The sequence below is a fragment of the Nocardia cyriacigeorgica genome (assembly GCF_005863245.1).
In the GTDB taxonomy this organism is placed as follows: domain Bacteria; phylum Actinomycetota; class Actinomycetes; order Mycobacteriales; family Mycobacteriaceae; genus Nocardia; species Nocardia cyriacigeorgica_C.
Genome location: NZ_VBUT01000001.1, coordinates 458,632 through 572,177 on the forward strand (window position 1 = coordinate 458,632; position 113,546 = coordinate 572,177).

The following is a 113,546-nucleotide window of genomic DNA, read 5'->3' on the forward strand; positions in this document are numbered from 1 at the left end:
AGCGACCGCACCCTGGAGCGCCGGTTCCGGGCCGCGACCGGACTCACCCACGGCGCGGTCCGTCAGATCGAGCGTGCCCGCACGGCGGCCTTCCTGCTGATGACGGGCGAGACGCCGGGCGATGTCGTCGCCAAGCTCGACTACTACGACGAACCGCATCTGGCCCGCGCGCTGCGCCGCTTTGTCGGGCGGACCGCAGGACAGCTGCGCGCCCGGACCGGCGGCGCGATCGCCCTCGATCCCACTCAGCGCACCACGTCGTAGATCAGCTTGGTGACCCCGTTGGCGTAGCTCGCCGAATCCCGCAGGCGCAGCTGCTGCTTGTCGCGATCGGTGCGCGGGAACAGGTATTTGCCCGCGCCCAGCAGCACCGGGAACACCAGCAGGTTGTAACGGTCGATCAGGTCGGCCTCGGCCAGGCGCAGGGCCAGCTCGGCGCTGCCGTGGATGAAGATGCCGCCGCCGTCGGTCTGCTTCAGCTTCGCGACGTCGTCCTCCGAGCGCAGGATGGTGATCGGGCCCCAGCCGTCGATCAGGGCGTCCTCGGTCAGGCTGGAGGACACGACGTATTTCGGCAGATCCTTGTAGGCGGCGTGGTCCTCGGAATCGCGCCAGATCGGGGCGAAGGCCTCGTAGCTGCGGCGGCCGAACATCAAGGCCCCGGTATCGGCGAGCTCCTCGGCCTTGAGCGAGTAGGCCTCCGGGACGAACTCGGTCTGCATGACCCAGCCGCCGCTGCGATGTCCCTCGGCCGTGCCGCCCGGCGAATCCACGACGCCGTCCAGCGACATGAAGCCCGTGTAGACCAGTTCGCGTGCCATCGATTCCTCCTGATTGTGTGCTTCGGCTTGTTCTCGTGGCCAAGCTTATGAACGGCCAACGGCGATGTCTTGGACGAAACCGACACCCGCGAGTTCTGTCGTCAGCCGGCCCGTGACCTGCTGATCTGCCGCCTCAGCGACGGGCGCGCGGCCTCCCGTTAGGCTGACCCGGGAATGTCGGGCGAGCCGGAAGCATGGGAATTGAACACCTATCCGGGCGGGTGGCCGCCGCCGCAGAAGCAGCAGTCGAATCATCGACTCCTGGTCGTGCTTATGCCTTTTCTGGTGTTGGCCCTGGTCGCCGCCGCGGTCGGCATCGGTTTGCTGGCGCGCGGCGCGGTAACGACGAAGATCACCGGCACCGCGACCGCGATGGCCGACGGCTCCACCCCGAAGAATGTGCTGGCCGACGGCGCGGTGCGGGTCGGCGAGGAGGACGCGAAGGTGACCGTCCGAATCGTCATGGACCTGCAATGCCCCGCCTGCAAGGCCTTCGAGGAGGCCAACGGTTCGGTGCTGGAAGACGTCGTGCGCGACGGCACCGCGGCCGCCGAATACAGCGTCATCACCTTCCTGGACAGCATGAGCGAAACCGAATACTCCTCCCGGGCCGGCAACGCATCGTTCTGCGTCGCCAACAGCGGCCTGGACAATTACCAGAGCTGGCTGTCGGAAATGTATGCCCAGCAGCCGGTCGAGGGCGGCGAAGGCCTGCCCGACAGCGACCTGATCGATATCGCCGAATCCGCCGGTTACACCGATTCCGCTGTGGCCGAATGCATTACCAACCGGCAGTACGACACCTATCTGCGCACGAAAACCACGCAAACCCTCGCCACCGGAATCCGCGGCACGCCCACCGTCTACGTCAACGACGAGGAAGTCACCGACCGCAACGCCCTCATGACTCCCGGCGGCCTTGCCTCGGTGATCGAGGCCGCGCGATAAGTTCGCCGCGAACTCCCGCACGAGCCGCCCCCGCGGGTGGATCATGGGGCGGACAACGTTGTCGGCGGAGGGATGGCGGCATGGCGCGAACCTGGTCTAGACGACGATTCTTGCAGGTCACCGCGGTGGGAGGTGGCCTGCTCACGGTGCCGGGACTGCTCGGCGGATGTGATGCGGTCGGGCTGGGCAACACTCTGGAGAAGATCAGAGACGCGGGAGTTGTCAAGGTCGGGTATTCCGGCGAGCGGCCCTACGCCTACGACGACAACGGCCTCGTCGGCGCCATTCCCGCGGTCGATCGCGCGGTATTCGAGCGGCTCGGGGTCGACCGGCTCGAAGGCGTGCTCGTGCCGTTCCGCAGTTTGATCGGCGGGGTGAATTCAGGGGCTTTCGACGTGATATCGGCGGGCATGTTCGTCAACAAGGCGCGCTGCGAGCAGATCGCCTTCAGCGAACCGATCTACTGCGCGCAATCGGCATTACTGGTGCGTCGTGGTAACCCAAGGCAGCTCACCGATTTCGATTCGGTGGCCCGCACCGGTGCGACCGTCGCCGTGCTGGCCGGTGCGGTCGAAGAGTCGTATACGCGCGGAGCCGGCGTCAGTGACAAGAAGATCCGCGTGGTCGGCGGCCAGGACGAAGGCCTCGCACAGGTCGCGCAGGGACAGGTCGACGCCCTTGCGCTGACCGGTATTTCCTTGCGCGCCATGCTCGAACGCGCCAGACAGTCTCGGCCCTCCGGCCCCGACGGCGGCCCGGCCGTCTGGGCAGGCGAGGTCGAATCGACACCACCGTTCACCGCCGTCGTCGACGGGAAACCACGGCTCGGCTGCGGTGCCGCGGGATTCCGGAAAACCGACGGTTCCCTGCGGGACGCCTACAACCGTGAATTGGCGGTGCTCCGCCGGGAGGGCCGGATACTCGAACTCACCGCACCGTATGGATTCACCGCGGCCGAAATGCCGGACCCTTCGGTCCGCACCGAAGATCTGTGCACAATCGACAGCGGCGGCGGCCTCCGCGGCCCGCTACCACGATAGAACCGCTCGCAGGATCGACCCGAACGCCCAACGCAACTCGCCTCGGCTGATGTGGGGAATCAATGAAAGATTCACGAGGGCAAGAACAACGGAACCGGCGCGCAGGCATCGATGCGCCGGTCACGATCACCGCCGCCGCGCTGACGGTACTTTTCCTGGTCGTCGGCGTGACGTTCTCAGACGAGATGCGGGTGGCCGGCGAACACATCTACGCCTTCATCGCACGGCAATTCGGCTGGGTCTTCGTCATGTCGACGGCCGGATTCGTGTTCTTCATTCTCTATCTCGCGTTCAGCAAATACGGCCGGGTCAAACTCGGGAATCCCGGCGATGAACCGGCCTACTCGACGTTCTCCTGGATCGCGATGATGTTCGCCCTCGGCGTCGGCATCGGCCTGATCTTCTACGGCGCCTACGAGCCGGTGACGTTGTGGGCGGAGCCGCCGCCCGGCGGTCCGGAGCCGCGCACCGACGCGGCGGCCGTGGTCGCCATGCAGTACTCGATCTTCCATTGGGCGCTGCATCCGTGGGCGTTCTTCGGTGTCGCGGGCCTCGCCTTCGCCTACACGACCATCGTCAAGGGGCGTCCGTCGCTGGTCAGCGCCACGCTGAAGCCGTTGATGGGCAAGCGTTCCGACGGGTTGGCCGGCCGCGGCATCGACACCTGGGTCATCGTAACCACGATGGTCGGCAATGCGGTGACGCTCGGCCTCGGCACACTGCAAATCATCGCCGGGCTCGGATTCATCTCCGATATCGAAAGTTCCACGCTGGTGCTGGTTCTCGTGGTCGGATTGCTGACCGCGGCCTTCATCTTCTCGGCGGTCGCCGGCGTGGACAAGGGCATCAAACGCCTCGCCGATTTCAATACGCTGCTCGCCATCGCGCTCGGACTGTTCATTCTGGTGCTCGGGCCGTTCTCGTTCATCTTCAATCTGCTGTCGCAGGCGATGGGCGGGTATATCTTCAACTTCCTGCCGATGTCATTCGAGACCGGCGCCTTCGCCGACGGACAGTGGATGCAGGATTGGACCGTCTTCTTCTGGGCCTGGGGAATCTCCTGGGCGCCCTACGTCGGCAGCTTTCTGGCGAAGATCTCCCGCGGCCGCACGATCCGCGAATACGTGTTCGGGGTGCTGATCGCCCCGAGCCTGGCGACCATCGTGTGGTTCTCCATTCTCGGCGGCGCGGCCTTGGATCTGCAATTGAGCGGGGAACGCGATATCGCCGCGGTCGCGTCGGAGAGCGCGCAAGCCGCGTTCTTCGAAGTGCTGGCGGCCTTCCCGCTGTCCACCGTCACCAGCATCGCGGTGATCATCCTGGCCGGTGTGTTCTTCATCAGCGGCGCGGACGCGGGCGCCATCGTGCTCGGCACCTTCTCCTCGAAGGGCGCCGACGAGCCGAAGAAATGGCTGGTGATCGCCTGGGGCCTGCTCGTCGGCGCCGTCGCCTTGACGCTGCTGGTGGTCGGCGGGCTGGACGCGCTGCAATGGGGCGCCATCGTTGTCGCCTCACCATTCGTCTTGATTCTGGTGGCGATGTGCGTGGGGCTCGGGAAAGAGTTGCGCGCGGATGTGAAAGCCGCGCGGGTGACGATGGTGGGTAAGAGCACCGAAAAGATCCGGGCCCGCAGCGCATCGGTGTCGAGAAAGTACCGGCCCGAAAACTGACCCTACTCGCCGCCGTCATGGGCGAATTCCGCGATTCGGTGGCGCACTTTCTCCAATCAGGCAATCATTTTCGATGCAGGTGCGTTTTGCGTGATCCTTCCGTGTTCGTTCCGACGATAGGAGAGATACGTGCGTACATTCCCTGCTCTATCCGCCGCGATTGCCGTCATGGGTGTCGGCGTGGCCACCGCCGTACTCGTCGGTCCTGCCGGTACTGCCGAGGAAACACCCACCAAGGTCTACGAACTCAACGCCCAGCCCGCCCCGAGCCCGCCCTCCTCCGGACCGGCGACTCAGGCCCCGCAACCAGCGAGCCCGCCGTCCCCGGGCCAGCACACCTACAATCCGGGACCACCCGAACCGGACAACGGCGATGACGGCTATGAGGGCTCGGACGAGGACGAGTAACCCTGCCCAGCTCCCGGACGGCGTCCGCCCACTCCGCCGCGCCAACTACATCATTGCGGCGGAGTGGTTTCCGGGCGAGACGAGCGGCATCGACTTCGAGCATCCGTTCCCGATTCATATTCCCTGGACCGAGCTCGAGTTCTGATCCTGATGCGGCACAGAATTCCTGTGCCGCATTACTCAGCGGTTGGCGGCGGTGATGAGGTCGGCGGCTTTTTCGCCGATGACCACGGCCGGGGCGTGGGTGTGGCCGCGGATGATGGCCGGCATCACCGAGGCGTCGGCTACCCGCAGGGCCTCGACGCCGCGGACCTTCAGGTCGGGGGTGACGACGCTGGCGGCGTCGGTACCCATGCGGCAGGTGCTCGTCGGGTGGTAGAGGGTGTGCGAATGCCAGGTGAGGGCGTCTTCGAGGGTCTGCTCGATGGTCGGCTGCTCACGTTTGGGCTGGAGGAAGCGGCCGATCTTGGCGCCGAGTGGCTCGGAGGTGATGATGCGGTGCGCGGTGCGCAGCCCGGCCATGAGGGCGGCGCGGTCGGCGCCGTCGCTGTCGGACAGGTACTTCGGGTCCACGACGGCCTTGGCCATCGGATCGCCGGAGGCCAGCGTCACGGTGCCGCGGCTGCGGGGCCGCAGCAGGATCGGGCCGATCGCGATGCCGTGACCGGGTGCGACGCCGATACCTTCGTCGTAGAACGGGGCGGGTCCGAAGATGATCTCCAGATCGGGCAGCTCCAGCTCGGGCCTGCTGCGCACGAACCCGTACGCCTCACCCACATTGGAAGTGAGCATGCCGCGCCGGCGGACCAGGTAGTTGATCAGCTCGAGCGGCTTCTCCGCGTCGAACAGGGTGCCGGAATCGACGGCGAAACCGATCAGCGAGATCAGGTGATCGGTGAGGTTGCGGCCCACCTCGGGTAGGTCGTGTACCACCGGAATGCCATACGCGCGAAGCTGTTCGGCATCACCGATGCCGGACAGTTGCAGCAGCTGCGGGCTGTTGATCGCACCGCCGCACAGCACCACTTCCTTGCGGGCGCGCACGGTCCTGATCACACCGTTCTCGCGGTATTCGATGCCGACGGCACGGTTGCCCTGGAACAACACCCTGGTCGCCTGCGCGCCCGTGATCACCGTGAGGTTCGGCCGTTTGCGTGCTGGTTTCAGGTAAGCGTCGGCGGTGCTCCAGCGGGCGCCGCGCTGCTGGCACACCATGGTCTGGGTGAACCCTTCCGGCTGCGGCAGGTTGGCCCGCTCGGTTTTGAAACCGGCGTGCTCGGCCGCGGCCAGGAAATCGGCGGTCCAGCGGCTCGCGCTGCGCTGGTGCGAGATGTGCAGCGGGCCGTCGCGGCCCTCGTCGGGTTCGGCCGCGCCTTCGACGGATTCGATGCGCTTGAAGTATTCGACGACGTTCGCGAACGACCACCCCTCCCCCGCGGCTCGGGCCCACTCGTCGTAGTCGGCGGCATAACCACGCACCCACATCATCGCGTTCATCGACGACGATCCGCCGAGCATCTTCCCCCGCGGCCAGAAGATCTGCCGGTCACCGAGTTCGGGCTGCGGGGTGGTGAGATAGTTCCAGTCCAGGTCGGTCTGGAACAGCTTGGAGAACGCGGCCGGAATGTGAACGGCCTGATTCTTGTCCTCGGGGCCTGCCTCCAGGGCGATCACCGTGTCGGAGGAGCGCTCGCTGAGGCGCGCGGCGACCACCGCACCCGAGGACCCGGTACCGACGACGACGTAATCGGCAATGCTGTTGGTGCTCATGATTTCTCCAGTCGTGGTGTGAGTCGGCTCAGCCGCGCAGCGCGGAGACGAAGATCGCGGGCAGCCGGGTCCAGCCGGGGTCGGCGCCGAATCCGGCGAGCAGTTTGCCGGTGCCTGCGGCGGTCTTGTTGCCGACGAACCACGGCGGCTTCGGCGAGATCGCGAACTCGCCGTGCAGCAGCGACCGCGGCGCGGGACGGAACGGGCCGCGCACCACGGTGCGCTGCACCCGGTCGATCAGCCACGCGTTGTGCACCACGCCGATGCCGCTCTGCACGTCGTCGAGGGTGTGGCCGGGGAAGGCGCCCCAGGAGGCGGTCGGCGTCAGATAGCCGACGCCGGTCCAGGCGTTGATCGCGATGGTGCCGTAGCGCAGGTCCTCGATCAGTTCGTCGAAGGCCGCGCCCAGTTCGGTGATGGTGTCCGGCTTGGCGATGATGTTGACGCCGAGCGTGCCGGTGAATTCGTCGTTGGCCGTCCTGGCCGCGGCCCGCGCGAAACTCGCTCCCGTTCCCGGTAGTTCGACCACACCGAGCACCGGCGCGAAATATTCGTCGGACAGCAGCGGTTCGTGCGCGGACGGCTCGATCCCGGTGACGAGCACCCGCTTGCCGTCGGGCCCGAGGCGTTCGGCTCGCGGGTAGGACGCGAGCGCCATGGCGACGCGGTCGTCGCTGCCCGGGTAGTAGGCGCGGCGGGCGGGCGCGTTCGCGAGCGCGGTGCGCAGCGCGTCGAGGAACTGCTTCTTCTGCGGCCAGTCGGCGGAGATGATCAGCGACTGCGACGCCACGCAGTTGTAGCCGCCGTTGTGCAGCCGCTGGGTCGCGACATGCTCGGCCTGGAACGCGATATCGGCCGGACTCCAATCGCCGGGCAGCACGATCGTCGGCGAGACACCACCGAGTTCACTGGTGACCGGCTTGGTCAGCTTCGGGGTTCCGGCCAGTTTCCGTTCGGCGGCCTCGGCGCCGGTCCCCCACACGATCGCGTCATGGGTCTTGGCGCTGCCGGTCATATGGACGTGCGCGACGAGATCATGGTTGACCAGATAGCCGCCCACCTCCGCCCCGCCGGTCAGCAGCCGCACCGCGCCGAGCTCGATCAGCGGCGCGAGGATCTTGCCGAATACCGGCAGCAGCGGGTCGGTGATCGGGTTGAGTTTGAGCGCCACGACTCGGTTGTGCGCGATCAACTCGTAGAGGGTGTCCAACGGCGCGATCGAGGTGATATTGCCCGCGCCGAGGACCGCGCCGATGCCGTTGGTGCGGCGCGGATCGAGTTGGGCCAGACCGGCATTGGCCTTGGCCGCGGCACTGCTCACGCCACGCTGCAACCACACCTGCGCGCTGAATCCGTTGAGCAGCAGCGCGTCGAAATGGCTTGCCGGGAGGACATCGACGGTGACGTGATCGCCCGCCGCCCCGAAGGAGGCCTTGTCGAGCGGGCTCTTGCCGTGCGCCAGCGCATCGAGGGTGCCCGACAGCGCGCCCAGCGCGGCGGCCAGCACGTACGGGCCGGACATCCATTCTTCGCCGACCAGCGGCGACGACGGCGCGAGCCCCTTGATCCCCGCGGCCGCGTCCACCCACTCCTGTGCGTGCCGCCCGGTGAGTTCCCGAATCCGGTCGAGCAGTTCGCGCCGGCCCTCCAGCGGCAGCGCCGCCCATCTCTTCTCGCCCTCGACGAGCTCGGACAGGGCCGCATCGACGGCGGCATGAGTCGATGGCGCCAGGTTCGTAACCACGTTCGGTCCTCCAGGGTGGATGAGCGGTTGGGTGGGCTTCCCGCGGACGGGACGTTCCCAGTGTGTGACGGGGAACACTGCCCAGACCAGGTGCCGCGGTTGTGGACCACACCCGCCGGCTTTGTGCCCGCGCACAAACGACCCGGAGAGCCCACCACTGACCCGGCGCTGATCCGATCGCCTGAATGCCGCGGCCAGACCGGGCAGGGACACCACCAATCAAGCGCCCGACGCACACCTTTGCCGAGGGTTAACCAACTACATCGGACAGGCTGAACCTTCAACCCGATGCCCGACGCCGGCCGGTGCAGAATCCTCACCTGTTTCGACAACCGCAGCCTGTGCCGCCGGATTTGTGTCCATGCACAACACGATGTGGCGCGAGTCACGCCCGGACGCGTAGTCTGCTGAGGTGACCGCACCACCGCCGACCGCCCCGACACGCGCGCCCCGGCTCGCGCAGGAACTGCTCGCGGATGTCGAGCCCATGGCCGACGAGCTGGTCACCAGGATCACCGTCGCCGACCATTCCTACGCCGACCCCGGTCTGCTCACCGCCGAGGAACTGCGCGAGGCGTGCCTGGCCAACCTGACCGAGATCATCAGCGCGCTCGCGGGCCGCCCCGCCCGGCTGCAACCGGCGCGCGCGGTCGGCCGGCTCAAGGCCGAACGCGGGGTCCCCATCGCCGCCCTCCTGCACGCCTTCCGGCTCGGCGGGCGGATGATCTGGGAGGAACTCACCGCCCGTTCGGTCGCGCCGGGCGACCCCGAACTGCGTGACCTCGCCACCGAGCTGTGGGAACTCATCGACACCTACTCCGACACCGCGGTCGAGGCCTATCGCGAGACGGAGATCCTGCTCGCCCACGCCGATGCCCAGACCCAGAGCCGGTTGATCCGCACACTTTTCGACGACAACTCCGGCAATCCGGCCCGCGCGTTGACGGCCTTGCGCACCCTGGGCCTGCCGGAGAGCGGAACCTACGCGGTCGTGTCGATCGAGCCCGCCGATCCAGGTGCCGCACTGCCCGGCAACCTGGTCGGCGCGATGAAAGATGCCGGGGTGCGCTCGGTGTGGGATTCGCAGATCGACGCCCACGTCGGGTTGCTGTGCCCTGCATCGCCCGCGGGGATCGAGAAGGCGGTGGCGAAGCTGGCCGATCTCGTCGACGGCCGGATCGGCCTGAGCACGAATTTCACCAGCCCCCAAGGCATTCCGGGCGCCCTCAGCGAAGCCCGGCTGGCGGCCCGCAGCGCCCGGCCCGGCGCGCGCACCCCGGTCCGCTTCGGCGATCAGCCCGTCGCGCACCTGCTGGTCATGCTGCCGGAGGCGAGCAGGCAGGCCGCCGCCCAGATCCTCGGGCCCGTGCTGCGGTTACCGGAACCCGAACGCGACGATCTGATCGCCGCACTGCACGCCTGGTACGACTGCGCGGGTTCGACCGCCGCGGCCGCCGAACAGCTGCACTGCCATCGCAATACCGTGCGCTACCGGTTGCGCAAGCTGCGCGATCTCACCGGACGCGACACCACCGACCCGGTGCAGTCCGCCGAGCTGCATCTGGCGCTACAGGCGATCACGCTCCTCGGACCGGAGGCGACGCCGGCCGACACCTCGGACTAGCTGTCGTATCGGCCGATCCCCGAACGGAGGTTCGCTGGGCAGAGTCCGCGCGGACTACCCGTAGTGGCAGACGTAGTGCATGGTCTGGCGCACCTCGATGTCGAACGAGCTGTCGCCCGGCACCGAGAACGATTCCCCCGCCTTGTAGACCACGGCCTCGTCCGCACCGGCGAAGGTGACCGCGCATTCGCCCTCGATCAACTCCATGACCTCGGGTGCCGCGGTACCGAAGGTCAGGGTCGCGGGCTGGATGACGCCCACCGACTTCTTGGTGCCGTCGGGCAGCTCGAGGCTGTAGCTGACGCACTTCCCGTCGAAGTAGACGTTGGCCTTCTTCGCGACGCTGACATTCTCGAACTGCGACATGATCTCTTTCCCGTGGTGAGCTGGAGGGCGTCAGCCTACTTCAGCCCGGTGCGGCGCCCGGCGATCAGCCACCCCACCCACCCGAACCCGGTCTCCGCACGACGATTCCACGGCTAGGCTGAGCGCAAGCGTCACCGATGAGATCAACCGCGCCCGCCATGGTCGGATGCTCGCCCGGTCCGGCCTCGACAACCGGAGGCCCGCCATGTCGAATCCACGCATCATGCCCGCCGACGCTCCGATCGTGGTGGCCGTCGACGGATCGCCACAGTCCATGCACGCGGTGGCGTGGGCGGCGGCCGACGCCGCGTCGAGGGCCCGGCCGCTCGCCATCGTCTGCTCACCGGAACTGCCCTCGGATATGCGCCCGAGCGTGCTGTTCTCCGCCGAGGACATCGCCGGCTCCCGCCGCCGCGCCGAGGAGACCCTGACGCGGGCCGCCGAGGTGGCGAAGAAGAGCGAGGTGCCCGGCGTCACGACCGAGCTCGTCGACGGCCGCATCGTGCCGTACCTGCTCGCGCGGTCGGCCGATGCGGTGATGATCGTGGTCGGCAGTCGCGGGCTCGGCGCATACCGGCGCAGCCTGCTCGGCTCGGTCAGTACGGCGGTGACCAGGCATGCGAAGTGCCCGGTCGCGGTGATTCGCGACGTCTCCGCCCTCGACGTGGTGTCCGCCGCCAAACCGGTGCTGGTCGGCGTCGACGGCACCCGCAACAGCAAGCCCGCCATCGAACTGGCCTTCGACGAAGCCTCCCGGCGCGGCGTCGGGCTGATCGCGCTGCACGCGTGGACCGATGTGACCGGCATGGATGTGCCCATGCTCGACTGGGTGGACAGCGAAGACATCGAGGCCGCGACCCTGGCCGAGGCGCTGGCCGGCTACTCCGAGCGCTACCCCGACGTCGACGTGCAGCGCGTGCTCGAACGCGACCGCCCCGCCCGGTCGCTGTCGCGTGAGGCCGAGAACGCGCAGCTGGTGGTGCTCGGCAGCCACGGGCGCGGCGGGTTCACCGGCATGCTGCTCGGCTCCACCTCCGAATCGGTGCTGCACTCGGTGGAATGCCCGGTGATCATCGTGCGGGCGTGAGCCTCCACTCTGGCCGAACCGAGCGAATCCGTGTTAACTTACTGCGGAATGGTCATTAACTTGACCGGTCGGCCGGAAGTCAGGAGTTGGTCATGGAGACCGCGGTCATCGTCGACGTCGTGCGCACACCATCGGGCAAGGGAAAGGCCGGGGGCGGACTGTCCGACGTCCATCCCGCCAACCTGCTGGCCGGGGTGCTCTCGGATCTCCTCGGCCGCAATGACCTCGACCCCGCCCTGGTCGACGATGTGATCGGCGGCTGCGTCACCCAGAGCGGTGAGCAGGCGTTCAACATCAGCCGCACCGCGGTGCTCGCCGCCGGGTTCCCGGAATCGGTGCCCGCCACCACCGTCGACCGGCAGTGTGGATCCAGCCAGCAGGCCGCGCATTTCGCCGCGCAGGGCGTGATCTCCGGCGCCTACGACATCGCCATCGCCTGCGGTGTGGAGTCGATGAGCCGGGTGCCGATGTTCTCCAATGCCGCGGGCCAGGACGCCAACCGCGGCCCGATCGCGCACCGCTACCCCGAGGGCCTTGTTCAGCAGGGCATTTCCGCCGAACTGCTGGCCGCGCGCTGGAAGCTGGATCGCGGGCGCCTCGACGAGTTCGCCGCCCGCTCACACCGATTGGCCGCCGAGACCGCCGAATCGGGCGGGTTCGCCAATGAACTGGTCACCGCCGGACGGCTGGACGCCGACGAAACCATTCGCGCCGCCACCACCGTCGACAAACTCGCCGGACTGAAGCCGGCCTTCGTCGACGAGACCTACAAGAAGCGGTTCCCGGAGATCGACTGGTCGATCACGCCGGGCAATTCGTCCCCGCTCACCGACGGCGCCTCGGCCGCGCTGATCATGAGCGAACGGATGGCGAGCAAGCTCGGGCTGCGGGCGCGGGCGCGGTTCCATTCGTTCGCCGTCGTCGGCGACGATCCCCTGCTCATGCTCACCGCCGTGGTGCCCGCCACCCGTAAGGCGCTGGACAAGGCCGGGCTCGGCATCGACGACATCGACGCCTACGAGGTCAACGAGGCCTTCGCACCGGTGCCGCTGGTGTGGCAGCACGAAGTCGGCGCCGACCCGGCCAAGCTGAATCCGCGCGGCGGCGCCATCGCGCTCGGTCACCCGCTCGGCGCGTCCGGCACCCGCATCCTGGCCACCATGGTCAACCACCTGGAGCAGACCGGCGGCCGTTGGGGCCTGCAAACCATGTGCGAGGCAGGCGGTTTGGCCAACGCCACCGTCATCGAACGGCTGTAGTCATTCGGGCCGGTAGCGGGCCCTGATGTGGAAGCGTTCGCCCTGCGGACCGTAGATGCTCAGGTATTCGACTGGGTGTTCGTCGGCATTGCCGAACCAGTGCGGCAGGTGGGTGTCGAATTCGGCGACCTCGCCCGCGGTGAGGACCATGTCGCGGTCGCCGAGGATCAGGCGCAGTTTGCCATTGAGCACGTAGAGCCAGTGGTAGCCCTCGTGGGTGCGCGGGTCCGGTTCGCGGTCGGCGGGCCGACCGGCCAGGATCTGCTTCCAGGCCTGTAGCCCGCCGGGTTTGCGCGTCAGCGGGATGACGGTCTGGCCGTTGCGGGTGAACGGGCGCGCGTACACGCGCGGATCGCCGGTCTCGGGCGCGTTCACCAGCTCGTCCAGTGGCACCTGATGCGCCTTGGCCAACGGCAGCAGCAGCTCGAGGCTCGGTTTGCGCTGTCCGGACTCGAGCCGCGACAGCGTGCTCACCGGGATGCCGGTCAGTTCCGACAGCGCGGCGAGCGTGGTGCCGTTGCGACGGCGCAGCTCACGCAGCCGCGGACCCACCGCGTCGATCACCTCGTCGAAATCCCGATCCATACCGATATTGCAGTTCTGGCAAATTTGTTTGTCAAGTTCGCATGGTTGCTCGCATGCTGGTCCGGACCGAACCGACAGACGGAGAAACGCGATGGACCAGCAGTTCTGGGACGAGATGTACGGCAGCCGCGAACAGTTGTTCAGTGGGCTTCCCAACGATGTGCTCGTCGCGGAGGTGAGCGACCTCGCGCCTGGGCAGGCCCTGGATGTCGGGTGCGGTGAGGGCGCCGATGCCCGCTGGCTGGCCGAACACGGTTGGAAGGTCACCGCGGTGGATGTGTCGCGGGTGGCGCTGGAACGTGCCGCCGCGACCAGCGACGAGGTTGCCTGGTCGCACGCGGATCTCACGACCGTTCCGCCGCCTCCGGCCGCGTTCGACCTGGTCTCCGCGCACTACTTCCCCATCGAGCTCGAACCCGATCACGCCACCATCCGCGGCTTGATCGATGCGGTCGCCCCCGGCGGCACGCTGCTCGTCGTCGGTCACGATCCGGCCGACTTCCCGCCGGATCACGAACACGGTTTCGACCCGCGCGACTACTACCAGCCCGAGCAGATCGCCGAGCTGCTCGGCGACGACTGGACGGTGCTGGTGAATTCGGCCCGCCCACGCACCCGTCCCGGCCCGCCGGGAACCCACCACACCGGCGATGTGGTGCTGCGCGCCCAGCGCAAGCCGGCGAGCTGACCGGCCCGATTCCGAGAAACCGCCACGCTCTTCGCCGACACCGCCGCCTCCGCTGGCGAGTCATCCCCAGGTTTCCAGAGCCGATTGCTATGGTCTGTATCACATGTGCGCCGGATGCGTGAACCATGAGGCGGAGGGGTGTCGATGCGGTTGACCCGGCGGGTCCAGGGTGTGGCGGCAGCGTTCGTGATCCTGTTGACCGGCGGGGCGGCCGGGGTCGCGACGCTGACCGACAACACGGTCGCCTACGAGACACCCGCACCCGCCGTCGCGCCGGATGAACTGGCGCGCCAGTGGACTCAGACCCACGACGGCCCACAGCCCTACCCCGATGTGCACATCGACTGGGACGTACCCATCACGATGAGCGACGGCGTGGTGCTCAAGGCGAACGTGTACCGGCCGATCCGCGCCGACGGCCAGGTGGAGACGGCGCCGCTGCCGACCATCGTCAACCTCACGCCGTACACGAAACTCATGACCAACCTGATCGATTCGGCCGTCTCGATGCCCGGATTGCAGCAGCTGACGATGGACCTGGTGGGCCGGATCAACCTGTCCGGCACCCCGGTCAGCGGTTTCGAGGACCTGCTGCACGCCCTCGACGGCGGCACCATCCAGACCGTGCTCGGCTTGGACCGCAAGCTGATTCGCAGCGGCTACACCCAGGTCGTCGCCGATGTGCGCGGCACCGGATTCTCCCAGGGAACCTGGAACACCCTCGGCGCACGCGAACAGCTCGACACCCGCGAGGTGATCGACTGGGCGGCGGCCCAGCCCTGGTCCAATGGCCGCATCGCGATGAGCGGCGGCTCCTACTCCGGCATCAATCAGCTACGGGCGGCGGAGAATCCGCCGAAGTCGTTGCGCGCGATCTTCCCGGTGGAACCCGGCAGCGACCTCATGCGCGATGTGGTGGCGCCGGGCGGCGGCATCGGCACCACCTTCCTGCCGATGTGGCTGAACTCGGTGAACAACGCCAAACTGCTGCCCGATATCAGCTCGATGCTGAACGGCACCTTCGACTGGCGCTGGTTCAACGACCGCCGCCGCGATCCGCTCACCAACTTCGACCTCCTGGCCCAGGCCCTGCTGACGCCCTCGCTGCACAATGTGCCGCCCGCGCTGTCGGCCGCGCTCGACGAGGACAGCGCCTTCCGGGAAGGGATCATGGGCCATCCCGAGAAGGTCGGCGTGCCCACCTTCGTCTACGGCGGCTGGCACGACATCTTCGCCAACAGCGCCACCACTCTCTACAACGCCATCCCGCTGCCCGTCGACCAGAAGAAGCTGGTGGTCGGCGACACCTACCACGCCAATCCCGGTGCGGGCACCGGCGTTCCGGGCGCACCGGCACGGCTCGACGTCTTGCAGCGGGCCTGGTTCGACCACTGGCTCAAAGACATCGACAACGGCGTCACCGGATTCGGGCCGGTCACGGTGTGGGAGCAGGGCGGCGGCTGGGTCACCCTCAGCGAATTCCCGAAGCCGGGCATGACGCATCGGCGGGTCTATCTGTCCGGCGCGCCCAGCGGCACCACCCGCGACAGCTTGCACGACGGCTCGCTGACGGCCGCGCCCGCCCCCGAGACCACCCGGCTCACCGTCGCGCCCGGCCTCACCACCGCGTGCTCGCGCGACGCCGCGCAGGGTTCGGCGGGCATGACCGCGGTGATCGACGCCTGCGCCAAGGATTCCCGGATCGCCGAGCGCAACGGGCTCACCTTCACCAGCGCCGAGATCATCGAGCCGACCGTGATTTCCGGGCCGATCAACGTCCATCTCAATACCGTGCACGATGCCGCCGACGGGTACTGGAACGTCACCGTCAACGATGTGGCGCCCGACGGGACGTCCACGGTGCTCTCGACCGGGCAGCTCACCTCGTCGCTGCGCGCGATCGACGAGGCCAAGAGCACCCGCTCGGCCAACGGCGATCTCACCGCACCGCATAACCCGATCACCCTCGACAGCGTGCTTCCGGTGCCGCCGGGCGAGGCGATCACCCTCGATATCGCGGTCATCCCGACCCAGGCCGTCCTGCAACCCGGGCATCGGCTGCGGGTGGACGTCTTCGCGGGCAATTCGCCCAAGGCGCTGGCGTTCCGGCCGATGCTCAATGCGAGCGAACTCAAACCGCAGCATCTGGTGCTCGATCCGAACGCGCCGAGTTTCGTCAATCTGCCGACCGACAGGCCGATCGCCTTCCGGTGATTTCGTGTGAGGCCACAATGTCGTCGCAAGACCCTCGTTCGGCAGCGCGCGGACCCGTAGGGTTTCGGACATGGTGTCGCCGGAGATGTCGCAACTGGTGCAGTCGGTCGTCGAGACGTACCTGCTGGACGGCACCCGCCGCTACAACCGCGACGACGTCGCACGCCAGACCGGTGTGCCCGTCGAGGTGTCGCGCCGGCTGTGGGTCGCGCTCGGTTTCCCCGCGGGCGGTGACGAGGCGACGCTGGACTACACCGACGCCGACGTGCGCGCCGTGCGCGAGTTCCGGGAACTGGGCGTGCTCGCGTCGACGGATCTGCGCCAGCAGGCCGCGACCGCCCGCACCATCGGCCAATCGATGGCGCGGCTGGCCGAATGGCAGGTGGATCTGGTGCTCGACGAGATCACCCGCCGCGTGGCCGCAGCCGATCCCGACGCCGATCCGGCCACCATCGCCCGCCAAGCCACCGAGGCGACGGTGCAGATCCTGGAAGAACTGCACGCCTACGCCTGGCGCAGGCATCTGGCCGCGGCCCTGGCCCGCTCGCTCGACGGCGCGGGCACGGCCGCGGATTCGACCAGGGAGCTGGCCGTCGGGTTCGCCGATATGGTCGGCTACACCCGGTTGACCAGGCATCTGCACCCCGATGAGCTGTCCACGCTGCTCGAGGCGTTCGAATCCACCACCACGGCCGCCATCACCGAGAACGGCGGCTGGGTGATCAAGAACGTCGGCGACGAGGTCATGTTCGCCGCCGAAACCGCGGTCGAGGCGGCCCGGATCGCGGTGGCCATTCAAGAGAGCACCATGACCGTCGGCACCACGCCCGAACTGCGCGTCGCCGTCGCCTACGGGCCGGTGTTGCAGCGATTCGGGGATCTGTACGGCTCGGTGGTGAACATCGCGGCCCGGCTGACCGGCGTGGCGCGGCCCGGCACCGTCCTCGTCGATGACGCCGCGGCCGCCGAACTCGCCGGTGAACCCGAATTCGCCATCCGGCATCTGCGCAGTGTGCGGGTACGCGGATTCAACCGGCTGCGGCCGCACGTGCTGCGGCGCAATGGGAAGAACCGGTGAGCCCGATCCTGCCCAGCGACGGGGAGGCTTAGTGGGCGCTCATCTAGGCTCGGCCCGGTGGATATCGACTGGCCCGACCTGCGTGAACGCTGCCGTATCGCCGAGGACGACGCGATCGTCGCGCTGAACAAACCCGCGGGGATCTCGGTGACCGGCGAACGGCACGACACCGATATCGTGCAGGCCGCGGCGGCCGTCGGCGAGACGCTGTATCCGGTGCATCGCATCGACAAGGTGACGTCGGGTGTGGTGCTGCTGGCCAAGGATCTCGCCGCGCATGGGCAGCTGACCAGGCAGTTCAATAGGCAGACCGCGCGGAAGACGTATCTCGCGATCGTCGCGACACCCGAGGGCGAGTTGCCCGACGCCGGAACCATCGAGCTGCCGCTGAGTGTCGGGCGCAAGAACCGGGTGCGGATCGCGGCGCCGAGGGAGAGCATTCAGGTCTCCGGGGACCGCTGGTACGTGGAGCCGGGCGATCTGCTCGACACCAAGAACTACCCATCCACGACTCGTTTCGCGACCGTGCTGCGGCACGGCGACTACACCGTCCTCGCGCTGCGCCCGGTCACCGGACGGCGTCATCAGATCCGCGTCCACCTGGCCTGGATCGGCCATGCCATCGCCGGCGATCCGCTGTTCGACAAATCGGGCACTCACGACCGCACCTACCTGCATTCCTGGCGGTTGTGGCTGGCGGCGGACTGGCGGACCCCGCCGGAGTTGAACCTCGAGGCGGAGCCCGGTGACGCCTTCTGGGCGCCGCTGGCGGTCGAACCGGGCACCGCGGCCGAGCTGTTGCGTAGCACAGCAGACCGGCTCGGATGATCGCTGATCGCAGGTGCGGTCAGCAGAGGTTCCGGGTGTGGCCGGCGGCGTTCACTTACAGGCCGTGCCGATCCTCGCTGGACGGTTCACTATGAGGCGCAACACGATCTCGCGGTAACAGAAATCCAGGTGGCGAGCCTCATGGCGACAACGATTCCGCTGGTCAACTAGCCTGAAACATGGCACTGCGGGAGGTGCGGTGCACTCTGTTCGCAATGGAGCGATCCCCCAGAGAAAGCAGATGGGCATGATCCTGGTGGCTCAGGTCAGCGACACACATTTCGATCTCGGACCCCGCAATGTCGAGCGGGCGGAGCGGGTCATGGCCTATCTGGCCGATCTACGCCGGCGACCCGACGCCATCCTGGTCACCGGCGACGTCACCGATTCCGGTAAACCCGATCAGTACGCCGAAGCGCGCATCGCCCTCCAGGCCGATATCCCCGTCTACGCCCTGCCGGGTAACCACGACGATCGCGGCGCGTTCCGCGAGGTTCTGCTCGGACTGCCGTCGTCGGCCGAACCGATCAACCACGCCCATCGGGTCGGCCCGCTGACGGTGGTCCTGCTCGATTCCAGCATCCCCGGCGAACCCAGCGGCCACCTCACCGACGACACCTACGACTGGCTGCGCGGCGTCCTCGCCGACGCCCCCGCCGACGACCCGATCCTGCTGGCGCTGCACCATCCGCCCGCCCACCTCTACAGCCCGGTCGTCGACGAGATCGCCCTCGCCGACCCCGGCCGCCTGGCCGAACTCGTGGCCGCCGACGACCGTATCCTCGCCGTCCTCACCGGCCACGCCCACTCCGCCGCCACCACCACCTTCGCCGGCAAACCCCTCCTCGTAGCGCCGAGCACCGCGTCGGTCCTCGGCGGCGAATGGGAATTGGCGCTGCCCGACCGCGTGATGGACTACGCGCCGGACCCGGCCGTCGCGTTGCACGTCATCGATGAAAATCACGCCCTGACAACACATTTCCGCAGTGTGCCGATGGGTGGATGGATCGGCGTCGCGCCGTACTGAGGGTCAGGGCATGAGCTGATCGTCACAGGTGGTCTCAGCAGCGGACACCGATTCACCAGATATCGGTCCAGACCGGTCTTTTGGGGATCTCGAGGATGGCCGACTTCTTGTGGACCACCACTGGCAGGGTCGCCCCTGCGTGCAGCTGTTCGACCATTGCGCGGGCTCGGGATTCGCGGAATTGGTGGTAGAAGTATTCCTTTCGCACGCGGACCTCGTCGCCTGTGTCCGGGTGCACGAACCGGGTTTCGATCCGCACGCGCCACAGATCGAAGCCGAAGAAGGCGCGGCTGTGCTTGCATCGCAGGTCGGATTCGACCACGACGGCTTCCACCGGGCTCCCGACGCGGCGCACGTAGTCGCGGCGCAGCCGCCATGCCACGCTCAGGAGCAGCATCCAGGCGGGGATCCCCAGGAGCGCGCTCGCGGGGAGAACGAGCACTGTGGCGAGGTCCGGACCGAACAGGTCGGCCAGCGCCCCAACGAGCTTCACGGTGCCGGCCATGAAGAAGAACGCCGCGACCGGAACACCCAGGGTCCACACCAGCGCCATCGGCCCGATCAACGGCTTCGTCCGTCCCACACCCACTCCTCGCCTGAACGCAACTGACGCCGAATCCTATGGCTCGGCGCCGTTTGCCGGGCACGAGCACGAGCGCGGCTTTGCCGGAATACAGCGCGCACTGCCGAGGTTGATCGGGTGCCGCGACGAAAGGTGTCTGCCATGACGACGAACGAGCCGGTATCGCTGTACGGATTCCTCACCCCGAAGCCCGGGCGCTCCGAAGCTCTCCGGGCGCTGCTCATCGAGCTCGTCGAGCCGTCCCGCAGCCACGACGGGAACCTCGAATACCACCTGCACGAGCAGCAGGACGGTCGCTTCTTCCTGTACGAGGTGTGGCGGACACAGGATGACTTGGATCGGCACAACGCGACACCGCTACTCCAGCGTTTCCTGGAGGCGGTCCCCGAACATCTCGCTGCCGCGCCTGAAACCCTCCCGGGAAGGATGCTGAGCCCCTACCCGGCGTGAGGATGCCTCATGCGCAAGCGGTTTAAGCAGACCCGTCGACCGACACCAGCGACGGCGCACGCTCGAGGGGTGGCTCGCGGAGCTGCGTCACCGCTGCGGATCACGCAGCGTCACGCATGGCCCGCTCCGCTGAGGTCGGATAGCGGTCGACGTACTCCTGGCCCGTCAATTTCTGGATCGCTGCCATCAACTCGTCGGTCGCCGCACGCCATGCGTTCGGGTTGGACGCCGCTCCAGCCCACCTGGTGACGTCGATCGGTGCCCCGATACGGATCTCCACCCTGCCGCGGCGCCAGCCTCGTTTACCGGGCCGGTTGATCGATCGGGTACCGACGATGCCGACGGGAACGACTGAGCAGTCTTCCTGAAGCGCGACTCGCATCGCGCCGGTTCGCCCGCGGTGGAGTCGCCCATCCGGCGACCGTGTTCCCTCGGGATAGATCGCCCACACAGCACCATCTTTGAGGATCCGCGCGCTGCGGCCAGTGCCTCGTCCGCTGCGGCCGCACCCTCTCGGCTGATCGGAATCTGTCCGGTGAGGCGGCACAGGGTTCCGTGGAGCCGTGCTCCGGGGCCGCCGCGGCCGAAGTATTCGCTCTTGGCCACGGAGGTGAGTCGCCGGGGCAAGGCGGCGCACAGCACGAGGCTATCGATCGTCTCCCACGGTGCACCGCGCCACCACTTCCCGACCTACGCGAACCTACTCGCCGCGATCGCCCGTGAAGGGATCGAGGATCTCGATCGCATCATCACCGATAGCCTCGCGATAGCGGACCCACGTGCCGCGTTGATGCGGGCCTGCCAGGGCGTGGTCGACTTCGCGATCCAGCGGCCCGCGATGTTCGAACTCATCGCGCGGCACGACCTGCTGGGCGGGGCGGGGGGCAACCTGCGCGCAACGACCGGTCAGTGGCTGGTCGCCCTGACCGAGCGCTTACGCGAAGCGCGGCCCGACGCAGAACTGGCTCATGCCCTCGCCTTGTGGGCCGGGGTCCAAGGCCTCGGCGTCATGCTCGGACGTCGGGGGGCAGAGGCGATCACACCGCAGAAGGTCGAGCCGAATGCGGTTCTCGCCGTTCTGCTTGCGGGGGCGCTCGGCGACGGCTGACCTCGCGCATAGACGACAATCAGTTCAGCACTCGAACGTGCTGCCTGCGATACGCCGCGGGCGTCGTCCCCGTCCACCGCTTGAACGCGTAGATGAATGTCGATGCCTCCGCATACCCCAGTCGAATCGCCACGTCACTCACCGAAAGTGGTGTGGTGCTGAGCATTTCCTCGGCCAATGCGCGGCGCATTTCGTCCAGTAGTGCGCGGTAGCTGGTGCCTGCGGCGTCGAGGTGGCGGCGCAGGGTGCGGGTGCTCATGTTGAGATCGCGGGCTACGGCGTCGATTCCGGGTGGGGCGGCCAGGCCGTCGGTGCCGCCGTGCGGGATGAGGCGGGAGCGGACTTCGGCGGCTATGCCGGTGCGGGCGCGGCGGCGGTGGACGAGGTCGCGGCATTGGGCCAGGCAGATGGCGAGGGTGTGTTCGTTGGCTTGTGGGAGGGGTTGGTCGAGGGTGCGGGGGTCGATGGCGAAGAGGTTCTGGGGGCGGTTGAAGCGGGGGCGTACCACTGTCACTTCGGCGATGCGGTCGGCGTAAACCGGTTCGGGGAACGTGAATTCGGCTCTGGTGAGCGGCATGTGGCGGCCGACGAGATCGCTCAGCACCTGGTGCATGGCCGTCACGTCGCGTTCGATGAGGAACTGGCGGACGTCGGCGGGGACGGATTCGGCGTGGATCCAGCCGACGAATTCATCGTCGAGCATTTCGGCCACCGGCAGGCAGAAGGTGAAGCTCAGATCCAGGTAGCGCAGGGCGAAGGCGATGGCCTCGCCGAGGGTCGGGCTGCTGATACAGGCGAAGCCGAAGATGCCGAAGGTGGTGATCCGATAACGGCGGCCGACCTCGACGCCGAGCGCCGGCCGATCCGGCAGCGCCCGGACCAGGTTGCGGACCACCGTCAGCTCGGTCCGCGCATCGATCTGGGCGTCCGGATCGCGCAGGGTCCGTTCGGTCAGTCCGGTCCCGTCGAGCATCCGCTCGACGGGAACCCCGTGCTCACCGGCGTAACCGGTGAGCAGCGCCACGCTGGCCACACCGCGCGGGAAATCCCAATCGCGTACCGGACTGTCCACCATGGCCAACAGTATGGCCGAAAGTGTCGATTACCAGGACAACTCCGCGCAACGCCGGGCACAGTCGGGGGTTTCGACCTGGAGGGTGGCGTGGCTGATGTGGAACCGCTCGGCCAGCACGTGCTGGGCGGCGCGCAGCACCTGGTCGCCACTGGCGCCGTCGGCGGTGGTGATGTGCGCGGAGGCGACCTCCATTCCGGAGGTGAGGGTCCACACGTGCAGATCGTGCACGTCGGCCACGCCCTCGACGGCACCGAGTTCGGCGGCGACCTGTTCGACGTCGAGTTCCTCGGGGCTGTGCTGGAACAGGATCCGCAGCGACCGCTTGGCCAGCACGTAGGTGCGTGGCAGCACCCACAGTCCGATCGCGACACCGATGATCATGTCCGCGTAGCGCCAGCCGGTGGTGATCGTGACGGCCGCCGACAGCAGCACACCGAACGAGCCGATCATGTCGGCGAACACCTCGAGGTAGGCGCCGCGCACGTTCAGGCTCTCCTTGGCACCGGAGCGCAGCAGCAGGAAGGACGCGATATTGGCCAGCAGGCCGACCACGCCGACGATCAGCACCGGCCACCCCGGCACCTCCGGCGGTTCACCGATGCGCGCCAGCGCCTCGTAGAGCACATACCCGGCCACCACGAACAACAGCACCGCATTGGCCAGCGCCGCGATCACCTCGGCCCGGTAGTAGCCGAAGGTGCGGGTATAGGTGGGGCGACTGCGCCGCGCCAGCAGAATGGCCGAGAGCGCCATCCCGATGCCCACCACGTCGGTGAGCATGTGCGCGGCATCCGACAGCAGCGCCAGCGAACCGGTCGTGAACGCCACCGCGAACTCGACCAGCATGAATGCGGCGCCGATGGCCAGCGCCAGCGCCAGCCGGCCCAGATACTTCCCGGACGCGCTCTCCGGCGCTATCCCATGCGAATGATCATGTCCCACACCTGACAACATATGCGTACATGCGCATGGATGCAACACCTTCGATCCGGGCTGGCAGACTTGTGCCGTGAGTGATGTGTCCACCGACTCGGCCCCGCGCGGCGAACACGGCCCGCTACGGCCGATCGAGCTGGCCACCGGCGCCGTCCTCGGCGGGGTCACCGTCGGACTGGTGACGATCGGTTCGGTGGTCCCCCTGGCGTCGGCCCTGCAACTGGTCGCGGCCGTCCCGCTCGGGCTGCTGGCGCATCGCTACCGCTTCCGCGCCGTGCTCACCACGACCATCGCGGCCGCGCTGGTCACCTTCGTCGCCGCCGGATTGCTCCCGGCCACCGGCATGGCGGCCTCGGCCACCATCGGCGGCATCATCGGCGGGGTCAAACGCCGAGGTGGCGGCATCATTGCCGTGCTCGGACTCGCGCTGCTCGCCGGTTTGGGGTGGGCGGCGTTTTCCATCGGGTTCCTGCTGGTGTTCTCCCAAGCCCGCGACCTGCTGTTCGACACTATCCGCAATACCTCCGAAGGTGTGAAGGACCTGGCCGGGCGGGCGCCGCAATTGGAACCCCTCGGCAACGGCGTCGCCGATGTGACCGAAGTGGTGCTGCGCTTCTGGTGGATCTACGTCGGTGGCGGCGTGCTGATCGGCACCGTGCTCACCGCCCTCATCTCCTGGTTCGTTCTGGGATCGGTCCTGGATCGGCTGGCCTGGCTGCCCGGCACCGATCGGCTCGACGCCCCCGCCGACGACCGGCCGGTAGCGCCGCTGCCGGTGACCATGCGCGCAGCCGGATACCGCTATCCGGGCGCGCACACCGACGCGCTGGCCGGCATCGATCTCACCGTCGACGTCGGCGAATTCGTCGCGGTGGTCGGCCACAACGGCTCCGGTAAATCGACGCTGACCCGGCTGCTGGCCGGGCTGCCACCGACGTCGGGTGCCGTCGAGCGTCCCGGCTCGGCCGGGCTCGGACATCTCGGCGGCACCGCGCTGGTCCTGCAACGACCGGAGAGCCAGACCCTCGGCGTGCTGGTCGCCGATGACGTGGTGTGGGGCCTGCCTGCCGAGCTGGCCGAGCAGGTCGATGTCGAGGGGCTGCTGCGCGAGGTCGGGCTCGACGGTATGGGCGAGCGGGAAACCGCGGCGCTGTCCGGCGGCCAGCAGCAGCGGCTCGCCGTCGCGGCGGCCCTGGCGCGGCGGCCCGCGCTGCTCATCGCCGACGAGGCGACCTCGATGATCGACCCGGACGGCCGCCGTGAACTGGTCGCGCTGCTGGCCGAGCTGCCGAAACGGCACCGGATGGCCGTGGTCCTGGTGACCCACCACGAGGCCGATGCGGCCGCCGCCGATCGCGTCGTGCATCTGTCCGGTGGCCGTGCCGTGCAGCACCTGCCCGGCTGGCCCAAACCGCGCCACGATCTGCGCCGGCGACCAATGGGCGAGCCGATCATGCAGTTGCGCGATATCCGCCACACCTACAACCGGGGCACGCCGTGGCAGGCGCCGGCGCTGCACGGCGTCGACCTGACGGTGCGGCGTGGTGAGGCGCTGCTCGTGGTCGGCGGCAACGGCTCGGGAAAGTCGACGCTGGCCTGGATCATGGCCGGACTGATCAAGCCGAGCGCGGGCCGGTGCGAGTTGTCCGGCAAACCGGTCAGCTCCCAGATCGGCCGGGTCGAGCTGGCATTCCAGCATTCCCGGCTGCAACTCCAGCGACAGACCGTCGGCGCCGAGATCGCCGATTGGGGCGGGCGCGCCACCGGTTCCGGCGCGGTGGGGCGGGCCCTGGACGCGGTCGGTTTGGATCGCGCGCTGGCCGCCCGGTCGATCGAGGAACTCAGCGGCGGGCAGGCCAAACGCGTGGTGCTCGCCGCGATCGTGGCCAGCCGGCCGCAGGTGGTGGTGCTGGACGAGCCGCTGGCCGGGCTGGACCCGGAGGGCCGCGCCGATATCGTCGACCTGCTCGCCCGGCTGCGGGATTCGGGGCTGACGCTCATCGTCATCTCGCACGATGTCGAGGATGTGGCCGCGATCTGCGATCGGACGGTGCATCTGCGCGACGGCCGGATCGCCGAATCGGTGCACGCGGTGTCCGACACGGTGCGGCAACCCGCCGAGACCACCCACCCACAGGCCTTACCCGGCACCGCGTGGCGGATGGAGCAGGGAGGACAGCCATGAGCCTCGTGTTGCTGCGACAGGTCCCCGTGCAGAGCCCCATCCACCGGCTCTGGGCCGGAACCAAGATGATCGGGGTCTTCCTGATCAGCGTGGTGCTGATGCTGTGGCCGACCTGGCCGGTGCTCGGCATCATGACCGGATTCCTGGTGCTGGTCGGGGTGCTCGCCCGGCTGCCGCTCGGCACGCTGCCACGGCTGCCGTGGTGGTTCTGGGGGCTCGCCGCGATCGGCGCGCTGGTCAATGTGCCGGTCGGCGGTGCCGCGGTGCTGCGCTTCGCGCAGGTACTGGTGTTCAGCCTGATCCTGGTGGCCGCCTCTTTCCTCATCGCCTGGACCACACCGATGAGTGAGATCGCGCCCGCGCTGGCCAAGCTCGGCGCGCCCCTGCGCAAACTGCGTGTTCCCGTGGACGAGTGGGCGATAGTCGTCGCGCTGACGTTGCGTGGACTGCCCTTGCTCATCGACGAGATCCGGGTGCTGCATGCCGCGCGGCGCCTGCGCCCCAAGGACGATCTGCTGCATCGCGCCGCCGACAACGGGCTCATCGATATCCTGACCGCCGCCATGGCGGTATCCACCCGCCGCGCAGGCGAATGGGGTGAGGCGATCACCGCGCGTGGCGGCACCGGGCAGCTCACCGCCAACCCGGGCTCGCCCCGCCGCGCCGACGCGGTCGCGCTGCTCATGGTGGTCGCGGTATGCCTCGGTTCCGTCATGATCGACTTGCTGTTGCTGTGACACACTGAAGGCCGATCGGCCCGGATCACGGCACCGGCGAATTCGATGGAACCGAATGCAGGCCGGCCGCGTCGAAATGGATATACGGACCGAGTCTGGCGAACAGGGGTAGGCGATGAATGACGACCGCGAGGCCATGCGCTCACGCAACGACGCGTTGCGCGCGCAGGTCGGCGACATGCTCGAGACCTTCGAACGGCAGCGCCAGGATCTGGCCGCGGCCCAGCAGCGCATCGCCACCGCGCAGGTCACCGCGTGGTCGTCGGACAATCTGGTCCGGGTGACGAGCAATGCCGCGGGCATCCCGCTCGACGTGCACATCGAACCGGAGGCGTTCAAACGCTCCACCCCCGAACGGCTGAGCCGCTCGATCACCGAGGCCGTGCAGGCCGCCGCCCGCGAAGGCGTGCAGGTCTCGCAGCAGGCCTTCGCCTCCGTCGAAGCCGCCGCCGACGAGATGCCCGATCTGCCCGATCTGGTCCCCGGCGCGCCGAGCATCCGCGACCTGGTCGACAAGCTGATCCCGGAACCGCCCGTCGTGCAGGACGCCCCGCCGCCGCCGTCCGCGCAAGCCCCCCTCGATGACGAGGACGAAGACGAGTACTACCGCAACCGCAGCTATCTGGACGGGGGCCGTTGATGAGTACGTTGAAGGCAGATCCGGAAGCGATCAAGGCCACCGAGCCGGGGTTCCAGAGCCTGGCCACCCAGGTGGCCGATGCCCTGAGCGCCCTGAAGTCCGCGCTGGACGCCGAAGGAGAATGCTGGGGCGGCGACGAGATCGGCCAGAGCTTCGCGGGCAACTACACCCCCGGCGCCGAGAAGGCGCTGAAGGCGGTCGAAATTCTCAGCACCACACTGTCCGCGATGGGCACCGGTGCCACGAATACGGCCACCTCGCTGGAGAGCCAGGACAAGGCGATCGCCGACGCCCTCGGCAAGAGCGAATAGCCGATCCCTCCATCACGGTTCCCCATAGCCTCGCGCTATAACGGGCGGCAGGTTTGGTACTGACCCAAACCTGAACCGATACCCGTAAATCCATCGTGGCAAACCAGTAACCGGTTGTAACGTGGCGTCCGGGAGAGCTGTCCACTTGATCACAAGGTGCCGCACGTGGGGCGGGGAAGTTTCACAGCGCGCGGTGCGTTCGGTAGGGAACCTGATGAAGATGGGAACAACAGAATGATTTTCCGCAAAATCGCCGCGTTGGTGGTGCCGGTAGCGGCCGCCATCGTGGTCGGCACAGGCACCACCCATGCACAGCCGGCCGCGGCACCCGTACCCGACATCGGCTACGAGGCGAAGCTGGTCGGCGACCGCATCATCACCACGCTGACCGGGGGTACATTCGAAGTCGCCGGTAACACGGTGAATATCAAGGACTCCGCGGGGAACACGGCGGTCAGCATGCCGCTGGCTTTCCGGCAGGACGGGCTGGAATTCCCGATGCCGCACATGGTGCGGGATGAGGGCCGAGTGCTCGAGTTGACGGCGGTCAAGGACTACACGCGAGCCCGCCCCGTTCCGGTAACGCCGGTGGCGTCGCTCGAAGAGAACCAGCGAGCACAGGATGCGTTCCTGGCTCAGTTCGGAATTGCGACGGCGGTTGGTGGATTCATCGGGCTCGTCATCGGCGCTGCGGCGGGTCTATTGCTGGGCTGCGGTGCAACTGCCTGTGTCATCTCGCCGGCCACCATCGTCGCGGGCGCAGGAATCGGAAGCATTATCGGAACGTTGGTCGTCGGCGGTCCCACGCTGATCATCGCCGGTATCGACCTCATCAACACACTCACCGCCCCGCCGGGCACCACCAAGTGGATGGACCAGACCGGCAGGAACTGACCTACCGGAAACCACTACGCCACTGGGCCGATCGCGCAACCACGCGATCGGCCCAGTTCCGTTTGCTGATCGGGATTTCCGCGCTCAGCCCTGCTGCTTGCGCACCGCGTTCTTCGCGGCTTCCTGCGCGGTGTCGACCTTGTCGGCGTACTTACCGCCGGTCTTCTGGTCGACGATGTCACCGGCCTTGTCGATCACCGAATCGACCTTGTCGGCGTTCTTCGCCGCCAGGTCCATCGCCTTACCGGCCAGGTTCTTGAAATCCACGTGCACTCCTCGGGTCGAGCCGCGTTCGAATCGCGATCACCGTACCCGCGCGCACGGCGTCCGCGCGGATACAGCAGATGCGATTGGATCACATCGGATGCCTGTTTGCCCGGCTGTTGCCGAGTGGTTTCGCACACGCATCGGTGCGCCGCTCGCGCCGAACATGGCGCAGCTCAGCCGGAGCGCCCCAACCACGCCGGATGCCACAGCCGTCCGCTGTCGGTCCAGTTCATGAACCGAACCGTGCCGGAGATCTCCGGGGTCACCCAGGTGGCGTCCTTGGTTTCCTCACGCGACATCTCGTTGACGAACGGGCTGGTTTTGCGGCGACGCCGCTGGAGTTTCGCGGCCAACGCACGCATTTCGTCCTCGCTGAATCCGGTGCCCACCCGGCCGACGTAGATCAGTTTGCCGTCGTCGGGAATGCCGACCAGCAGCGACGCGAATGGCCGCGCCGCACTGGCCCGGAACCCGCCGACGACCACCTGCTGGGTTTGCCAATTGCGCTGTTTGACCCAGGAATGCCCGCGCTTACCCGGCAGATACACCGAGTCCCTGCGCTTGGCGACGACGCCTTCGGCCCCGACCTCGCGGCTGACGTTCAGCGCGTCCTCGCCGGAGCCTTCGAGCTGCGGCGGCACCGATAGGGCGGGTGTGGTCGCGGCGAGCGCCTCGAGCACGTGCCGCCGGTCGCTGTAGCGTTTGCGGATGAGCGAGGTGCCGTCGAGGTACAGCAGGTCGAAGGCGACGAACTCGGCGCGGCGGGTATCGGCTTGCAGCAGCGCGAGATTGGCGACGCCATCGGCATCGAACACCACGGCCTCACCGTCGAGCACCACGCGATGATCGGCCAGGTCGTCGGCGAGGGCGGCGACATACGGATAACGGTCGGTGACGACGGTGCCCGCGCGGCTGCGCAACGTCGGTGTGCCGTAATCGAATTCGAGGATCAGCCGGTAGCCGTCCCATTTCGTTTCGAAGGCCCATTCCTTCGGATCGAGGCCGGCGACCTCGCCGGTGGTGGCGAGCATCGGGGAGAGGCCGCGCGGTAATTCGGCGCCACCGGATCGTTCGGCGGGCCGATCGCCGGTGGGCTCCGACTGGCGTGAACCCGGCGCCGCTCGCTGCCCCGTAGTCGAGCTCGCTGCCCCGTCACCGTCGCCGGGCTGCTCCCGCATGAGATGCATCAACCAGTTCTTGCCGCCAGTCCGGATCAGCGCGAATCGACCTTGTAATCGCTCCCCCCGCATCACCACGATCACCTCGTCGTCACGCCACTTCTCGGCCTCATAGGTGCCCGAATCCCAGATCGTCATCGTTCCGGCCCCGTACTCGCCCTTCGGGATGGAACCGTGGAAGTCCAGGTACTCCAGCGGATGGTCCTCGGTGTGGACGGCGAGGCGGTTCTCCTTGGTATCGGTGGGCGGGCCTTTCGGCACGGCCCACGACACCAGCACACCGTCGCGTTCCAGCCGCACATCCCAGTGCAGCCTGCGTGCGTGATGCTCCTGGATGACGTACCGGTTGCCGGGTCCGGGCGTGGGCGGATGCTCGGGAACGGGTTCCGGCGTGCGCGAGGGATCACGCATGGACCGATACACGCTCAACGGGTCCGGGCGCTGCGCACCGGCTTGCGAGATCGGCGGGTCGAGACCGGCCAGCAGATCGCCGTCGTCCTGGAAGCGCGCGAGCACCTCGTCGAATCGCAGGTGCCGCAACGACTCCCGGTCTTCGATCTCCTCCCAACTACGCGGTGCGGCGACGTTCGGCTGCGCGCGGCCACGCATGGAGTACGGCGCGATGGTGGTCTTGGCCGGATTGTTCTGGCTCCAGTCCAGGAACACCTTCCCGGTGCGCACCTTCTTCGCCATCGTCGCGGTGACGAGATCCGGATGAATCTTCTCGAGGTTGGTGGCGACCTGTTTGGCGACGGTGGACGCGCCACCGGGGCTCAGCACCCGATCCAACGGCACGTACAGGTGAATTCCCTTGCTACCGCTGGTCACCGGGAACGCGCGCAACCCGATCTCGGCGACCATATCGCGCACCTCGAGCGCCACCGTCGCGCATTCGGCCAAACCTACTTCCGGGCCAGGGTCCAGATCGAAGACCAGCCTGGTGGCCGGCCCCATCTGGTCGCCGTCGAAACGCCATTGCGGCACATGCACTTCCAGCGACGCCTGCTGCCCGATCCAGGCGAGTCCGGCTTCGGAATCGATCAGCGGATAGGTGACCGTGCGATCGGAATGGCGCATCGCGCGCCGCGGCAGCCAATCGGGTGCGTGTTCGGCGAGATTCTTCTCGAAAAACGAGGGCTCCTCGACGCCGTTGGGCCAGCGTTTCCTGGTGACGGGGCGTCCGGCCACATGCGGCAGCATGGCGGGGGCGATCGCCGTGTAATAGGCGATGACCTCGCCCTTTGTGGTCCCGGATTCCGGGTAGAGCACCTTGTCCAGGTTGCTCAGTTCGATTGTGATGACTGGCTCGCCCGCCGCATCGCGGAAACTGCGGCGTGCCCCGTTGTCCGTGGCCCGGCGGCGGGAACCGGCGTTCATCCGGTTCCCGCCGCGCTCGGCCTGCGGACAGTCATTGCCCTGCGGGCGGTCTCGGCTCGATCAGGCCTGCGGTGGCACCTGGCCGCCGCCCGGCTGCTGGCCCGGCTGCTCCGGCGGCACGACCTTCTTCGCGGCTTCCTTGCCCTTCTGGATCTTGTCGGAGTACTTGCCCTTGGTCTTCTGATCGATGAACTCGCCACCCTTGTCGATGGCGTCATTGATCTTGTCCGCGTTCTTCGCCGCGGCCTCCTGACCCTTGCCGACCAGGCCCTTCAAGGTGTCCAACAGACTCATATGTCCTACGTCCTTCCTTGTGCGGTCGTTCGAGGTGTTCACCCGATATCTTTCCACCACAACTGCCCGGACGGCAGGTCATCGGGATCCAGCCGCTCCCCCGGCTTCGGGACCGCCACCGTGGTGCCGGCCGCCCGTGCCGCCGTCACCATCCGCTGCACCGGCTCCGACCATCCGTGGAAGGCCAGATTGAACGTCGCCCAGTGGATCGGGACCAGCAGGCCGTGGGCGGGATCGCCGGCACACAGATCGGCGTGCGCGCGCACCGCCTCTTCCGGATTCATGTGCACATCGGTCCAGCGTTCGTCGTAGGCGCCGATCGGCAGCAGCGTCAGATCGAAGGGACCGAGCGTGGTACCGGCCTCGGCGAAGGCCTTGGTGTAGCCGGTGTCGCCGCCGAAATACACGCGGCGAGTGGGGCCGGCCAGCGACCACGAGGCCCACAGCGTGGTGTTGCGGATCAGGCCGCGGCCGGAGAAATGCCGCGCCTCCACACAGGTGATCGTCAGATCCTCGCCGTCGCGGGCACGACCCAGCTCCGACAGAGAAATCGAACCGCCCCAATCCAATTCGACGATCCGCTGATCGGGCACACCCCAGTGCCGCAGATGCGCGCCGATGCCGACAGGCACCACGAACGGTGCGCTCTGCCCGGCCACCAGCGCCCGCACGGTGGCGGCGTCGAGATGGTCGTAATGGTCGTGGGAGATGATCACCGCGTCCACCGGCGGCAGCTCCGACAGCGGAGCGGGCACCGGATGCAGCCGGGCCGGACCCACCAGCGGGGAGGGCGAGACCCGCTCGCTCCACACCGGATCGGTGAGGATGCGGTAGCCGTCCACCTCGATCAACGCCGTCGCGTGCCCGTACCAGGTGACGGCCAGATCGGCCGCCTGCGCGGGCAGCTGCGGCGTCACCAGCGGCACCGGCCGCGCCGGGCGTCCGGCATGGCGCTGGGTGAGGAACGAGCGCAGCAGCGACGGCGCCGCACCCGGCGCGATCTGGCTGCTCGGCTCGGTGTTGTGGAACTGCCGGTTGCGGTAGCTGGTGGCGCCGGTCGCGTACGGCTGGATCGCCGAGATCGAGGCACCCATCGCGGTGGGCAGACCCCATACCGCCCGCGCCACCCAGGTGAGGCCGAGCGCGCCCGCGGCGCCGGTGGCGATCCGTCGTATGCGCATCATCGCCCCTGGAATTTCGCCGCGCGCTTCTCTTGCCTGGCCAGCCGGCCCTCTTGGGCATCGGCGCTGGTCCACGCCGCTTCCAGAGCCTCGCGCTGTTGCGCGTTCTCCGGGTCGCGGGTGCCGTCGTCGTTGAGCACCAGCTTGAGATGGCGTAGCGATAGCGGCGCCAGTTCCGCGATGGATTTCGCCCAGGCCTGCGCGTCGGCCAGCGTGCCGATGCGATTGGCGAACCCGAAGCCGTAGGCGTCCTCGGCCGATACCGATTCCGCGCCAAGCAGGATGGTGCGGGCCGGGCCGCCACCGATCAGCGAGACCAGCCTGCGTACCGTCCACCGATCCACGGTGATGCCGAGCTTGGCGGCCGGAATGGCGATATACGAATCCGGCTCGAGGACCCGCAGATCCGAGGCCAGAGCCAGCTGAACACCCGCACCGAGGGCGGCGCCGTTGATCGCCGAGATCACCGGGACCGGCGCCGATTCGATGGTGTGCAGCATCTCGAGAAGCCTGTCCAAGAACTCCTCGGAGTACACCCCGCCCAGATCCGCGCCCGCGCTGAAGATCGGCCCTCGGCCGGTGAGCACGATGACCCGTGCCTGCTCGGCGGCATCGATCACCGCATCACGCAGCTGCGTGACCAGCTCGATGTTCAGGGCGTTGCGGCGCTCCTCGCGCTGTAATTCGATGGTGACGACGTCACCATCGCGGCTGACACCGAGCATGCTTCCTCCCCAGCTGAACGAAATCCGACTGTTGAGTTCATGCTGCCACAGGAGCTGACACAGTCCGGGCGTGGCGCGAATGTGTGCGGTCACAGTGAGCGCCGATGGCCGGGCGCGGAGCGCGCCAGGCAGCCGGGCGACGCGATGCGGGGACGGATACGCATAGCATCGGACACTGTGCTGCCCGATCAGACGACGACCTCCGGCGATCCGGATTCCCAGCCGGTAGTGGCGGATTATCCGATTCTGGTGATCGGCGCCGGGCAGGCCGGGTTGTCCGCGGGGTATCACCTGCGCAGGCGTGGACTCGAGCCCGAACGCGACTTCCTGATCGTCGATCACGCGCCCGGCCCCGGTGGCGCCTGGCAGTTCCGCTGGCCCTCGCTCACGTTGACCACGGTGAACCGGGTGCACGATCTGCCCGGGATGTCGTTCGCGGAGACGCTGCCCGACGGCTCGGAGTCCGCACCCGCCGCGACCGCCGTCCCTCGTTATTACGAGCTCTACGAAAAGCGGTTCGACCTGCGGGTGCGCCGACAGGTGACGGTCAAGGTCGTCTGCGATCGCCGGGCGCACGGCGACAAAGCCCATGGACCGGCGGATAGCCCCGGCACGGATCGCAATGGCGTGCTGCACGTGGAAACCGATTCGGCGGGCACCATCCGGGTTCGCGGCCTGATCAACGGCACCGGCACCTGGGAGCATCCATTCATCCCGCGCTACCCGGGCGCGGACACCTTCGCCGGACGGCAACTGCATACGCGCGACTATCAGACGGCCGGCGAGTTCGCGGGCAAACACGTCGTCGTGGTGGGCGGCGGCATCTCGGCGGTCCAGTTGCTCGACGAGATCTCCCAGGTCACCACGACAACCTGGGTCACCCGCACAGAACCGAAGTTCCGGGAGACACCGTTCGCCGAGGACGACGGCAGGCGCGCGGTCGCCATCGTGGAAGACCGGGTGCGGCGCGGATTGCCGCCCGGCTCGGTGGTGTCGGTGACCGGCCTGCCGCTCGACGACCGGCTGCGCGCCGCACGGGCGCGCGGCGTGCTGCACCGGCTGCCGATGTTCGATCACATCGAACCCGATGGTGTGCGCTGGGCCGATGGAACCTTCCAGCCCGCGGATGTGATTCTGTGGGCGACCGGGTTCCGGAGCGCGCTCGACCATCTCGCGCCGCTGCGGCTGCGCGGCCCGGGCGGCGGGATCACCATGACCGGGCGGCTGGCCACGCAGGTCGCCGTCGATCCGCGCGTACATCTCATCGGGTACGGGCCGTCGGCCAGCACCATCGGCGCCAATCGGGCCGGGCGGGCGGCGGCGGTCGAACTCACCCAGTACTTGGGCGTGGGTAGCCGCTAGCCGACGCTCTCCGGAGCAGCTGGATCACGGCTGACACCAGCCCAGCAGTCGCCCACGGAGTGGGCAGCGAGCCGCTAGTCCAGGCCGGCGGCGAAGGTCGAGGGATCCGGGCCGACTCGACCGCCGTCGTCGAGGGCGCTGATCGCCGCCATCTGCTCACCGGACAGTTCGAAACCGAACACATCGAAGTTCGAGACGATGCGCGACGGCGTCACCGACTTCGGGATCACGATATTGCCCAGTTGCAGATGCCAGCGGATGATCACCTGCGCGGGGGTGCGGTCGACGGCGGCGGCGATCTCGGTGATCACCTCGTTGTCGAGCAGCGTGCCCTGGCCGAGCGGGCTCCACGCCTCGGTCGCGATCGCGTGTTCGGCATGGTATTCGCGCAGCTCACGCTGGGTGAGGCGAGGGTGGAGCTCGATCTGGTTGACGGCGGGGATCTCGCCGGTCTCCCCGATCACCCGCTCCAGATCCGGGATCCGGAAGTTCGACACCCCGATCGAACGCACCCGGCCGTCGGCCTTGAGCGCCTTGAACGCCTTGAAGGTGTCGACGAAGCGATCCGCGGACGGCGCGGGCCAGTGGATCAGATACAGGTCGAGGTAGTCCAGGCCGAGCCGCTGCATGCTGGCGTCGAAGGCACGCAACGTGGAGTCGTAGCCCTGTTCGGAGTTCCACAGCTTGGTGGTCACGTAGATCTCGTCACGGGGAATCCCGGACTGGCGGATCGCCCGGCCGGCGCCCTCCTCGTTGCCGTAGATCGCCGCGGTGTCGATGCTGCGGTACCCGGCCTCCAAGGCGGCCGTGACCACGGGAAACACATCGTCGGCCGGAACTTGGAACACCCCGAACCCGAGCTGCGGGATCACGTTCCCGTCGTTGAGCACGATCGAGGGAATGGCGCAGGTCTCGCTTCTGAAGGTCACGGATTCGACGGTAGAAGCGCCGGGGCCCATGGTCAACGAGCAGCCGGTACGTGTTGACACCGACTTGACGAACTGTTGGGTTTTTACAACACTATGTTGTGTGAGCCCAGTAAGAAGAGGGGAAACCCTCCCGATCTACAACCGGATCGCGGTACTGCGCGCCGAGCATCGGATGAGCCGGGCCGCGCTGGCCGAGGCGGTGAACGTCAATGTGCAGACCATCGGTGCGCTCGAACGTGGCGATCACTATCCGAGCCTCGACCTGGCCCTGCGCATCTGCGACGTGTTCGACCTGCCCGTCGAGGCCGTGTTCTCGCGCACCGAGTTCGGGCCGCTGTCGGCCGAGCTCTACCCCCGGACGAAAGGACAGACATGACCAACGCCACCACCGGTCTGCTCGACCGCTACCAGGAATATCGAGTCCGGCGCTGGCTGGTCCAGGAGGAACGGACCGCCGGGATGCTGCCCGGCTGGCGCACCCAGCGGCGGCGGCGCATGCTCGTCGTCGTCGTGACGGCGACGTTGATCGTGCTCGCGGTCGCCGGACTGCTCTGCGCATTCGGCCTCACCTGGGCCGCACTGCTCACCCTGCCCGCCGCCGTCGTGTTCATGATCTCCTGGGTCATGTTGCGCATCGCGTCCAATCGCCAGGACCACGCGCCCGAGGAAGTGCTGGATGAACTGGAGATCGCCGAACGCAACAAGGCGCACTCGGCGGGCCTGTCACTCACCCAGATGCTCACGCTGCCGCCGCTGATGTTCCTGATCTTCTCGGGCGCGATCGTTCCCGAGGCCGACGCCTTCCGGACCGCGTACGCCGGTGGAGTGATGATGCTCGCGGCACTGCTCGCGGGTGGGTGCGCGCCGGCGATGATCCTGGGCTGGAATCGGCCGGACCCCGAGCCGGAGGGCTGAGGCGGAGGCCGGTGAGAGGTCGGTCGCTGAGAATCGACCGGATTCGATATCCGCCAGCCGCGAAGCACCCTCCAGAACCGCCGACCGTCCACTGGGGTCCGTAGCCCGGTGACCATGGCCGACGAGGCCGATGCCGCAGGGTTGCGAGCACGGCGCGGTCGCCCCCGGCGAACGCACTCGGACTCGCCGAAGGTCAACCGGTGTGCGGGAGACCGAGTCGGCGGTAGCGCAGGTGTCGGGCCGCCCGCAGCTCATCCAGCGGCGTGGCGCGAAGGCCCGCCAGCTCGGAGCCGATGGCGGCGACCATACGGCGGGCGAACTCGATGGGTTCGTCTGCCGCATCAGGCTTTTCGGCGACGATGCGGTCGGCGATCCCGGCGGCTCGCAGGTCGGCGGCCCGGATGCCTTGGGAGCGGGCCAGTTCCGGAGCGTGCTCGGTATCGCGGTGCACGATCGCGCTCGCGCCCTCCGGCGGCAGCGGGGCGAGCCAGCCGTGTGTCGCGGCGAGCACACGGTCGGCAGGCAGCAGGGCCAGCGCGCCACCACCGGTGCCCTGGCCGAGCAGGACCGACATCGTCGGAGTATCCAGAGTGACGAGATCGGAGATGCACCGCGCGATTTCGGGGGCCAGCCCGCGCTCCTCGGCTTCCTTCGACAGCGCCGCACCGACGGTATCGATCACCAGCACCAACGGCACCCGCAGTTCCTGCGCCAGCTGCATACTGCGCCGCGCCTCCCGCAACGCCGCAGGGCCCATGGTGTTCTCCCCCACCTGCCCCGCCCGGTCGTGCCCGAACACCACGCAGGGGTGTCCACGGAAGCGTGCCAAGGCCAGCACCACCGTCCGGTCGGTCTCGCCCTGGCCGGTGCCGCTGAGCGGAACCCGTTGCGTCACATGGCGTAACAGCTCGCGCAGGCCGGGACGATCGGGGCGGCGGGTGCTCAACACCGACTGCCAAGCGGGGTTCGATTCGTCGCCCTCCGAATGCGGCGCGGCACCGCCCGTTGCCGGCTCGGCGTGACAATCGGCCCGCTCGACATCAGGTAAGTCGGGCTCGACACCACCCCGCACACCCTCGATACCGCCGGCAACTCGCTCGGCCTCTCCCTCGGCCCGGTCGACACCGCCGGGAGCCTGCCCATCGCCACCCGGGACCCGCTCGACATCGCCAGCGGCTTGCTCGCCACCTCCTGGCACCGACTCGGCACAACTCGAATCCCCCGCACCCGCAGGCCGGACGTCCGCCGAAACAGGCGGCGCCGCATCGGGACCCGGCACCCCGCTCAGCACGCTCAACGCCCGATGGGCAACGCGCCGGAAGACCGAAAGTCCCACCACCCCGTCGATGACACCGTGCCGGTACAGATTCTCCGCGGTCTGCACACCACTCGGAAATGGCTGGTCATAGAGGGCCTGGTACACCCGAGGCCCGAGAAAGCCGATCATCGCGCCGGGTTGGGCGAAAGTCATGTGGCCCAGCGATCCCCAGGAAGCGAAGACACCGCCCATGGTGGGGTCGCGCAGATACACCAGATAGGGATATCCGGCCGATTTGTGCGCGGCGACCGCACCGGCGATCTTGACCATCTGCACGAAAGCGACGGTGCCCTCCTGCATTCGGGTACCGCCGGAGGTCGGCGAGGCGATCAACGGCAGGCCGAGTTCGGTCGCCCGCTCGACCGCGGTGACGATGCGTTCGGCCGCCGCAACCCCGATCGACCCCGCGAGAAATCCGAACTCGCAGGCGATCACGGCTACCCGGCGGCCGCGCAGCAATCCTTCGCCGGTGCGCACCGATTCATCGGTACCGGCCCGTTCCGCCGCCGCGCGCAGCTCATCGCGATAGCGCTCGGACGTGCTCACCTCGAGCGGTGGCCGGTCCCAGCTGCGGAACGTGCCGGGATCGAGCAACGCTTCGAGTAGTTCGGCGGCGCAGATCCTCCCCGATCCCGCGCCGTCGCCGTCCGTCGAACCGCTGCGTCGCTGCCCGCCGGCGCCGATCAATAGCCCTGCATCACCTTGCGCAGCGCGTACTCGGTGAGGGCCACCAGCGCCTGCTTGGCCGGTTCGCGGCGGCGGGCGTCGATGGACATGATCGGCACATCGCCGGAGACGGCCAGCGCCTGCCGGATGTCCTCGATCGGGTAGCGCGGCGCGTCGTCGAACTCGTTGAGCGCCACCAGGAACGGCAGGTTGCGCGCTTCGAAGTAGTCGACGGCGGCGAAGCTGTCCTCCAGCCTGCGGGTGTCGACCAGCACCACGGCGCCGATGGCACCGCGGATCAGGTCGTCCCACATGAACCAGAAGCGGTACTGGCCGGGCGTACCGAAGAGGTAGAGGACGAGGTCGTCCGCGAGGCTGATCCGGCCGAAGTCCATCGCCACCGTGGTGGTCGATTTCATCGGAATGCCGGTCAGGTTATCGATTCCGGCACTCGCGTTGGTGACCAACGCTTCGGTGCGCAGCGGAACGATCTCCGAGACGGCGCCGACCAATGTCGTTTTACCCACACCGAAACCACCCGCGACCACGATCTTGGCCGAAGTCGGCTTGGCGGTACGGGTATCGACCTGCGCCGTCGAATCAAATACGCCGGAGTCCACTGAGAACCCTTTCGATCAGCTCGCGACGTTCATCGTCGCTGGAGTCGTCTTTCAATGTGGCCGAAACGCGAACGTGCCCCGCTTCGATGAGATCTGCCACGAGCACACGCGCCACCCCGATGGGTATACCCAATCGAGCCGCAACTTCAGCCACGGACGGCGATTCTCTGCACAACTCCACGATGGACGTTTCGATGTTGGTCAGTTCGAACTGCCGCTCGAGGGCGACCGGATGCGATGCGACGAGAGCCTCCAGCGCGAGCTCGACCGCGGGCCGCGTACGACCCGCGGTCAGCGAATACGGGCGGACGAGGCTGGGCTCGGCGCTCCCCACACGATGATCTTCTATGTCCATCCCACCATCAGGAACCCATCGTGACGCGTGGAGTGGCCTGAACTGTCTGGCCAACACGCTCGACCAACAACGCCATCTCGTAGCCGACCTGACCGATATCACACGAGGTGTTGGTCAGGACCGCCAGATACGAGCCGTCGCCGACTGCCATCAGCAGGAGGTAGCCGTGTTCCATCTCGACCACCGACTGCAGCACCGTGCCGCCTTCGAACAGGTTCGACACACCCACCGACAGGCTGGCGAGCCCGGCGGTGACGGCCGATAGCTGCTCGGCACGATCGACCGGCAGCTGCGCGCTCGCGGCCATCAGCAGACCGTCGGCCGAGACCAGCACGGCATGGGCTACGCCAGGAACCTCGTTGGCGAAGTTCGAAACCAGCCAATCCAGCTGACGGTTCGTACCACTACCACCTAGATCGGGGTTCATCGGTCTCCTTTGTCTCCGGTTAGGTTCATTGCCTTCATTGCGCGGCCATCCCGGACGCCCTGCTGGTGACGACTCAAGCTGGACCGAATCGATTCGGGATCGCGTCTCGGTGCCCGATCCACGGCGCCGCTGACGGCGCCGGGCACGAGACGTCCGCCCGGATTACGTTGCGGCAGACCGGCTGCCGTGGTGGCTGTGGGCTTGGCTTCGCTCGCCCGCTGTGCTGCCTGCCAGCCTTCGTCACCGGGTGATTCGAAGGAGGCGGCGGTCTGGGATCGGTCCGAGTTCGGATCGGCGAGCCAGGCCGACATCATTTCGGCGAAGATCGGCGTTCCGCCCATCACCGAGCCGCTCTCCTCGGCCGGCTGCAACCGGGTCTGGAAGAACGACGCCGTCCGCTCGGGGTTGGCGCGGTAGCTGTGCCTGCCCCGATCGCGGCCGTTCTCGCCGGAGCCGTTGGCGTCACCGTTGGCGGGGCGACCGGCGCCCTCACGCTGCGGCAGGCCGACTCCCGGCGCGTTCTCCACCCGCTGCGGCAGACCGGCACCACCCGGCTGACGCTGCGGCAGGCCACCGGGGCCGGTCGAACGCGACGGCAGGTCGGTCTGACGCTGCGGTAGTTCGGTGGACGCGCGCTGGGGTAGATCCATCTGACGCTGGGGTAGCTCCGTGTGACGCTGGGTGACCTCGGGGCGACGCGCCGGCAGCCCCGGCTGCGCACTGCCATTGGCCGGAGCGCCGACGGCCTCGATCTCACCGGACTGCGCCGCCGCGGACTGACGCTGCGGCAGACCGGACTGGCCCGGCTCACGTTGCGGCAGCCCACCCGGGCCCGCCTCGCGCGGTGCGGGACCGTTCTGGCCGGGCGCACGCTGCGGCAGACCGCTCGGGCCCGCGTCGCGCTGCGGGAGACCACCGGCGGCGGGCTCGCGCTGCGGCAGGCCACTCGGGCCGGCCTCACGATGCAGTCCACCGGCGGCGGGTTCACGCTGCGGCAGACCGGTCGAACCGGCCTCACGCTGCGGCAGGCCACCAACCGACGGCTCACGCTGCGGCAGTCCGGTCGAACCGGCCTCACGCTGGGGTAGACCGCCGGCAGCAGGCTCACGCTGCGGCAGCCCGCTCGGGCCCGCCTCGCGCGGCGCCAGGCCGCTCTGCCCGGGCTCACGCTGCGGCAAACCACTCGGCCCGGCCTGACCCGGCTGACGCTGCGGCAGACCACCGGGACCACGCTGCGGCAGACCACCGCCGGCACCCGGCTGGGCTGCCGGACCGGCCTCACGCTGCGGCAGACCACCGGTCGGCTGCGGCACACCGTTGGATCCGGGCTGACGCTGCGGCAGTCCGGTGTTCGGATCGCGCGGCGGCGGAGCGGCGGCCGGGCGTTCGGCCTGCGGGCCACCCGGGCGCGGCGGCACCGGGCCGCCGGGCACGACACTGCGCTTGGGCATGGCCGCGGCGGCGAGTTTGCCGCGCTGCGGGCCCGTGCCCTGCTGCCCCGGCGCGGGGCGCAGGGTGGCACCGGACTGCTCGGCCTCACCGCGCAGACCCGAGGCCATCGCCGAACCCGGCTGACGCTGCGGTAGTCCGCCGCCGGGGGTGGCGGGTGCACCGGCCGCGGCCGCGCGATCCTCGGCACTGGCCGGGATCGGACCGCTCACGCCGGGATCGACGGTGACCATCACGTTGCCGCCGGGAGTGCGGCTGACCGAACGCATCTGCATCGACGACGGCGCCGAGGGCCGCTGCGGGCCACCGGCCGGAGCCGGCGACGGCTGCGGAACCAGCGGGCCGGAGCCGCTCTTGTCGGCGACGATCAGGCCGACCGGGACGTGCACGGTGACGGTGACGCCGGGATCGCGCGCGGTGTCGAAGGTCGGGCGCAGCCGCACGGTGAGCCCGTGCCGCTCGGCCAGGCGGCCGACGACGAACAGACCCATGTGGCGGGCGGTGTCGGGGCCGGGCTCGGCGGTGGTTTCGAGCCTGCGGTTGATCTCGGCCATCTCGCTGGGCGGCATACCGATACCGCGGTCGGCGACCTCGATGAGCAGGCCCTGGTCGTGCGCCTGGGCGAAGGTGAACTTCACATCGGTTTCCGGCGGCGAGGCCCGCAGCGCGTTGTCGAGCAGCTCGGCGAACAGATGCGCGAGGTCGGAGGCGGCAGGTTCCTTGAGCGAACCGCGCGGGGTGGCGCCGAGCTTGACCCGCTCGTAGTCCTCGACCTCGGAGATCGCGGCACGCAGCACGTCGGCGATCTCGACCGGCGCGGACTTGGCCCTGCGCTGTTTGGTACCGGCCAGAATCAGCAGGTTGTCGCCGTTTCGGCGCATACGCGCGGCGAGGTGGTCCAGCCGGAACAGGTTCTCCAGCAGGCGCGGGTCCTTCTCGTCGTACTCCATCGCCTCGATCAGCGTGAGCTGATGATCGACCAGCGACTTGGAGCGGCGAGCCAGGGTCTCGAACATGTCGTTGACCTGGGTACGCATCTGCGCCTGGTCACTGGCCAGGCGCAGGGCCTGACCGTGGATGTCGTCGACGGCGCGGGCCAGCTGACCGATCTCCTCCTCGGAGCGGATCGGCATCGGCTCCAGCGGCACTTCCTCCGGGGAGGCGCCGTTACGCAGCTGGGCGACCTCGTGCGGCAGGTCGCTCTCGGCGACGCGCAGCGCGGCCAGGCGCAGCCGGTGCAGCGGCACGATCATCGACCGCGCGACGAACACCGCGAGCAGCAGCGCGGCGAGGATGGTGAGCAGCACCACGACGCTGTACATGATGGCGTCGGAGCGGGCGTTGTCGGCGAGGTCGCGCACGCCGCCGACGATGTCGTCGGTGGCCATCGCGACCAGGGCCTCGGTGGTGTCGAGGCTGGACAGGATCGACTGGCGGGCCTCGCCGAGGGGCAGCTGCCCGGCTTGCGCCTCCGGGCCCTGGATCATCGCCGCACGGGTCTCGACGCCCGTGCGCAGGTCCTGGATATTGCGGTCGTTGGCGGGGAATCGCTGAGCGAGCAGGTTCAGCAGCGCGCGCTCGGTGTTGTTGGCGACCAGATAGGTCTGCAGACCGGTCTCCCGATCACGCAGGTAGTCGGCGACACCGACGATCTCACCGACCATCGACGCACGCGTGTTGAGCGAGTCGACCAGGCGCAGCTTGGCCTCGTCGATCACCGGATCGCTGACCTGGGTCACGATCTGTTCCACGGCCCGCACACCGGCGCCGCGGTACCGGTCGATCTCCGCGGCGGCCTCGGTGGGCGACAACGGCGTCGGAGTCAGCCCCTGGGCACGCACCTGCTTGGCGAGATCGATCATCTCCTGGAGCGGCTGCTGCGCGCTCGGCAGGTCGGAGAGTTCACCGACCGCGCCTTCGGCACCGGCGATCGCCTTGTCCAGGTCGACCAGGTTCTCCTCGGTGACCAGCGACCGGCCACCGATATTGATGACCTGCGAACCGGCGACGGTCGACGTCGCGGCACTCAGACCGGTGACGACCGGAATGACCTCGACATTGTCGGCCGCGGAGGCCAGCCTGTTGGCCTCGCTCCACTCGGACGAAATCTTGGACACGCCGAGTCCGACCGCGACGGCCAGCGGCACGGCGAGGACCGCCGTAACCTTCCAGCGCAGGTCCCAGTTGCTGAGCGCCCAGCGCTTTCTGCCGGACCTAGCGGCGTCACGCATCTCCCACTCACTTTCCAAACTGGCCCCAGCCACGCGCCATCAGCGCCAACCTCCACAATCGCATGCTGGCTCGACAGACAGTGCTGGCCGAGATCTGCGGCTGGCCGAGAAATTGCGTCTACGACGGACCGAATAAGTGACATCAGATTCTAACGGATCAATAACTTCTTGGTTGACCCCGCATCGGCACTCGCCCAGTGACCAGCCCGTTCCAGGCAAAACCAAAGGTCGCGGCACCCACCCGGGCGTCGCGTGAAGTCTGCCACAATCGTGCTGATCTATCGAGGCGGGCATCGAAGCGAGGCTAGGGAGCACGGGTTGAACGCGAGGAACGAGTACCGACCGGTCTATCAGACCAGCCTCGTCGATCCCGCCGAGTTCTGGGCCCATGCTGCCACCGCCGTCGACTGGGAGGTACCCCCTGAGCAAGTGATCGACACCACGGCCAAGCCCGCGGCCCGATGGTTCCCCGACGCCACGCTCAACACCTCGTTCAACGCGCTGGACCGGCACGTGCGTGAACTGCCGGAAGGTTCCGAGGGCACCGGCGGCCGAGCCGACCAACCCGCACTTATATACGACTCGGCTATGACCGGTAACAGGGGGGTATACACCTACGCCGAGCTGTTGACCGAAGTGTCACGGTTCGCCGGTGCGATGTCACGGCTCGGTGTCACCAAGGGCGACCGCGTCGTGATCTATCTGCCGATGATCCCCGAGGCAGTGATCGCCATGCTGGCCTGCGCGCGGATCGGGGCGGTGCATTCGGTGGTCTTCGGCGGGTTCGCCGCGCCCGAACTGGCCGCCCGCATCGACGACGCCGAGCCGGTGCTCATCATCACCGCCTCCGGTGGACTGGAGCCGGGCCGGCGGATCGAGTACCCGCCGATCGTCATGCAGGCGCTCGACCTGGCCCGGACCACGGCGCCGCGCAACGTCATCGTCAAGCAGCGCGCCGCCTTCCCGACGATCCCGTTCCCGGCGCCGCAGCCGGCCACCGAATCGCTGCCGAGTTCGGATGAGACCGTGGCCGCGCGGTGGATGGACTGGGAAGAGGCGGTGCGCGATGCCCCGCTCGCCGAGCCGGTGACCGTCGCGGCGACCGATCCGCTCTACATCCTCTACACCTCCGGCACCACCGGCCGCCCCAAGGGCGTGGTCCGCGACAACGGCGGGCACGCGGTGGCGCTGTGCTGGTCGATGCGCAATATCTACGACGTCGGCCCGGGTCAGGTGATGTGGGCGGCCTCGGATGTGGGCTGGGTGGTCGGCCACTCCTACATCGTCTACGCGCCGCTGCTGGTCGGTGCCACCACGCTGCTGTACGAGGGCAAACCGATCGGCACCCCGGACGCGGGCGCCTACTGGCGGGTGGTCGCCGAATACGGGGTGCACGTGCTGTTCACCGCGCCGACCGCGCTGCGCGCCATCCGCCGCGCCGATCCGGACGCCGCGCTGGCCCACACCTACGATCTGTCCTCGCTGCGGGCCCTGTTCTGCGCGGGTGAGCGGCTGGACCCGACCACCTACGAGTGGGCCGTGGACACCCTGCTCGCCGAACGCCCGGACTGCCCGGTGGTGGACCACTGGTGGCAGACCGAAACCGGCTGGCCCATCTGCGCCAATCCGCTGGGGCTGCAACAGTTGCCGATCAAGCCGGGCTCGGCGTCGGTGCCGGTACCGGGTTATCGGCTCCGCGTCCTCGACTCCGACGGCAATCCGGTGGCGGCCAATGTCGAAGGCAATATCGTCATCGGCCTGCCATTGCCGCCGGGTGCGCTCAGCGGGCTGTGGCGCGACGACGAGCGGTACAAGCGCTCCTATCTATCGGCCTATCCCGGCCACTACCTGACCGGCGACTCCGGCTATTTCGACGACGACGGCTATCTGTTCGTGCTCGGCCGCAGCGACGATGTGATCAATATGGCCGGGCACCGGCTCTCGGCCGGCAGCATCGAAGCCGCGATCGCCGGCCACGACGCGGTGGCCGAATGCGCGGTGATCGGCCTGCCCGATGAACTCAAAGGACAGCGGCCGATCGCGTACGTGGTGCTCAAGACCGGCGTCGAGGTGGACAAGGAGCAGCTGCGCGAGGAACTGATCCAGCGGGTGCGCGAACAGATCGGCGCCATCGCCACCCTGCACGACGCGGTGGTGGTGGCCGGGCTGCCCAAGACCCGCTCGGGCAAGATCCTGCGCAAGACCATCCGCCAGATCACCGCCGGCGAGGAATACGAGGTGCCGTCCACCATCGAGGATCCGGCGGTGCTGGTGGCGTTGGAGGATCAGATCCTGGCCGCGCAGCCCGAGTTGTTCACGAGCCGTCCGGCCAATGGCGACGGCAATGGCAACGGCGAAGTCGTGCCGGATTCGAATCCGGTCGCCCCGTAACGGATCTGCTCGGCTCCTCAGAGTTTTCACAGCAACGGTTCACACGGGTGCCAGCCCGGGGCAATACCGTCGAGGCGTCCGTCACCGATCTTGTAGGAGGCAGCAATATGAAACGTTTTCGTGGCAGGGCCACCCTCGCGGCACTCACCGTGGCCGGGGCCGCCACCGTGACCGCCTTCCTCAGCCCCGCGATCGCATCCGCGGGCCCGATGGAGCTGGCCGCGCCGCTGCTGGAATCGGAGTGTTCGTTCGCCCAGGTCGACGCCGCCCTGCACGATCAGGCGCCGCAGCTGGCCGCGATGCTGGACGCCAACCCCGAGGTCAAGGCGGAACTGCAGGCCAAGTTCGAACAGCCGGTCGAGCAGCGCCGCGCCGAGCTCCAGCGCTACCTCGACGAGAACCCCGAGGCCGCGCAGCAGGCCGAGAACGACCCGCGCGCCGCGGGCCTGAGCCAGACCATCCAGAAGGTCGCCGACACCTGCAAGAACTACTGAGCGGACCGGTGCTCACGCCAGTCGCCCGGGCGAGCGTCGTGACTGCCCGGTGAGCGTCGTGACCGGGCCGCACCGGGAAACGACGGCAGAATGAACGACGTGAGCGCCGATCGCACGACGAACCCGACCGTCCTCGTCGTCGATGACGACGAGGACGTGCTCGCCTCGGTGGAGCGCGGGCTGCGCCTGTCCGGCTTCCAGGTCCTGGTGGCCCGCGACGGTGGCGCGGCCCTGCGCGCCGTCAACGAGCACTCCCCCGACGCCATCGTGCTCGATATGAACATGCCGGTGCTCGACGGCGCCGGTGTGGTGACCGCGCTGCGCGCCATGGGCAACGAGGTCCCGATCTGTGTGCTCAGCGCCCGCAGTTCGGTCGACGACCGCATCGCCGGACTGGAATCGGGCGCCGACGACTATCTGGTGAAGCCGTTCGTGCTGGCCGAATTGGTGGCGCGGATCAAGGCCTTGCTGCGCCGCCGCACCGACACCCCCGCCGCCTCCACACCGGGCGCGGTCACCGTCGGACCGCTGGAAGTGGATGTCGCCGGGTACCGGGCGCTGCTGCACGGCCGCGAAATCGACCTCACCAAGCGGGAATTCGAACTGCTGTCCACGCTGGCCCGCAATGCCGGTGTGGTGCTGAGCCGGGAGCGGCTGCTGGAGCTGGTGTGGGGCTACGACTTCGCCGCCGACACCAATGTGGTGGATGTCTTCGTCGGATATCTGCGGCGCAAGCTCGAAGTGGAAGGGACACCGCGGTTGCTGCACACGATTCGCGGGGTGGGGTTCGTCCTGCGGGCGCCGAAATGAGTATTCGATTGTGAGCGCCGGCTCGCGGGAAACACCCGGCGCAGCCTCGCGATCGGGCGGCATCGCCCCGCTCGATCGCCGCGCCGGGTCGCGCCGTCGCCGGGCCTACTCGCTGCGCACCAGGGTCGCAGGCGCGGCAGCGGCCGGTGCGATTCTCATCATCACCATCCTCAGCGTCATCACATTGCAGGCGATCGAGCGCGTCAATGTCGAGCAGACCGATCAGCAGCTCACGCTCGCATCCCGGCTGGTGCTGATCGACCCGGTGATCGCGGTCGGGCTGGTCAATCTCATCGGCCCGAACGAAAATCTGGCGCTCACCGTCCGCGACAACGGCGAGCTCACCGCCACCACCGCGATCGAACTGCCCGACCTGCCAACGGGATCGCATACCGTCACCGTGGACGGTGCGTCGTATCGCGTGCTCACCACCACCGAGAACCAGCAAGCCGGGCGGACCGTCTCACTGGGTATCCCGAACGCCGACGCCGCTCGCGCCACCGCCGAACAGCAGCGATGGGTGCTGGCCGGCGGGCTGGTGGCCATCGCGGCCGCGGCCGGGCTCGGCTGGCTGTTCGGCGGACGCGCGGTGCGCCCCATCGTCGACCTCACCCGTCAGGTGGGGGCGCGCAGCGGCTACCGCGATCCCGAGCATCCGCCGCAACCGGTGGACGGTTCCGGTGTGCTCGAGGCCGAACAACTCGCCCACGCGGTGAACACCATGCTCTCGCGCGTCGATCAGGCGCAGGGCGAAACCGCCGCCGCCCTGGAAACCGCCCGCGATTTCGCCGCGGTCTCCGCCCACGAACTGCGCACCCCGCTCACCGCGATGCGCACCGACCTCGAAGTATTGCGCACCCTCGATCTGGACGAGGCCCAGCGCGCCGAAATCCTCGACGACCTGCACCGCAGCCAGGGCCGCGTGGAAGCCACCCTCTCCGCGCTGGAACGACTGGCCTCCGGCGACCTCACCCACGAACGCGACCACGTCGACACCGACGTCGGTGACCTCTGCGACCAGGCCGCCCACGACGCCATGCGCCACTTCCCCGGCCTCACCGTGCGCATCGACTCCGACGCCGAACTCGTCACCCGCGGCCTGCCCGCGGGCCTGCGCCTGGCCGTCGACAACGCCCTGGCCAACTCCGTCAAACACGGCGGCGCCACCGAGGCCCTCGTCTCCGCGCACCGCGCCCCGAACGGCCACATCATCGTCTCCATCGACGACAACGGCCGCGGCATCCCGGTCGAAGAACGCCAAGCCGTGTTCGACCGCTTCTACCGCGGCACCCAGGCCACCAAGGGCGGTTCGGGCCTGGGCTTGGCGCTGGTCGCGCAGCAGGCCCAATTACACGGCGGTCAGGCGTATTTCGACGATGGAACGCTCGGCGGGGTGCGGCTGGTGCTGGATCTTCCCGCGAGACCGGCGCCACCTGATCATTGATCAGAGCAATCACCGAGCGCATCATGATGTCATGGCATCATGATGGCATGAGCGCTAGAATCGAACTATGCGCACCACGATCGATCTCCCCGATGACCTGCACAGCCGCGCTGTGGCGATCGCGCGCGATACTCGGCGTAGCCTCAGCCAGACGGTCGCAGATCTAGTCCGCCGAGGCTTGGATAACAGCAGTACCTCCACAAATGAGCTCGGTCGAAGCCCCACGACCGGCTTGCGGACGATTACCCTCGGCAAAGTGATCACCTCCGAGGATGTCCGTTCCCTGGAGGACGAGTGACCGCACTGCTCGATGCGAATCTGCTGATCGCATTGCTTGTCACCGACCACACGCATCATGATGCAGCCGAGCGCTGGTTCACCGAATCCACCGATGCCATCGCGACCTGCCCGATCACCCAGGGCAGCCTGCTGCGCTTACTCCTGCGCGAGGGGCAGACCGCGCAGACGGCGCTCGCTGTTCTGGACACGCTGACTCAGCACAGCAGGCACGAATTCTGGCCCGATTCACTCACCTTCGGTGACATCGAGATGCGCGCGGTGATCGGGCACCGCCAGGTCACCGACGCCTATCTCGCTGCGCTGGCACGATCGCGACGAGGACGACTCGTCACCCTCGACAAGGGTTTGGCCGCTTGCCACCCCGACGTCGTCGACCTGGTCGAACCCAACTGACTACGCCCGGCGGTCAGGCGTAGGTGGGATCGTTCTCTTCGCGGTAGTCGCGGAGCGTGGCGTCGAGAATGCGTTGGGTGAGGTTCTCGATGTCGGTGGTGCCGGCGGGATCGGCGCGGAGTTCATGGCGCAGGGTGCGTGCGATGTAGCGACCCTCCGGGTAGTCGAGAACATGGAAGTCGCGGAAGCCGGCGCGGGTCTCGTCGTCGGGACCGGCGTGGGCGGCGACGTGGACGACAGTCGTGCGGGGCCGGTTGAAGAACCGACCGGCCTGCTCACGTGGGGAACGGTTCGAGGCGTCACTGTAGGCGGCGAGCGGACGGTCATCGTCGTCGAGATCATTGCGATTGACGGCGATACCGGTCCCTGTGCTCCGATCGCAGACGGGTAGCCCTGCCGCGATCCTGGCCGGGACGGCGGCCGCATTCAGGAGTTCCATTCGCACCTGACCACCACGATCGGCATCGGCGGTCGGCTGCTGGGTGAGCAGAACGGCGTGCTGGTAGGAGATGGCGGCGTGGGCGCGCACTCGACGGTCCGGTGCTCCTCGACCGGACGGTGGAGTGGGTGCGGCGGCCGCGAAACCAGCGACCTCGATGCGCGCCTCGGGCTGTACGAGAAGCCGCAGCGCGGCGTAGAGGTCCTCGTCGAACCGGTCGTGCACGGCAGCAGCGGCGGTCTTCCACGCCTGTTCGTACGCGTCCTGGGTGTCCTCGGTCGACCGGTATTGCAGCGGGTACGGGAGCACGTCACGATCGAAGGCCTGCCAGAGCACGGAGAATTCGAGCGGGCTGAAGACCCACGACGGCCGGCTCATTCGCCCAGCACCGGCGGAACTGTCTTGGCCCGGTGCGCCTCACCCAATCCGGTCAGCTCCTCGCCGTTCTCCTGAGTCACCAGGTATTCCTTGATCTTCGAGTCCGATTCGCGTTCATCGTCTTTGCCGCCGCGTGCGCCGGGCGCCCCCATCATCCCCGGCATGCCGCCGCGCATCCCCGCACCACGGCCGACCGAGTTCGTCGAGGCTCCAGCGGTTCCCGGCCCGGCAGCCGCGCCCGGCTGGCCCGGCAGGGAACGACCCGCACCGGGGACGCCAGGAGCCACACCACCCAGACCGGGGCCACCCGAACCCGAACCACCCGAGCCGAGACCGCCACCTGTTCCAATTCCGGTCGAACCGGGCAGGCCAGACGATCCTGGCGAAGACATGCCCGCAGCCGCGGTCGACGGCTGGGGTGATCCGAGTCCGGCCGGTGTCGTCGAGCCGAGGGCGTTGTCGTCCAGCAGGGACTGGGTATTCGCGCCCGCTGGCGTGGTGGGTTCTTCGCCCGTGGCACCGGGCTCCTCGGGTTTGCCGTTCTCCCCACCGGGCCCGCCGGGCTCCGGCCCGGACTTGCCGGGCGGAGGCTCCCAACCTCGGCCCGGCGGTGGCACCACCGGCTGGTTCGGCTCATGGATCGGGTTGTACGGTGGCGGAACCAGCGGCACTTCGGTATCGGTCTCCTTGACCGCCGGATACAGCACGTTCTCCAGAACCCGGATCGCGGAGTTCTTCGACGAATTCTCGAGCTTCTCGTCGGCTCGCCACGTCGGACCGGGAACCCAACTCGCCGCGGACACAACGATATTGTCATCCGGTGGCGGCGGGACAGCCGGCCGCACCAACTCCATCGCCGACCGAATCAACTTGACCTTCTCGGCCATGATCTGCACAGATCCGACGAGATTCTGTGACTTGCCGGCATACTCGCCGATCCCGTTCGCCGCGGCAGCCGCCCCCGCACCCTGCCACTTCTCGGCAATCGCCTTCTGCATTTGCGGCCCGAACCGCTGCTGGTCGACCTCCATGCGATTGCGGATGCCCTCCCACATCTCGTGGATTTGCACGACGGTCGTCAGGTTCATCGCCTGCGTATTGTCGTACAGCTTTTGCTGATCCATCGCGTGCAGGTTTTCGTAGGTGCGCACCTGCGATTCCTGGGACGTGACATCCAAGCCGTTGCGTTTGATCTCGTCGATGCGGTTGCGCGCCATCGTCGCATCCGGGCTCGCGTCACCGTGCGCAATACCGAAAGCCGCTGCGGTCCGCTTCAGATCATTGATCGGGCCGTCGAGCACCATCCGCCCGATCGCCTGGCCCACCTCGATGAACGTCGGAATGATATTGACCGCCACGGCGATCCCCCCTTGCTCAGTTCACCTGCGTGCCGTTGAACGCCTGACTCGTGGATGTGTCCTGGTCGGCCAGGTCCTTAACAGACTTGCTGATGGTATCGCGCATCAGGACCAGGACATCCACGTGGGCCTTGAGCGACGAATCGACGTCGCCCTCGCCGCCGATCGCCTTCAGGCCCAGCATCGTGGCCAGCTCTTTTGTGCAGGCGAAGTCGCCGAGACCCGTGACTCGGTTGATCCGCTTGAGATCCTCCCTGAGCTGTTCGTACAGGTCGATTCGCTGCTGGATCACGTTCGCGCAGTCCTTAGCAACCGACTCGTCCAGCGACAGCCGGCCAGCCTCTGCTTCACCAGCAAGGTGCTGCCACAACTTGACCTCGCCACCCATATCCGCCATCGATCGCCTCCTAGATCAATCGGGCAGCACGGGTACGAGAACTTCAGCGGCCGACCCCGCCCGTTGGCAAGGGGCCACCACATTCTTCGATGACGCGCGATTCATCGTCCCGACAATTACCGATCCGTAAGTCGTCGAGAACGCCATGTCGCAGTCCTCGTCGTACTGATCCGCATCGGTGCGATATTGGAGTGCCTGCCTCCCAGCCACCGTCACGTCGGCGAAATCCTTGTTTCCGTCCTTGTTCCGGATAGCTTCGACTGTGTTGTCCGTCGAATACACTGTCAGGCCGAAGTCGCTGTTGTTCCAGGAGCAAACCTTCCAGCCCTCGACCTCGACATCGGCCACACCGGACCGTTCTGTCTCCGGCCGCATACCGATTTGGACAAGCAACTCATCGCTGATCTCGGTGCACGGATCCCACAGCACTTGCGTCTGTCCTTGACCCGATGCCTCGGTCGAACTGCTCCCGCCTCCGTCGGGCGTCGCGGTCCCCTCCACATCGGACCCGCACCCCCCAGCCAACAACGCACCGGCCGCCACCACGGCCCCCACCGCCCACCGTCGCACTAGCGCCTCCCGATCGACCGACAAAACCCTCTGCAGTCTAGGACGCATCAGCTGCCCGATCGGTTCCACCGGTTTCCAACTCCTGCGCCGGGCAACGCCGGAGCCTCGCGGTTCCGGCTGTGGCCAGCGGATTCTCCGTAGGCGGCGCTGAGCGCGGAACTATCCGCTCACTTGCTGCGCCCTGAATCCGGCTTGATCCGGCCCGCCGCGACCAACACCTCCCATGCCGCGGCCTTTCGCGCGCATTCATCCACCCTGCACCCGCGATGCCGCTGCATCGTCCGATGTGCCTCCACCAGCCCCATCGGCCGCTCCGGCGCATCATGCGGAAATCCCGCCGGCCACATCGCGTACTCCATCCTCGATTGCCGTTCCTCCCAGGCGAGCCGCCAGCGGATATCCGCCACACTGCGTCCCTCGGGGATATCCACCGGCCACCACAACCCCGCCGCAACAATGCACACTGCCGAAAGCGCAAATCCGGCGAAACACCCGAACATCCACCACCCCGTCATCACTGGCCACCCTCCCGAAGATCACCGGACAATCGCGGCGGGCCTTCGGCACGAAGCCGGGCATACTCTCGGGCGCAGCGCGCATCGTTCGGCGCGTGAAACTCGTAGTACGCCAATGCACCCCAATATCCATCGGCCGCGACCGGCGGCGGTGGTCCCGAGGCCGCGAACCGCGCCACGTCGTCGGCGGTGCCATTGCGCCGCAACCACCACAATCGTGCGAAATACACATCCTGCGCCGTCAATTCCCGTCGACCGCCCGTGAAACCCATTCCGACTCGCCTCCTGTCCTGATGCCTGCGGACATCCGGCGCCGAGAGCTTTCGCCACCAACTCACGGCTCCCGCAGGTCAGTGCGCCCCATATGGGGCATCGACCCGGCGCCGGATGCGGAGACCAGCCTCACCGGGGGGGCGGGATCGTAGCGACGGCAGAATCTGCACGCACCTAATGTGCAGAATCTGCCGTTGACCCAACTGACCAGCGAATTCGCGCCTACAGTTGGCACATACGACCATCGGATCGAGCAAGGGGGCTCGGTTTGACCAACGAAACACTCACTCCCGCATGGGAAACGCGACAGTTTCAAGAACTGCTGGCCAGCGGGCAACCTGGCCGCGCACTCGCTCTGGTCCGCCGACAACTAGGACTGTCCCAAGCTGATTTCGGCGACCTGCTGCATTGGGAGCGCACCCACGTCGGACGAGTCGAGCGCTGCGAAGTCGGCACCATCTTCGACCTGCGCGAACTCACCCGTGCCACCGATGCACTCGGCATCCCGCGCACCGCTCTGCTGCCGCTATTGCTGGGCACTGCCGGACCGGGGACTATCGAAAACAACGATGAAGGAGCTGAAGACATGGACCGCAGACAGTTCGGCCGGACAGCCACGATCACCGCGCTAGCACTCACCGCCACAGGAGCCGCCGCAAGCGATCCGGTCAAGGTCGGCAGCCCGCACATCACCCAGATTCAGAACATCACTCGCCGACTCTGGGAACACGACAACCAGTTCGGTGCCGGGGACATCGCCCAGTTTGCATACCAGCAGTACCGACGCGCCCGACACCTACTTGACCACGGCGAATATGGCGCCCACACCGGCGCAGACCTGGTAGCGACGATCGGGCGCCTATCCACATGCGCGGGATGGCTAGCGCATGACAGCAACGACTACGGCCTTGCACGAGCCTGCTACACAGATGCCGTCATCCTGGCCGAACAGAGCGGCGATAGTGACTTGCACACCAATGCACTGGGTGGGCTGAGCTATGTCGCTATCGATCGAGCGACGAAGAGCCGCGAATGCGTCCGCCTGTCCCAGCGTGCTGCCGAACTCGCTCGGCGCATACCGTCAGCCCGGCTCAATGCGTTGCGTCGCGCACGCGAGGCCACCGCGTACGCATCCGTCGGAGATGGCCAGGAGTTCAACCGCGCCATGGCAAGTGTGTGGCGGGAAGCCGACCGCGGACTGGAGCACGAAAATGATCCAGTATGGCTGCATTTCGTCACTGAGTCAGAACTCACCGTTCTTCAAGCCAAGGGCCACAAGCTCCTCGGCCAGCACAGCAAAGCAGCCGACCTCTACCGCGAAAGCGTGGACCGCCCAGGAAATCTCCCTCGCGACGAAGCGTCCTACCGCACCTACTACGCCGCATCCCTCGCCGGCCTCGGCGACACAACCTCCGCCGTCGACGCAGCCAACTCTGCCCTCTCACTCTTGGAGAACACCGTCAACTCTCCCCGCCTGCTCGCCGAACTCCACCCCGTCTACACCGCCACTCGCCACCTCACCACCGACGCCGCCACCCACTTCCGCCACCGCTATACCTCCCTCGTAGGTGGACGTAAGCGGCTCTGAGCGGCGTCGTACCGGCTGGCGGTCTGGACCCCTACCTCAGCCGGCCTGTATCGTTCGGGCCGTGAGTACGGGGGAGAATCCGGCATCCGCCGACACCATCATGGTTGTGCCCGAGCAGGTGCGTGCGGTCGGCCAGTACGTCTACGGAGTGGCTGACGAGTTACGGTCGGCGTTGGAATCTGCGGCCCGGGATGTGGATTCGCTGGCCGACGGCGGCTGGCGTGGAGGGGCAGCCACCCAGTTCGCGGAGGGCTGGACCGAACTACGCGACGGTGGCGTGCAGATCATCGCGGCCCTGACCGGGATGGCCGAAAAACTGGGTGTGACGGCCGACAACTATCAGGCTCGAGACGAAGGCACTGCCGCTGCGGTGACGCAGTCGAGCTTGAACATCGTGTCATGAGTACTGAGTTCGAGGTAAACCTCACCGAGCTGGAGAATTTGGTCGCCCGGTTGGCCGGTCTGGCCGGTTTCATCGCCGATCATCTCGATCGTATCGATGACAAAGTCGCCGGGCTCCAGGGCACGGGATGGGAAGGCGTAGCGGCACAGGCTTATGCCGACGCGCACCGCCAGTGGGCTGTGGGCGCACGCGAATTCGCTGAAGGCATTCTCGACATGAGCGAGGCTGCGAAGACGGCGCACGGCCGCTACACCCGCGCGATCGCCGCCAATTCTCGAATCCTGTCGAGCGGGCAAGCATGAACGACACGTTGCGTGTCGACTGGCAAACCTTCTACGAAGCGGCCGCACAGTGCCACCAGCTCGCCACGGATCTGCGGGCGGCGGACAAGCCCGTGCACGATGCCGTCAAGGGGGAATGCGTCGGCATGGCCGGCGACGCGCCCGGCTGCAAGCAGTGGGGCGAGAAATATGATCAGGTCGCCCTCGACACCATGCAGACCTGCACCAATCTCGCCGATGCGCTCACCAACTTCGGATACGCGCTCTACGCGATGGGCTACCACTACGGGCAAGAACCCGGTGGCACACCCGCACCGCGCCCAACGATTCACGCGATGTCGGAGCACAAAGTCGCGATCCCGCCATCGACAGCAGACAACGGACATGGGATCAAACGCGACGATTCCGTCGGCGTCGAAGAACTCTTCGACGCTGTACTGGCCAAAGTAGGCGAAGAGTTCGGCAAGCTACCCAACGGCGACACCGACAAGCTCAACAAGGCATCCTCGGTCTGGAAAACTTTCGCTGAACACGAGGCCATCACCGGTGCCGCCGCCCGAATCCAGTCCATCAGATCCCTGTTCGACAACACCGTCGACCCAGAAAATCTCCCCAAAATCCACGCCCACCTCGACACCCTCCACGGCGGCGCCACCCAACTCGCGGCCGCCACAAGCAGCATCGCCGCACCGGTCACGGCCTACCACACCGGAACAGTCGACGTCCGCGCCGCATTCGAATCGGCTCTGAAAACTGCGCTGATCGCGATCACCGCAACCCTGGTAGTTGCCGCCGCCTCAGCCTGGTTCACCTTCGGCGCAAGCCTGGCCGCCGCCGGCGGCACGGTCACCGTCGTCGCCGCCGACGCCGCCGTCGCCATCGGCACCGCCTACCGCGCCAGCAAACTCTTCCAGGCCATCGGACTGACCGCTGCAGCTGCGGGCGGCGCCGTCACGGTAGGAAAGGTGGGCGCATTCGACTCAGTCCCCCCGCTGAGCGCAGTAATCGGCAGTCTCGCCGGGATCATCGCGATGAAAGTATTCATCGATGACGATGGCCTGCCTGAGGGGAGGAATGATGGCACCAGGACTGGCCCCAAGAGCCAGGAAGAGGTCCGCGATACCGTCCTGTCCAGAACAAGCAAGGGAAATAACAAGCCCAATCGTCAAGTCGACACCGACCAGGAGCTTGAATCCCTATACAAAGATCTCACACGCGAAGGAAAGCCCTCCTCGATGCGCGACTATGATGGTGAGGTGAAGGAGCTGCCGGACGGAACGAAGATCGGACTGAGGAACTACAGCGAATCGGGCGGTCGAACAATCGACATTTGGTACCCCGGTCGGTCCGCGCCAGTGAAGGTGCATTTGCCGTGAACATCGACACCGCATACGAGAATTTCCTTCTGTACTCGATCTCGGATGATTGGGCACAGCTGGGCCAGTTCGTCGAGCACGCTCGCAAGTTCGCTCCAGAGCAGTACACGCGAGAGTATGTTCTCGACCTGATACGCGAGCTCGTGCTCCGGGGATATATCGAGATCGGCAACATCTCGCCAGAATCAGACCCCCCTTGGCGCCCTTGGGATGTGCCGGTCGATGAGGCAATTCAACGAATTGCCCATGGGCGTAACGGCATCACCGGCCTTCTGGAAATGCCGGAAGCCGACCTCGGCCCAAACGAGCTGTTTCGGGCAAGGCTCACCGCCCTCGGTCGGGCTCGGCTAGCAGAACTGGGCGACCCGTATGAAAAATACGGTGACCCATGGTTCGACGACCCGTACCTGAACGCATCGGATTGGGGCTATCCGCCGTATCGTCCATCGTAAGATCAGATCGTAGGATATCGACTGACAGGGGGGAAGGTGGCCTGAGCACATGATGAGGATGTACGCACGATCCCTGGAAGATGTGCGATCGTGGCCATCCGATCCTGATGCTAGTCGTGGCTTACGCACGTACCTGGAATCCTTGCCCGCCGATCCTTCGGGCGAGCGAACCTCGGAGTCGCTATTGAACGGCTGGGGGCTGGATTTCTCGGGCGCGGACCTGTCTGGCCTGGATCTGCTCGGTGCGGAACTCAGCGAGGCCAAGGTCGATCATGTTCGCTTCGTTGGCACAGATTTGCATACGGCGTGGATCGCCGATGCGAGCGCCCGAGGGGCCGACTTCAGCCAATCGGATATTCGGAAGCTTCAAGGTCGGGGCTGCGACGCGCGGGCTGCCAAGTTCCGCGAAGCCAACTTGGAGAAGGCCGATCTAGACGGTGCCGATCTGAGCGGCGCCGATCTCAGCGGCGCCAACTTACAGCGTTCGTTCTTGGCGGGCGCCGACCTGCGCGGCGCTGATCTGCGCACCTGCCGGCTCAATGGTTCAAGCTTCGCCAAAGCCAAAGTTGCCTGGTGCCTGGTTGAAGGCTGCCGCGGCGTAATCCGCGGCCCGATAGACGTCGGTGTCGAAACCACTGAATTGCTCAGCGGCGAAGATTTGAATACCCGGTTTTCCGAAAGAGGTGCCCCAGAGGTGAAGGCAGTAATCCCTGCTAGAAGCTAGATTCACAAGATTGCAGGTCGGCTGCCCGCATATGGCAGCCCGACAGATCCAGGCCAACGAGATGGATTTTCCAATGGATGAGGTACTGGAGAACTTTCTGCTCTACAGAATAGCTGATGATTGGGCGGCGATCGGAGAGTTTCACGGGACAGTCGAAAAGCTTCAGCCTGACGATTTCTCGCGCCGCCGCGTGCTCGAGATAGTCAAGGAGCTAACCGAAGCCGGTATGATCAGGTTGGGCGCCTTCCCAGGAGGCGGTCGCCCGTGGGAACCTTGGGATGCGCCGACCGACGAGGCGATCAATCGCATAGCGCAGGGCTATAACGGTGAGTGCGGGTATCTATCTATTACCGATGATGAGATCGGAACTAACGAAGTATTTCGTGCAGAAATCACCGAAGCGGGACGGGCTCGATTGCGATACCTAGGAGACCCCTACGATAAGTATGGCGACCCCTGGTTCGACGACCCGTACCTGAACGCGTCGGATTGGGGCTGTCCATCGTATCGGCGTCCGTAGGACGATGTCAACAGATCTCTCTCCGGCTTCGAGACGAAGAATTGAAGTACTCGAACACTTCATGCTGTACGAACTTTCGGACGACTGGGCTCCCATCGCGACCCTTTGACGGCATGTTCGCGCGAATAGCTCATGAAGAATACTCTCGACAGGCAATCTTAGACCTTATCCAAGAGTTCGCAGAAAAGAATTACATCCGGTTCGGCGCCTTCCCCGGCGGAGGCCGCTTATGGGAGCCATGGACTGTATCGATTGATGAAGCAATCGATCGGATTGCCCACGGATACAACGGGGTTCCCGGCTACCTTCAGATCGATTATGACGCTATCGGTTCGAACGAGGTGTTCCGAGCCGATCTCATCGAGGGCGGCGAACGGAGACTGAGCGAGCTCGGCAATCCGTATGAGAAGTATGGTGATCCTTGGCGTGGAACTCCGCGAGAGGCACGCAGATGACCGACCACCGTTGCATTTGCAGGAAGCAGACCTCTACGTATCGCCAGGCCAGCGACGGAGGTTCATGAGATTACCAGTAGCCGGCACGAGAGTGTCCGAAGTGACTATCGGATACACGGTTACCGTCCGGTTAGGCGAATCATTCGAATACGAACTGCACATCGAGGGCGATCTCGAGATCTTCGAGGGATCTAAACCGCCTACCCGGTTCGAATACGAGTGCTACCAGGAACACCGCGAGCAGCTCGAAGCCTTGGTCGGTTCAGTGGTAGAGACAGCCACCGCCGATAGCTCGGGATCGTTTGAGCTGGGACTGAATACGGGTCTCTGCGTGCGCGTGCTTCCGGATGCGGAATACGAGGCGTGGAGTCTCGTCGGTCCACGGGGGTACCGTGTCATATGCCTGCCGGGTGGGCAGCTGGCAATCTGGTCGGCAAGATAGTCACTATCACTATCGAGCTGGCGGCAGCGAACTCTGGGGGTCGCAATTTTTCTTAACGAATACCATCGCCTGCTCCTGTCAGAGCTCACGGAAAACGAGCTGCACCAGATATCGACACACACCATATCCTTCGCCTCGGGTGAGCGTCGGGATGCCGTTCACTTGGCAGTCGCATGGGAAGCTCATGTGGACAAGATCGATCGCGACCGCGAACTTCCACGGGCCGACCGAAGCGTCTGGACCGAGTATGACTTCGTCGCGGCGCTGACGATGCGCGACTTCCTACAGGAAGCGCTCGACAGCTTGCCAATGACGTTGCAGGGCAAGCTTTTACGGTTGATCGGCCCCGTTGACAACCGGTTTCGGGGGTACACGGTGCCGGATACGGGCACGAGGATCTCCGTCATCGCCGACGTCGATCTTTCCCACCGCGAGTGGTGGTGGTTCAGGCTGCCGGCATCCGGTCCGATTGCCGAAGATTTCGAAGAGATCGCATCTCGAGGTATCGGGTGAGCGCGATCAGCCCGCCCTTCATTGCGATCGGGAGGCAGACGTAGTCGGAAGCATCCGGCAACTGCGGCACCCCTCACCGAATCCTCAGAGAATCACCCACTTGCGCCCCATAACTCGCCTCTAGCCTCGCCCGGGTGATCAACAAACGCGCCCGCTGGGCACTTCTCGCCGCTGTCGTCGTCGGAGCCGGGGCGGTGGGCGGGTTCGCCGCCTGTGCTCGGTCCTCATCAGCGCCGAGCGGGATTGCTCTGGTCAACGCCGATTCAGGACCGACGGGCGAACGTGTGGTCCAGGCGGTTCGGCAGGCCGGTGGTTATGAGTGGACAACGGTGGCGCCGGGTGAGGCGGACGTCGACGACTACGCGGCGGTCATCACGTTGCCTGCCGATCTGACGGAGTCGATGGGCACGTTGGCGGGGCCGCAGCCGCGGCGGGCGCAGGTGACGGTGGCGACGCATGCGGGCGCCGACGCCGAGCTGGTGGACGGGGCGATCGCGACGGTGACCCAGCGCATCGGGGCCGTGGGGGTGGAGGCGGCGCTCTCGGCGACGGCCGCCGCCCGGACGGAGATGACGAGCGTGCAGTTCAGCGCGCAATTGCTGAACGCGGGGGTGAACGCGGCGGCGGCCGGGGCCGATCAGTTCAGCGCGGGCGCCGACCAGCTGCTCGGCTTCCTGGATATGGCCAAGAACGGTTCCGCGCAGTTGACGTCGGCGATCGAACTGCTGAACAACACCGTCGACGGGGCCGCCGCGCAGGCCGAACAGCTTGCCGCCGCGTTCGATTCGACGAATCTGACCATCGCCCAGGTGCAGCAGACAGCGACCACGATGACCTCGGGGCTCGACCAGATCCTGCCGGTGCTGCGCGGCCTGCCGTTCTCCGGTGAGCCGCAGGTGGCGGATGTGATCGCCAAGCTGCAAGCGCTGCGTGACGTCTCCGGCCAGGCGGGCGCGCAGCTCACCGGGCTCGGCACGCTGACCGGCGCCGCCGTCGACCCGAACACCGACCTTGGCACCCTGCTGCGCACCGTGGTGGCCCGATTGACCGGCGCGAGCGATCAATTGGCCCAGGGTGCGCAACTCGCCGAATCCCTGCCGCAGCTCGCCGAGCAGGGCGGCGCGCAGCTGCTGGCCGCCATCGGCATGATCGAGACCGGCATCGGACAGCTCCAGGGCATCGTCGGCAACCTGAACACCCAGACCGGCAAGGCCCTCGCCGCCCTTCCCCAACGCGGCAAGGCGCAACAGTCGGCGGTCGCGCTCGCCCTCACCGACCCGGTGGAGATCGTGCGGGAGTGAGCAACCAGCCTCCCCGGATGTCAGGCGGGTGAACCGTCGAGCGTGACCGGTAGCCGATCCGGCATTCCGAAACGCGGATAGAGATCGTAGAGGTGGAAACGGGTGACCGCGGAAATCCGCTCCCCCGAACAGGTCAGCACGATCAGCCCGGCCGGTGACGCGAACGGCCCCTCCGGATCGTCGAGGTAGGTGGCGAAGGCAGGCTGGGTATTGGCGCTCGTCGCCCACAGATGCGCCCGCCGCGCTCCGCGATAGCCGAACGAGGCGCGCAGGAACTCGGCGATGGCGGCCGGGCCGTGGTACTCGTGCGGCGCGGGCGGCATGGTGAGCCAGGCGTCGTCGGTCAACAGGGCCACCACGCCGTCCACATCGCCGGCGAGATAAGCCTGCGCGAAACGTTGGGCGAGCGACTGTTCGGTGGACGAGCCGGGCCGGGTCCGTTCGAGGCTGCCATGCTGGCGCCGCAACGTCGCCCGGGCGCGTTGCAGGGTGCCTTTCACCACCGTCGGCGTGCTGTCGAGCAGATCGGCGACCTCGGCAGTCGGGAAGCCGAGCACATCGCGCAGCACTACGGTCGCGGTGTGCAGCGGCGGAAGTCGTTGCAGCGCGGCGACGAAGGTGAGTTCGACCGTGGCCCGGGCCTCATGATTCGCCTCCGGTCCCGGAGCCGGGTCGGCCACACCCGCGAGCACGTCGTCGGGGACCGGTTGCAGCCAGGTGATCGAATCCCGCCGGGTCGGCTCCGGCGGCTGGAACGGTGGCACCGGCTCGGGTGGACGGCGGCGAGCCGCGCGCAGCGCGTTGAGGCAACGGTTGGTGGCGATCCGGTACAGCCAGGTCCGCACCGAGGAGCGCTGTTCGAAGTCCGGCAGGCCGCGCCAGGCCGCGAGCAGCGCTTCCTGGAGGGTGTCCTCGGCGTCGGTCAACGATCCGAGCATCCGGTAGCAGTGCACCAGCAGTTCCCGCCGATACGGCTCGGTCAGCTCATCGAAGGCCCGTTCGTCGCCGGCGCGGGCCCGTTCGAGGACGGTCTGCTCCACGAAAGTCATCGTGCCATCCGGACGGATCTGCCCGCCGCGTTCCGTTCTCCCGCCCCGCGGTGTCGGTATCGGTGAGGGCGGCAGCGAGCGGCCCACCGACCCGGAAGGACATCATGACCAGCAGTGCTCTGCAGACCGCGCTGGACTACCACCACGCCTGGACCGGCCACGACTTCGACCGCGCCAGCACCTATCTGGCCGACGACCTCGTCTGCGAGGCGCCGTCCGGGCAGATCACCGGCCTGGCCGATTTCCGGGCCTTCATGGAACCGTTCAGCCAGATCATGACGAGCTCGCGGCTGCTCGGCGCGTTCGGCGACGACCACACCGCGATGCTGATGTACGACACCACCACCGTCCCGGTGCCGCACGCACCCGGCGCCGAGCTCTACACCGTCGCCGACGGCCGGATCACCCACATCCGGATCATCTTCGACCGCGCCCCGTTCGACGCCGCCCGGGCGGCCGCATCCCCACCCAGCTGAGACAGCATCGACCCCGCTGACACAGCACTGCGGCCCGCACTCGATGAGTGCGGGCCACAGTGGGAGGCCGAGATTACTTGACGTCCAGCAGGTCGATGACGAAGACCAGCGTCTTACCGGAGAGCCTGTGGCCTGCGCCGGCCGGACCGTACGCCTTCTCCGGCGGGATGGTGAGCTGGCGGCGGCCGCCGACCCGCATCCCGGGGATGCCATCCTGCCAGCCCTGGATCAGGCCGCGCAGCGGGAAGGTGATGGACTCGCCGCGGTTCCAGGACGAGTCGAACTCCTCGCCGGTGTCGAATTCGACGCCCACGTAATGCACCTCGACGGTGCCGCCGGCCTTGGCTTCCGCGCCGTCACCGACGGTGATGTCCTTGATGACGAGGTCGGTAGGCGCGGGGCCCGCCTGGAATTCGATCTCCGGCTTGGTCATTCGCATATCCCCTTCGATATGTGTGCTTCGGCTCTAGCGGTTGGTGATCTCGTGGTAGTCGCGCGCACCGTACCCGGTGTAGATCTGGCGCGGGCGGCCGATCTTGAGCGGCTCGCTGTGCATTTCGCGCCAGTGCGCGATCCAGCCGGGCAGCCGGCCCATGGCGAACAGCACGGTGAACATGCGGGTCGGGAAGCCCATGGCCTTGTAGATGACGCCGGTGTAGAAGTCGACGTTCGGGTACAGGCGGCGCTCGACGAAGTAATCGTCGGTCAGGGCGGCCTCTTCCAGCGCCTTCGCGATGTCGAACAGCTCGTCGTCACCGCCGAGCTTGGCCAGGATGGCGTCGGCGTGCTTCTTGGCGATGGCCGCGCGCGGGTCGTAGTTGCGGTAGACGCGGTGCCCGAAGCCCATGAGCTTCACGCCGTCTTCCTTGTTCTTGACCTTGCGGATGAACTCCTTGACATCGCCGCCCTGCGCCTTGATGTCGTCGAGCATCTCCAGCACGGCCTGGTTGGCGCCGCCGTGCAGCGGGCCCCACAGCGCGTTGATGCCGCCGGACACCGAGGTGAACAGGTTGGCGTCGGAGGAGCCGACCAGGCGCACGGTGGAGGTGGAGCAGTTCTGCTCGTGATCGGCGTGCAGGATCAGCAGCATGTCCAGCGCGGCGGCGATCTCGGGGTCGACCTCGTAGGGCTCGGCCGGGAAGCCGAAGGTCATCCGCAGGAAGTTCTCCACCAGGCTCAGCGAGTTGTCCGGGTAGAGGAACGGCTGGCCGACCGACTTCTTGTACGAGTACGCGGCGATGGTCGGCAGCTTGGCCAGCAGGCGGATGGTGGACAGCTCGACCTGCTCGGGGTCGCGCGGATCCAGCGAGTCCTGGTAGTAGGCCGACAGCGCGTTCACCGCGGACGACAGCACCGGCATCGGGTGCGCGTTGCGCGGGAAGCCGTCGAAGAATCGCTTGAGATCCTCGTGCAGCAGGGTGTGGCGGCGGATCTTGTCGGTGAACGACTCGAGCTGGGCCTGCGTCGGTAGCTCGCCGTAGATGAGCAGGTAGCTTACCTCGATGAAGGTCGAGCGCTCGGCCAGCTGGTCGATCGGGTACCCGCGGTAGCGCAGGATGCCCGCCTCGCCGTCGATGTAGGTGATGGCCGACTTGGTGGAGGCGGTGTTGACGAAGCCGGGGTCGTAGGTGGTGTATCCCGTGCTCGCCAGCAGCTTGCCCAGGTCGATGCCGTCGTTGCCCTCGGAGGCCTCGGCGATCGTCATGGGGTATTCGCCACCGGGGTACGTCAGCACCGGCTTGGCGTCATTGATGTGATTCTCGGGCACGGAAGGATCCCTCTCAGGCTATGACCGTCGGCACCGGGTGCGGTCGGCACGGCGGTGCGCTTGACCATGACGCTAGTCGCTGCTTCGCCGGGCTCGGGCAGGAGGGTGCCCACCGCACGATCTCACAAACGTACAGACGGGCGGTGAGGCCGGGGTACTCACGCGGGCACCGGTTTCGCCTCTGACCGGCCCACCCGGTATCGCACGAAGGCCGGGAAGGCCAGCGCCGCGAGCACCACACCGACCACGACCAGCACTCCACCGCCCGCGGCGGCTACGGCGGTACCCAGGCTCGCCGCGGCAAAACCGTGCGCAACATCACCGATTCGCGGGCCGCCGGCGACCACGACGATGAACACCCCTTGCAGTCTGCCGCGCATTTCGTCGGTCGCGACGGTCTGCAACATCGTCATCCGCAGCGCGGCCGAGACCATGTCCACCGCGCCTCCGAAGGCCGAGCAGGCCAGCGCGATCCACAGCCCGGCGGCGACGCCGAGACCGTGTCCGGTGAACCCGACCGCGACCCCGAAACCGACCATCGCCAGCCCCCACAGCGCGATGCACACGATCACCGCGAGCCCTTGACGGCGCACCCGCGGAATCCACCCGGAGAACACGCCACCGAGCACGGCGCCGGCCGACATGGACGCGAACAGCAGCCCGAGCGCGACGCCGCCGGTGGCCGGATCGCCGAAGGTCTCGTGCGCGATCTGCGGGAACAACGCCCGCGGCATGCCGAACACCATGGCGATGATGTCGACGGCGAAGGAGGCGAGCAGGATGCGCTGGGTGGCCAGGTAGGCGAAGCCGTCGAACACCGTGCGCAGGCCGGCGCGGCGCACCGAGCCGGTCGGCGGCAGCGACGGCAGCCGCCACACCGCCCATATCGTGACCAGCAGCGCGATGGCGTCGATCAGGTACAGCGTGGACAGCCCGATCAGCGGGATGAGTGCGCCGGCGAGCACCGGCCCGGCGATGGCGCCGAACTGGGTGACCGTCATCGACAGCGAATTGGCCGCGGCCAGTTGGCTTTCCGGCAGAAGCCTGGGGATGGTCGCGCTGCGCGTGGGCTGATTGACGGCGAAGAAGGCCTGCTGCACCGCGAACAGGCCGAGCACCAGCCACACATTGCCCGCGCCGAGCGCGGCCTGGATCCAGAAGGCGAGCGCGGTGAGTCCGGTGCCCGCGTTGGTGATCAGCAGCAGCGTGCGCCGGTCCATCACATCGGCGAGCGCGCCGCCCCACAGCCCGAACACGATCAGCGGCACCAGCCCGAACAGGCCGGCCAGCCCGACGTATCCGGAACTGCCGGTGAGCTGGAAGATCTGGGTCGGGACCGCGACGACCGAGAGTTGCGCCCCGATCGTGGTGACGATGCCGGAGGTCCACAGCCTGCGGTAGTCCGGGTCGCGCAGTGGCCTGGTGTCGGCGAGCACTTTCACCGGCCGCAGATTATGCGAGCCCGGCCGGATTCGGCCAGACCTTATTCATCACATGATTGGATGCATTGCCCGTCTGGGGATCAGGGCTGTAGGCGCTGGACCGTCATCGTGGCGCCGTCGACGTTGACCCGGATGCGGTTGTGCAACCGCCCCTGACGCCCCTGCCAGAACTCGACCTCGTCGGGCCGCAGCAGGTAACCACCCCAGTGCGGCGGCACGGGGATCTCGTCGACGCCGGCGAAGCGCGCCGTGGTCTCGGCCAGCGCGCGATCGAGTTCGGCCCGCGAGGCGATCGGCCTGGACTGGTGCGAGGCCCAGGCGCTGAGCTGAGAATCACGCGGGCGCGAACGCCAGTAGACGGCGGTGGTCTCGGCCGAGACCCGCTGCACCGGCCCGCGCAGATGCACCTGCCTGCCCAGCGCGGGCCAGACGAAGGTGGCCGCCGCGAACGGCACCGCGGCCAGTTGCGTCCCCTTTGCCGAGTCGTAATTGGTGTAGAAAGTCACACCTTCGGGCGAGAGCCCTTTACACAGCACGGTGCGCGCGACCGGACGCGGCGTGCCGTCGGCGGCGAGCGCGACCGTGGCCAGCACCATGGCGTTGGGCTCGGCGATACCGACCGCGGTGGCCTGCTCGATCCAGTGCCGCAGCAACGGTTCCCAGCCGCCTGCCAGCCAGTTCTCGTCCAGATCGGCATCGCGGGCCCCGGTACCGGGCGCGCCCTCGCTGTCGAAAGGCCCGGCACCGTAGTCGACGCGCATGGCGGCGAGATCCGGGTAGGAATTGTCCAGGTCACGCATGGGGCAGACGTTACTCCGCAGTAGCTAGGGGCTAAGGTTTTGGTGATCGGCATGTGCCGCGACCACCGTGCACCGCGAGCCATGCGACCCGACGTGCAAGGAGAGTCACCACATGACTACCAGCCCCGCGGTTCCCCCGGATTTCGTCAGCGGTCTCGAGGGTGTCGTCGCGTTCACCACCGATATCGCCGAACCCGACAAGGACGGTGGCGCGCTGCGCTACCGCGGGGTGGATATCGAAGATCTGGTCGCCAACCGGGTGACCTTCGGTGACGTCTGGGCGCTGCTGGTCGACGGCGAATTCGGCCGCGGCCTGCCGCCGGCCGAGCCGTTCCCGCTGCCGGTGCACACCGGCGACGTCCGGGTCGACGTGCAGGCCGGCCTGGCCATGCTCGCCCCGATCTGGGGTTACGAGCCGCTGCTCGACATCGACGACGAAACCGCGCGGGAGAACCTGGCGCGCGCCTCGGTGATGGCGCTGTCGTATGTGGCGCAGTCCGCACGCGGCATCTACCAGCCCGCCGTCCCGCAGCGGAAGATCGACGAGTGCACCACGGTCACCGAGCGGTTCATGACCCGCTGGAAGGGTGACCCGGATCCGCGGCACACCGAGGCCATCGACGCCTACTGGGTCTCGGCCGCCGAACACGGCATGAACGCCTCCACCTTCACCGCGCGCGTGATCGCCTCCACCGGCGCGGACGTGGCGGCCTCGCTGTCGGGCGCGATCGGCGCCATGTCCGGTCCGCTGCACGGCGGCGCCCCGGCGCGCGTGCTGCCGATGATCGAAGAGGTCGAGCGCACCGGCGACGCCCGCGCGCTGGTCAAGGGCATCCTCGACCGCAAGGAGAAGCTGATGGGCTTCGGGCACCGGGTCTACCGGGCCGAGGACCCGCGGGCCCGGGTGCTGCGCAGCACCGCTCAGCGGCTCGGCGCCCCGCGTTTCGAGGTCGCCGCCGCGCTCGAGCAGGCCGCGCTGGCCGAACTGCGCGAGCGTCGCCCGGATCGTGCCATCGAGACCAATGTGGAGTTCTGGGCCGCGGTCATCCTCGACTTCGCCGAGGTGCCCGCGCACATGATGCCCGCCATGTTCACCTGCGGCCGGACCGCGGGCTGGTGCGCGCACATCCTGGAGCAGAAGCAACTCGGCAAGCTGGTGCGACCGGCCGCCATCTACACCGGACCTGGCCCCCGCAAGCCCGACGAGGTCACCGGCTGGGCGTCCATCGCGCACAGCTGATCCATCCGGTTGCGGCGGCGCGTTCTCGCTGCGCGCCGCTACCGGAGCGCTGGGCGGCCTCGGCGTCGCGGCGGCGCCGATCACCGCATCACACCCAGCAGCACCGTATTCACCCGTGGACGGACGTGCCGCGGACCGGCGGCTCGGCGTCGACGCGGTCTACCGCTCACCCACCGACGCGGCCCAGTCGACGGCGACCGATTCACCCCGGTCGACGGTGAAGAACGCGACTTCGAGCCGTTTACCGAGGTCGACGAGGCCGATCGCGGACAGCGGCACCGGCTGCACCAGCCGCACCCGCCACGGCGCGGGCTCGTCCCAGGCCTGCAATTCCAGATCCAGCCGCAGCACCGGATCGTCGCGGCCGGAGTAGTCGGCGGCCATGGGGGTCGCCGCGAGCACCGTCGCCTGGGCGCGGCGGCCGTCGGCCAAGATCTTCGCGATGCCGACCCGGCCAGGTTCGGCGTCGTCGGAGACCTGTAGCACCACGCGCTCGCGGTCGCCCGGGTCGACCCGGCAGCAGACGACGTCGCCCGGCCGCATCCGGTCCAGGTCCTCTTCCCGCACCCGCTGGCGCACCCTGGTCTCATACGGCGGCTCGCCGTCGAGCTGTATCCGCACCCAGAACACGTGCCCGGCCTCTCTGCGGCGCGGTCGCACACCGAGCACGGTGGCGGTGCCGTGGGTCCCGCGCAGCAGCAGCTCGCGCCGCGCCGATCCGGTCAGCACGCCCGTCTGCGGGCCGATCCGCCACCGCATCCGCGGACGCAGGCTCGACACCGCCAACCCGATGCCGAGCAACCACAGTCCGATCCCCGAACGCCGGGCACCCGCCGCGACGACCCCTCGCGGCCTGCTCCGGCGACGCCTGCGCCCCGCCCGCGCCGACCGCACCCCATGCCAACCGCGTGATCGCCGCCCGGAGTTTGCCGACAGCATGCTCATGAGGGTTCAGGTTAGCCGGAGGGTGGTACACACCACAGCGATACCGCGACTACGCTGTTCGCCATGACCAGTGCGTTCCCGACCATTCCCGACGACCTCAAGCCTGCCGACGGACGTTTCGGTTGCGGCCCCTCCAAGGTGCGACCGGAGCAGTTGCGGTCCCTGGTCGAGGTGGGCGCCTCGGTGTTCGGTACCTCGCATCGGCAGAAGCCGGTCAAGGATGTGGTGGCGCGGGTGCGCTCGGGTCTGCGCGAGCTGTTCTCGCTGCCCGACGGCTACGAGGTCGTGCTCGGCAACGGCGGCACCACCGCGTTCTGGGACGCCGCGGCCTTCGGCCTGATCCGCGAGCGTTCGCTGCACCTGACCAACGGTGAGTTCAGCTCGAAGTTCGCCTCGGTGGCCAAGAACAACCCCTTCATCGGCGACCCGATCGTGCTCTCGGCCGAGCCGGGCAGCGCGCCGGAGCCGGTCGCCGACCCGTCGGCCGACCTCATCGGCTGGGCCCACAACGAGACCTCCACCGGCGTGTCCATCCCGGTGCAGCGTCCGGCCGGTTCGGAGAACGCGCTCATCGCCATCGACGCCACCTCCGGCGCGGGCGGCCTGCCGGTGAACATCACCGACGCCGACGTCTACTACTTCGCCCCGCAGAAGTGCTTCGCCGCCGACGGTGGCCTGTGGATCGCGCTGATGAGCCCGGCCGCACTGGCCCGCGTCGAGGAGATCAAGTCCTCGGGCCGCTGGACCCCGGACTTCCTGTCGCTGCCGATCGCCATCGACAACAGCACCAAGGACCAGACCTACAACACCCCGGCGCTGGCCACCCTGCTGCTGTTCGCCGACCAGATCGAATGGCTCAACGGCAACGGCGGCCTGGACTGGGCGGTCAAGCGGACGCTGGATTCGTCCTCGCGGCTGTACTCGTGGGCCGAGTCGAGCGAATACGCCACCCCCTACGTCAGCGATCCGGCGCACCGTTCGCAGGTCGTGGGCACCATCGATTTCGCCGATTCGGTGGACGCCGCCGCGGTGGCCAAGGTGCTGCGCGCCAATGGCATCGTCGACACCGAGCCTTACCGCAAGCTGGGCCGTAACCAGCTGCGTATCGGCATGTTCCCGGCCATCGATCCCGACGACGTCAGCCAGTTGACCAAGGCCGTCGACTGGGTCGTGGAAAAGCTGAGCTGAACCGCCTGAAACCAGCGAGAACCCGCCGCGCCGACCGCGTGGCGGGTTCTCTTTTTGTCAAGTGGGGGAAACTGCTTGGTTCGCAACGGAATAGAGCAGATTAGCCGTGCGCGGTGCGTTAGGGGTAGATTTCGATGCCGCGTGTCTTGCGGCGGGATTGACAGAAGTGCACTACTGTTCCAGAACGTGGGCGGTGTCGCGAGCCGACGCGATAAGGAGGTAACGGTGCGTGAACTTCGAGTGATCGGCGTGACGCCCGATTCCGCCCATATCGTCTGTGTGGACACCGAAAGCGGCCAGAAATTCCGGCTTCCCGCCGATGACAAACTGCGTGCCGCTGCCCGCGGAGACCTTGCCCGATTCGGCCAGATCGAGATCGAAATGGAAGCGACTATGCGACCACGCGATATCCAGGCCCGTATCCGTGCCGGTGCCTCCGTAGCCCAGGTCACCGAAGAATCCGGCATGCCGGCCAGCCGTGTCGAACGTTTCGCCTACCCGGTGCTGCTCGAGCGCGCCCGCGCCGCGGAATTGGCGCAGAAGGCGCATCCGGTGCGGCCCGACGGTCCCGCGGTGGAAATCCTCATCGATGTCGTCACCGCCGCGTTCACCGCGCGCGGGCACACCCTGGAAAACGCCGAATGGGATGCCTGGAAAGACGAGAAGGGTTTCTGGGTCGCCCAGCTGCAGTGGCAGAACGGGCGTTCGGAGATCGCCGCGCATTGGCGTTACCAGCCGGATGCGCACGGTGGCACGGTGTCCCCGCTCGATGATCCCGCCGCCGATCTGATCGATCCCGATTTCGGGCGCGCGCTGCGTGGCCTGGCGACGATCCTGCCGGAGGAGCCCGAGGCCCCGGCCCCGGTCGAGCCGCCCGCCGAGCCGCGCCCGTCGCGCGAAAGCGCCGCGCTTCCGCAGAATCAGCCCGTGCTGGAGGAGTACTACGGGCAGCGCGCCGTCGCCGCCGGTGGCACCACCGCCCTGCCCGCCGCGTCGTCGTCGACGGGTTCGATTCCGGCAGCCGGTGGTTCGGCCACGGGTGCCGCCGCGACCGGGCCCAAGACGCCGGCCGCCGGTGGCCGGGTGGACGCCGAGCCGGCGGCTCGCGCCGAGGCCGAGGTCAGGGCCGAATCCGCCGCGCGCGTCGAGCCCACCGCGGCGAGCACCGTCGAGGTTCCCGCGGCGGCAACGGAATCGGCCGAACCGGTCACCGAGAAGGCGGTCGCCGAGGAAGCCAAGCCCGCCACGGCCAAGGCCGCCAAGCCTGCCCGCACCAAGCGCGGCAAGGCGCCGATGCCGTCGTGGGAGGACGTGCTGCTCGGGGTCCGCAGCTCCGGTCACTGAGCCGCGTCGGCGCAGGTAGGCCGATGTCATAACCGGCGAAGCCGCAGTATGACGCGGCCGGGGCGAGTAGATTTTTCGGTGTGTCGTCGACCTCGGTCGGCGTAGGGCGGTGCCGGGAACGCGTTCGACGCACCGGGCATTGCCCGACGTTCGCGGAGCTCTTTTCGTGCAACTCGGGAGGTGCCGAAAATGCTGTCCAAGGCTTCGTCGCTCTGGTACGTCGACGCACCCGATCCGCTGGCGGTGCTGCGCGAGGATCACGACTCCGATCCCGACGCCGCGCGTGCGCTGGCCGAGCAGCTGCATCCCGACCGCGACGTGGTGCCGATCATGGTCGGCACGCTCGGCGGCTGCGCCGGTCCCGACGCCGACGAGGTGTACATCGGCTGCTATCCCGGTGTGACCGTGGTGTGTTCGCCACAGATGGCTCGGGTGCGGCCGACCGCGCTGCCCACCCCGCTGATCCGGCCGCTGGCCTCCGAGCACACCTATCTCATCGCCTTCGACACCGCGCACCGCTGGGGTTCGTTCGCGCACTGGGAGCGTGGTGAATTCCGGCGCGCGTTCAGCGCCAACCGCGTGCACATCCTGGAAGACGAAGGCCTGCCGCTGGTGTGGGAGCGACCGTACTGGGCGGGCGAGCATCCGGTGCGGTTGCAGGTGGGCGACATGCCCGACCCGCAGATCCTGCCGTTCGACCCGCCCGATTTCGCCGACGCCGCCAACCACGAATGGCTCGGGTTCCATTACCGCGCACCGGCCGCCGAAGGCGCGCTGCTACCCGGCGACATCTCGGTGTGCGGGTTCACGCTGTATCCGAAGGGCCAGGCGCCCGATCCGGCGGTGCACGTCGGTGACGGTCAGCCGCATATCGCGAACGGGAAACCGCGGCGCGGGCTGCTGTCGTGGTTGCGGCGCGGCGATCCGGTGGGTTGAGACCGGGCGGTGCCGGCCGAGCGTGGGTGGGCGAGCGGAGTCCGGTTCAGGGCGCGGGCCGTTGCAACCAGCGCCGTAGCGCCTCGGTCACCTCTTCCGGGCGTTGCTCCATCAGGAAATGGCCCGCATCGATGCGCACCAGCTCGGCGCCGTCGATATCACGAGCGAGTCGTTCGGCGGTGCTCAATGGGATGGCGTATTCGCGGGTGCCCCAGATTACGGTGGTCGGGCAGCTGATCTCGGCCAGTCGGATCGCGAGCTCCGGGCGGTCCTTCACCTCGTAGCCTGCCCAGAAGCGCGCGTATTCGTGCCGGCCCTGCGGTGTGCGCAGCATGGCGAGGTAGTGCTCGAGCCGTTCGGCGTCGAAAGTGCCATCGCGCAGAAAACCGGCCAAACCCAGGCGGTGCACCCAGTAGATCGGCGCGGTGGTGAGCAGTGGACGCAGCAGCCGATGCCGTGCGGCCACCGTGAACAGTCCGAACAGCAGATAGAACGCCGGTGTGAAGGTGCCCTGAGCCCGTGAATTGAGAATGGCGAAACGGCGCACCCGATCCGGATGACGCTGCACGAAACCGAGCCCGAGGAACCCGCCGTAGTCGTGACAGGCGACATCGACGCGGTCCAGGCCGAGCGCATCCAGCATCCGGGCGATCCGGTCGACCTCACTGTCGTAGTCGCAGCTCCACCCCGGGGCACGGGTGGATTCGCCCCAGCCGAACCAGTCCGGCGCGATCACCCGGCGCAGCCGCGACAGCGGTTCGAGCTGGTATTCCCAGGCCAGGTGGGTTTCCGGCCAGCCGTGCAGCAATACCAGCGGATCGCCGGTGCCGGCTTCGGCGTAGTGCAGGCGGGCGCCGTCGACGGTGACCTCGTGTTGCGCGATCGCCGATGGGTTGGTTGCCGGTTCGATTCGGTCGGTGGTCATGCCGCCTCCTGCTCGTCGTCGCTGGTCGCGGCGGTGATGCCGCGTGGTCCGGTTCCGGCTGAGGTGCCGCCGTGCGCGTTGTCGTCCCGGTATCGTCGCGCCCATGACACGGTCGGCACTTCCGGAAACGTGCTCCGATACCGCCACGGCGAAGCTGTGGATCCGGCCGGGGCATGCGGTCTATCTGGGGCCGAGCCTGGGGTTGGCCGCGCATTCCACGGCTATCGCCTCGCTGGGCGTCGGGGTCGACGCGCCGTTCCGGGTTCGGGTCGCCGACGGTCCCGATATCACCGCACGCAGCTTCCTGTTCCGGGCCCGGGTGACCCACCACCTGGTGGACAGCCAGGGGCGAATGCTGTTCTGTTTCTTCGATCCGACCTCCGCGCGGATGGCGCGCTGCCTGGGCGGGATGACCCGCTCGATCGGCGGATACGCGACCGATCACGGGCGCGAGGCCGACATCGTCGCGCTGTGCCGCGACCCCGAGCCCGATGTGGAACGCCTGCTCGAGCTGGCCAGCATCCCCGTGCCCACCGTGCGGGATCCGCGCATCGCCACCATCGCCGCCGCGATCCGCGCCGACCCGGCCCGGCCCCAACGCGCACGGGAAAGCGCCGGTCTCGCCGGACTGTCCACCTCACATTTCCTGCGTACGTTCGCCGAACAAACCGGCACCAGCTTCCGGCGCTACGTGCAGTGGGCCCGGATGCTGCGGGTGGGTCGCGCGTACGCGACGGGCCACGATCTGACCAGGGCCGCGGTCGACGCGGGCTTCGCCTCGCCCTCACATTTCAGCGACGTGTTCCGCGCGATGTTCGGGCTGACGCCCACCGCCTTCCTCGGCGTCGGCGGCGAGCTGCACATCATCGACGACGCGGACCGACTCGCTCAGCCGTCACCAACCGCTCAGCGCTCACACGCCGCCGCTCAGCGCTCACACCCCTAGCAGCAGACCCAGCCAGGCCAGCAGCACACCGATGGCGCCACCGGCGAGCACCCATCGGGTCACCGGCTCGTTCCGCCACCGCCACGCCGTCGGCGCCACACCGCCGACCGCGACCACGTTCACCCCCACCGACAACAGCGGATGCACCTCGGCCAGCGCCGCGCCGAAGGCGTATACCGCGACCGTCGTCAGCGCCGCGACCAGCACCGTCACCGTGATGCCCGCCGCCCACGGGGTCGGATCCTGACAGTCGTGGTACGGGTCGTAGCGGTTGTGCGACAGATCGCTCATGTCGTCCTCACCCGTTCATAGAACGCCATCGCGGCCGCGGTCGCCACATTCAGCGAATCGGTGCCCGGACTCATCGGGATGCGGGCCCGGATATCGGTGGCGGCCATGGCCTCTTCGGTCAGTCCGGGACCTTCGGCGCCGAGCAGCAGGGCCACCCGATCGCCGGTCATGGCCGTCGCCAGATTCACCGCCGACGGATCGGGTGTGAGCGCGATGATCTGAAAACCCTCGCGGCGCAGCAGGTCGAGGCCGCCGGGCCAGCCGGGCACGCGCGCGAACGGCACCCGAAGTACATGCCCCATCGACACCCTCACCGCGCGCCGATACAGCGGATCGGCGCAACGCTCGCCGAACAGGATCGCGTCGGCGCCGAGACCGGCGGCATTGCGGAACATCGAGCCGAGGTTCTCGTGGTCGTTGACGCCCTCGAGGACGGCCACCGTCCGCGCACCGGCCAGGACCTCGTCCAAGGTGCGTTCGGGCAGACGATGCGCGACGGCGAGCACCCCGCGATTGAGGTGGAACCCGACCACCTCGGCCATGACCTCGGCCGTGGCGCGGTAGTAGGGCGCGTCGACGTCGGCGACATCCTCGGCCAGTTCCGCCAGCCGCTTGCCGGTCCCGAGCAGCGCGTGCGGGCGGAACGGCGAATCCAGCATCCGCCGCACCACCACCGTGCCCTCGGCGATCACCAGACCTTTGCCGCCGGGCCGGTCGGGCCTGCGATCGACCGACTTCAGATCCCGGAAATCATCGACCCGCGGATCGTCCACCTCGTCGATATCCACAACCACCGCCACAGCCGACATCCTGCCAATCCCGGCCCGCCGCGGCGGAGGCGGCCCGGCCGGAAAATCGGGTGCGCGCGCGGTGCGAGAGTGCCATCGTTCGAGGCATGGCCATCCACGACGACATCGTCATCCGATCGGCGCGCCCGGCCGACGCCGACGCCATCCAGCTGTTGCTCGAGGTCTGTTTCGCCACCAGGACCTCGCCGGTGGAGAACGAACAGATCCCACGCATCTTCCCGCCGGAACAGGCGCTGATCGCCGAGGTGGACGGCCGGGTGGTCGGGCACGCCCAGTCCACGACGATGACGCTCACCGTCCCCGGTGGCCGCGAGGTCGACGTCACCGGAATCGCGGGCGTCGCGGTCGCGCCGACGCATCGGCGCCGCGGCATCCTGCGCGCCATGTACACCGAGCAGCATCGCCGCACCGAGGCCGCCGGACTGCCGCTGACCATCTTCACCGCCAGCGAGGGCGGCATCTACGGCCGTTTCGGGTACGGGCCGACGGTGGTCGAGAAGAGCATCCGGGTGAATCGGCGGGCCGCGGCCTTCCTGCCGATGGTCCCCGATCCGGGTGGAGTCGAGCTGGTTCCGTTGTCTGCCGCGCAGGAGCGCATCCGCGCCGTCTACGACCGCTGGCGCAGGCTCGTCCCAGGCGCCCAGGTGCGTCCCGATGCCGCCTGGGCGATCCGTTTCGCCGATCCCGAACGCTTCCGCGGCGGCGGCACCGACCTGTTCGCCCTGCTGCATCCCGACGGCTACGCGCTCTACCGCTACCGGCACGGTGCCGACGGCTCGGTGGCCGAGGTGGTCGAACATCGCACGATCACCACCGACGCGCATGCGGCGTTGTGGCGGGCGCTGCTCGGGCTGGATCTGATCGACCGGATCGAGGCCGTGGTCACCGACAACGATCCGCTGCCCTATCTGCTCACCGATCCGCGTCAGGTCCGCACCACCGGCCGCTTCGACGGATTGTGGTTGCGGCTCATGGATGTTCCGGCCGCGCTCTCGGCCCGCGCCTACGCCGCCGACCTGGACCTGGTCCTCGCCGTACACGATCCGTTCCGGGAGGCAGGCGGCACCTTCGCGCTGCGGATCCGCGACGGTGTGGCCGAGTGCGCGCCGACCGATCGCGACGCCGATCTGGAACTGGGTATCGACGTGCTCGGCAGCATCTACCTTGGCGCGCATTCACCGCGCGCGTTCGCCGCGGCGAACCGTTTGCGGGCCAAGGATTCCGGGCCGGTGCGTGCGATAGAGCAGGCCTTCGCCACCGATCGCGACGCCACGGTCGGCTGGTTCTTCTGAGCTCGGCTGGTTCGTCGGCGGCCATCGACCGGCCCGATCGGATGCGCGATCAGGGCCGGTCCTGGCATGCTGGAACCATGCAGGTGATCCGGCTCGTCCTCAATATCCTCTGGCTGATCCTGGCCGGGTTCTGGATGGCGCTCGGCTACCTGCTGGCGGCGGTGATCTGCTTCATCCTGATCATCACCATCCCGTTCGGTATCGCCGCGCTGCGCAATGCCGCCTACGTGCTGTGGCCGTTCGGCCGCACCACCGTGGACAAGCCGGGGGCCGGCGCGGGATCGCTGATCGGCAACATCATCTGGTTCGTGGTCGCAGGCTGGTGGCTGGCGCTGGGCCATTTGCTGACCAGCATTCCGCTGTTCGTGTCGATCATCGGAATCCCGTTCGGCTGGGCCAACCTCAAGCTGATTCCGCTGGCGTTGTTCCCGCTCGGCAAGGACATCGTCGATTCGGACCAGGCGTTCGCCCCGAACTACCGCTACTCGTCCTGAGCCGAGTTCATTCGGATTCGGCGACGATCTGCTTCATGATCGTGACCGCCCGCGACAGCACATCGAGCTGCTCCGGCGCGAGGTTGGACAACTGTTCGGTCATCCAGGCTTCGCGCGCGCTGGCTTCATCGGCGATCAGCGCACGGCCCGCCGGTGACAGCGACACGATGATCTGCCTGCCGTCGGTGGGATGCGGTTCGCGCGCCACCAGCCCGAGATCGGTGAGTGAGGCGATGACCCTGGTCATCGACGGCGGCTGCACCCGTTCGCGCGCCGCGAGCGCACCCGGGGTCATGGCGCCGTCGCGGTGCAGGGTGGCCAGCACCGACAGCTGGGTCAGCGAGATCTGCGAATCGGTCCGTCGCCCGCGCAGATGCCGCGTCAAACGCACGACCGCCAGCGACAGCTCACCCGCGAGCTCTCGAACATCCGATGGCGTTGTCACAGTTGAGCACGATACGGGACCGTGCCCGGAGTTCACGCATGTTCGCCTAGGCTGAGCCCTGTGACCCAGCAGGTGCCCCAGATTCCGCCCCGGCTCACCGACCCACGGCCGGTGCTCGCGGTCGGCTGCGCGCTGTGGGCGCTGGCCACGGTCGTGGTCTGGGTGAGTGGAGACCGTTGGGAGACCGCGCGTCCGGTCTGCCTGATGGGGCTTGCGGTCGGGTTGCTCGGATACACGATCTTCGTCATCCAGCGCCGGGGCGCCCGGCGCGGCGACAAGGGCGCGCAGACCGGGCTCTGACCCCTCGGCCACACCCGAGCGACGCCGCCGATCAGGCGATATCGAACTCGTCGCTGGTGGCGATGATGGGTGTCAGCGAGCCGTCGGCGCCGAGACGGTCGGCGAAGTGCTGGAAGCGGTAACGGCCGGGGGCGGCGTCACCCGGGATATCCCAGGTGAAACGCGCCAGCGAGATTCCGGGGCCGGGCGAGCGCCAGTGGAAACGCACGGCCCACTCCCCCTCGTTGGCCACGCGCTCCCATCGGCCCGAGGCCGTGCGCCGCTGCACCTCGAGGAAGGTGCCGTTGCGGCGCGGATTGTGCTTCGGGTGGGCCGAGACGAACTCGACTTCGACGCGCGTACCCGGGGACGCGGTTGGCGCCGGTTGCACCAGGACGTCACCGAAACCGCGCCCGGGTGGGGTCGCGTCGGGGCCGGGAGCGGGCACGAAGTTCGGCTGCAACGCGGAGACATCGCGCGGGGCCGGTCCGCGCGCGACCTGCTGACGGGCCGCGAAAGCCGTTGCCAGCCGGGTGAATTCCTGCTGATAGGCGCAGAGGGTGTACCGGCCGTAGAGAGTCGAGGCGCCCTCGTACTGCTGGGCGTCGTATTCCTCCGGTGTGGTCACGTACTCGTGGTAGGCGTTGGCGTAGCCCTGCATCAGCACCTGTTCGACGTCGACGCCGAGCGCCGCGGCGACGGTTCGGCGCACCCGCAGCCCGGACACGATGGTGAACTCGCCACCGGCCGCCGCCAGGTACAGCTCGCCGATGCGTACCAATTGGATCGGCACCACATTCGGCACCCACGGCACCGGCGGCAGCAGCCCGAGCGGTGCGGCGATCGCCTTGGGGGCCTGGGCGTCGGCCAGCCACGCCGGCGCCGGAGCGCCCGGATCGCCGAGTGCGGCGACGAACGGGTTGGTCACGCCCTCCGGAATCGGGCCGCCCGGCAGACCGGGACCGTCCTCCACACTGCCGGCGATGAGCGAAACCCCGGCGGCAGCAGGTGCGGTTCGGCGGGGCGATCCGTCCGGAGTGAAGCGGCCGTCGACGGTGATATCGGCCAGATCGATGTAGCAGAGCATGGCGTCCACCGGACCGCCGACGGACGTCGCCGCCGCCAAGGCGGATTTCGCGGCGCGATACTGCCGGTCGCCGATGATGCGGGTGTTCTCGAATTCGTCGTCGGTCGGACCGGAGCCGGGCCGCAGATTCAGATTCGGTGACATATCACCGGCATTGGTCTGCGCGAATGCGGCGATGAAATCGGCACGCCCGTCCAGGTAGCGCACGCCGTGCTCGGTGTGTTCGAAACTGAACGAGGCGTAACCCTTGTTGTCGGAACTGATCAGCCGGTTCTCATTGGTCATCGAGGTGTTGTGCGTGGCGAACCAGGTGATGGCGCCGATCTCGCGCCCGCCTTTCCGCAATGACAGCACCGTCACCGCCGGGTCGATGGCGTCCGGGAAATAGCGCTTATCGGCCTCGGGATTGCGGTCGAACGCGATTCGGGACCGGTTGACGCTGGCGTCGCGCAACTGCGAGCGGCCCAGGGCCAGCGAACCGGGGCCGAGATCGGCGTGCGCGGCGGCGATGGCCTCGACGATGCCCTGCACTTCGGCGTCGTAGACCTGCTGCTGGAACCCGAGAATCGACAGGTTGTAGGCGTAGTCGTGGCTGGATCCGCCGCAGGTGGCGTGCGAATGCGTCGAGGTCAGCAGCACGTTCTGTTCGGTGTAGAGGTCGCCGAAGCGTTCGGCGAGGGCGAGCATCACCCCGCGATGCACCGATTGGAAGATCATGCCGTTGTCGGCGACCACGAACACGACCCGGCGCCCACCCGCGCCGATGATGAATGCCCTGGCCCTGGGCCGCAGATGAATGCCCGCGGTGGTCTGTTCCAGCTGGGAGTAGCCCATCATGCCGCAGTCGGCGGCCGGACCGGTGATGTCGGACAGCCCCGCGCCGATCTCGTATCCGCCGGGCGCGGCACCCGCCGTTCCCGCGACAACGCCCGATAGACCGGGCATCGCCGCGAGGGCGGCCGAGCCGACCGCCGTCCGGGCGAGCAGCGTCCTGCGGGTTACCGACATCACAGACTCCCTTCGATCTTTGGCAGCGAACCACAGATCTGGACAGGCGTCCAGTACGAATTTTCGGGTCGGCGAATTGACTGTTCGCGCCGCGAGCGCTTAACTCGCTCAGGTGTCCTCCCGATTGAGCGTCGAAGAACGACGGGCCCACCTTATCGAGGCCGCGATCGGCCTTGCCGAGAAAAAGGGTGTGGCAGGCGTGACCACGCGCGATGTCGCGCAAGCGGCAGGCGTCTCGCTCGGTGTGGTGCATTACTGTTTCGAAAACAAGGACGCGCTGATGACCGAGCTGGTCAAAGCGCTATCGATGGAATTGCGCGATTCCGTCGACGCCAATGAAACGGTCTGGCAGGAAGCCGGAACCGGAAAAGCGGCACTGCAATCTTTGGTACGCGCCGGTCTGGAACTGATGTGGCTCAACATCGAAGCCACACCGGAACGTCAGCTGCTCACCTACGAGACCACCACCTACGCGCTGCGTGAGGGCGAGCAGACGCCGGCGAAATTGGCGATCGCGCGCGAACAGTACGCGTTCAACGATTCCACCGTCGCCGATATCCTCGACCACGCCCGCGATGCCACGTCCACGCAATGGACGGTGCCGGTGCAGACCCTGTCGCGCTTCACCCTCAGCGTGATCGACGGGATCGTGCTGCGCTGGCTGGTGGACAACGACAGCGAAAGCGTGCGCACGCAACTGGATGTGCTCAGCGAGATGCTCAGCACGTACGCGAAGTAGTTTTCGCCCGGATCAGTCCCCGGCCTGCGGATTTCGGATGTGGGTGGTGTCGCCGTCACGCCACCACGAGACCTCGGCCGTGCGCTGCACCGCGCCGGACAGCCGCACCCGTAGCTCGTCGTGCACCACCAGATCGCCGTCGACCTCGGGGAGACCGAAAAGCTGACGCAGCACCACGCCCATCGGCTCGCTCGCCCAAGTGCTCGCGCGTCCGGTGCTGATCACCTCGGCCGTGACGACTTCCGAGACCAGCGGCAGATCCAGCAGCGTCGCCAGCGCGGGCGCCGACTCCACCGCGCCGACGACCAGGCGTTGCGGCGGAATCGCCAGACCGAACCACGGCTGATCCAGCACCATCGCCTCCCCCGGGTCCACCGTCGCACCCGACAGTGCCCGCACCAGGTCGGGCAGCTCGAGTTCGGTGAGGTCGAGATGCTCCTCCGCCGCCGCGAGCAGGGCGTGGGTGCGTGCGGTGGCCTGCGGGGCCGGGGATTTCGCCGGGTCCGCGAGTGCCTTCAGCAGTGCCTCGGCCAGCTCCTGGGTGATCGTCGCGGGATCGGCCAGGACCGGGCGCAGGGCGTCGATCTCGGCGCGGGAGAAACCGGGTGCGGCGAATTCGGGGAGCAGACCGGCGAATTCGGGTTCATCGGGATGACGCAGCACGCCCAGCGGGGTGCCGTCGATATGGGCGAAGCGGCGCAGCCACCAGGCGGTGTAGCCGTTCGGGTCCGCCAACAGCGGACGGGTGCGCGTCCCTGCGGCCAGCTGCCGCAAGGCTTGTGGCCAGGCGGCGTCGTCGACCAGATCGAGGTCGCGCACGGCTATCAGTTCGGGCGGGTCCTCGGATAGGCCCGCCCACCAAGCCTCTTCGTCCGGGAGGTCGTGATCGGGGCCGGTCGGGTCGGTCTCGCTGACGATCGCGAAATCCCATCCGACACCCACCGCACGTAAGGCCTCGGGACCGTAACGGTCGACCAGTTCCTGGTCGACCGTGCCGAACGGAGAATCCGCTACCAGCACCGCACGCAGCGGCGCACCAGGCAGCAGCAGCTCGTCGGCGGGCAGCAATTCACCTGTGTCGTCGGGTAATTCGAGCTGGCCGAGCCATGACGGCAGGTCCGCGGGCTCGGCCTGGGCGGCCAGCCGCAAGACCGCGTCGGTGGTGTCTGGATCGCCGGGATGATCCTCCAGCTCGGCGCGCAACCCCGGATCCGACAGCAGATCGCGCACCGTCGCCTGCCGCGCCCCCAGCCGCGACAGCAGCGGGTGCGCGGCCTCCGGATGAATCAATCGCGCCCAGTGCACCGGGATCGGCGTGTGCAGTTCGTCATCGAGAACGGCGGTGCGCGGGCCCGTGACCAGGCGCCCGTCGGCCAGCGGAACAGCGAGCGCGCCGAGTTCCTCGACGGCCAGCGGGTCGGTGACGTAGGGCTCGAGCGCCGCGTACAGCTCACGCCACCAGGCGGGCGAACGATCCAGTCCGCCCGACAATTCGGCCAGGCGGGCCAGACCGACCCGGTGCACGTCCAGGACCGACAGCGCTTCGGAATGCAGGCCACCGGAGAGTTCCGGGATCACCAGCGGGCCGAGCACATCGGATAGCAAGCCGGCCAGTTCGGGGCTCAGACCAGGGAAAACGCTGGCTCGAGTGGGGACGGCGACGGCGTCCTGATCCGGGCGGCCGGAGTGCGCCACGTCGCCGGGGAAGTCGAACCGGTCCGCATCGGCCAGATCCTCTGCGGCGGAGACCTCACATCCGGCGGGCCGCGGCGCAACAGAGCCTGAGTCTGGACCCGCCGAGCTCCGGGTGCCGTCCAGCCCGCCGGGGTCGGACCGGCCGGCGTCGGCCAGATCATGTTCGGCGAACGCTTCGGGTTCGATACGTGGGGCGGTCGAGCTTCCGTCCTGACCGGCGGGTGGGACGACCGGGAGCCACGGATGGGTCTGGAGTTCTCGGATGATGGCTTCGCGGAGCAGCCCATCGGCCTCACTGCGCGCGAATCCCGGTACGGGAACCAGAGTGAGGCGATCGCGTGGCGGGAGTGCGCGGGCGAAATCGGCGTACCCGGAGGCCAGTTCCGCTACGTGTGCGCCGGGGAGCAGTCGGCGGCGGTCGGGTTGCATGGCGATATCGGCGATGAGCAGGGCCGGCAGCGACAGCTCCTCGTCGGAGCGGGTCGGTGCGCGCAGGACGTCGGCGGCGGCGCGCACCGGTCGACCATCGCGGACCGGCAGCAGCCAGCGGGCGCGGGCGGTGCGGAACTGCCACCAGCGCTGATCCACCTCCGGGCCGGTGACCCGCAATTCCTGGATATCATTCGCGAAATCGCCTGTGGTGCTGGCGAACTCGTCGTCACCGACACGTATTTCACGCAGGGCGGGAAGTTCGAGCAGGAGGTCGACCACTTCGGACCGCATGGCCACCAGCAACGCCTGCGCGTCCACGTCATCGCGTAGCCGCAGCACGACCTCGGTATCGAAACCCGTTGCCGGGCCAGTCGCACTCGGCCACACCAACCGCAGCGCCGGCGGCTGCCACTGCGCACCGGCAGGGGATCCACCAGGAAGATGAATGGCGTTGCGGTGCAGCGCATCCAGAGTCGCGGCACGCGAGAACCGCAATGACCCGGTGGTCGAGCGGATCTCGATCTCATCGCTCACCGTCAGTACCGCGGTGAAGCCGACACCGAAGCGTCCGACGCTGGCAGCCGGGTCGGACTTGCCGGACGCGCGCAGCGCCGTCAGAGCATGGACGCCGGAACGGTCCAATGGCGCACCGGTATTCGCGACGTGCAGCGTACGGCCGTCCACCCACACCGCGAACCGACCGGCTGTGCCCGCCTTCGCGGCGGCATCGGCGGCATTCTGCGCCAGCTCCGTCAGCAGCCGGTCCCGATACCCGGCCCGCACCAGATCGGCTTCGGTCGCCGCATCCTCCCGCAGCCGAGTAGGCGAATCCCGCCATGCCGCGAGCACACCGGCGCGCAGGGGCTCGGTATCGAACGGGTCGTCCCCGGCCGGGCTCAGCTCAGCGCCGATGACCCGGACTCCGGCTGGGCGTCCGTCGCGTGGCTATCGCCGGCATCCGCGGTGACCTCGGATTCCCCGGTGCCATTGGACGATTCGGGCTCCGGAACCGAGGCGGTGGGCTGCTCCGCTTCGGCGGAGGAAGGAGTCGCCTCGGTGCCCGACGCCGCGTCAGCAGGCCGATCACTGTCCGAGTCGGCGGGCTCGACGGCGTTAGCCGGGCCGGAGGGCTCGACGGCCGCAGCCAGGCCGGGAGTATCGGTGGCCTCGGAAGCGGGAGTCGCGCCGGCAGCGCCAGCGGACTCGGCAGCGGCAGTCACATCGGCAGCACCAGCAGCCTCGGAAGCGGGAGCCGCGTCGGCAGCACCAGCAGCCTCGGCAGCGGGAGCCGCGTCGGCAGCGGGAGCCGCGTCGGCAGCGGGAGCCGCGTCGGCAGCGCCAGCGGACTCGACAGCGGGGCTCTCGCCGAGTGCACCAGCGGCCTCGGCAGTTGAGCCCGTATCGGCACGATCGGCGGGCTCGGCAGCAGTAGCCGCGTCGGCGGCACCGGAAGCCTCGACCGCGGCCGTCGTGCCTGCGTCAGCGGCAGCTGTCTCGACAGGCTCGACGCGCTCGGCGGTGGGGGCCGTGGCGTCCGCGACCTCAGCCGATCCCGCCACACCACCATCGGCAGCAGCGGTTGCGGCGGCTGCCTCGGCGCTCTCGGCCGACGCCGTCGCACCGGAGCCGGCATCGCCGCTCTCGCCGCGCAGCGCTTCCTTCGGAACCAGATCCACCGCGGCATCGTCGTAGGCCTCGTACAGCGGCGAACCCGCGCCACTCGGCACGGTGACGTCGGAGTGCGCGCCGCAGCCGTACTCGGTGTGCACGACATGCCCGTCGGCGCCCATCGCATTACCGCAGACGCCGAAACACGCCCGCAGCGCGCCGGCCAGCGGCAGATAGAAACCGCAGGTGCCGCAGGTGCCCGGCGCCGCCTTGGCCATCTCGGTATCGGGACCGAACTCGGTGTACCAGCGCTGCGCCGCCTCCTCGCGGCCCTCCAGGCTGAGCACCTGCGAGCGGCCCAGGCCCACCTGATAGGCCACGTCGTCGATCTCGGGATCGCCGGTGGCGGTGTAGCCGGGAGCCAGCCGCGGATCGTTCGGCGGCGGGGCCAGCAGATCGCCGGGAGCCAGATCGCCAGGACGCACCCGCTGATCCCATGGCACGAATTCGGGCGCGATCAACGCGTCCGGGCCCGGCAGCAGGGCCGACTCGCTGACCGTCGGACGGTCCGCACCCGGCGGCGCCGCCACCACGACCGCCCACTGCCAGCCGCGATAGCCGGTCAGGGTGGCCTCGAAGCGATGTGTTGCCGCGTTGTCGTCCTCGGCGGACACACCAAGATGCGCACCGACCCCGGATGGCTCCAGCTCGAGGAGCGCACGACGGGCAAGCTCGACGGCGTCGGCCAGAACAGGCCGCACGCCGGAGTCCGAAACAGAAACTGCGCTCACGGCCTACATTTTGCCGTATGGAGACCGATCGGCGTTCGCTGGCCGTCGCTGCCCTGCTCTGCCTGCTCACCGCGACCGGTTGTGCGCGCGCCGAGGACCCGGCAGATCAGGCGCCACAGCTGGTCGTGGAGGTCCTCGGCACGACCCCGCACGACCCGCGCGCCTTCACCCAGGGCTTGCAGATCGCCGACGGCGTGCTCTACGAGAGCACCGGGATGCCGGGCGAGTCGGGCGTGCGCGCCGTCGACCGCGCCACCGGCGCCGAACTCGCCGCCGCGGAACTGCCACCGCCACTGTTCGGTGAGGGCATTGCCGTCGCGGGTGACATGCTGTGGCAACTCACCTGGAAGGACGGCATCGCCTTCGCCCGCGATCCAGCCACCCTCGCCGAGCGCGGGCAGGTGTCCTACGAGGGCGAAGGCTGGGGCCTGTGCGCCCGCGACGGGCAGCTGGTCATGAGCGACGGCTCGGCCACCCTGACCTTCCGCGACCCGGTCACCTTCGCCCGCACCGGCTCGGTCGAACTGCACGGCCGCCCGTCGGCGCGGCTGAACGAACTGGAGTGCGCGGCCGACGGCTCGGTCTACGCCAACACCTGGCCCACCGACGAAATCCTGCGCATCGACCCCCGCACCGGCGAGATCCTCGCCACCATCGACGCCTCGGGCCTGCTCTCGCCAGGCGAACGCGCAGGCGCCGATGTCCTCAACGGCATCACCCAGATTCCGGGCACCGACCGCTTCCTGCTCACCGGCAAGTACTGGCCCACCATGTTCGAAGTGCGTTTCGTCCCCGCGCCGTAGGCGAACCACGTCACTTTCGGTGGATTCGCCGGAGCGTGCGTGAACCCCACCGGCCGTTGTGCGCCAGAATTGACGTTGTGACTACTCCCAGCGATCCCCCCGGTCCCGATCGCGGTCGGTGGGACGGCGAAGAGTACCCACCGTACGAGCGGCACCCCGGGTTCGACCGGTATCCGCCACCCAACGCGCCACGGCGACGTCGTCCGTTGCCGCCGCTGCCGCCGGACCACCCCGGCACCACCCCGCCGCCGACCCGTCCGCTGACGGAGGTCGAGCGCGAACCCGGCCGTGGTTCGGGTGGACGGTTCACCCGGTCGATGCGCAAAGAACAGCCGCGCCGGGTCGACGACCGGCGCACCGAGCAGGCACCCGAGGACGACACCGGCCGCGTCGACGACCGCAGGGTCCCGCGCAAACTCACCGTCACCCGGGTCGCCGCGCTGCGCGGTAAGGAGCTGACCGAGAAGGGCTTCGCCACCTTCCAGCGCGCGGCCAAGGCCGACGGCGCCGATAAGTCGGGCCTGACCGCGCTCACGTACGCGACGATGACGAACTTCGCCCTGGACGCCGCGATCGCCGTCGCCCTGGCCAATACGTTGTTCTTCGCCAGCGCGACCGCCGAGAGCAAAACCAAGGTGGCGCTGTATCTGCTGATCACCATCGCGCCGTTCGCGGTGATCGCGCCGCTGATCGGGCCGGCGCTCGACCGCTTGCAGCGCGGGCGCAGGCTGGCGCTGGCGTCATCGTTCGCGGTGCGCGCGGTGCTGGCCGTGGTGCTCATCGTCGACTTCGATACCTGGGCGTTGTATCCGCTGGCGCTGTGCATGATGGTGCTGAGCAAATCGTTCGCCGTACTCAAGAGCGCGGTGACGCCACGTGTGCTGCCACCGGGGATAGATCTGGTCCGCACCAATTCCCGGCTGACGGTGTTCGGCCTGGTCGGCGGCACGATGGGCGCCGGTGCGATCGCCGCGCTCGCGGCCGCGGCGTTCGGCTCGACGGGCGCGCTGGTGCTGGCGGTCGCCATCGCCTGCGCGGGCACCTATCTGAGCCTGCGGATTCCGCGCTGGGTGGAGATCACCGAGGGCGAGGTGCCGGCCACCCTGAGCTACCACAGCGACGACCCCGACACCGAGGTCATCCCGTCGGGCAAGAAGTCCGCGGTGCCCGCCCGCAAACGACGTCAACCGCTGGGGCGCGCGGTGGTGACCGGACTCTGGGGCAACAGCAGCATCCGCGTGCTCACCGGTTTCCTCACCTTCTATGTGGCGTTCGTCGCCAAGGCCACCGAACATCGTCCGGTGCAGCAGGCTGCCATGCTCGGTGTGGTCGGCGCGGCCGCCGCGGTCGGCAATTTCGCCGGCAATGCCAGCGGCGCCAGGATCAAACTGGGCAGGCCCTCGCTGATCGTGGTCAACTGCACGGCCGCCTGCGCGGTCGTCGCGCTGTTCGCGATCTTCGCCGACAATCTGCTCGGCGCGGCGGTGGCGGCGCTGGTCGCCGCCGGTGCCAGCGCGCTGGCCAAGGTGTCGCTGGACGCCTCCATCCAGGACGATCTGCCGCCGGAGTCGATCGCGTCCGGGTTCGGGCGTTCGGAGACCGTGCTCCAGCTGAGCTGGGTGGTCGGCGGCGCGGCCGGGGTGCTGCTGCCGACCGACTACTGGAAGGGTTTCGCGGTGGTCTCGGTGATCTTGGTGGCGGGCCTGGTCCAGACTGTGGTGAGTTATCGCGGACATTCGCTGCTGCCGGGCCTCGGCGGCAATCGGCCCCAGCACGCCGAGCAGGTGGTACCGCACCACAGCACCGCCGACACCCCAGGCAGCGCCCGCCGCCACGGCCGGACCGCCGACATCAGACGAGGAGATCCCATCCGGTGAGCAAACCCAACGCCCGCACCATCGTCGCGCTGTTCACCGCCGGTGTGCTGGTGCTGTCGGCCGCCTTCGTCGGCGTCCTGACGGTGCTCGTGCGCAACGCCGAAGAGCACGATCCGGAGATCACCGCGTACGCGCACGGCCGCACGGTCACGGTGCCGCCGTTCATGTACTGCACGGTGCGGATGGAGGACTGCCGCTACGGCGAGACCGTCACCCTCGAAGTGCCGCCCGGGTATCCGCTGCAACTGTCGCTACCCAGCGAGATCGCCGACGCGCCCTGGCTGATCCAGCAGGTGTACGCGCTGCCATCGGGCGAGGAGATCGCCAAGGTGCGCAGGCACACCGAGTTCCCGGACGGGGTGCGCGCGTTCACCGTCGAGTCGCAGCCGGAACCGGATCTGCGGCTGGTCGGGGTGGAGATGCAGCTGCCGATCCTCGCGCGCGACGAGACCGGAGCCGAGTTCTACGTGCCGCACGCGGCGTGGTCGATCAGGACCGCCGAGTAAGCGCATCCGGACAGCAGAACGGTCGCGAGCATCGAGGATGCCCGCGACCGTTCTACTTTGTGCGGTCTGCGCCGCTCAGTGATCGAGTTCGCGGGCGACGGCCCGGACGACCTCGGAGATCCGCTGCGCGGTCTTGCGATCGGGGTATTTGCCCTTGCGCAGGTCGGGCTGCACCTTGGCCTCGAGCAAGGTGATCATGTCCTCGACCATGCCGTGCAGCTCGTCGGGGGAATGCCTGCGCGCGGCGGGCTCCTTGCGGGCGGCCCGCTCCTGGCCCTGCCGCACCGACGGCGGCGCCTCGAGCAACTTGAGGCTCAGCGCCTGCGGCCCGCGACGGCCGGCGGCCATCCCGAATTCCACGCGCTGACCCGGCTTGAGGGTCTCGATGCCTTGGGGCAGCGCGGAAGAGCGGACGTAGACGTCCTCACCCTCGTCCTGGGAAAGGAAGCCGAAGCCCTTTTCGACGTCGTACCACTTCACCCTGCCGGTCGGCACTGCGCTCACCCGTTCATCATTCGAAACCCGGACCCTTGCGGCCCGGGCAGATCCGTATTCGAAGCACCCGCGCGGCGGCGCCGCGATCAGGTCTTGCCCTTGTGCGAAAGAACGCGCCCCACAGGTATGCAGGACGCGCATTGCCGTCGAGTCTACCCCGGTGCCCACCGCGCAAGCACATCAGTTTTACGGTGCAGCGGTGACGAACACTCCCTCGCAGCCGCCGTCGGGCGGTTCGCCGCGCCGCTCCGGTGACTGGTTGCTCCAGCTCGCGCTCGGTGTCTTCACGGTCGGCCTGCTGGCGATCGTCGCCATTTTCCTGACGCCGATCTTCACCGACGGCAAGCCGGGGCTGTGGCTGTATCTGCTGGCGATGCTGACGCCGATCGGATTCGTCTTGGCGCTGGTGTTCACCCTGCGCTCCGGCAGACGAGCCAAGTGACGTCAACTAGTTACCCAGGGCAATCGTTACCCAATCCGGCCTGTGATCCTCATCACATAACGGCCAGGTAACAGAACGTTCTTGCACCCACCGCCCCCACCGTGCAGCCCGCCTAGCTGCACAGAGTGGTCTATGCCCGCCCGAGACCACTCCGAGACCCCCGCGTACACGCCGGTTACCAAATGGTGATTTTTCGCGAAGTTCGTCGTACCGTCTTACCCAGCCGGGATACCCGGCAACCAACCACCGGCCCGCCGCACCGAACCTCACCCCGCGGGTACCGGACCCCCGACGGAATTGAGGGGTGAGGGCGGGACGGACGACCTCTCAGTCCGAACCCGAGCGAGAGCGCCTCGCAGGTGCGTACGAGAGGAAGACGAACCCGATATGAGTGGACGCCATCGCAAGCCAACCTCCACCGGGCGCACCGTAGCCAAGGTCGCCGTCACCGGCGCCATCATGGGCACCGCGGGCGTGGCCCTCGCCGGAAACGCCAGCGCGGCACCCGACTCCGACTGGGATCGACTCGCGCAGTGTGAGGCCGGGGGTAACTGGGCGATCAATACCGGCAACGGTTACCAAGGCGGACTTCAGTTCTCCCCGAGCACCTGGAAGGCCCACGGCGGCGGCGAATACGCGGCCACCGCGAATCAGGCCACCCGCGAGCAGCAGATCGCTGTCGCCGAGCGTGTGCTCGCCTCTCAGGGCTGGGGCGCATGGCCCTCCTGCTCGGCCTCGCTCGGCCTGAGCAGCGGCCCGACCCAGCGTTCGGTCCCCGCCGAGTCGGAGAGCCCGCGCTGGCAGCCCGCACCGCAGCAGCAGGCCGCACCGCAGCAGGCGGCCGCCGACAGCAGCCAGCAGGTCTTCGACGCCGTCGACCGCGCCATCGCGGTGGTGCAGGCACAGGGCGTCCAGGTGCCGCAGCAGGCGCTCGATGTGTTCAACGCCGCCAAGGCCAACGGCACCAAGCTCGACCCGGCCGTCGTGAACTTCTTCGAGGCGAACAAGGGTCTGCTCCCCTCCTGACCCGAGTCTCTACGACCGTGGCCCCGCATCCCATCGGATGCGGGGCCACAGTCGTTTTCGCGTATTGCGGTCGGATGCGCTATCCGCGCCAGGCAGGAACCGGCACGGCGGCGGGTGGCGAAACCACTTCGGCACCGGGCACGCTGGATCGAACCCCGGACACGCCGAAGCCGTCCGCGGACATGCGTCTACGCGGACGGACTGTCGAGAGCATCGCCGATCGCGATGAACGTCCGAAGGCGACGGCCTTCGTATCGCCCACGGTCCGCGACGACGCCGACGGACGCGGGCAACCGGCTCAGCGGTTGATAACGGTGTTCGGGTGGACGTACGGCAGCTTGTCGGCGGCCACCGGGAATTCGGTGTCCTCGCCGAACGGGGACAGGTTGCCGGAGCGCGAGGACGACAGCTCGGTCACCGCATGCTCACCGTCGGCGACCTGCGGCCAGCCGTTGTCGACATAGGGCTTCTTCGATTTGTTCACCACGCGCCCATTCTGGCATGAGGCCTGCGCGAACCGGGCACATGGTCGCCTCCCGATTGCGATGGCAGGCCGGCCGCGGCTCCTGCTCCGGCGGTGCGCGGGCACACATCGTAGGCTGAATCCGATGACCGGTACCGACTCTCTGGCCGACTGGCTCGGCGCCCGCAGCGATGCCGAGCTGGTGTCGCTGCTCGAGCTGCGGCCCGATCTGGCGGTGCCGCTGCCCTCCTCGATGACGGTGCTCGCCGCCCGCGCCGAACAGCGGGCCTCGGTGCTGCGCGCCGCCGACGAGCTCGACACTCTCGAGTTCGCCATCATCGAGACGCTGGCCGTGCGGGCCGCCTCGGCGCAGCTGCCGCTGACCCGTCGCGAGTTGAAGAAGCTGCTGCGCGAGCGGGTGAAGGCCGCACCGGTCGACGCCGCGCTGAAGCGGCTCACCGAGCGCGCTCTGGTCTGGTCCGACGGTGACGCCCTTCGCGTGGTTCCCGCCGCCGCGGAGGCACTTCCGTGGCCGATGGGCAGCACCACCGAACTACCGGACGCGCTGACCGAACCGGAGGTCACCGCCGCGCTGGCCGAGATCTCCCCCACCGAACGGGCTTTGCTGGACAAGCTGGCCGCCACCGGTCCGCGCGGACGCACCAAGGACGCCGCCCCCGGCACCCCGCCCGACCGTCCGGTGCAGCAGTTGCTGAGCCGGCGACTGCTGCGCCCGCTGGATGCGGAGACCGTGGAGTTGCCGCTCACCGTCGCCCAGGTGCTGCGCGGCGAGCCCGTCACCGATCCGCACGCGCTCACCCCGCCGGCGCCGGCCACCACCACCCACGCACCGGATGAGGTGAACGCGGTGTCCGCCGGTGAGGTCGGTGAGCTGCTGCGCCATTGCGCGAGCGTGCTGGAGGTTCTCGGCCAGGCGCCCGCACCCGCCCTGCGCGCCGGCGGTCTCGGCGTGCGCGAGACCCGCCGGATCGCCAAGCACACCGGCACCGACGAACAGCGCACCGGCCTGCTCATCGAGCTACTCGCCGCCGCCAAACTGATCGACCGCGGGCTGCCGGATCCACCGCCGGATATCGAGAGCACCGACGATTTCTGGGCGCCCACTCCCGCCGCCGACTCCTGGCTGGAAGCGCCACCGGCGCGGCGCTGGGTGACGCTGGCACAGGCCTGGCTGGAATCGGATCGGGTGCCGTGGATGATCGGCATGCGCGACGCCAACGACAAACCCCTGGCCGCGCTCGCCCATGAACTGCGCACCCCGCACGCGATCCGCGACCGGCGCGCGATGCTCGCGGTGCTGGCGGAGCTGCCCGCGGGCAGCTCACTCGAACCGTCCGGCGCGGCCCGCCTGCTGGCCTGGCGGGCACCGCGCTGGCGCAGGCATTTCCGGCTCGAGGCGGTCGAGCGCACCTTCGGGGAGGCGGCGGCGCTCGGGATCATCGGTCGTGGCGCGTTGAGCGGCCCCGGGCGGGCGCTGCTGGCGGAGCAGTCCGACAGCGCCGGCGCGGCGGAAGCGGCGATGGAGCAGGCGCTGCCGGATCCGGTGGATCACGTCCTGGTGCAGGCGGATCTGACGGTGATCGCGCCCGGCCCGCTCACGGCGGACCTGCAGAGCCGGATCGCGCTGGTCGCCGATGTCGAATCAGCGGGCGCGGCCACCGTGTACCGGATCGGCGAGACCTCGGTGCGGCGCGCGCTCGATGCCGGGCTCACCGCCGCCGAACTCCACGGGCTGTTCAGCAGGCACTCGCGCACCCCGATCCCGCAGGCCCTGACCTACCTGATCGACGATGTGGCGCGGCGGCACGGTCAGTTGCGGGCGGGCATGGCGCAGTCGTTCGTCCGCAGCGACGATCCGGCGCTCCTGACCCAGGTGCTCAACGCGCCGGTGGCGGCGGAGCTGGCCTTGCGCGCGATCGCCCCGACGGTCGCCATCTCGCAGGCCCCGCTGGGCGAACTGCTCGACCGGTTGCGGGCCGCGGGTTTCGCACCGGCCGGGGAGGATTCGGCGGGCATGATTGTGGACCTGCGCCGGCGCGGCGCCCGCATCGCGGTGCGCCCCCATGCCAGGCAGGCATATCGGCCGGTGCCGCCGAGCACCGAACAGCTGGAACTGCTGGTGCGGGAATTGCGGGCCGGTGAGCGGGCCGCCGGAGCCAGGTCGACGCAGTCGGTGCGCCCCGACGGCACCCGCACCGGCACCGCCGCGACGCTGGCCCTGCTGCAACTGGCCGCGCGCGGGCGCCGGGCGGTGAACATCGGTTACGTCGACGCGGCGGGCACCGCCATTCAGCGGGTGGTCGAGCCGGTGCGGATCGGCAACGGTCAGCTCGACGCGGTGGATCCGGTGACCGGCGCGGTCCGGCACTTCACGCTGCACCGCATCGCGTCGGTCGCGCTGATCGATTGAGTCGCGACGCGTAGTTCGCAATACGACCTGAATGGCCGGCCTCGCTCGACAGCTCGAAACAGCGTTGGGCACGCGGAAACAACTCGGGCCGTGCCTGGATGGCACGGCCCGTTCCGGACGACAGGGCTGATCAGGCCTTGGGATCGCCGAGGCAGAAGGTGGTCTTGGGATCGGCCACCGTGATGAACTTGTTGGCATCCGCGCCGCACAGCAGCTCGTCGACCTGACCATCGATGCGCTGGATCACTCGGAAGCTGGCTTCCGGCGAGGCGCAATCGGCGAAGCTGTAGCCGGAGAGCGTGCTGTCGGCGTAGCAGCTGCCCTGCTTGAAATTGGGCGCCAGGCACAGGAACGCGGTGGTTCCGCCATTGAGGGTCTCCTCGTAGGAGGTGTAGTCCTCGGCGCATTCGGTCTTGGTGTCGTGGGTCTGGACGACCTTGTAGACGGCCTTGTCCGATGAGCAATCCACCGGCTCGGTCTCGGAGTCGACCGCCGAACTGCTGATGACATTGATGCAGTCGCCGACCTCGGACTTCGCCGTATCGGACTTGCCCGCGTCCTCGAACATCGAACATCCGGTCACCGCAACCGCCAGCGCGACCGCTGCGACGAAAGCGAGCATGATGCGCGCCAGCAGCCGCGTTCCTGGGAACTTCACGTGAAAACCTCTCTCACCGAAGCGTTCACTGGATCATGAACGCGCGGGTGAGGATACCCGCACGATCATGAGGGCCGCATCTGGTCGGATCGCGGCGCCCGATGCTCAGTAGATGCTGGAGAAGCCGAGAATCGACAGGGCGAGGATGCTCGGGAGCAGTCGGCCGAGCATTTGGAAACCGAAATAATTCATCAGTAGTGCCTTCCACATTTCGCCCACGTAATGGACGTACGTCCAATCCGAACACTGAGTCGGTGCCGGACGGCGCGTTGTTACGCCCACCGAGTATGGACTGCCCAGCCGATGGCCGCGACCGCTGCGATCACCCTGCCTGAGCTCAATATTCCTGTCTGCCAGTGACTCTGATCACATGGTGGCGTGTGTGCGCCACTCAGGTCCTGAGGTCACCGGGGAACAGGTATTCGTCCGGCGGCGGCGCGGCCTGATCGAGCCACGCGGCGAAGAAACCGGTCAGATCGACGGCGGACTTGGACTGGATGAAGTCACGGAACTGTGGCATGGACGCGTTGCCGTAGGCGTTGGCAGTGGCGAACTCGCGCAGCGCGGCGAAGAAGACGTCATCGCCGAGCTGCTTGCGCAGCGCGTGCAGGAACAGCGGTCCCCGGTAGTACACGGAGGTGAATTCGTTTCCGGCACCGGGGTTTTGCAGCGGGATGTCCCAGAAATGCGGCATCGTCGCGGCCTGGGCGATGGTGTCGCGATACATCGCGTCGACGTCGGCGCCTTCCATCCGCTCCGGCCACAGGTAATCGGCGGTGTAGCTGGCAAGGCATTCGTTGAGGCAAATATCGGCCCAGCTGTACACCGACACCGAATCGCCCCACCACTGATGCGCGATTTCGTGCACCACGGTGTTCAGATCGGTCCACGGTGCGTAGATCGGGCGGGTCTGGGTTTCCAGCGAGAACGACAGCTGCGCGTCGACGTAGATGCCACCGGAGGTGTCGAACGGGTATGGGCCGTACAGGGATTCGGTGAAATCGAGGATCTCCGGCAGACGCTGCTCATGTTCGCGATTGCCTGTGGCGCCCGGTGCGAACGCGCTCACCAGCGGGGTGCCGTCGGCGCGGCGCTGCTCGAGATAGGTGAACTTGTCGATGGCGATGGTGGTGAGGTAGCCGAGGATGGGCTGGCGCGCTTCCCAGCTCACCGTGCGCGAACCGTCACGGACCTCGTCGCGGGTGCGGATGCCGTTGGACACCACCTCCCATTCGGCGGGCACGGTGGCGTGCACGGTGAAGGTGGCCTTGTCACGGGGAGTGTCGTTGAGCGGATACCAGCTGGTGGCCGAATGCGGTTCGCCGGCGACGAAGGCGCCGCCGCTGGGGGCGAAGGTCCAGCCCGCGCCCGCCGAGTCCGTCGCCGGGCCCGCGTATTCGACGGTCACCGTGAACGGCAGCCCGGGCAGCAGCGGCAGCCACGGCCGCACCGTCAGTTCGTGCTCGCCGTTGCGCTCGAAACCGGCGGCGATGTTGTTCACCATGACCCGCTGCACCGGCGGCCCGGCGAAATCCAGGTTGAACGAGGTGAGGGCCTGGGTGGCGGTGGCATCGATACGCGTGGAGCCGGTGAGCTGCCTGGCGATCGGCTCATACCCGATGCCCACCTCGTAATGGCGCACGTCGTAGCCGCCGTTGCCGTCCAGCGGGTAGTAGGGATCGCCGAGTCCGGGTGCGCCGGCCAGCGGATCGTTCGCGGACTGCGCGCTCGCCGGGCCCGCGAGCCCGAGCAGCAGCGCCGCCGCCACCGCGACGACCGATACGCCGGACAACCTCATACGAACCCACACCCCTCGTTCGACACCGCACCATCCGGTACCGGTGCACCGGCCCCGATGGATGGTAGTCGCCTCGCCCGCCGCTTCGGCTCGACGCCGCCGACGCGCCGAGTATGCGAAGAGCTTCGCGGGGCTCAGGAGCCGAGATCCCCGGGAAGCTGCTGCGGGTCCAGCAGCAAACGTTTGGCCGAGCTGCGGCGGACCTTGTCGGCTAGGGCGAGGTTGTCCGACAGCAGCCGCCACTCCACCTCGCTGATGGCGGCCCGGGCCCGTTCGATGACGCTGCCGTCGCGGGTGCCCCAGGCGATGGGCATGGCATTGACCGTCTGGCGCAGCTCACCAACGGCCCTGGAGGCGTGGTCGCCGCGCACCGCGATCGACGGCACCCGCTCCCCCGCCTTGGCTTCGTGTCCCGGCAGCGCCCGCACCTTGCGCACCACCAGCGCGTAGCGGGCCTCGCCGGTGTCGGGCCTGCCGACGTTCACCAGCGCGAGCAGCACCATCCCGCTCGGGTAGGTATGCGAGACGACGGCCGGGACCAGCTCACCTTCGGCATACAGCTTGTCGATGCGGGAACGGCGCGGCACCCACAGCGCCACCCACAGTGCGGTGACCGCGCCCAGCGCCGAGGCGACGGCCAGCAGATAGGACCAGGGGTGGTTCAACCAGACCAGGTAGGCGGTGACGGCCGCCGCGATCGCCGCGGCGATCACCGCACTGATGCGCAACCGGCGCAGGTCCGCGACAACTTCGTTGACCGCATGGGCATGGCTGCGGTCCACCACGAATTCGAAGCGTCGCACGTCTTATTCCTAGCACAGGTTGTGGAGGTGGATCCTCCGCTTATCCGATGGGTGGTCCCAGCAAGTCGTCAGCATCGGTGATGCGATAGGCATACCCCTGTTCGGCCAGGAAACGCTGACGATGCGCCGCGTACTCCGCGTCGAGCGTGTCGCGCGCGACCACCGAATAGAAATGCGCCTGACCCCCGTCCTGCTTCGGGCGCAACAGCCGGCCGAGTCGCTGCGCCTCCTCCTGCCTGGACCCGAAGGTACCCGAAACCTGCACCGCGACCGAGGCTTCGGGCAGGTCGATGGAGAAATTGGCGACCTTGCTCACCACCAGCACCGGGATCTCGCCCCGCCGGAAGGCGTCGAAAAGCGCTTCGCGCTCTTTGTTTCTCGTCGACCCCTGGATGATCGGCGCGTCGAGTGCCGCACCCAGTTCCTCCAGCTGTTCGAGATAGGCGCCGATCACCAGCGTCGGCGCGTCCCGGTGCTTGGCCAGGATGGATTCGACGACGGCGATCTTGGTGTGCGCGGTGGAGCAGAGCTTGTAGCGCTCCTCGGGTTCGGCGGTGGCGTAGGCCATGCGCTCGGCGTCGGTGAGCGTCACCCGCACCTCGATGCAGTCGGCGGGGGCGATCCAGCCCTGCGCCTCGATGTCCTTCCACGGCGCGTCATAGCGTTTCGGGCCGATCAGGGAGAACACATCGCCTTCGCGCCCGTCCTCGCGGACCAGGGTGGCGGTGAGCCCGAGACGACGCCGCGATTGCAGGTCGGCGGTCATCCGGAACACCGGCGCGGGCAGCAGATGCACCTCGTCGTAGATGACCAGGCCCCAGTCGCGGCTGTCGAACAGTTCCAGATGCTTGTACTCACCCTTGGTGCGCCGGGTGATCACCTGATAGGTGGCGATGGTGACCGGACGGATCTCCTTGCGTTCGCCGGAGTACTCACCGATCTCGTCCTCGGTGAGCGAGGTGCGCGCCAGCAGCTCGCGCCGCCACTGCCGTCCGGCCACGGTATTGGTGACCAGGATCAACGTGGTGGCCTTCGCCCGCGCCATGGCGGCCGCGCCGACCATGGTCTTGCCCGCACCACACGGCAGCACCACCACACCCGAGCCACCGGCCCAGAACGAATCGGCGGCCATCTCCTGGTAGTCGCGCAGGTGCCAGTGGCCGCCGGTGTAATCGAGCTCGATCGGGTGCGCTTCACCGTCGACGTATCCGGCCAGGTCCTCGGCGGGCCAGCCGATCTTGAGCAACATCTGTTTGATGTGGCCGCGTTCGGACGGATGCACGACCACGGTGTCGTCATCGATGCGTTCGCCGAGCATCGGCGCGATCTTCTTGTGCCGCAGCACCTCCTCGAGCACCGCGCGGTCCAGGCTCACCAGGGTGAGTCCGTGCGCGGGATGCTTCACCAGCTGCAACCGGCCGTAGCGGGCCATGGTGTCGACGATGTCGACCAGCAGCGGCTGCGGCACCGCGTAGCGGGAGAAGTTGACCAGCGCGTCGACCACCTGCTCGGCGTCGTGCCCGGCGGCGCGGGCATTCCACAGCGCCAGCGGGGTGACCCGGTAGGTGTGCACATGCTCGGGCGCGCGCTCCAGCTCGGCGAAGGGCGCGATGGCCTGACGTGCCGCGTCGGCCAGTTCGTGATCGACCTCGAGCAGCAGCGTCTTGTCACTCTGAACGATTAGTGGACCTTCGGCCACCGGTGCCTCCTGTGATCTGCTCCCACCCATTGTTCCCGATCCCACCGACACACCCCCGCGACGACGGTACTCCCTGCTCACCGGCGGTGAGCAGGCCACCGGCGGCCAACTGGACCGAGACGAACGGGCGCCGCGCACACGAAGATCATCGGTATGATCGAGATCGCGGCGATGACGGGTGTGGCGGCAGCCGCGCTCGGCATGGTGCTCACTCCCGGCCCCAACATGATGTACCTGGTCTCGCGGACCGTATCGCAGGGCCGCCGCGCCGGATTGGTGTCACTGACCGGCGTCGCAGCCGGGTTCGGGGTGTATCTGCTGGCCGCGGTCGCCGGGATCACGGCGGTGTTCGCGGTGGTGCCCGGGTTGTATCTGGCCCTGAAACTGGCCGGCGCCGCCTACCTGTTGTGGCTGGCCTGGCAGGCGCTGCGGCCGGGCGGTGTGTCGGTGTTCACGCCGGCCACGCTGCCCGCGGACCCGGTCCGGCGGCTGTTCACCATGGGCTTGGTCACCAATCTGCTGAATCCGAAGATCGCGATCATGTACATGGCGCTGATCCCGCAATTCGTACATCCAGGACCGACGCCGGTGTGGGTGCAGAGCCTGTGCCTCGGCGCGATCCAGATCAGCGTCGCGTTGACGGTCAACGCGCTGATCGTGCTCGGTGCCGGGCAGGTCGCCGCGTTCTTCACCGCGCGGCCGGTGTGGTTGCGGATGCAGCGTTACTTCATGGGCACCGCGCTGGCCGGTATCGCTGCGGTCGTCGCCACCGATCGGGCGCGACCCGTGCCCGCCTGACACTCCGCCCGGCGGGGTCGGTGCCGCCGGGTAACCGCTCGATGTTCGCGCCCGGACGACTCCTTTGCGCAGAGCTATCGAGCCCGGTTCAGCAGCGTCGAGGGCAGTACCTCAGCCGATGGGCGCGCCGACACGCAGGCGCCGCACTCCTTCGTCCAGCGTCTCGTCGCGCTTGCAGAAGGTGAAGCGCACCAAGTGCTTCCACTCTTGCGGGTGGTCGGTGAAAACGCTGACCGGCACCGCGACCACGCCGAGCCGCGTGGGCAGCTCACGGCAGAACGCGAGACCGTCGGTGGCGCCGAAGGGCCGGATGTCGCCGCAGACGAAATAGCCGCCCGCACTGGAGTAGACGTGGAAGCCGGTGTCGGCCAAGGCCGATGACAACCGCAATCGCCGGTCCGACAGCGAAGTTCGCAGTGCGGCCACCCAGTCGAGTTCCTCGGTGAGCGCGTGCGCGACGGCAGGCTGGAACGGCCCGCCGGCCACGAAGGTCATGAACTGCTTGGCGGCGAGTACGCCGTCGATCAATTCCGGTGCGGCACAGACCCATCCGGTCTTCCACCCGGTGACGCTGAACGTCTTGGCCGCACTCGACACCACGAGCGTGCGCTCCCGCATTCCCGGCAGGGTGGACAGGCTGATGTGCTCGGCGCCGTCGAAGACCAGGTGTTCATAGACCTCGTCGCCCAGCACGAGCAGGTCGTGTTCGCAGGCGAGTTCGGCGATGGCGGTCAGATCGTGGCGATCGAGCACGGTGCCGGTGGGGTTGTGCGGCGAATTCACCATGATCATCCGGGTTTTCGACGTGATCGCGGCGCGCAGGCTGTCCAGGTCCAGCACGAATCGGTCGCCGTCCGCGACCAGCCGGGCGGTGCGCCGCTGCGCACCGGCGAGCGCGACGGCAGCGGCGTAGGAGTCGTAATAGGGCTCGATCAGCACCACTTCCTGGCCGGGTTCCACCAGGCCGAGCACCGCCGCGCTGATCGCCTCGGTCGCGCCGACGGTCACCAGGACCTCGGTTTCCGGGTCGTATTCGGTGCCGTAGCGGCGCGCGCGGTCGGCGGCGATGGCCCGGCGCAGGACAGGCATGCCCCGGCCCGGCGGGTACTGGTTGAGGCCGTCGGCGATGGCCTGCCTGGCCACCTCGAGCATGCCCGCCGGACCGTCGGAATCGGGGAATCCCTGACCGAGGTTGATCGCGTCGTGCCGGACGGCCAGCTCGGTCATCTCAGCGAAGATCGTGGCGCCGAAGGGCCGCAGGCGGGCGACGGTCTGGGGGTGCTGGCGCATATCGGCGAGCCTAGAGCGCGGCGGAATCCCGCCAGAATTAGCCCGCGAATCGCTAACGTTGCCACCAGATAGCGAACAGCTATGTTTCACATTTATTTTCCGGCCTCTACCTGCATGGTTGTGCGTTGTCCCATAGGCAGCTAGCCTCGCCGTGTTCTATTTCACAGCCCGTCACGGCGGGCATCTCGAAAGGGGCGTCTATGGCCTCATACCTCGATCTGATAGCGAATCCGGCCGCGTCGGAGGTCGCCGGATTCCTGTTGGGTCAGCTTCGCGACGTAGCCCATGACCTGATCGCGGGCTTCGGTTCCTCGACTCCCGACTGGGGTCTGGGATCGTCGACCGGCGATCACAGCACCGGTTCCTCGACCGGCGACTGGTTCACCGGCTCGGCTACGCCGTAGCGCAGAACCCGCCGGGCCGGGATGCGCGGCCCGGTCCGGCGGGGGCGCTCGCCCTGCTCAGCCGATACGAACGCCCGCGAGTTTGTCCGGGTTGGCGATATCGTAAGTGCCCCAGACCAATCCATCGCGCACCGCGAAACCGAGCACCCGCCGCGGCGTCCCCGGATACCGCCCGTCCCCCGCCTGCTCGGGCACCAGCGCACCCAGCTGGCCGTTGACCGACACGATCTCCATCCGGCGCAGGAACTCTTCCCCGACGTCGGCCATGCCGTACTTGTGCAGCAGCCCGACGAAGAACCTGGCGATCTTGTCGCTTCCGTGCAGCACATTGATCGCCGTCGCGGTGGTGCCGTTGGCATCGCCGATCATCACCGCGTCCGGATGCAGCGCCGCCGTCACCGCCTGCACATCCCCCGTCGTCAGCGCCTCGAGCAGGCGCTGCACCGCGGCGGCATGGTCGTCGTCGGCGACCGGTTCCGGTGCCCGCGCCACCGACTTGCGCGCGCGCACCGCCAGCTGACGGGCCGCGTCCGGGGTGATCTCCAGAATGTCGGCGATCTCGTCGAAGGGCACCGAAAGCCCGTCGTGCAGCACGAACGCCACGCGCTGGGCCGGGGTGAGCGAATCGAGCACCACCATGGCGGCGAACCGGAATTCCTGCCTCCGCACCACCGCTTCCAACGGATCGGGTGCACTCGACGCACCGACTCCGGTGACCACCGGCTCCGGCAGCCACTGCCCCACATAGCTTTCCCGCCGGGCGGCCGCACTGCGCAAGCGGTCCAGGCAGATTCGGCTCACCACCGTCGTCAGCCAGGCCCGCAGATCCTCGATCTCGGACTGCCTGGCGCCGGCCAGCCGCAGCCAGCTCTCCTGCACCGCGTCCTCGGCATCGGCCACACTGCCGGTCAACCGGTAGCCGACCGACAGCAGATGCGACCGATGCGATTCGAACAGGTCTGCGAGCAATGCGGCTACCACCAGTCGGAGTCTACGGACCGCGGATCATCCCTCCGCGCCGCCCTCACCTCCCGGAAAACCCGATGAACCGACCGGTGGGTCCGTGCCACCATGAGGCGATGGAGGAGCGGACACTCACCGACGGCACCGTCTGGCTGTCGCGGCCACGCACGGCCGACATCGACCCGATCGTGGCGCGCTGCCAGGAGCCGTCCATCGGCGAATGGGTGACGATCCCGCTGCCCTACGGCCGCAGCGACGCCGAAGCCTTCCTCACCGGCATGGTCGATCCGGGCTGGGCCGGACGCAGCCCTACCTGGGCGATCCGACCCGCCGAGGACGGACCGGTGATCGGCATGATCGCGCTCGGAGAGCGTGACGAGACGGCATCCGAGATCGGCTTCTGGCTCGGATCGGATGCCCGGGGCAAGGGCGTGATGTCGCGTGCGGTGCGACTGGTCTGCGATTTCGGCTTCGACCCTGCGGGTTTGGGCCTGATCAGGATCAGCTGGCGTGCGTTCGTCGGCAACTATGCGTCGGCGGCGGTGGTGCGCCGCAACGGGTTCCGCTATGAGGGCACCGACAGGTTGGGCGGCCTTCAGCGTGGAGTCCGGCGCGACAGCTGGCTCGGTGCCCGGTTGGTCACCGATCCGCCCGCACCGGCTACGGACTGGCCGGCGCACACAATCGGGGATCCGGTTCGGTCGGAGCCGGGTACCCGGTGAATCGACGCGAGCCACGGGCCTCGTCTTCGGCGGGTGATCCCGCTGCTCAGTTCGTACTCCACATCGATGGAGCGGCTGTGCACGTACCGATACTCACGTATCACCTGTGTATGGGTACAGATCATGTGCCGATATGCGCTGAATTTGCGTCCGTTAGGTGATTGTCGGCGTAGCTTCCACCGTATGTCCGCCCACGATGCGCGATTCCTCTGGTTCCGCGAGATCGTCGATCCGGCCCCGGCCGATCGCCTGCTGGAGATCGGACCCGGGTCCAGCGATTCGCTCGCGGTGCTGGCCGAACCGCTCGACACCGGCTACATCGTGGGGATCGACCGGTCCGCCACCGCGGTCGCGCGGGCGGCGAAACGGCATGCGGCACTGATCGAATCCGGGCGGGTGCGGGTGCGGCAGCTCGCGCTGGAGGAGCTGACTCGCGAGCACGCGGCCGAGTTGGCGCCGGGTGGATTCGACAAGATCCTCGCGGTCAATGTGAATGTGTTCTGGACCCGCGATCCGGCCGCCGAACTGGCGGTGCTGCGCGAATCGCTCGCACCGGGCGGCGCGCTGCACCTGTTCTACGGCTACGGCGAACCCGGTGATCGCACGTCGACAGCGGCCGCCACCACGCCGCGCAACCTCATCGACCATCTGACCGGGGCGGGCTTCGACGTCGGCACGGTCAGCTCGGGTGAGCTGCTCGGCGTCATCGCCACGCCCCGGTAGATCGTCTCGATCACCGCGGGGCCTCGGGACGTCAGCGCTCGCGGCGCCGCGCCACGGCCTCGGCCAGCCGGTCCAGCTGGGCGGCGGTGGTGTTCCAGTCGATGCAGGCGTCGGTGATGGACTGGCCGTAGGTGAGGTCCTCGGCGTGGCCGAGGGTCAGGTCCTGGCGGCCGGCCTCGATGAAGCTCTCCAGCATCACCCCGACCACGCCCTGTTCACCGGCGGCGAGCCGGTCGGCGATGTCGGTGACCACGTCGACCTGCTTGTTGTGGTCTTTGTTGCTGTTGCCGTGGCTGGCGTCGACGACGACGCGCTTGGGCAGCGACGCCTTCTCCAACCGCAGGCAGGCCTCGGCGACCGAGGCGGCGTCGTAGTTGGGGCCGGTGCTGCCGCCGCGCAGGATGACGTGGCAGTCCGGGTTTCCGGTGGTGCGGATCAGCGCCGCACGCCCGTCGAGGTCGGTGCCGGGGAAGACGTGGCTGGCCGCGGCGGCACGCACACCGTCGACGGCGACCTGCACGTCACCGTCGGTGCCGTTCTTGATGCCGACCGGCATGGACAGCGCGCTGCTCAGCTGACGATGCACCTGGCTGGCGGCGGTGCGGGCGCCGATCGCGCCGTAGGAGACCAGGTCCGCGATGTATTGCGGGGTGATCGGGTCGAGGAACTCACACGCCACCGGCAGGCCGAGCGCGGTGATGTCGGTGAGCAGTTTGCGGCCGATGCCGAGCCCGGTGTTGACGTCGAAGCTGCCGTCCAGGTGCGGATCGTTGATCAGGCCCTTCCAGCCGAGGGTGGTGCGCGGCTTCTCGAAGTACACCCGCATCACCACGTGCAGCCGGTCGTCGAGTTCGGCGGCCTTGGCGGCCAGGCGGCGCGCGTAGTCGAGCGCGGCGGCCGGGTCGTGCACCGAGCACGGTCCGACGATCACCATCAGGCGGTCGTCGTCGCCGTTGAGCACGTCGACGGTGGCCTTGCGGCCGGCGCGGACGGTGTCGGCGAGTTCGTCGGTGATGGCGTGCACGAGGCGAACCTCAGCCGGCGAACGCAGCGGGCTGACGCTGAGGGTGCGCTGATCGTCGAGATCGGAATGGCGGGAATCGACGTCTACTGCGGTGGTCATCGTGGGGTTGGTTCCTTATCTCCAGGCCGACCCACGGTGGTGAACCCCGTCGAGCCGGTCATCATCCGGCTCGGGGTGGGAATCTGGTCAGCGCGCGCGGTTGCCGCAGACCGGCCCACCCAGGGCCGGCTTGCTAAACCAGAAATACACGCGCTGCACGGAAGGCACGCTACCACGGGATGAACGCCGGGTGCCCGGCCGGGGCGGTGTGAGCTCAACTGCTGTGACCAGCACCACACGCGCGAACTCGGTCCCACCGGACCCATAACAGCGGCCGGCGCATATCAATTTTCGAGCGAAGCGAGACCGAGCCCCAAAGTTCGCGGCCAGTCTCGCGTCTCCGCTGCCGCTGCGCAAGCCGAAGGCAAGCAGCGGTAGCGGAGACGCGAGACATCCAGGGGCCGCGAACCGCGACGCCGGAGGCGGCGCAATCAGATACTGCCCGGGACGTAGCTGCCTGCTGGGGTGTGCGCGATGGCGTTCATCCGGTTCCACGCGTTGATCGCCGCGATGGCCGCGATGAGTCCGCCGATCTGGTTGTCGTCGTAGTACTTACGCACGAGCTCCCAGGTCTGTTCGCTGACGCCGCCGCCGTCGGCGATGCGGGTGGCCTCCTCGGTGAGCGCGAGTGCGGCGCGCTCCTCCTCGGTGAACACGGTGGCCTCGCGCCAGGCGGCGACCAGGTTGATGCGGGTGGGGTCTTCACCGGCGTGCGCGGCGTCCTTGGTGTGCATGTCGACGCAGAAGCTGCACCCGTTGATCTGGCTGGCGCGGATCTTGACGAGTTCGTAGGTGGCCGGTGCCAGGCCGGAGTCGTCGATGACCTTGCTCGCGGTCACCAGTCGCTTGGAGAAGCTTGCGGCGATCGGGTTGGCGTAGAGGTTCAGGCGCGGTTGCATTGTCGGTGCCCTTTCGGTGAATTCTGTTGGCTTCACCGAGATGACGATGCGGCACCGGGCAGGTGTGACATGCGGTGATAGTGAGCTGGATCACACCGAGAAGTCGTAGCTGACCCCGGTCAGTTTCTCTGACAGTTCCCACAGGCCACGCGCGGTTTCCTGATCCCTGGAGCGCTTGTTCGAGCCCACCCGGCCCGGATGTCCGCGCATGCCGCGGAAGCCGGTCGGGCCGTAGTAGCCGCCCGGTTCGACGTCGGCGGTGGCCGCGTACAGCTCGGGCAGCGCGCCCATCTCGGCGCTCTGCGCGAACAGCCGATTGCCCAGCGACATCACCACGTCCTGGATGGATTCGGTGTGCGACTGGAGTTCGGTGGCCGCGTATCCGGGATGGGCGGCCACCGACAGTTTCGACCAGCCGGCCGCGGTCAGCCTGCGTTGCAGTTCATAGGCGAACAAGAGGTTGGCGAGCTTGGCCTGCCCGTAGGCCTGCCAGCGGCGGTACTTGCGGCGCTGCCAGTTGAGGTCGTCGAGTTCGATGACGCCGAGCCGGTGCATATCGCTCGACACCGTCACGACCCGATCGGAGATGCGGCCGAGCAGCAGTCCGGTGAGCGCGAAATGACCGAGATGGTTTGTGCCGATCTGCATTTCGAAGCCGTCGGCGGTGCGGGCGTACGGCACGGCCATCACGCCGGCGTTGTTGATGAGGACGTCGACGCGGTCTACGGAGGCCGCGAATTCGCGCACCGACGACAGGTCGGCGAGGTCGAGCCTGCGCACCTCGGCGAGCGGTCCGATCTCGTCGGCGACCGCCTTGCCCTTGTCGACATTGCGACAGGCCAGCACCACCCGCGCGCCGGCTCCGGCCAGGGCCCGCGCGGCCACGGCGCCGAGTCCGCTGTTGGCGCCGGTGACGATGAAGATCCGGCCCTGCTGATCGGGGATGTCGGAGACGCTCCAGCCAGTCATGCGGCGAGTCTAGCGACCGGCCGCCCTTCACGCGGGCCACGAAGTCTGCGGTCTGTCGCCGAAGCCCCACCACCCTGAGATAGGGTTGCCTTACCTACATAACTGAACCAGATTCGCGCACACGCATATCCCGATTCCGCCCGATTCCGTTTGTGAGGCAGACGTGAGTTCCACTTCCACCGCATCCGGCACCCACCGCGACGGCTACGTGCCGTTTTCCGAGGCCGAAGCCGAGCAATATCGCGCCGGCGGATACTGGTCCGGGCGCACCCTGCCGGGCCTGCTGCGCGACACCGCCCAGCGGCATCCGGACCGGACCGCACTGATCGGCGAGCGCCCGCTCAGCTACGCCGAGCTCGACGCCGAAGCCGACCGGATGGCGCACGGCCTGCTCGCACTCGGCCTGACACCGGGCGACCGGGTGGTGGTGCAGCTGCCCAATGTCGCCGAATTCCTGACCGTGCTGTTCGGTGTGCTGCGTGCGGGCATCATCCCGGTGCTCACTCTGCCCGCGCACCGCCGCGCCGAGATCGAACATCTCGCCACCCTGTCCGGTGCCGTCGCGTACGTGATCGCCGACCAGGCAGGCGATTTCGACTATCGCGAACTGGCCGCCACCGTCCGCGCGAACGCGCCGAGCCTGCGGGATGTGCTGGTACTCGGCGATCCCGGCGAATTCACCGCGCTGGATTCGATTCCGGCGCTGGGTGATACGCGGGCGGCCAGCGGTGCGCGCCTGCCCGAGATCGACGCCTCCGACATCGCGCTGATGCTCGTCTCCGGTGGCACCACCGGTCTGCCGAAGCTGATCGCGCGCACGCACGACGATTACGTCTACAACGCCACCGCGAGCGCGCAGGTCTGCGAACTCACCGAAGACGACGTCTACCTGGCGACCCTGCCCGCCGCGCACAACTTCCCGCTGGCCTGCCCCGGCATCCTCGGCACCGTCAGCGTCGGCGGCGCGGTGGGGTTCGTCGCCGATCCGAGCCCCGAGAACGCCTTCGCGATCATCGACAAACATCGCGTGACGGTGACCGCGGTGGTCCCACCGCTGGCCCAGCTGTGGTGCGCGGCCGTGGAATGGGAGGAGCCCGATCTGAGTTCGCTGCGCCTGCTCCAGGTGGGCGGGGCGAAGCTGGCCGAGGTCAATGCCCGCGAGGTGGCGCCCGCGCTCGGCGTGAAGTTGCAGCAGGTGTTCGGCATGGCCGAGGGTCTGCTGAACTACACCCGCCTCGACGACGCCGATGAGCTGATCTGCACCACCCAGGGACGCCCGCTCTCGCCCGCCGATATCGTGCGCGTGGTCGACGCCGAGGGCAACGATGTGGCGCCCGGCGAGGAGGGTGAGCTGCTCACCAAGGGCCCCTACACGATTCGCGGCTACTACCGCGCACCCGAACACAATGCCCGCGCCTTCACCCCCGACGGCTTCTACCGCAGCGGCGACCTCGTGCGCAAGCTGCCCAGCGGACATCTGGTGGTCTCCGGCCGGATCAAGGACGTGATCAACCGCGGCGGCGAGAACATCTCCTGCGATGAACTCGAGGAGCATCTGCTGGCCCATCCGGCGGTCCGGCATGCCGCGGCCGTCGGCCTGCCCGATCCGAGCCTCGGCGAGAAGGTGTGCGCCGTGCTCGTGGTGAGTGGGCAGATGCCGTCCTTGGCGGAGATCAAGACCTTCCTCACCGAACGCGGCCTTGCCACCTACAAGCTGCCCGATGTGCTGCGCCAGGCCGAGAGCCTGCCGGTCACGGCGGTCGGCAAGATCGACAAGAAAGCCTTGCAGGCCCAGGGCTGAGCGCCCCTTCGCACAACGATGAAGGCCGTGCGGTTGTGGTCCACAACCGCACGGCCTTCGACGTATTCGATGCTGCTACGCCTTGACGACGTAGGGCGCGATGCTGCCGAGCTTCTCGCAGGTCTCCTCGAACTCCCGCTCGGGCCGCGACTGGCCGACCACACCCGCGCCGGCGCGCAGCCACGCGCCCTCGGTGGTCTGATACACCGCGCGCAGCACCAGCGTGGCCTCCAGCGCACCGGTGGGCGACACCGTCACCACCGCACCGGAATACAGCCCGCGCGGATCGTGATCGAGCCGGAACACCGAGTCGACCCCTGCCCGCTTGGGGATACCGGAGGCGGTCACCGACGGGAACAGCACCTCGAGCGCGTCCCAGCTGGAACGGTCCGCGGCCAGCCGTCCGCGCACGGTGGAGGCCAGATGCTGCACGCTGCCGCGTTCACGCACGGCCATGAAGTCCGAGACGGCGGGCGTTCCGGGATCGGCGACCGCGGCGATCTCGGCGAAGGAGGTCTGCACGGAGATCGCGTGCTCGACGATCTCCTTGGGGTCGGCCAGCAGGTCGGCGCGGGCGGCCAGGTCGATCTGATCGCCGAGGCCGAAGGCCCTGGTGCCGGCCAGCGGTTCGGTGGTGACGACCCGGTTCTCGTCAACGGAGGCGACCAGTTCGGGACTGAAACCGGCGGCCTCGAGCCCGCCCAGGCGCAGCAGGAACGACCGCGCCGGGGTGTTGTTGGCCCGGCCGAGCCGGTAGGTGGCCGGAACGTCGACGGCGAAGGGCAGATCGACCTTCCGCGACAGGATGACCTTCTGGTACTGCCCGGAGTTGATCTCGGCGATGGCCTCGGCCACCCGGCCCTGATAGCCGGTGGGGTCGACCCGGATGTCGACCGGATGCGGTACCGGCAGGTCGAGGCCCTGCGAGCCGGCGATCAGCTCGTAGATGACGTCGGTCTCGGCGTCCGTGGCACCGCTGATCCGCACACCGGCCTCGCCGACGACGACCTCGATCCGCGGAATCATCAGATGCACCAGCGAGGTTCGCGGGCTCAGATGTGCGGTCGCCCCCAGCGACCAGGCGCAGAACTCGAAGCCGATCCAGCCGTAGGCATTGCGACCCGCGAGCGGCAGCGTGCCGAGCGCACGGTCGACGACCGCGGCCGGACTGCCGTCCCACGCGCTGGCGGTGGTTTCGCCGTTCCAGCTGACCCGCAGCTCCTCCACGTCCAGCTCGACGCCGCCGATCGGGTCCGCGGCGAACACCCACTCCCCCGGGCGTTCATACATGACGTACTCGCCGAACCGTTCATCGGCCGCCAGCCGGGACATCGCTGCCGCCGGATCGGTCACATACTCAACGCGCGAGCGCTCGTCCGTGGTCGACAACGATCCTCCAAGGTAATGCTGACCTAACTTCGACAGGTAAGGTTAGCATTACCTCCTCCGATCGAGGCCGGGCCCGCGACCACAGCGGGGAACGAGACTCTCGCACCGGAGTTCCTGCGCGGATCCCGCTGGCGGGCTTGAATAGAAGGATCGTCGTTTCAGCGGAGGGACCACACATGATCGATCGCGGCGGCGCACCGGCCCGCAGCTCGGATGAGTCGGCCATCGGCTCGGTGGTCGCGCTGGTCGAGGCGAGCTCCCGGGTGGAACGCGAACTGATCGGCGCCTGGCTGGCCGACGGCGGCCTCGCCGCGGAACTGGGCACCGACGCACCCGTCACCCAGATCGATCTCGACGCGGGCGCCATCGCCGACCGCCTGACCGGCCGCACCGACGATCCGCTGGTGGTGCCGGTGCGGGTGCTGTGGCTGCCGCCTGAACGCGAGGGCGTGCGCCGCACCACCTTCGCCGATCTGGCCACGCTCACCAATCCGCGCAAACCGCACCGGCTGGCCCAGCGCAGGCTGGTGCGCCGCGAACCCGACCGCCATGTCGTGCTCACCGGCCGCCCGGCCCGGCTCAGCGAGCTGCGCGCCAACAACCCGGAGGCGGCCGCGCTCGATATCGCGGGCACCTCCGAACCGTTCGCCCGCGCGATCCTGCGTGCGGGTGTGCTCGCGTTGGAACGCGCCGAACGCACCGTCATCGGCGACCGGTACAAGGTGCCGCGGCTGGTCGCCGAGGAGATCCTCGATTCGCCCGACTTCCTGCGCCGCCTCGACCTCATCGCCGACCGGATCGGCGCCAGCAGGCACGAGGTGTACCGCAGGGCCGAAAAAGCACTGCGCGAGCTGGTCGCCGCGCAGAGCAGGCTGGTCTCGGATCTGTTCACCCAGGCCATGCGGCCGGTGCACGCCTCGACCTGGAAAGTCGACTGCGACGAATCCGGGCTCGACGCCCTGCGCGACCTCAACCGCCGCTACCCGCTGGTTTTCCTGCCCTCGCACCGCTCCTACGTCGACGCCTTCGTCCTCGGTGATGTGCTCGCCCGCAATGATTTCCCGCCCAACCACGTCATCGGCGGGGCCAACCTGCGGTTCTGGCCGATGGGACCGATCGCCCGGCGCACCGGCACGATCTTCATCCGGCGCAGTTTCGGCGACGACGAGGTCTACAAGGCCGTCGTCGAGGAATACTTCGGCTACCTGCTGGCCAAACGCTTCAACCTGGAGTGGTACTTCGAGGGCGGACGCACCCGCACCGGCAAACTGCGCCCACCGCGCTACGGCCTGCTCAATTACCTGGCCGCCGCGGTGCGCTGGAACCGCATCGACGACGTGATGCTGGTGCCGGTGTCGATCACCTACGAGCGGCTCAACGAACTCGGCGCCATCGCCAGCGAACAATCCGGCGGCAAGAAGAAACCCGAGGGCCTGGCCTGGCTGGCCAGATATGTGCGCAGCCAGCAACATTCGGCCGGCCACGTCTACGTGCGGTTCGGCGCGCCGCTGTCGGCGCGGGAACGGCTGGCCGCGCACGGTGATCCGCTCACCGCGCCACCGCTGTCTATACCGCTGCACCGCGCCGACGGAACCGCGCCCCCCATCATCGACGCCGGCGACGAGGTCGGCGAGCTGGAACGCAAAGCAGTGCAGCGGCTGGCGTTCGAGATAGCCGTCGGGATCAACGAGGTCACCCCGATCACCGTCAACGCGCTGGCCACCCTCGCCCTGCTCGGCGTGCACGAACGCGCGCTCACCCTGCGCGAAGTACGCGATCTGCTCGCGCCGGTGCTCGACTACATCGAGCGCCGCGATCTGCCGTGCGGTGAGCTCGCGGCGCTGCGCGAGGAGCAGAGCCTCGAAGTGGTGCTGGAACAGTTGTCGCTGGCCAAGGTGGTCACCGTGTATCGCGGCGGGCTCGAGCCGGTCTATTCGATCGAATCCGGCGCCTATCTGGAGGCGGCGTTCTATCGCAACAGCGCCGTGCACTGGTTCGTCAACCGGGCGATCGTGGAACTGTCCATCCTTGCGGCGGTCGACAAGGCCACCCAGGACCTCGACGACGGCGTGGACACCGACCCGCTGCGCACCGGCTGGGAAGAGGCCTTCCGGCTGCGTGACCTGCTCAAGTTCGAGTTCTTCTTCCCCGAACGCAACGAGTTCTCCGCGCAGCTGACCGCCGAGATGCTGCTCATCGATCCGGAGTGGAACCACCGCACCCGCGACACCCTGAGCGTGGAGATCCTGGCCCAGCTCACCGCGTCCGGCTTCATGATGGCCCACCGGGTGCTGCGCTCGTTCTTCGACGCCCAGCTGGTGGTGGCCGAGCGGTTGGCCGACCGCGGCGATGCGGCGATCGAGGACCGCAAACAGTTCATCGACGAATGCGTCGCGGTGGGTAAGCAGATGATGTTGCAGCAGCGGCTGCACAGCCCGGAATCGGTGTCGACCGAATTGTTCACCAGCGCACTCAAATTGGCGGCGAACTACGATCTTGTCGAGCCCGACGACGCCACCGGGCTGGCCGTCCGTCGTGCGGAATTCGCCGAACGGCTCCGCGTCATCGGTATCCGGATCGCGCGCGCCGCGGCACTCGATCCGTCCAATCTCCCGGTCTCGGAGCGATAGTGGGCAGCGAAGAAAGTTACGAGGCGCTGGAACTGGATGCCGCGCACTCCGATATCGAGTCGGTGGTGGAGGCGATCCGGGTGGGACCCCAGGGGCCGGGTGTCGCCGCGGTGTTCGAGCTGGGTGGGGTCGTGGTCGACGGATTCGACGCCGCGCCCACGCAACGCCGCCTGTTCCGTCGCGGGGACCGCGACGATCAGGTAACCGGATGGCTGCTCGACGGCGTTCGCGACCATCCGGACGAAGGTTCCTTCGGCCGTTTCCTGCACACCGCTACCCGCGTGCTCGCCGGACGCACCGACACCGAACTCGACGAGATCGGCACCCGGCTGTTCAAGAGCACCATCTACGGACACATCCATCCGGAGGCGTGGCGGTTGATCCGGGCGCACCGCGCGGCCGGGCACACGGTGGTACTGGTTTCCTCCGGACCCCGCTTCGTACTCGAACCGGTCGCCGCGGCGCTCGGCATCGAGCACACCCTCTGCACCGGAATGGCCACCGAGGACGGTGTGCTGACCGGATATCCCGACGGGCGGACGCTGTGGCGTTCGGGTAAGGCCGAGGCGATCCGCGAGTTCGCCGCGGCGTCCGGGATCGAGCTGCGCAACAGCTTCGCCTACCTCGCGAGTGGCACCGATCTGGCGACCCTGTCGGCTGTCGGGTTTCCGATCGCGGTGAACCCCGACGAAGGGCTGGCGGTCGCCTGCGCCGAGAAGGATTGGCCCGCGCTCACCTTTCGCGCACGCACGCCGGCGCGCCCGGCCGATATCGCTCGCACCATCGCCGGATTCGCCGCGCTGATCGTCGGCGCGATCACCGGCGTGCTGGTGAAGTCCTACACCCGCGACCGCAGGACGATGGCCGACGCCCTGATGAAGTTCGGCACCGGCGCCACCCTGCGCGCCACCGGTGTCCGATTGCGGGTCACCGGCGCGCACAATGCGCGTTCGCCGCGGCCCGCGGTGTTCGTCTTCAATCATCAGAGCCAATACGACGTGATCATCGTCCCGGCGGTGCTCGGCGGCGGGGTCACCGGCATCGGCAAGAAGGAGCTGACCAAGAATCCGGTGTTCGGGCCGCTGATGCGGTTCGTCGGCGTCACGTTCATCGACCGCGCCGACACCGCCCGCGCGAAAGCCTCACTGGAACCGGTGGTGCATACGCTGCGCGACGGGCTGTCCATCGCGGTGGCGCCGGAGGGCACCCGCTCCTTCACCCCCGAGGTCGGCCCGTTCAAGAAGGGCGCCTTCCATATCGCGATCCAGGCGGGAGTGCCGGTGATTCCGGTGGTCATCCGCAATGCGGGCGAAGTGTCCTGGCGCGATTCGATGGTGGTGCGGCCGGGGGTGGTGGATGTGGCGGTGCTGGATCCGATCGACGTCAGCGGGTGGGATCCGGCGAATATGCATGACGAGGTGGAGCGGGTGCGTCAGTTGTTCGTCGATACGTTGCTCGACTGGCCGGAGTAGGCCGGCAGCGAGGGAGCCGGGCCGGGCCTTGGCTTGGCGTCCAGGCACCCGGCTGCGAAAACGATCACGGCCCGCATCTTGGTGGGATGCGGGCCGTTCGCTGGGCTGGGAGCGCGGGTCAGACCGCGCGGCCGAAGAGCAGCTTC

At 68.1% G+C, this 113,546-nt stretch carries 114 protein-coding genes (2 of these 114 only partly in view); 63 read left to right on the top strand and 51 right to left on the bottom strand.

Annotated features, from left to right (window positions below):
- On the top strand, positions 1-264 hold the 3' portion of the coding sequence (locus FEK34_RS01945) for a helix-turn-helix domain-containing protein (protein WP_138446127.1). It extends 447 nt beyond the left edge of the window; only the last 264 of its 711 coding nucleotides appear in the window; the start codon falls outside the window, past its left edge; its stop codon occupies positions 262-264.
- Here the strand turns inward: FEK34_RS01945 and FEK34_RS01950 are convergent.
- A complete protein-coding gene (locus tag FEK34_RS01950; protein WP_138446128.1) occupies positions 246-821 on the bottom strand; it encodes a dihydrofolate reductase family protein in 576 nt (191 codons plus the stop codon). The two genes, FEK34_RS01945 and FEK34_RS01950, sit on opposite strands and share 19 nt — an antisense overlap.
- Positions 822-1,094: 273 nt before the next feature.
- Here FEK34_RS01950 and FEK34_RS01955 point away from each other — a divergent pair, with 273 nt between their 5' ends.
- The 4 genes from FEK34_RS01955 to FEK34_RS01970 all read left to right on the top strand — a co-directional run bounded on the left by FEK34_RS01955 (position 1,095) and on the right by FEK34_RS01970 (position 4,887).
- The gene (locus FEK34_RS01955; RefSeq protein ID WP_249358761.1) at positions 1,095-1,769 is read left to right on the top strand and encodes a DsbA family protein; all 675 of its coding nucleotides are present in this window, start codon (positions 1,095-1,097) and stop codon (positions 1,767-1,769) included.
- A gap of 80 nt (positions 1,770-1,849) precedes the next feature.
- Positions 1,850-2,809 (top strand): transporter substrate-binding domain-containing protein, encoded by a 960-nt coding sequence (locus tag FEK34_RS01960; RefSeq protein WP_171047999.1) that lies wholly within the window; start codon positions 1,850-1,852, stop codon positions 2,807-2,809.
- 62 nt (positions 2,810-2,871) lie between these two features.
- Positions 2,872-4,479: a BCCT family transporter gene (locus FEK34_RS01965; protein WP_138446131.1), complete on the top strand. Its 1,608-nt coding sequence runs from the start codon at positions 2,872-2,874 to the stop codon at positions 4,477-4,479.
- Positions 4,480-4,608: 129 nt separating this feature from the next.
- On the top strand, positions 4,609-4,887 hold the full coding sequence (locus FEK34_RS01970; protein WP_138446132.1) for a hypothetical protein: 279 nt from the start codon (positions 4,609-4,611) through the stop codon (positions 4,885-4,887).
- Between the two features lie 180 nt (positions 4,888-5,067).
- Here the strand turns inward: FEK34_RS01970 and FEK34_RS01975 are convergent, their stop codons facing one another.
- Both FEK34_RS01975 and FEK34_RS01980 read right to left on the bottom strand, forming a co-directional pair.
- A complete protein-coding gene (locus FEK34_RS01975; protein WP_138446133.1) occupies positions 5,068-6,657 on the bottom strand; it encodes a GMC family oxidoreductase in 1,590 nt (529 codons plus the stop codon).
- 28 nt (positions 6,658-6,685) lie between these two features.
- Positions 6,686-8,422 carry an aldehyde dehydrogenase family protein gene (locus FEK34_RS01980; protein ID WP_432760922.1) on the bottom strand — a complete coding sequence of 579 codons (1,737 nt, stop codon included), beginning with the start codon at positions 8,420-8,422 and terminating at the stop codon, positions 6,686-6,688.
- 391 nt (positions 8,423-8,813) lie between these two features.
- Here FEK34_RS01980 and FEK34_RS01985 point away from each other — a divergent pair, with 391 nt between their 5' ends.
- Positions 8,814-10,025 (top strand): PucR family transcriptional regulator, encoded by a 1,212-nt coding sequence (locus FEK34_RS01985; RefSeq protein ID WP_138446134.1) that lies wholly within the window; start codon positions 8,814-8,816, stop codon positions 10,023-10,025.
- 54 nt (positions 10,026-10,079) lie between these two features.
- Here FEK34_RS01985 and FEK34_RS01990 read toward each other — a convergent pair whose 3' ends face one another.
- Positions 10,080-10,391, bottom strand: a complete 312-nt coding sequence (locus FEK34_RS01990) for a pyrimidine/purine nucleoside phosphorylase (protein WP_138446135.1) — start codon at positions 10,389-10,391, stop codon at positions 10,080-10,082.
- A 205-nt stretch (positions 10,392-10,596) separates the two neighbouring features.
- Here FEK34_RS01990 and FEK34_RS01995 point away from each other — a divergent pair, with 205 nt between their 5' ends.
- On the top strand, positions 10,597-11,478 hold the full coding sequence (locus FEK34_RS01995) for a universal stress protein (RefSeq protein ID WP_138446136.1): 882 nt from the start codon (positions 10,597-10,599) through the stop codon (positions 11,476-11,478).
- Positions 11,479-11,570: 92 nt separating this feature from the next.
- On the top strand, positions 11,571-12,737 hold the full coding sequence (locus FEK34_RS02000; protein WP_138446137.1) for a thiolase family protein: 1,167 nt from the start codon (positions 11,571-11,573) through the stop codon (positions 12,735-12,737).
- Here FEK34_RS02000 and FEK34_RS02005 read toward each other — a convergent pair whose 3' ends face one another.
- Entirely contained in the window at positions 12,738-13,322 is a 585-nt protein-coding gene (locus FEK34_RS02005; protein ID WP_036542196.1) for a helix-turn-helix domain-containing protein, read from the bottom strand.
- 91 nt (positions 13,323-13,413) lie between these two features.
- On the opposite strand from FEK34_RS02005, the gene FEK34_RS02010 reads away from it, so the two are divergent.
- The 5 genes from FEK34_RS02010 to FEK34_RS02030 all read left to right on the top strand — a co-directional run bounded on the left by FEK34_RS02010 (position 13,414) and on the right by FEK34_RS02030 (position 19,157).
- The gene (locus FEK34_RS02010; protein ID WP_138446138.1) at positions 13,414-14,010 is read left to right on the top strand and encodes a class I SAM-dependent methyltransferase; all 597 of its coding nucleotides are present in this window, start codon (positions 13,414-13,416) and stop codon (positions 14,008-14,010) included.
- Between the two features lie 144 nt (positions 14,011-14,154).
- Positions 14,155-16,224, top strand: coding sequence for a CocE/NonD family hydrolase (locus FEK34_RS02015; protein WP_138446139.1), 2,070 nt, complete (start codon positions 14,155-14,157; stop codon positions 16,222-16,224).
- A 70-nt stretch (positions 16,225-16,294) separates the two neighbouring features.
- Positions 16,295-17,302, top strand: a complete 1,008-nt coding sequence (locus FEK34_RS02020) for an adenylate/guanylate cyclase domain-containing protein (protein ID WP_138446140.1) — start codon at positions 16,295-16,297, stop codon at positions 17,300-17,302.
- A 57-nt stretch (positions 17,303-17,359) separates the two neighbouring features.
- Positions 17,360-18,130, top strand: a complete 771-nt coding sequence (locus tag FEK34_RS02025) for an RluA family pseudouridine synthase (RefSeq protein ID WP_138446141.1) — start codon at positions 17,360-17,362, stop codon at positions 18,128-18,130.
- A gap of 247 nt (positions 18,131-18,377) precedes the next feature.
- A complete protein-coding gene (locus FEK34_RS02030; RefSeq protein ID WP_138446142.1) occupies positions 18,378-19,157 on the top strand; it encodes a metallophosphoesterase in 780 nt (259 codons plus the stop codon).
- Positions 19,158-19,209: 52 nt separating this feature from the next.
- Here FEK34_RS02030 and FEK34_RS02035 read toward each other — a convergent pair whose 3' ends face one another.
- The gene (locus FEK34_RS02035; RefSeq protein ID WP_249358745.1) at positions 19,210-19,710 is read right to left on the bottom strand and encodes a hypothetical protein; all 501 of its coding nucleotides are present in this window, start codon (positions 19,708-19,710) and stop codon (positions 19,210-19,212) included.
- A gap of 171 nt (positions 19,711-19,881) precedes the next feature.
- Between FEK34_RS02035 and FEK34_RS02040 the strand changes: the two genes are divergently transcribed.
- Entirely contained in the window at positions 19,882-20,190 is a 309-nt protein-coding gene (locus tag FEK34_RS02040; protein WP_138446144.1) for a putative quinol monooxygenase, read from the top strand.
- A 100-nt stretch (positions 20,191-20,290) separates the two neighbouring features.
- On the opposite strand, the gene FEK34_RS02045 is transcribed toward FEK34_RS02040, so the two are convergent.
- Positions 20,291-20,827 (bottom strand): lysophospholipid acyltransferase family protein, encoded by a 537-nt coding sequence (locus tag FEK34_RS02045; RefSeq protein WP_138446145.1) that lies wholly within the window; start codon positions 20,825-20,827, stop codon positions 20,291-20,293.
- Between FEK34_RS02045 and FEK34_RS02050 the strand changes: the two genes are divergently transcribed.
- Positions 20,789-21,298, top strand: coding sequence for a TetR/AcrR family transcriptional regulator (locus FEK34_RS02050; RefSeq protein WP_138446146.1), 510 nt, complete (start codon positions 20,789-20,791; stop codon positions 21,296-21,298). The two genes, FEK34_RS02045 and FEK34_RS02050, sit on opposite strands and share 39 nt — an antisense overlap.
- 19 nt (positions 21,299-21,317) lie before the next feature.
- On the opposite strand, the gene FEK34_RS02055 is transcribed toward FEK34_RS02050, so the two are convergent.
- Together FEK34_RS02055 and FEK34_RS02060 are read right to left on the bottom strand one after the other, a co-directional pair.
- Entirely contained in the window at positions 21,318-22,373 is a 1,056-nt protein-coding gene (locus tag FEK34_RS02055; protein WP_138446147.1) for an AraC family transcriptional regulator, read from the bottom strand.
- Positions 22,374-22,400: 27 nt separating this feature from the next.
- Positions 22,401-23,315: a cation diffusion facilitator family transporter gene (locus tag FEK34_RS02060; protein ID WP_212748680.1), complete on the bottom strand. Its 915-nt coding sequence runs from the start codon at positions 23,313-23,315 to the stop codon at positions 22,401-22,403.
- A 76-nt stretch (positions 23,316-23,391) separates the two neighbouring features.
- Between FEK34_RS02060 and FEK34_RS02065 the strand changes: the two genes are divergently transcribed.
- The 5 genes from FEK34_RS02065 to FEK34_RS02085 all read left to right on the top strand — a co-directional run bounded on the left by FEK34_RS02065 (position 23,392) and on the right by FEK34_RS02085 (position 28,076).
- Positions 23,392-25,494, top strand: a complete 2,103-nt coding sequence (locus FEK34_RS02065) for an ABC transporter ATP-binding protein (RefSeq protein WP_138446359.1) — start codon at positions 23,392-23,394, stop codon at positions 25,492-25,494.
- Complete coding sequence (locus FEK34_RS02070) at positions 25,491-26,231, top strand: energy-coupling factor transporter transmembrane component T family protein (protein WP_138446149.1); 741 nt, start codon at positions 25,491-25,493, stop codon at positions 26,229-26,231. Before FEK34_RS02065 ends, FEK34_RS02070 begins: the two co-directional genes overlap by 4 nt.
- Before the next feature lie 115 nt (positions 26,232-26,346).
- Positions 26,347-26,871: a YbaB/EbfC family nucleoid-associated protein gene (locus tag FEK34_RS02075; RefSeq protein ID WP_138446150.1), complete on the top strand. Its 525-nt coding sequence runs from the start codon at positions 26,347-26,349 to the stop codon at positions 26,869-26,871.
- Positions 26,871-27,182 carry a WXG100 family type VII secretion target gene (locus tag FEK34_RS02080; RefSeq protein WP_051016188.1) on the top strand — a complete coding sequence of 104 codons (312 nt, stop codon included), beginning with the start codon at positions 26,871-26,873 and terminating at the stop codon, positions 27,180-27,182. The genes FEK34_RS02075 and FEK34_RS02080 overlap by 1 nt, the downstream gene beginning before the upstream one ends.
- A 234-nt stretch (positions 27,183-27,416) precedes the next feature.
- Positions 27,417-28,076 (top strand): ammonium transporter, encoded by a 660-nt coding sequence (locus tag FEK34_RS02085; protein ID WP_138446151.1) that lies wholly within the window; start codon positions 27,417-27,419, stop codon positions 28,074-28,076.
- Positions 28,077-28,160: 84 nt separating this feature from the next.
- Here FEK34_RS02085 and FEK34_RS02090 read toward each other — a convergent pair whose 3' ends face one another.
- From FEK34_RS02090 to FEK34_RS02110, 5 genes are all read right to left on the bottom strand, one after another.
- Positions 28,161-28,343 (bottom strand): antitoxin, encoded by a 183-nt coding sequence (locus FEK34_RS02090; RefSeq protein WP_249358260.1) that lies wholly within the window; start codon positions 28,341-28,343, stop codon positions 28,161-28,163.
- 173 nt (positions 28,344-28,516) lie between these two features.
- Entirely contained in the window at positions 28,517-30,898 is a 2,382-nt protein-coding gene (locus FEK34_RS02095; RefSeq protein WP_249358746.1) for an ATP-dependent DNA ligase, read from the bottom strand.
- A gap of 60 nt (positions 30,899-30,958) precedes the next feature.
- Positions 30,959-31,192: an antitoxin gene (locus FEK34_RS02100; RefSeq protein ID WP_138446152.1), complete on the bottom strand. Its 234-nt coding sequence runs from the start codon at positions 31,190-31,192 to the stop codon at positions 30,959-30,961.
- 38 nt (positions 31,193-31,230) lie between these two features.
- Positions 31,231-32,373, bottom strand: coding sequence for an MBL fold metallo-hydrolase (locus FEK34_RS02105; protein ID WP_432760917.1), 1,143 nt, complete (start codon positions 32,371-32,373; stop codon positions 31,231-31,233).
- Complete coding sequence (locus FEK34_RS02110) at positions 32,373-33,098, bottom strand: enoyl-CoA hydratase (RefSeq protein ID WP_138446154.1); 726 nt, start codon at positions 33,096-33,098, stop codon at positions 32,373-32,375. The genes FEK34_RS02105 and FEK34_RS02110 overlap by 1 nt, the downstream gene beginning before the upstream one ends.
- A gap of 177 nt (positions 33,099-33,275) precedes the next feature.
- Here FEK34_RS02110 and FEK34_RS02115 point away from each other — a divergent pair, with 177 nt between their 5' ends.
- Positions 33,276-34,460, top strand: a complete 1,185-nt coding sequence (locus FEK34_RS02115; protein WP_249358747.1) for an NAD(P)-binding domain-containing protein — start codon at positions 33,276-33,278, stop codon at positions 34,458-34,460.
- Between the two features lie 74 nt (positions 34,461-34,534).
- Here FEK34_RS02115 and FEK34_RS02120 read toward each other — a convergent pair whose 3' ends face one another.
- The gene (locus FEK34_RS02120) at positions 34,535-35,419 is read right to left on the bottom strand and encodes an aldo/keto reductase (RefSeq protein ID WP_138446363.1); all 885 of its coding nucleotides are present in this window, start codon (positions 35,417-35,419) and stop codon (positions 34,535-34,537) included.
- Positions 35,420-35,489: 70 nt separating this feature from the next.
- On the opposite strand from FEK34_RS02120, the gene FEK34_RS02125 reads away from it, so the two are divergent.
- Both FEK34_RS02125 and FEK34_RS02130 read left to right on the top strand, forming a co-directional pair.
- Entirely contained in the window at positions 35,490-35,765 is a 276-nt protein-coding gene (locus FEK34_RS02125; protein WP_138446155.1) for a helix-turn-helix transcriptional regulator, read from the top strand.
- Entirely contained in the window at positions 35,762-36,304 is a 543-nt protein-coding gene (locus tag FEK34_RS02130) for a hypothetical protein (protein ID WP_138446156.1), read from the top strand. The genes FEK34_RS02125 and FEK34_RS02130 overlap by 4 nt, the downstream gene beginning before the upstream one ends.
- Before the next feature lie 193 nt (positions 36,305-36,497).
- Here FEK34_RS02130 and FEK34_RS30560 read toward each other — a convergent pair whose 3' ends face one another.
- From FEK34_RS30560 to FEK34_RS02155, 5 genes are read right to left on the bottom strand one after another with little or no spacing between them, the layout of a single operon-like run.
- Entirely contained in the window at positions 36,498-38,306 is a 1,809-nt protein-coding gene (locus FEK34_RS30560; protein WP_249358762.1) for an acetyl-CoA carboxylase carboxyltransferase subunit alpha/beta, read from the bottom strand.
- Entirely contained in the window at positions 38,306-38,908 is a 603-nt protein-coding gene (locus FEK34_RS02140) for a GTP-binding protein (RefSeq protein ID WP_171048002.1), read from the bottom strand. The genes FEK34_RS30560 and FEK34_RS02140 overlap by 1 nt, the downstream gene beginning before the upstream one ends.
- Positions 38,889-39,263 carry a DUF742 domain-containing protein gene (locus tag FEK34_RS02145; RefSeq protein ID WP_014981573.1) on the bottom strand — a complete coding sequence of 125 codons (375 nt, stop codon included), beginning with the start codon at positions 39,261-39,263 and terminating at the stop codon, positions 38,889-38,891. The genes FEK34_RS02140 and FEK34_RS02145 overlap by 20 nt, the downstream gene beginning before the upstream one ends.
- Before the next feature lie 7 nt (positions 39,264-39,270).
- Positions 39,271-39,690, bottom strand: a complete 420-nt coding sequence (locus FEK34_RS02150; protein WP_036533017.1) for a roadblock/LC7 domain-containing protein — start codon at positions 39,688-39,690, stop codon at positions 39,271-39,273.
- A complete protein-coding gene (locus tag FEK34_RS02155) occupies positions 39,687-43,370 on the bottom strand; it encodes an ATP-binding protein (protein WP_212748681.1) in 3,684 nt (1,227 codons plus the stop codon). Before FEK34_RS02155 ends, FEK34_RS02150 begins: the two co-directional genes overlap by 4 nt.
- Before the next feature lie 318 nt (positions 43,371-43,688).
- On the opposite strand from FEK34_RS02155, the gene FEK34_RS02160 reads away from it, so the two are divergent.
- The 6 genes from FEK34_RS02160 (at position 43,689) to FEK34_RS02185 (ending at position 49,202) form a co-directional block, all read left to right on the top strand.
- Positions 43,689-45,761 carry an AMP-binding protein gene (locus FEK34_RS02160; RefSeq protein ID WP_138446157.1) on the top strand — a complete coding sequence of 691 codons (2,073 nt, stop codon included), beginning with the start codon at positions 43,689-43,691 and terminating at the stop codon, positions 45,759-45,761.
- A gap of 107 nt (positions 45,762-45,868) precedes the next feature.
- Positions 45,869-46,255 (top strand): hemophore-related protein, encoded by a 387-nt coding sequence (locus FEK34_RS02165; RefSeq protein ID WP_138446158.1) that lies wholly within the window; start codon positions 45,869-45,871, stop codon positions 46,253-46,255.
- A gap of 90 nt (positions 46,256-46,345) precedes the next feature.
- On the top strand, positions 46,346-47,065 hold the full coding sequence (locus FEK34_RS02170; RefSeq protein WP_138446159.1) for a response regulator transcription factor: 720 nt from the start codon (positions 46,346-46,348) through the stop codon (positions 47,063-47,065).
- Positions 47,066-47,177: 112 nt separating this feature from the next.
- Entirely contained in the window at positions 47,178-48,509 is a 1,332-nt protein-coding gene (locus FEK34_RS02175; protein ID WP_138446366.1) for a sensor histidine kinase, read from the top strand.
- A gap of 67 nt (positions 48,510-48,576) precedes the next feature.
- Entirely contained in the window at positions 48,577-48,807 is a 231-nt protein-coding gene (locus FEK34_RS02180; RefSeq protein ID WP_138446160.1) for an antitoxin, read from the top strand.
- Positions 48,804-49,202, top strand: coding sequence for a TA system VapC family ribonuclease toxin (locus FEK34_RS02185; RefSeq protein WP_138446161.1), 399 nt, complete (start codon positions 48,804-48,806; stop codon positions 49,200-49,202). The genes FEK34_RS02180 and FEK34_RS02185 overlap by 4 nt, the downstream gene beginning before the upstream one ends.
- 13 nt (positions 49,203-49,215) lie before the next feature.
- Here FEK34_RS02185 and FEK34_RS02190 read toward each other — a convergent pair whose 3' ends face one another.
- The 5 genes from FEK34_RS02190 to FEK34_RS02210 all read right to left on the bottom strand — a co-directional run bounded on the left by FEK34_RS02190 (position 49,216) and on the right by FEK34_RS02210 (position 52,859).
- The gene (locus FEK34_RS02190; protein WP_138446162.1) at positions 49,216-50,019 is read right to left on the bottom strand and encodes an ESX secretion-associated protein EspG; all 804 of its coding nucleotides are present in this window, start codon (positions 50,017-50,019) and stop codon (positions 49,216-49,218) included.
- Entirely contained in the window at positions 50,016-51,377 is a 1,362-nt protein-coding gene (locus FEK34_RS02195) for a hypothetical protein (protein WP_138446163.1), read from the bottom strand. Before FEK34_RS02195 ends, FEK34_RS02190 begins: the two co-directional genes overlap by 4 nt.
- A gap of 16 nt (positions 51,378-51,393) precedes the next feature.
- Positions 51,394-51,774, bottom strand: a complete 381-nt coding sequence (locus FEK34_RS02200) for a hypothetical protein (RefSeq protein ID WP_138446164.1) — start codon at positions 51,772-51,774, stop codon at positions 51,394-51,396.
- A 15-nt stretch (positions 51,775-51,789) separates the two neighbouring features.
- Entirely contained in the window at positions 51,790-52,392 is a 603-nt protein-coding gene (locus FEK34_RS02205) for a DUF3558 domain-containing protein (RefSeq protein WP_249358763.1), read from the bottom strand.
- Positions 52,393-52,511: 119 nt separating this feature from the next.
- Complete coding sequence (locus FEK34_RS02210) at positions 52,512-52,859, bottom strand: hypothetical protein (RefSeq protein ID WP_138446166.1); 348 nt, start codon at positions 52,857-52,859, stop codon at positions 52,512-52,514.
- A 541-nt stretch (positions 52,860-53,400) separates the two neighbouring features.
- On the opposite strand from FEK34_RS02210, the gene FEK34_RS02215 reads away from it, so the two are divergent.
- The 11 genes from FEK34_RS02215 to FEK34_RS02260 all read left to right on the top strand — a co-directional run bounded on the left by FEK34_RS02215 (position 53,401) and on the right by FEK34_RS02260 (position 61,187).
- Positions 53,401-54,720 carry a helix-turn-helix domain-containing protein gene (locus FEK34_RS02215; protein ID WP_138446167.1) on the top strand — a complete coding sequence of 440 codons (1,320 nt, stop codon included), beginning with the start codon at positions 53,401-53,403 and terminating at the stop codon, positions 54,718-54,720.
- Between the two features lie 61 nt (positions 54,721-54,781).
- Positions 54,782-55,123: a WXG100 family type VII secretion target gene (locus tag FEK34_RS02220; RefSeq protein ID WP_171048003.1), complete on the top strand. Its 342-nt coding sequence runs from the start codon at positions 54,782-54,784 to the stop codon at positions 55,121-55,123.
- A complete protein-coding gene (locus tag FEK34_RS02225; protein ID WP_138446168.1) occupies positions 55,120-55,425 on the top strand; it encodes a WXG100 family type VII secretion target in 306 nt (101 codons plus the stop codon). The genes FEK34_RS02220 and FEK34_RS02225 overlap by 4 nt, the downstream gene beginning before the upstream one ends.
- Entirely contained in the window at positions 55,422-56,780 is a 1,359-nt protein-coding gene (locus tag FEK34_RS02230; RefSeq protein ID WP_212748683.1) for a hypothetical protein, read from the top strand. The genes FEK34_RS02225 and FEK34_RS02230 overlap by 4 nt, the downstream gene beginning before the upstream one ends.
- Positions 56,777-57,232 carry a hypothetical protein gene (locus FEK34_RS02235; protein ID WP_138446169.1) on the top strand — a complete coding sequence of 152 codons (456 nt, stop codon included), beginning with the start codon at positions 56,777-56,779 and terminating at the stop codon, positions 57,230-57,232. The genes FEK34_RS02230 and FEK34_RS02235 overlap by 4 nt, the downstream gene beginning before the upstream one ends.
- A gap of 184 nt (positions 57,233-57,416) precedes the next feature.
- Positions 57,417-57,956, top strand: a complete 540-nt coding sequence (locus FEK34_RS02240; RefSeq protein ID WP_171048004.1) for a pentapeptide repeat-containing protein — start codon at positions 57,417-57,419, stop codon at positions 57,954-57,956.
- 73 nt (positions 57,957-58,029) lie between these two features.
- Positions 58,030-58,476 carry a hypothetical protein gene (locus FEK34_RS02245; RefSeq protein ID WP_138446171.1) on the top strand — a complete coding sequence of 149 codons (447 nt, stop codon included), beginning with the start codon at positions 58,030-58,032 and terminating at the stop codon, positions 58,474-58,476.
- A 113-nt stretch (positions 58,477-58,589) separates the two neighbouring features.
- Positions 58,590-58,931 (top strand): hypothetical protein, encoded by a 342-nt coding sequence (locus FEK34_RS02250; protein WP_249358748.1) that lies wholly within the window; start codon positions 58,590-58,592, stop codon positions 58,929-58,931.
- Positions 58,932-58,995: 64 nt separating this feature from the next.
- Entirely contained in the window at positions 58,996-59,373 is a 378-nt protein-coding gene (locus FEK34_RS31345) for a DUF6188 family protein (RefSeq protein WP_432760923.1), read from the top strand.
- Between the two features lie 186 nt (positions 59,374-59,559).
- Positions 59,560-59,886, top strand: a complete 327-nt coding sequence (locus tag FEK34_RS02255) for a hypothetical protein (protein ID WP_138446172.1) — start codon at positions 59,560-59,562, stop codon at positions 59,884-59,886.
- Between the two features lie 134 nt (positions 59,887-60,020).
- Positions 60,021-61,187: a hypothetical protein gene (locus FEK34_RS02260; protein WP_171048005.1), complete on the top strand. Its 1,167-nt coding sequence runs from the start codon at positions 60,021-60,023 to the stop codon at positions 61,185-61,187.
- A gap of 20 nt (positions 61,188-61,207) precedes the next feature.
- On the opposite strand, the gene FEK34_RS02265 is transcribed toward FEK34_RS02260, so the two are convergent.
- Entirely contained in the window at positions 61,208-62,236 is a 1,029-nt protein-coding gene (locus FEK34_RS02265; RefSeq protein WP_212748684.1) for an RNA polymerase subunit sigma-70, read from the bottom strand.
- 104 nt (positions 62,237-62,340) lie between these two features.
- Here FEK34_RS02265 and FEK34_RS02270 point away from each other — a divergent pair, with 104 nt between their 5' ends.
- Positions 62,341-62,712, top strand: a complete 372-nt coding sequence (locus FEK34_RS02270; RefSeq protein WP_171048006.1) for a nuclear transport factor 2 family protein — start codon at positions 62,341-62,343, stop codon at positions 62,710-62,712.
- Between the two features lie 73 nt (positions 62,713-62,785).
- On the opposite strand, the gene FEK34_RS02275 is transcribed toward FEK34_RS02270, so the two are convergent.
- The 4 genes from FEK34_RS02275 to pdxH all read right to left on the bottom strand — a co-directional run bounded on the left by FEK34_RS02275 (position 62,786) and on the right by pdxH (position 66,722).
- Entirely contained in the window at positions 62,786-63,145 is a 360-nt protein-coding gene (locus FEK34_RS02275; protein ID WP_138446173.1) for an FKBP-type peptidyl-prolyl cis-trans isomerase, read from the bottom strand.
- 33 nt (positions 63,146-63,178) lie between these two features.
- Positions 63,179-64,480, bottom strand: coding sequence for a citrate synthase (locus FEK34_RS02280; RefSeq protein WP_104897758.1), 1,302 nt, complete (start codon positions 64,478-64,480; stop codon positions 63,179-63,181).
- Positions 64,481-64,638: 158 nt separating this feature from the next.
- Positions 64,639-65,922: an MFS transporter gene (locus tag FEK34_RS02285; protein WP_138446174.1), complete on the bottom strand. Its 1,284-nt coding sequence runs from the start codon at positions 65,920-65,922 to the stop codon at positions 64,639-64,641.
- Positions 65,923-66,002: 80 nt separating this feature from the next.
- On the bottom strand, positions 66,003-66,722 hold the full coding sequence (pdxH, locus tag FEK34_RS02290) for a pyridoxamine 5'-phosphate oxidase (protein WP_138446175.1): 720 nt from the start codon (positions 66,720-66,722) through the stop codon (positions 66,003-66,005).
- Positions 66,723-66,834: 112 nt separating this feature from the next.
- On the opposite strand from pdxH, the gene FEK34_RS02295 reads away from it, so the two are divergent.
- Positions 66,835-67,962: a citrate synthase 2 gene (locus FEK34_RS02295; protein ID WP_138446176.1), complete on the top strand. Its 1,128-nt coding sequence runs from the start codon at positions 66,835-66,837 to the stop codon at positions 67,960-67,962.
- Between the two features lie 159 nt (positions 67,963-68,121).
- Here the strand turns inward: FEK34_RS02295 and FEK34_RS02300 are convergent, their stop codons facing one another.
- Positions 68,122-68,907: a hypothetical protein gene (locus tag FEK34_RS02300; RefSeq protein ID WP_249358749.1), complete on the bottom strand. Its 786-nt coding sequence runs from the start codon at positions 68,905-68,907 to the stop codon at positions 68,122-68,124.
- A gap of 63 nt (positions 68,908-68,970) precedes the next feature.
- On the opposite strand from FEK34_RS02300, the gene serC reads away from it, so the two are divergent.
- The 3 genes from serC to FEK34_RS02315 all read left to right on the top strand — a co-directional run bounded on the left by serC (position 68,971) and on the right by FEK34_RS02315 (position 72,375).
- A complete protein-coding gene (serC, locus tag FEK34_RS02305) occupies positions 68,971-70,095 on the top strand; it encodes a phosphoserine transaminase (RefSeq protein WP_138446177.1) in 1,125 nt (374 codons plus the stop codon).
- A 225-nt stretch (positions 70,096-70,320) separates the two neighbouring features.
- On the top strand, positions 70,321-71,439 hold the full coding sequence (sepH, locus tag FEK34_RS02310) for a septation protein SepH (protein WP_138446178.1): 1,119 nt from the start codon (positions 70,321-70,323) through the stop codon (positions 71,437-71,439).
- Between the two features lie 189 nt (positions 71,440-71,628).
- A complete protein-coding gene (locus tag FEK34_RS02315; RefSeq protein ID WP_138446179.1) occupies positions 71,629-72,375 on the top strand; it encodes a DUF6928 family protein in 747 nt (248 codons plus the stop codon).
- A gap of 46 nt (positions 72,376-72,421) precedes the next feature.
- On the opposite strand, the gene FEK34_RS02320 is transcribed toward FEK34_RS02315, so the two are convergent.
- Positions 72,422-73,300 (bottom strand): alpha/beta fold hydrolase, encoded by an 879-nt coding sequence (locus FEK34_RS02320; protein ID WP_138446180.1) that lies wholly within the window; start codon positions 73,298-73,300, stop codon positions 72,422-72,424.
- A gap of 103 nt (positions 73,301-73,403) precedes the next feature.
- Between FEK34_RS02320 and FEK34_RS02325 the strand changes: the two genes are divergently transcribed.
- Positions 73,404-74,246, top strand: coding sequence for a helix-turn-helix domain-containing protein (locus FEK34_RS02325; protein WP_138446181.1), 843 nt, complete (start codon positions 73,404-73,406; stop codon positions 74,244-74,246).
- Here the strand turns inward: FEK34_RS02325 and FEK34_RS02330 are convergent.
- Positions 74,235-74,537 carry a DUF2537 domain-containing protein gene (locus FEK34_RS02330; RefSeq protein WP_138446182.1) on the bottom strand — a complete coding sequence of 101 codons (303 nt, stop codon included), beginning with the start codon at positions 74,535-74,537 and terminating at the stop codon, positions 74,235-74,237. The two genes, FEK34_RS02325 and FEK34_RS02330, sit on opposite strands and share 12 nt — an antisense overlap.
- Positions 74,534-75,337 carry a TrmH family RNA methyltransferase gene (locus FEK34_RS02335; RefSeq protein WP_138446183.1) on the bottom strand — a complete coding sequence of 268 codons (804 nt, stop codon included), beginning with the start codon at positions 75,335-75,337 and terminating at the stop codon, positions 74,534-74,536. Before FEK34_RS02335 ends, FEK34_RS02330 begins: the two co-directional genes overlap by 4 nt.
- 95 nt (positions 75,338-75,432) lie before the next feature.
- On the opposite strand from FEK34_RS02335, the gene FEK34_RS02340 reads away from it, so the two are divergent.
- Both FEK34_RS02340 and FEK34_RS02345 read left to right on the top strand, forming a co-directional pair.
- Positions 75,433-76,638, top strand: coding sequence for a GNAT family N-acetyltransferase (locus tag FEK34_RS02340; protein ID WP_138446184.1), 1,206 nt, complete (start codon positions 75,433-75,435; stop codon positions 76,636-76,638).
- 77 nt (positions 76,639-76,715) lie between these two features.
- Positions 76,716-77,132, top strand: coding sequence for a YccF domain-containing protein (locus FEK34_RS02345; RefSeq protein WP_130918783.1), 417 nt, complete (start codon positions 76,716-76,718; stop codon positions 77,130-77,132).
- A 7-nt stretch (positions 77,133-77,139) separates the two neighbouring features.
- On the opposite strand, the gene FEK34_RS02350 is transcribed toward FEK34_RS02345, so the two are convergent.
- On the bottom strand, positions 77,140-77,577 hold the full coding sequence (locus tag FEK34_RS02350) for a MarR family winged helix-turn-helix transcriptional regulator (RefSeq protein WP_138446185.1): 438 nt from the start codon (positions 77,575-77,577) through the stop codon (positions 77,140-77,142).
- A gap of 60 nt (positions 77,578-77,637) precedes the next feature.
- On the opposite strand from FEK34_RS02350, the gene FEK34_RS02355 reads away from it, so the two are divergent.
- Positions 77,638-77,877: a DUF2530 domain-containing protein gene (locus FEK34_RS02355; protein WP_138446186.1), complete on the top strand. Its 240-nt coding sequence runs from the start codon at positions 77,638-77,640 to the stop codon at positions 77,875-77,877.
- A gap of 31 nt (positions 77,878-77,908) precedes the next feature.
- Here the strand turns inward: FEK34_RS02355 and FEK34_RS02360 are convergent, their stop codons facing one another.
- A complete protein-coding gene (locus tag FEK34_RS02360) occupies positions 77,909-79,951 on the bottom strand; it encodes a neutral/alkaline ceramidase (RefSeq protein ID WP_138446187.1) in 2,043 nt (680 codons plus the stop codon).
- Between the two features lie 124 nt (positions 79,952-80,075).
- Here FEK34_RS02360 and FEK34_RS02365 point away from each other — a divergent pair, with 124 nt between their 5' ends.
- Positions 80,076-80,690 (top strand): TetR/AcrR family transcriptional regulator, encoded by a 615-nt coding sequence (locus FEK34_RS02365; protein ID WP_249358256.1) that lies wholly within the window; start codon positions 80,076-80,078, stop codon positions 80,688-80,690.
- Between the two features lie 12 nt (positions 80,691-80,702).
- On the opposite strand, the gene FEK34_RS30565 is transcribed toward FEK34_RS02365, so the two are convergent.
- Positions 80,703-83,666 carry a sacsin N-terminal ATP-binding-like domain-containing protein gene (locus tag FEK34_RS30565; RefSeq protein ID WP_249358750.1) on the bottom strand — a complete coding sequence of 988 codons (2,964 nt, stop codon included), beginning with the start codon at positions 83,664-83,666 and terminating at the stop codon, positions 80,703-80,705.
- Positions 83,667-83,713: 47 nt separating this feature from the next.
- A complete protein-coding gene (locus tag FEK34_RS31080; RefSeq protein ID WP_283206578.1) occupies positions 83,714-85,216 on the bottom strand; it encodes a DUF3027 domain-containing protein in 1,503 nt (500 codons plus the stop codon).
- Between the two features lie 17 nt (positions 85,217-85,233).
- Here FEK34_RS31080 and FEK34_RS02385 point away from each other — a divergent pair, with 17 nt between their 5' ends.
- The 3 genes from FEK34_RS02385 to FEK34_RS02395 all read left to right on the top strand — a co-directional run bounded on the left by FEK34_RS02385 (position 85,234) and on the right by FEK34_RS02395 (position 88,402).
- The gene (locus tag FEK34_RS02385; protein WP_138446188.1) at positions 85,234-86,019 is read left to right on the top strand and encodes a glutaminyl-peptide cyclotransferase; all 786 of its coding nucleotides are present in this window, start codon (positions 85,234-85,236) and stop codon (positions 86,017-86,019) included.
- A 77-nt stretch (positions 86,020-86,096) separates the two neighbouring features.
- Positions 86,097-87,896, top strand: coding sequence for an MFS transporter (locus FEK34_RS02390; protein WP_138446189.1), 1,800 nt, complete (start codon positions 86,097-86,099; stop codon positions 87,894-87,896).
- Positions 87,893-88,402 carry a DUF2771 domain-containing protein gene (locus tag FEK34_RS02395; RefSeq protein ID WP_138446190.1) on the top strand — a complete coding sequence of 170 codons (510 nt, stop codon included), beginning with the start codon at positions 87,893-87,895 and terminating at the stop codon, positions 88,400-88,402. The genes FEK34_RS02390 and FEK34_RS02395 overlap by 4 nt, the downstream gene beginning before the upstream one ends.
- 75 nt (positions 88,403-88,477) lie before the next feature.
- Here the strand turns inward: FEK34_RS02395 and FEK34_RS02400 are convergent, their stop codons facing one another.
- Positions 88,478-88,897 carry a cold-shock protein gene (locus FEK34_RS02400; RefSeq protein ID WP_171048022.1) on the bottom strand — a complete coding sequence of 140 codons (420 nt, stop codon included), beginning with the start codon at positions 88,895-88,897 and terminating at the stop codon, positions 88,478-88,480.
- Between the two features lie 199 nt (positions 88,898-89,096).
- On the opposite strand from FEK34_RS02400, the gene FEK34_RS02405 reads away from it, so the two are divergent.
- On the top strand, positions 89,097-89,339 hold the full coding sequence (locus FEK34_RS02405) for a hypothetical protein (RefSeq protein WP_249358250.1): 243 nt from the start codon (positions 89,097-89,099) through the stop codon (positions 89,337-89,339).
- A gap of 387 nt (positions 89,340-89,726) precedes the next feature.
- On the top strand, positions 89,727-90,365 hold the full coding sequence (locus FEK34_RS02410) for a resuscitation-promoting factor Rpf1 domain-containing protein (protein ID WP_138446191.1): 639 nt from the start codon (positions 89,727-89,729) through the stop codon (positions 90,363-90,365).
- 298 nt (positions 90,366-90,663) lie between these two features.
- Here the strand turns inward: FEK34_RS02410 and FEK34_RS02415 are convergent, their stop codons facing one another.
- Positions 90,664-90,852, bottom strand: a complete 189-nt coding sequence (locus FEK34_RS02415; RefSeq protein ID WP_138446192.1) for a hypothetical protein — start codon at positions 90,850-90,852, stop codon at positions 90,664-90,666.
- Between the two features lie 121 nt (positions 90,853-90,973).
- On the opposite strand from FEK34_RS02415, the gene FEK34_RS02420 reads away from it, so the two are divergent.
- Positions 90,974-93,259, top strand: coding sequence for a helicase-associated domain-containing protein (locus FEK34_RS02420; protein ID WP_138446193.1), 2,286 nt, complete (start codon positions 90,974-90,976; stop codon positions 93,257-93,259).
- Between the two features lie 130 nt (positions 93,260-93,389).
- On the opposite strand, the gene FEK34_RS02425 is transcribed toward FEK34_RS02420, so the two are convergent.
- From FEK34_RS02425 to FEK34_RS02440, 4 genes are all read right to left on the bottom strand, one after another.
- Positions 93,390-93,917, bottom strand: a complete 528-nt coding sequence (locus FEK34_RS02425; protein ID WP_138446194.1) for an LppU/SCO3897 family protein — start codon at positions 93,915-93,917, stop codon at positions 93,390-93,392.
- Between the two features lie 391 nt (positions 93,918-94,308).
- Complete coding sequence (locus FEK34_RS02430) at positions 94,309-95,715, bottom strand: M1 family metallopeptidase (protein ID WP_138446195.1); 1,407 nt, start codon at positions 95,713-95,715, stop codon at positions 94,309-94,311.
- A 134-nt stretch (positions 95,716-95,849) separates the two neighbouring features.
- Positions 95,850-96,518, bottom strand: coding sequence for a DUF3239 domain-containing protein (locus FEK34_RS02435; RefSeq protein WP_138446196.1), 669 nt, complete (start codon positions 96,516-96,518; stop codon positions 95,850-95,852).
- 40 nt (positions 96,519-96,558) lie between these two features.
- On the bottom strand, positions 96,559-98,217 hold the full coding sequence (locus FEK34_RS02440) for a DNA repair helicase XPB (protein WP_138446197.1): 1,659 nt from the start codon (positions 98,215-98,217) through the stop codon (positions 96,559-96,561).
- Between the two features lie 153 nt (positions 98,218-98,370).
- Here FEK34_RS02440 and FEK34_RS02445 point away from each other — a divergent pair, with 153 nt between their 5' ends.
- A complete protein-coding gene (locus FEK34_RS02445; RefSeq protein ID WP_138446198.1) occupies positions 98,371-99,015 on the top strand; it encodes a LysE family translocator in 645 nt (214 codons plus the stop codon).
- A gap of 111 nt (positions 99,016-99,126) precedes the next feature.
- Here the strand turns inward: FEK34_RS02445 and FEK34_RS02450 are convergent, their stop codons facing one another.
- Entirely contained in the window at positions 99,127-100,305 is a 1,179-nt protein-coding gene (locus FEK34_RS02450; protein WP_138446199.1) for a pyridoxal phosphate-dependent aminotransferase, read from the bottom strand.
- Positions 100,306-100,505: 200 nt separating this feature from the next.
- On the opposite strand from FEK34_RS02450, the gene FEK34_RS02455 reads away from it, so the two are divergent.
- The gene (locus FEK34_RS02455; RefSeq protein WP_138446200.1) at positions 100,506-100,709 is read left to right on the top strand and encodes a hypothetical protein; all 204 of its coding nucleotides are present in this window, start codon (positions 100,506-100,508) and stop codon (positions 100,707-100,709) included.
- Between the two features lie 57 nt (positions 100,710-100,766).
- On the opposite strand, the gene FEK34_RS02460 is transcribed toward FEK34_RS02455, so the two are convergent.
- A complete protein-coding gene (locus tag FEK34_RS02460) occupies positions 100,767-101,690 on the bottom strand; it encodes a sigma-70 family RNA polymerase sigma factor (protein WP_138446201.1) in 924 nt (307 codons plus the stop codon).
- Positions 101,691-101,788: 98 nt separating this feature from the next.
- Between FEK34_RS02460 and FEK34_RS02465 the strand changes: the two genes are divergently transcribed.
- Positions 101,789-102,394, top strand: coding sequence for a GNAT family N-acetyltransferase (locus FEK34_RS02465; protein ID WP_138446202.1), 606 nt, complete (start codon positions 101,789-101,791; stop codon positions 102,392-102,394).
- Positions 102,395-102,577: 183 nt separating this feature from the next.
- Positions 102,578-103,117 carry a class I SAM-dependent methyltransferase gene (locus FEK34_RS02470; RefSeq protein ID WP_138446203.1) on the top strand — a complete coding sequence of 180 codons (540 nt, stop codon included), beginning with the start codon at positions 102,578-102,580 and terminating at the stop codon, positions 103,115-103,117.
- Positions 103,118-103,148: 31 nt separating this feature from the next.
- On the opposite strand, the gene FEK34_RS02475 is transcribed toward FEK34_RS02470, so the two are convergent.
- From FEK34_RS02475 to FEK34_RS02485, 3 genes are all read right to left on the bottom strand, one after another.
- Entirely contained in the window at positions 103,149-104,240 is a 1,092-nt protein-coding gene (locus tag FEK34_RS02475) for a 3-deoxy-7-phosphoheptulonate synthase (RefSeq protein WP_138446204.1), read from the bottom strand.
- Positions 104,241-104,671: 431 nt separating this feature from the next.
- Positions 104,672-105,139 carry a carboxymuconolactone decarboxylase family protein gene (locus tag FEK34_RS02480; RefSeq protein WP_138446205.1) on the bottom strand — a complete coding sequence of 156 codons (468 nt, stop codon included), beginning with the start codon at positions 105,137-105,139 and terminating at the stop codon, positions 104,672-104,674.
- Between the two features lie 90 nt (positions 105,140-105,229).
- Positions 105,230-106,108, bottom strand: a complete 879-nt coding sequence (locus FEK34_RS02485) for an oxidoreductase (protein ID WP_138446206.1) — start codon at positions 106,106-106,108, stop codon at positions 105,230-105,232.
- A 163-nt stretch (positions 106,109-106,271) separates the two neighbouring features.
- Here FEK34_RS02485 and FEK34_RS02490 point away from each other — a divergent pair, with 163 nt between their 5' ends.
- Positions 106,272-107,909 carry a (2,3-dihydroxybenzoyl)adenylate synthase gene (locus FEK34_RS02490; RefSeq protein WP_138446207.1) on the top strand — a complete coding sequence of 546 codons (1,638 nt, stop codon included), beginning with the start codon at positions 106,272-106,274 and terminating at the stop codon, positions 107,907-107,909.
- A 75-nt stretch (positions 107,910-107,984) separates the two neighbouring features.
- Here FEK34_RS02490 and FEK34_RS02495 read toward each other — a convergent pair whose 3' ends face one another.
- On the bottom strand, positions 107,985-109,298 hold the full coding sequence (locus FEK34_RS02495) for a salicylate synthase (RefSeq protein WP_138446208.1): 1,314 nt from the start codon (positions 109,296-109,298) through the stop codon (positions 107,985-107,987).
- Positions 109,299-109,474: 176 nt separating this feature from the next.
- Here FEK34_RS02495 and FEK34_RS02500 point away from each other — a divergent pair, with 176 nt between their 5' ends.
- Together FEK34_RS02500 and FEK34_RS02505 are read left to right on the top strand one after the other, a co-directional pair.
- Positions 109,475-111,928, top strand: coding sequence for a glycerol-3-phosphate 1-O-acyltransferase (locus FEK34_RS02500; protein ID WP_138446209.1), 2,454 nt, complete (start codon positions 109,475-109,477; stop codon positions 111,926-111,928).
- A complete protein-coding gene (locus FEK34_RS02505) occupies positions 111,928-113,400 on the top strand; it encodes an HAD-IB family hydrolase (protein WP_138446210.1) in 1,473 nt (490 codons plus the stop codon). Before FEK34_RS02500 ends, FEK34_RS02505 begins: the two co-directional genes overlap by 1 nt.
- Before the next feature lie 118 nt (positions 113,401-113,518).
- On the opposite strand, the gene FEK34_RS02510 is transcribed toward FEK34_RS02505, so the two are convergent.
- On the bottom strand, positions 113,519-113,546 hold the end of the coding sequence (locus FEK34_RS02510; RefSeq protein ID WP_218582357.1) for a polyprenol monophosphomannose synthase. 692 nt of this gene lie beyond the right edge of the window; 28 of the gene's 720 nt are visible here — the last part of the coding sequence; the start codon falls outside the window, past its right edge; it ends in the stop codon at positions 113,519-113,521.

Excerpts from the sequence above, each read along its gene's own strand:
- FEK34_RS02030 (WP_138446142.1), top strand. The coding sequence starts at position 18,378 with ATGATCCTGGTGGCTCAGGTCAGCGACACACATTTCGATCTCGGACCC.
- FEK34_RS02145 (WP_014981573.1), bottom strand. The coding sequence starts at position 39,263 with ATGGACATAGAAGATCATCGTGTGGGGAGCGCCGAGCCCAGCCTCGTC.
- FEK34_RS02105 (WP_432760917.1), bottom strand. The coding sequence starts at position 32,373 with ATGCGCATACGACGGATCGCCACCGGCGCCGCGGGCGCGCTCGGCCTC.
- FEK34_RS02055 (WP_138446147.1), bottom strand. The coding sequence starts at position 22,373 with ATGGTGGACAGTCCGGTACGCGATTGGGATTTCCCGCGCGGTGTGGCC.
- FEK34_RS02165 (WP_138446158.1), top strand. The coding sequence starts at position 45,869 with ATGAAACGTTTTCGTGGCAGGGCCACCCTCGCGGCACTCACCGTGGCC.
- FEK34_RS02180 (WP_138446160.1), top strand. The coding sequence starts at position 48,577 with ATGCGCACCACGATCGATCTCCCCGATGACCTGCACAGCCGCGCTGTG.
- FEK34_RS02275 (WP_138446173.1), bottom strand. The coding sequence starts at position 63,145 with ATGACCAAGCCGGAGATCGAATTCCAGGCGGGCCCCGCGCCTACCGAC.
- FEK34_RS02120 (WP_138446363.1), bottom strand. The coding sequence starts at position 35,419 with ATGGGCCCCGGCGCTTCTACCGTCGAATCCGTGACCTTCAGAAGCGAG.
- FEK34_RS02040 (WP_138446144.1), top strand. The coding sequence starts at position 19,882 with ATGACGACGAACGAGCCGGTATCGCTGTACGGATTCCTCACCCCGAAG.
- FEK34_RS02340 (WP_138446184.1), top strand. The coding sequence starts at position 75,433 with ATGGCCATCCACGACGACATCGTCATCCGATCGGCGCGCCCGGCCGAC.
- FEK34_RS02210 (WP_138446166.1), bottom strand. The coding sequence starts at position 52,859 with ATGACGGGGTGGTGGATGTTCGGGTGTTTCGCCGGATTTGCGCTTTCG.
- FEK34_RS02205 (WP_249358763.1), bottom strand. The coding sequence starts at position 52,392 with ATGCGTCCTAGACTGCAGAGGGTTTTGTCGGTCGATCGGGAGGCGCTA.
- FEK34_RS02070 (WP_138446149.1), top strand. The coding sequence starts at position 25,491 with ATGAGCCTCGTGTTGCTGCGACAGGTCCCCGTGCAGAGCCCCATCCAC.
- FEK34_RS02020 (WP_138446140.1), top strand. The coding sequence starts at position 16,295 with ATGGTGTCGCCGGAGATGTCGCAACTGGTGCAGTCGGTCGTCGAGACG.
- FEK34_RS02080 (WP_051016188.1), top strand. The coding sequence starts at position 26,871 with ATGAGTACGTTGAAGGCAGATCCGGAAGCGATCAAGGCCACCGAGCCG.
- FEK34_RS01960 (WP_171047999.1), top strand. The coding sequence starts at position 1,850 with ATGGCGCGAACCTGGTCTAGACGACGATTCTTGCAGGTCACCGCGGTG.
- FEK34_RS02190 (WP_138446162.1), bottom strand. The coding sequence starts at position 50,019 with ATGAGCCGGCCGTCGTGGGTCTTCAGCCCGCTCGAATTCTCCGTGCTC.
- FEK34_RS02500 (WP_138446209.1), top strand. The coding sequence starts at position 109,475 with ATGATCGATCGCGGCGGCGCACCGGCCCGCAGCTCGGATGAGTCGGCC.
- FEK34_RS02035 (WP_249358745.1), bottom strand. The coding sequence starts at position 19,710 with ATGGCGCTGGTGTGGACCCTGGGTGTTCCGGTCGCGGCGTTCTTCTTC.
- FEK34_RS02265 (WP_212748684.1), bottom strand. The coding sequence starts at position 62,236 with ATGACTTTCGTGGAGCAGACCGTCCTCGAACGGGCCCGCGCCGGCGAC.
- FEK34_RS02320 (WP_138446180.1), bottom strand. The coding sequence starts at position 73,300 with ATGACCACCGACCGAATCGAACCGGCAACCAACCCATCGGCGATCGCG.
- FEK34_RS02000 (WP_138446137.1), top strand. The coding sequence starts at position 11,571 with ATGGAGACCGCGGTCATCGTCGACGTCGTGCGCACACCATCGGGCAAG.
- FEK34_RS02325 (WP_138446181.1), top strand. The coding sequence starts at position 73,404 with ATGACACGGTCGGCACTTCCGGAAACGTGCTCCGATACCGCCACGGCG.
- pdxH (WP_138446175.1), bottom strand. The coding sequence starts at position 66,722 with ATGCGTGACCTGGACAATTCCTACCCGGATCTCGCCGCCATGCGCGTC.
- FEK34_RS02330 (WP_138446182.1), bottom strand. The coding sequence starts at position 74,537 with ATGAGCGATCTGTCGCACAACCGCTACGACCCGTACCACGACTGTCAG.
- FEK34_RS02315 (WP_138446179.1), top strand. The coding sequence starts at position 71,629 with ATGCTGTCCAAGGCTTCGTCGCTCTGGTACGTCGACGCACCCGATCCG.
- FEK34_RS02245 (WP_138446171.1), top strand. The coding sequence starts at position 58,030 with ATGGATGAGGTACTGGAGAACTTTCTGCTCTACAGAATAGCTGATGAT.
- FEK34_RS02130 (WP_138446156.1), top strand. The coding sequence starts at position 35,762 with ATGACCAACGCCACCACCGGTCTGCTCGACCGCTACCAGGAATATCGA.
- FEK34_RS31345 (WP_432760923.1), top strand. The coding sequence starts at position 58,996 with ATGAGATTACCAGTAGCCGGCACGAGAGTGTCCGAAGTGACTATCGGA.
- FEK34_RS02150 (WP_036533017.1), bottom strand. The coding sequence starts at position 39,690 with ATGAACCCCGATCTAGGTGGTAGTGGTACGAACCGTCAGCTGGATTGG.
- FEK34_RS02075 (WP_138446150.1), top strand. The coding sequence starts at position 26,347 with ATGAATGACGACCGCGAGGCCATGCGCTCACGCAACGACGCGTTGCGC.
- FEK34_RS02010 (WP_138446138.1), top strand. The coding sequence starts at position 13,414 with ATGGACCAGCAGTTCTGGGACGAGATGTACGGCAGCCGCGAACAGTTG.
- FEK34_RS02015 (WP_138446139.1), top strand. The coding sequence starts at position 14,155 with ATGCGGTTGACCCGGCGGGTCCAGGGTGTGGCGGCAGCGTTCGTGATC.
- serC (WP_138446177.1), top strand. The coding sequence starts at position 68,971 with ATGACCAGTGCGTTCCCGACCATTCCCGACGACCTCAAGCCTGCCGAC.
- FEK34_RS02470 (WP_138446203.1), top strand. The coding sequence starts at position 102,578 with ATGTCCGCCCACGATGCGCGATTCCTCTGGTTCCGCGAGATCGTCGAT.
- FEK34_RS02475 (WP_138446204.1), bottom strand. The coding sequence starts at position 104,240 with ATGACCACCGCAGTAGACGTCGATTCCCGCCATTCCGATCTCGACGAT.
- FEK34_RS02480 (WP_138446205.1), bottom strand. The coding sequence starts at position 105,139 with ATGCAACCGCGCCTGAACCTCTACGCCAACCCGATCGCCGCAAGCTTC.
- FEK34_RS01965 (WP_138446131.1), top strand. The coding sequence starts at position 2,872 with ATGAAAGATTCACGAGGGCAAGAACAACGGAACCGGCGCGCAGGCATC.
- FEK34_RS02345 (WP_130918783.1), top strand. The coding sequence starts at position 76,716 with ATGCAGGTGATCCGGCTCGTCCTCAATATCCTCTGGCTGATCCTGGCC.
- FEK34_RS01995 (WP_138446136.1), top strand. The coding sequence starts at position 10,597 with ATGTCGAATCCACGCATCATGCCCGCCGACGCTCCGATCGTGGTGGCC.
- FEK34_RS02155 (WP_212748681.1), bottom strand. The coding sequence starts at position 43,370 with ATGCGTGACGCCGCTAGGTCCGGCAGAAAGCGCTGGGCGCTCAGCAAC.
- FEK34_RS02230 (WP_212748683.1), top strand. The coding sequence starts at position 55,422 with ATGAACGACACGTTGCGTGTCGACTGGCAAACCTTCTACGAAGCGGCC.
- FEK34_RS02295 (WP_138446176.1), top strand. The coding sequence starts at position 66,835 with ATGACTACCAGCCCCGCGGTTCCCCCGGATTTCGTCAGCGGTCTCGAG.
- FEK34_RS02200 (WP_138446164.1), bottom strand. The coding sequence starts at position 51,774 with ATGGCGGATATGGGTGGCGAGGTCAAGTTGTGGCAGCACCTTGCTGGT.
- FEK34_RS02225 (WP_138446168.1), top strand. The coding sequence starts at position 55,120 with ATGAGTACTGAGTTCGAGGTAAACCTCACCGAGCTGGAGAATTTGGTC.
- FEK34_RS01975 (WP_138446133.1), bottom strand. The coding sequence starts at position 6,657 with ATGAGCACCAACAGCATTGCCGATTACGTCGTCGTCGGTACCGGGTCC.
- FEK34_RS02100 (WP_138446152.1), bottom strand. The coding sequence starts at position 31,192 with ATGAGTCTGTTGGACACCTTGAAGGGCCTGGTCGGCAAGGGTCAGGAG.
- FEK34_RS02385 (WP_138446188.1), top strand. The coding sequence starts at position 85,234 with ATGGAGACCGATCGGCGTTCGCTGGCCGTCGCTGCCCTGCTCTGCCTG.
- FEK34_RS02095 (WP_249358746.1), bottom strand. The coding sequence starts at position 30,898 with ATGAACGCCGGTTCCCGCCGCCGGGCCACGGACAACGGGGCACGCCGC.
- FEK34_RS02430 (WP_138446195.1), bottom strand. The coding sequence starts at position 95,715 with ATGAGGTTGTCCGGCGTATCGGTCGTCGCGGTGGCGGCGGCGCTGCTG.
- FEK34_RS02170 (WP_138446159.1), top strand. The coding sequence starts at position 46,346 with ATGAACGACGTGAGCGCCGATCGCACGACGAACCCGACCGTCCTCGTC.
- FEK34_RS02455 (WP_138446200.1), top strand. The coding sequence starts at position 100,506 with ATGGCCTCATACCTCGATCTGATAGCGAATCCGGCCGCGTCGGAGGTC.
- FEK34_RS02485 (WP_138446206.1), bottom strand. The coding sequence starts at position 106,108 with ATGACTGGCTGGAGCGTCTCCGACATCCCCGATCAGCAGGGCCGGATC.
- FEK34_RS02420 (WP_138446193.1), top strand. The coding sequence starts at position 90,974 with ATGACCGGTACCGACTCTCTGGCCGACTGGCTCGGCGCCCGCAGCGAT.
- FEK34_RS02250 (WP_249358748.1), top strand. The coding sequence starts at position 58,590 with ATGTTCGCGCGAATAGCTCATGAAGAATACTCTCGACAGGCAATCTTA.
- FEK34_RS02465 (WP_138446202.1), top strand. The coding sequence starts at position 101,789 with ATGGAGGAGCGGACACTCACCGACGGCACCGTCTGGCTGTCGCGGCCA.
- FEK34_RS02445 (WP_138446198.1), top strand. The coding sequence starts at position 98,371 with ATGATCGAGATCGCGGCGATGACGGGTGTGGCGGCAGCCGCGCTCGGC.
- FEK34_RS02450 (WP_138446199.1), bottom strand. The coding sequence starts at position 100,305 with ATGCGCCAGCACCCCCAGACCGTCGCCCGCCTGCGGCCCTTCGGCGCC.
- FEK34_RS02360 (WP_138446187.1), bottom strand. The coding sequence starts at position 79,951 with ATGTCGGTAACCCGCAGGACGCTGCTCGCCCGGACGGCGGTCGGCTCG.
- FEK34_RS02300 (WP_249358749.1), bottom strand. The coding sequence starts at position 68,907 with ATGAGCATGCTGTCGGCAAACTCCGGGCGGCGATCACGCGGTTGGCAT.
- FEK34_RS02005 (WP_036542196.1), bottom strand. The coding sequence starts at position 13,322 with ATGGATCGGGATTTCGACGAGGTGATCGACGCGGTGGGTCCGCGGCTG.
- FEK34_RS02410 (WP_138446191.1), top strand. The coding sequence starts at position 89,727 with ATGAGTGGACGCCATCGCAAGCCAACCTCCACCGGGCGCACCGTAGCC.
- FEK34_RS02270 (WP_171048006.1), top strand. The coding sequence starts at position 62,341 with ATGACCAGCAGTGCTCTGCAGACCGCGCTGGACTACCACCACGCCTGG.
- FEK34_RS02110 (WP_138446154.1), bottom strand. The coding sequence starts at position 33,098 with ATGCTCGGTGTCAGCCGCGATGGTGACGTCGTCACCATCGAATTACAG.
- FEK34_RS02085 (WP_138446151.1), top strand. The coding sequence starts at position 27,417 with ATGATTTTCCGCAAAATCGCCGCGTTGGTGGTGCCGGTAGCGGCCGCC.
- FEK34_RS01990 (WP_138446135.1), bottom strand. The coding sequence starts at position 10,391 with ATGTCGCAGTTCGAGAATGTCAGCGTCGCGAAGAAGGCCAACGTCTAC.
- FEK34_RS01955 (WP_249358761.1), top strand. The coding sequence starts at position 1,095 with ATGCCTTTTCTGGTGTTGGCCCTGGTCGCCGCCGCGGTCGGCATCGGT.
- FEK34_RS01950 (WP_138446128.1), bottom strand. The coding sequence starts at position 821 with ATGGCACGCGAACTGGTCTACACGGGCTTCATGTCGCTGGACGGCGTC.